This window comes from Promicromonospora sp. NPDC110617 (assembly GCF_055598465.1).
In genome coordinates, this window is sequence record NZ_JBVKBM010000002.1 from 684,502 (window position 1) to 798,989 (window position 114,488).

Consider the following 114,488-nt stretch of genomic DNA (forward strand, 5'->3'; position numbering starts at 1 on the left):
ACGCACCTGACGTCGACCCAGCAGCGGGTGGTGGCCGGTCCCGGGTTCGGGACCGGCCACAGCCGTCTGTCCGCCGTCGGTGCCCTGTCTGTGCGGCGCCGTCGGGCAGGCTAGATTCGCGGCATGGACGTAGTCGTGGCCGGGTCGCACGGCCTCATCGGCTCCGCGCTGGTCGCGGACCTCGTCGCCCGAGGGCACGGCGTGCGCCGGCTGGTGCGGCGCGGGAGCGAGTCGTCCGGCGCTGCCGAGTCAGCCCCGCCGTCCGGCGTCCGGGACGTGCCGTGGGACCCGCGCACCGGTGAGCTCGACCCGGTCGCCCTGGACGGCGCCGACGCCGTCGTGAACCTGGCCGGGGCCGGGATCGGCGACCACCGCTGGACCCCGGCGTACAAGCAGAAGCTCGTGGGCTCGCGTACCACGACCACGAGCCTGCTCGCCCGCACGATCGCGCGCCTGGACGGTCCGCCCGTGCTGGTCAACGCGTCGGCGGTCGGGGCGTACGGGGACCGCGGGGACGAGGTCCTGACCGAGGCGTCGGAACGCGGCGACGACTTCCTCGCGGGCCTGGTCAAGGCCTGGGAGAACGCCACGGCGCCCGCCGCCGACGCCGGGGCACGCGTCGTCTGGATGCGCAGTGGCATCGTGCTCGCGCCGTCGGGCGGGGCGCTCGGCAGGCTGCTGCCACTCCTGCGTCTCGGTGTCGGCGGCCCGCTCGGCAGCGGCCGGCAGTGGTGGAGCTGGATCACGCTCACCGACGAGGTCGCAGCGATCCGCCACGTCATCGGCGCGGACGTGCGCGGACCCGTCAACGCCGTGGCGCCCGAGCCCACCACGAACCGGGACCTGACCCGGGCGCTCGCCCAGGCCCTCAACCGGCCGGCGGCCCTGACGGTGCCCCGGTTCGCCCTGCGGATCGCGCTCGGGCAGTTCTCCGGCGATCTCGTGGCCTCCCAGCGGGTGGTCCCCGCTGTGCTGAGCCGCACCGGCTTCACCTGGACGCACGCCGCCCCCGAAGAGGCGGCGCGCTGGGTCGCCGGGCGCTGACCCGGTCCGGGGCGGTCCGGGGCGGCCGCGCCGGGTCAGCCGCGTCGGGGTCAGCGGACCTCGCTGACCCGCCAGCCGCCCGGCGTCCAGACCAGGGTCAGGTCGGCAGACTCCTTCGACGCGGGCACCGCGGTCTCGCCGTCGGCGGACACCTGGCGGTGTGCGGTGATCGTGTACTGGATCCGCACGATCGCCTCGATCGCCACCTTCTTGCCGGACGTCTTCCCCTCGGCGTCGTCCGACGTCTGGACCGTCTTGCGCGACGCCGTGGTCGCGCTCTGCACGGCGGACGCGGCACCCGGGCCCTGCGTCACGACCTCGGTGGACTCCACCTCCGCGGACGCACCGACCACCTGGGACCGGTTCTGCTTGAGCTCGTCGAGGATCTGCTGGTCGGCCAGGTAGGCCGGCGAGCCCTCCAGGTTGACCGTGCTGATGTCCGAGACCGCACCCGCCAGCAGCGCGAGCCGACGCTCCGTGAGCTCGACCGCGGCACCTGCCGGGTCCTTGGCGTTGCTCACCGGGTTGATGCCGCCCCAGACGGGGGCGGAGGCCTCGGGCGAGGGCGCCGCGACGGCGGGCTCCTCGCCGCCGAAGGCCTCGGGCAGGGCGACGACCCCTGCCGTGATCCCCGTGACCACGCCGGCGGCGATCATGACCGTCGCGAGCACGGAGCCCGCGGTGACGCGCGGCTCGGCAGCCTTCACGCCCGGTCGCGCGCCGACGGCCCGGCCCGTGACGGGCATCGTCGCCCGGCGTCGCCCGCCGGTCGCCCAGGAGCGCGCGTCGACCGCGGCGATGGACCCCGTCAGGGTCTTCGCGGCGGAGCGCCAGGCGGAGGGCGTGTGCGCGCCGAGGGGCACGTGACCCGCGATGGGCACGGGACCGCTGATGGCGGCCGAGACGAGGGCGGAGGCGTCCGGGAGCCGCACCGGCTCCGGCTGCACGGCGTCGTTCGCGAGGGCCGCGAGCGTGCCCGGCTCGGGCCGGTCGCGCGGGTCCTCAGCCCGGGCGCGGGCCAGGACGGCCCGCAGCGCCTGGTCGGCCTTGGAGTCCAGGCTCGGCCCGGGGAAGCCCAGCACCGACTCGACGAGCGTGGCCAGCGAGGTGACGTCGACCGGGTCGTCGCTGTGGTCCGGCAGCGTGACGCGCGGGCGCAGCACGGCGCTGCCGTCGCTGCGCAGCAGCACGTCCGTGGGCCGCACGCCGCCGTGGACCAGACCCACGGCGTGCAGCGCGGCGAGCGCCTGCGCGATGGCGACGGTGATCCCGGCGCCCTCGGCGGCGGTCAGGGGGCCGCGCGAGCCGACGGCGGTCGGCAGGTCGACCGCGCCCGTCCGCGACAGCCGGACGTCGAGGTTGTCCGGGCCGTTGGGCGAGATGGCGATGAGCGGCACGAGATGGGGGTGGTCCAGTGTCGCGAGGGTGTCCAGGCGGCGCACCAGAAGTTCCCGTGCCGCGGCCTCGGTGGGGACGGCTACGCGGACCAGTTCCGCGGATTCGATGTAGTGCACCCGATCATGAGAACTCCGTGCATCGGAGCCCGCTCTTTATCCACAGGATTTGCCGAATTCGACGCCCTGTGGGTGAACTCCTGGGCACACGCAGGGAATCACACGTCGACGAGCCGCCCTTCCTTGGCCGAGACCCGTGCCGCGTCCAGGACCTCCGCGGTCCGGACGGCGTCGGCGGGATCGACGGGCACGTCGGCCTCACCGGCTAGCCATTCGGCCACCGCGGAGTAGAAGTCGCCGTGCCCGCCCCGGGGCTGCGGCACGGCGGTCCGCTCGCGGCCGCGGGTGAGCCAGCCGTGGGTGCCGTCGGGCTGGTCGTCGTCGAGCACGTCGAAGGGCGAGGCGTCGCCCTCGAACGAGTTGACCAGGTACGCGCCGCCGTCCCCCAGCACGCGCGTACGCGGGCCGGGCGCCCCGACCAGGGAGCCCGCCCAGAGCCGCGAGACCACGCCCTTGGCGGGCGGCTCCACGCCGAAGAGGACGTCGGCCGCCGCGGCGCGCCCCGGGACCACACCGGGCCTGGTGCCCGGCGCTGCATGGTGCAGCACGAGGAACACGTCGTCCTCTGTGGGCGTCGAGAGCGAGCGGGTCTCGGCGTACACCGAGACCACCGGCCCGAAGAGCTGGGTGGCCGAGTCCACGAGGTGCGGGCCGAGGTCGAGCAGCAGCCCGCCGCCCACGACGTCGTTCTCCTTCCAGCGCTGCTGGGGCTTGGGCCGCCAGCGCTCCCAGTGCCGCTCGAAGGTGTGCACCTTGCCGAGGTCACCTCGGTCCAGCAGGGCCTTGAGCGTGAGCTGCTCGGGGTCCCAGCGCCGGTTGTGGAACACGGTGAACGGCGTGCCGGACGACGACGCGGCGGCCACCACCCGGCGGGCCTCGGCCGCCGTCGTCGCGATCGGCTTGTCCAGCACGAAGGGCTTGCCGGCCACGGAGACGGCGTTCGCGTGCTCGGCGTGCAGGGAGGAGGGGCTGGCGATGACCACCAGGTCGTAGAGACCTGGCTCCGCCAGCATCGAGGGGAGGTCGTTGAAGAGCCGCGCGCCGGGCCAGTCACCGGCCGCCTGGACGCGCCGCCCGGAGTCGCGCGCGACGACCGCCGTTACCGACATACCCGCAGCTCGCGCCAGCCGAGCGTGAATTTGCCTGCCCGCGCCGCCGTAGCCGACAATCCCGATCCGAAGTGACATGGCCCCATCGTGCCCCGCGGGACGCAGCGACGCGAGATTACTGGTCAGCCGCTTAATCCCCGTAACACAACTCTGGCAGACTGGGGCAAGAGGTACGTTTCGCACGTTCTTAGACTTTGTCCGGCCATCTGTGGTCCGGACCAACGGCCGACAGATTGAGGGGCTCGTGTCCGCCACAGCCAAGAAGTCCAGCCAGACCCGTAAGACCCTGCAGCTCGTGCTCATCGCCGTCGCGGCGCTCGTGCTCGCCGGCAACTTCGTCGTCAAGTCCCTGGGTGACGACGTCGCCCCCGCCGAGGGCGCGCAGGGCTCGGCCCTCGCGGCGCTGGACACGCTGACGGTGCAGGACGCCGCCACCGAGGACGGCTACGACCGCGAGTCCGACTTCGGCAGCGCCTGGCAGGACGCCGACGACAACGGCTGCGACACCCGCAACGACATGCTCCAGCGCGACCTCGACGACTTCGTGCTGACCGAGGGCGACTCGTGCGAGGTCGCCTCCGGCACGCTCGACGACCCGTACACGGGCAAGACCATCGATTTCGAGCGCGGCGAGAACTCCGGTGACGTACAGATCGACCACGTCGTCGCGCTGATGAACGCGTGGACCACCGGCGCGGCCGACTGGGACAAGGACAAGCGCGTCTCGATCGCGAACGACCCGCTCAACCTCGTGGCCTCGGACGGCCCCGCGAACATGGGCAAGGGCGCCAAGGACGCCTCCGAGTGGCTGCCGGAGAACCAGGCCTACCGCTGCGAGTACGTCGCCCGGCAGATCGCCGTGAAGGCCAAGTACGAGCTGTGGGTCACGCCCGCCGAGCACGACGCCATGGAGGACGTCCTGACGAGCTGCCCGGCGGAGACCCTCCCGGCGTCCTGACCGGGACGGCGGCCCGCAGGGGCCCGGCAGCGGGCCTGCGGGGCGGGTCTAGGCTTGCGGCCATGGACATCCGACACCTCACCGGGCACGTCGAGTACCACGAGGGCTGGGACCTGCAGCGACGCACCCACGAGGGCGTCCGCGCGGAGGACCTCGCCGACACCGTCTTCTTCCTGGAGCACGAGTCCGTCTACACGGCGGGCGCGCGCACGCACCGCGACGAGTACCCGACCGACGGCACCGAGGTCGTCAAGGTCGACCGCGGCGGCAAGATCACGTGGCACGGCCCGGGCCAGATCGTGGCCTACCCGATCATCAAGCTGGCCAAGCCGTTCGACGTCGTCGAGTACGTCCGCACGCTGGAGCAGGCGGTGATGGACGTGTGCGGCGCATTCGGCGTGGAGACGATGCGGGTCGAGGGCCGCTCCGGCGTCTGGGTCGCCGCCGACGACCCGGGGGTGCCGGACCCCCGGCTCGAACGCAAGGTGTGCGCCATCGGGGCGCGCGTCGCCAAGGGCGTGACCATGCACGGCCTGGCCCTGAACTGCGACGCCGACCTGGCCGCGTTCGACCACATCGTGCCGTGCGGCATCCCGGCGGAGGACGCCGACGTCACCTCGCTGACCGCCGAGGCCGGCCGGCGGGTCACCGTCGACGAGGTCCGGCCCCTGCTGGAGGCGGCCCTGATCGAGCGCCTCTCGCCGCTGCTCGCGCGGGACGCCGCGCCGTCCGAGGCCGTCGCCGCGACAGCGTGACGAACGCCACGTGCCGCCCCCGCGACGGCCGCGCGACGGCGGTCGCCCGAGGCTTAGGCTGGGCCAACCCGCTGACCTGGGAGGGATCTGCGTGACCATCGCACCTGAAGGCCGACGCATGTTGCGCATCGAAGCGCGCAACTCGGCCACGCCCATCGAGAAGAAGCCCGAGTGGATCAAGACCCGGGCGGTGATGGGACCCGAGTACCGCGACATGAAATCGCTCGTGAAGGGCGAGGGCCTGCACACGGTCTGCGAGGAGGCCGGCTGTCCCAACATCTTCGAGTGCTGGGAGGACCGCGAGGCCACCTTCCTCATCGGCGGTGACCAGTGCACGCGCCGCTGCGACTTCTGCCAGATCGACACGGGCAAGCCCGCCGACTTCGACAAGGACGAGCCGCGCCGCGTCGCGGAGTCCGTGCGGACCATGGGCCTGAAGTACTCGACCGTCACGGGCGTCGCCCGCGACGACCTGGCCGACGGTGGCGCCTGGCTCTACGCGGAGACCGTCCGCCAGATCCACGCGCTCAACCCCGGCACCGGCGTGGAGCTCCTCATCCCGGACTTCAACGCCATCCCCGAGCTGCTCGACGCCGTCAACGAGTCGCGCCCCGAGGTGCTCGCGCACAACGTCGAGACCGTGCCCCGCATCTTCAAGCAGATCCGTCCGGCGTTCACCTACGAGCGGTCGCTCTCGGTCATCACCCGCGCCCGCGACGCCGGCCTCGTCACCAAGTCCAACCTGATCCTGGGCATGGGCGAGACCGTCGACGAGGTCAAGCAGGCGCTGCAGGACCTGCACGACGCCGGCTGCGACATCATCACGATCACCCAGTACCTGCGCCCGTCGCTGCGCCACCACCCGGTGGACCGCTGGGTGCGGCCGGAGGAGTTCGTGGAGCTGTCCGAGACGGCGGAGCAGATCGGCTTCCTCGGTGTCATGGCCGGGCCGCTGGTGCGCTCGTCGTACCGCGCGGGCCGCCTGTGGGGCCAGGCGATGACCAAGCACGGCCGCGCGATCCCCGAGGCGCTCTCGCACCTCGCACAGCCCACCACCTCCCGTCAGGAGGCGGCGAGCCTGCTGGCGCGCTGACCCGGCACGCCGACCCCTCGCAGCGCACTAGAATCGATGACCATGGCCCGAACCTCGTCCGGAGGCGAAGCGCGCGACGACGCGTCCGTCTCCAAGCAGAAGAAGCCCAAGAAGCGCCGCTGGTATCACCAGCTGTGGGACGTCTACCAGATGACCCGCAAGCAGAACCCGCTCGTCACCTGGTGGATGCTCGCCGCGTTCGTCGGTGTGGTGGCGGTGGCGCTGCTCATCGGTGTGCTCGCGGGCCCGTGGGTCTACGCGCTCGTCATCGGCGTGCCGTTCGGCGTGCTGGCGGCGATGTTCGTGCTGTCCCGCAGCGCGGAGAAGGCCGCCTACACGCAGATCGCCGGTCAGCCGGGCGCGGCCCGCGCCGCGCTCGGCACCGTGCGCGGCGGCTGGACGTTCGAGGACGAGCCTGTGGCCGTCGACGCCCGCAACCAGGACTTCGTGTTCCGGGGTGTGGGCCGGGCCGGCGTCGTGCTGGTCTCGGAGGGGCCGTCGCACCGCGTGACGCGCCTGCTCGACCAGGAGCGCAAGAAGGTCAGCCGCATCCTGTCCAACGTGCCGGTCACCGTGATCCAGTGCGGCGACGGCGAGGGCCAGGTGCCGCTGACCAAGGTCGCGCGCGCCGTCACGCGCCTCAAGTCGACGCTGACCCGGGCCGAGGTGGCCGAGATCAGCAAGCGGCTCAAGGCCATCGGCGGCATGAAGCTGCCGATCCCCAAGGGCATCGACCCGACCCGCGCCCGCCCCGACCGCAAGGGCATGCGCGGTCGCTGACCGGTCTGGCCTCGAAGGGGGCGCCTCCCGTACGGGAGGCGCCCCCTTTGCGCACCCGACTGCCGTCCGATGGACGGACGCCGCCGGGCCGCGGCATGTGAGTTCTGGCACGCTGTGATAACGCTGCCGGAGCTACCACCAGCACATCTCCCCACGGTTACACGGTCGAGAGGCGCGAGAAACACTCCGGCAACAATCAGTAACCCGAGAGAAACCACCTGCCCTTAGGTTCGTGGCGATCCGCGTGCAAGCCTGCCCAGCCGTTCGGCGTCGTGCGACGGACTCCCCCTGGACTTATCGAGCGAGCAAGGAGCGCAGATGTTCAACAACGCCGAGGAGGCGATTGCCTTCACCCGCAACGAGGGGGTGGAGTTCGTCGACGTCCGGTTCATCGACCTGCCGGGTGTCACTCAGCACTTCAACATCCCGGTCGAGCAGTTCGACGAGGACGCCTTCAGCGAGGGCCTCATGTTCGACGGCTCGTCCATCCGCGGTTTCCAGGCGATCCACGAGTCCGACATGAAGCTCGTGCCGGACATCGCGACGGCGTACATCGACCCGTTCCGCAAGGCCAAGACCCTGATCGTGAACTTCTCGATCGTGGACCCGTTCACGGGTGACGCCTACGCCCGCGACCCGCGCAACATCGCGGCCAAGGCCGAGGCCTACCTCAAGTCGACCGGCATCGCCGACACCGTCTTCTTCGGTGCCGAGGCCGAGTTCTACGTCTTCGACGACGTGCGCTTCAAGACCGCGTCGAACGAGAGCTACTACTCCATCGACTCCGTCGAGGCCGCGTGGAACACCGGCCGCGAGGAGGAGGGTGGCAACCTCGGGTACAAGACCCGCTACAAGGGCGGCTACTTCCCCACCTCGCCGAGCGACCGCTTCGCGGACCTGCGCGACGACATGGTCAAGACCCTCGGCCAGGTCGGCCTCTCCGTCGAGCGCGCGCACCACGAGGTGGGCACCGCCGGCCAGCAGGAGATCAACTACAAGTTCAACTCCCTGCTGCACGCCGCCGACGACCTGATGAAGTTCAAGTACGTCATCAAGAACGTCGCCTTCGAGGCCGGCAAGTCGGCCACGTTCATGCCGAAGCCGATCTTCGGTGACAACGGCTCGGGCATGCACTCGCACCAGTCGCTCTGGAAGAACGGCGAGCCGCTGTTCTACGACGAGAAGGGCTACGGCGGCCTGTCCGACCTGGCTCGCTGGTACATCGGCGGCATCCTGAAGCACGCGCCGTCGCTGCTCGCCTTCACCAACCCGTCGGTGAACTCGTACCACCGCCTGGTGCCGGGCTTCGAGGCTCCCGTGAACCTCGTCTACTCGGCCCGCAACCGCTCCGCCTCGATCCGTATCCCGATCACGGGTACCTCCCCGAAGGCCAAGCGCATCGAGTTCCGCGCGCCGGACCCGTCGTCCAACCCGTACCTGGCGTTCTCCGCGATGCTGATGGCCGGCCTGGACGGCATCAAGAACCGCATCGAGCCGCCGGCCCCGGTCGACAAGGACCTCTACGAGCTGCCGCCCGAGGAGCACGCGCAGATCGCTCAGGTCCCGACGTCGCTCGGCGGCGTGCTCGACGCGCTCGAGGCCGACCACGAGTACCTCACCGCCGGTGACGTGTTCACGGAAGACCTGATCGAGACCTGGATCGCGTACAAGCGCGAGAACGAGATCGACCCGATCCGCCTGCGGCCGCACCCGCACGAGTTCGAGCTCTACTACGACATCTGACAGTCGGTCCCTCGTGACCTGCTGAGTTGCCCCGAAACGGCGGCTGACCTGTATCTTCGTCTCGCGACGAGGTGCGGCGTCGGCCGCCGTTCCTCGTGCTCCCGTGTGACTCTCGTGTCATTGCCCAGGTCGAGGGCCTGGCGACCCGGGGGCCGCCGTAGTTCACCCCACCCTCGGAGTGCCGAATCATGGCAGCGTGGCATCGTCGGATCATGAGCACCGACGAGGCAATGAGCAGTTTCCGATCAGCGGAGGACTGGGCCGGCCAGGCCTACAGCCGCCTCTCCGGGCTGACGGGGCCCGACGAGGCGACGACGCAAGCGCTCGCAGATCTTGCCCGAAGCATCGGCGCGCTGGCCAAGGGACTGGGGCAGATGACCACCGAACCGCCCCCGTGATCCATGGCCAGTCCACAAGACATCCGACTGCGGCCCTGATCGGCTCGGGCTGACGACGGTTGACCACAGCGGTTGCTGCCGGACGGAGGCCGCTCGTGGCAGCAACTGCTGTGGTCAACACCGGCGCGATCAGGCAGGCGCCTCGTCGGTGGGTACGCTTCGGCGGTGGGCACCGACATCTTCGGCGGCATCGAAGCCCGGCACCCGGGTGCGTACAGCGACTGGTACGACGGCGAGCCGTGGCTCAAGGTCATGGACCTCTACCCGCTCCTCGAGTACGGCGGCCCGGCAGGCAGTTATCCGGCCTTCGCCTACCTGTTCGGCATCCGGAACAGTTACGGCTTCGAGCCGCTCGCACCGGCGCGCGGGCTGCCCGACGACGTCTCGGGTGCCCTCCGCGAGGACCTCGAGGCATACATCACGTCCGGAGACCTGATCGCGTCCTGGATCGGGTGGGACGAGCTGACAGCAATCGACCCGGACGAACCGTTCGGGCACGTCGTCGGCTACCTGGAGTCGAACGACGGCTCGTCGATGTCCCGAACGCTGCTGCTGCCGCGCGGTTGGACACCTGACGCGATCGACTTCGCCGGACCGGCCGCAGCGTCGGCCGCGCTGACCCCAGCCGAAGCAGCGACGTGGGAGCACGACGGCATGACCTATCGGTACCAGCCGATGGACCTCGGCACCTACTTCGGTGACGGCACCCCGTGGGGCCACGTGCTGGCTGTCATGCGCGCCCTCGCCGGCAGGTTCGGGTCCGACGGCGTGCGGCTGGTGGCGGCGTTCGACTGAACGTCCCTGGTGGCCGGCACGAGACCTGCGGCACCCGCCCCGTCAGCGCTCGAAGAACTGCATCCTCCAGTCGATCGTCCAGTTGCCTGGTTCGTACTCCAGCACGATCGGGCCTGCCGTCCCGCCGACGATCTGGTACGGCGTGGTCTGGAGCGCGGTGTCGACACCGCGCGACGTGTTCAGGATGCCGTCGAACCGATCGAGCGTGACGAGCGCGGCGAACGGGCCCCCGCAGACCTCGGTGGTCTCGCCGACGTCGGTCCGGACGGCCACCGCGACGTACGACCGCCCGCTCGGCACCATGCCGACGCCGAACCAGGGACTCTCGGGGCAATCCCAGGGACCCGTTGACGACCACATCAGAGTCCGAGGCCCCCAGTCCGTCCCGGCCGAGCGCGTGTAGAACCGGTGCTCGTCGCCGACCATCCCGGCCCACACCAGCCGCGTGAGGGAGTCGCCGGCGGCGAGCTCCGCGCGGTTGCTCGTGCGGAACCGGTAGGTCGGCATCGTGGTGCTGGTCGACTGGCGCCAGAGCTTGTCGCGCGCGAGCAGCGTCTCCCGCCCGCCGCCCTCGGTGACGAGCCGGACTCGCGGGCGGGGATGGTCCACGGTGCCGAGCGCCACCGACGGCGACCAGGTGGCGGCCCCGGGCTGGATCACGGTCCGCCGGATCTCCGCCGTCGTCCCCTTCGGCGCTGCCCAGACCACGGTGACCTTGCCGGCGTTGTTGATGGCGACGTCCCGGGGCGCGTCCACCAGCACCGACGGGATGCGGCGGGTGTCCCAGGAGCCGCCCCGCTCCAGGCGGCTCAGGTACGCCCGCCCGCCCGGAGCGCTCCACAGCAGCGCGGCGTCGCCGTCCGTGTTGCCCACGAGCTTCGACCGCGCGACGTCCTGCGCGGTGATCGTCACGGGGCCGTCCCAGCCCGCGCCGTTGAACAGCCAGGACACGCTTCCCGTGACCGCCATCGCGTAGTCGCCGGGCCCCGCGATCACGCCGCCCTGTGAGCTGGCGGGTACGTCGAGACGCGACCACTCGAGCCGGCGGCCGTGCTCGAGCCACGACTGCTCCTGGGTGCCGGGCTCGGGCAGGCTCACGCTGAACACGCGGCCCGACCCCGAGACCGCAACGTCCCGATGGACCTCCCCCTCCGGGGAGAGCTCCAGCCGAAGGCCGGGTCGCCCGGGGCGGCGGACGCCGGCGCTCCGGCAAGCAACGTCGTGGTGAGCAACACCGTGGCAAGGACACCGGCCGCGATGCCTGCTACCGCAGTCCGACGCATGATGCCTCCTGGGGTCGGCGCCACCGCCGTCCCGGATCCCTTGGCGTCGTTGCCGGGGCCGGGGTACGCGCAGCCTGGTCCGATGGTGGCACGCGCCCAGGGCACCGGACCGCCCTTTCACCCCGCCGTCACCCCTGGTCAGGCCGCCGTGGTGCGCCGATACCCCCGGTCCGGACCACGGTCGCCCGTTTCGGGGGAGGTCCCGCGGGCCGCCGTCCGCCATCGTGGCCTTGCGGACGAGGCGCCGCCCTGCCCCGGGGTGCGCCCGCAGGAGCGCGCTGGAGGCGACCATGTCGCGGACCGTGGGCCGTATCTCGGTGGACCCGGCGTCCACCCACGCGATCGAGGTCGCCAACCGGCTCCATGTCGACGTGGTGCAAGGGCTCCCCCCGGCCGAGGCGGGCCGGCGGCTCCAGATGTACGGGCCGAACCGGCTGACCGCGGCCAAGAAGGAGTCGCCGCTGCAGGCCTTCGGGCGCCAGTACCGCGACTTCATGCAGATCGTCCTGTTGGTCGCGGCGGTGGTGAACCTCCTGGTCACCGGCGACGTCGGCACCTCGCTGGTGCTGGCCGGGCTGACGCTGTTCAACGCCGTCATCGGCCTGCGGCAGGAGGCCAAGGCCGAGCAGAGCGTCGCCGCGCTGGCCAAGATGATGAAGACGGTCGCGCGGGTGCGGCGCGACGGGCAGGCCGTCGAGGTCGACGCCGGGGAGCTGGTGCCGGGCGACGTCGTCCTGGTGGAGGCGGGCAACCGCGTGCCCGCCGACGGCCGGATCACGCTGGCCGCCACCCTGGAGATCGAGGAGGCCGCACTCACCGGGGAGAGCCTTCCGGTCGGCAAGTCGACCGACCCGGTGGCGGGCGACGACGTCCCGCTGGGCGACCGCACCTGCATGGCCTACATGAACACCGCGGTCACCCGCGGCCGCGGCGAGATGGTGGTCACCGCGACGGGTATGAACACCGAGATCGGGCACATCGCGAACCTGCTGGCCGGCACCGAGACGGACAAGACGCCGCTGCAGAAGCAGCTCGACGGCCTGTCCAAGATCATCGCGACCATCGCGGCCGTCGCCCTGGTCTTCGTGGTGGTGCTGGGGCTCGTGCGGGGCGAGTCGTTCGACACGCTGTTCATCACCGGCGTGGCGCTGGCGGTGGCCGCGATCCCGACCGGACTGCCCGCCGTCGTGACCGCCCTGCTGTCCATGGGCACGCGCGAGATCGCCCGCCGTCACGCGATCGTCAAGCGGCTGCCCGCGGTGGAGACGCTCGGCTCGACGTCGGCCATCTGCTCGGACAAGACGGGCACACTCACGCTGAACAAGATGACCGCACGCGAGCTCGCGATCCCCGGGCAGAACGCATTCACCGTCACGGGCGAGGGCTACGGCACCGCCGGCGAGATCAGGCACGTGGGCGGCTCGCGCATCGATCTCGACCCGTACCTGCTGCCCATGGTCCTGTGCGCGGACGCCGTGCTCGACGGCGAGAACCTGATCGGCGACCCCACCGAGGGCGCACTGATCGTGCTCGGCGCCAAGGGCGGCCTGGACATCGACGAGACCCGCCGCGACTTCCCGCGCGTCGCCGAGGTGCCGTTCGACTCGGAGTACAAGTTCATGGCCACCTTCCACGAGATGGCCGACGACGCCGGACGTCCCGTGGTGCGCTGCTACGTCAAGGGTGCGCCGGACGTGCTGATCGGCCGCGGCGCCGCCTACCGGTCGCCCGACGGCGCCGTGGTGCCGATCACCGACCAGAACCGCGGCCTGGCGCTCGACGCGAACGACCGGATGGCGAACTCCGGGGAGCGGGTGATGGTCGTCGCCCAGCGGGACGTCGACCCCGCGACGTTCGAGGCGGCGCGCGTCAGCGGCCGGAACCTGATCGCCCTGGTCACCGACCTGACGCTGCTCGCGATGGTGGGCATCGTGGACCCACCGCGTCCGGAGGCGAAGGCGGCGATCGCCGAGTGCCGTTCCGCGGGGATCCGGGTGCGGATGATCACCGGCGACCACGCCACCACCGCCGCGGCGATCGCCACGGAGCTCGGCATCGAGGGCCGCGCCCTGACGGGCAACGAGTTCGCGGACCTGACCGACGACGAGCTGCTGGCCCAGCTCCACGACATCGGGGTGATCGCGCGCGTGGCGCCGGAGGACAAGATCCGGCTCGTGCAGCTCCTCAAGCGCTCGGGCAACGTAGTCTCGATGACGGGCGACGGCGTCAACGACGCGCCCGCGCTTAAGGCCGCCGACATCGGCGTCGCCATGGGCATCACCGGTACCGAGGTCTCGAAGGAGGCCGCGGTGATGATCCTGACGGACGACAACTTCGCGACCATCGTGGGCGCCGTCTCCTACGGCCGCAGCCTCTACGACAACCTCGTGAAGTACCTGCGCTTCCAGATGTCCACGCTGGTCGCCTACATCGCGATCTTCCTGCTCGCCGGCATCCTGAACATCGCGGCCGGCACGCCGCTCAACCCCCTGCAGATCCTGTGGCTCAACATGGTCGTCGACATCCCGATCGCGATCGCGCTCGGCTTCGACCGGCCGACCAAGGGCCTGATGGACCGGCCCCCGCGCCCGGTCGGGGCGCCGGTGCTCTCTCGGACGGCGTGGGTCCGGCTCTGCGTGCAGGGTGCCGTGATGACGGCCGGGTCGCTCTGGGCGTACCAGATCGGCTTGAGCCTGAGCGGCCCGATCGTCGCGGCCACCATGCTGCTCACCACGCTGTCGCTCTTCCACGTGGTCGCAGGCTTGCTGTCCCGCGACCAGCTCGGCACGATCTTCGACCGCGACGCCATACCGGGCGCCGCCCAGCTGCGGCGGTACGGCCTGGCACTGCTGGCGATCATCGCGGTCACCGCGATCGACCTGCTCGAACGGATCTTCGGCACCACGGGGCTGGACGGGCAGCAGTGGGGTATCTGCATCGCGCTGGCACTGAGCCTGCTGGTGATCGAGGAGGTCATCAAGGTGTTCCTGCGGGCGCGGGCGGACGGCGGCGGGGCGCCCCGGGTGCCACCGGCCGCGGGGGTGGCGCGGGTGGCGTGAGCGGGGCGGATCCAGGTCGCCCAGGGTCGGGTACGGCGCCGCCGCATCTCGAAGTCTCCTGGTTCCGAGCTCGCACTGCGGCGTTCTCACGCCTGCTCGATCAGGTGCTCAGCTCTGAGATGATCCCGACCGAGCAGCTCCCGCTGCGCCCTGCGACGAAGGAGCCTGGCGCCGATGGAACACCCCGCGGAAACGCCGTTGCCGATCCTGCGTTTCGGACCCGTTGGTGCACCCGACCTATCCCGTCGTATCGACCATCTGACAGCGTCGGCCGGACTGGCTGCTCTGACCCGCGCGGAGGTGCTCGTCGATGTGGAGGCCGATCTCACCATCCAGGACGGCGAGCACGTGGTCTTCGCCGAGCCGTCCTTCCCCGTGGCCGAGCTGGCCTGGGCCCTTGGCCTTTGGGCCGTGACCCGGGGCGAACCGGCAGACGATTTCAGGTTCGAATCCATGACCTACGACGTTCCGGGCGCTGTGCAGATCATCAACACCGGAGACGGATTGTGGACGATCGGATCCTGCTTCGCCGCGACGACAACGGCGCTGCGCTCCTGGGCGACCGTTCGCCAGGAGGTGCACATGTTTGTCAACGCGGTCAAAGCGGCCACCGCCGTCGCGGTCCGCGATGCCACGGGTTCGATGACGCCCGACATTTCGGACCATGCAGTTGCTGCCAGGATCGGGCCGAGCCTGGCAGCAACTGCATGGTCAATATGTCCGGGCTGCCAGGGCCGGACGGGCCAGGCATCGGATCAGCCGATGCGCACGACCCGGGCCCACGACGGCGGCGACGGGGGCTGGTAGTCATGGTCCTCGCTCCAGTCGCTGGGGCGGGGGAACAGCCCCACCACGGTCCGGCACGACGGCCTGGCGGAGGGCCACGCCGTCTGGCCGTCGGTCAGCACCACGAGCGCGTCAGGCTTCGGGTGACGGCCAAGGGCTGCCGTCATTCCCGTCGTCAGGTCCGTGCCCCCGCCGCCGACGAGCGACATGCCCTCCGTCTCGCAGAGGCGACCGACCGTGTGCACGGCCGCGTCGCACGACAACACCGTCACCAGGTCGCGCCGTCCGCCCACCGCCTTCAGGATCGCGGAGACCTCCAGGAGTGCGGTGCCGAGCTCGTCGTCGCTCACCGATCCGGACGTGTCGATGACCACGCTGACCCGCGGCGGCCTGCGGCGCAGGCTGGGCAGGATCACCCCGGGCAGCGACGCGCTCCTCCGACCGGGACGCCCGTAGGTGTAGTTGTCGCCGACGCCGCTGCTGGTCACCGCCGAGCGAAGGGCGGCGCCCAGCAGGTCGCGCCAGGCCTGCGGCGGATGGACGACCTCGTTGGCCCAGCGCTGCCACCCCGCGGGCGCGTCACCGGGTGCCCCGATGATCCCACGCGCGACGCGGAACCGGACAGCCTGACGCTCCGACTCGGACAGGCCCTGGAAGCTTCCCTCCCCCAGGTCCCAGGCCCGGTCCTGCCCGTCCGCGCCGCTACCGCAGTCGTGCCAGGCGTGCGGGTCGGTCAAGGGACCAGGGCTGATGTCGTCGACGTACTCCTCCAGGAGCAGGCCCGGCTTCAGATGCAGCCGGCCAGGAGTGACAGCACCCGACGGCAGGGGCAGGTCATCGTCGACGATGTCGTCATTGATCTCGCAGTCCGCGGCCAGGTTGATCTGGAACCGCCGGACACGCGCCTCGGAGCCCGTCCGGGCCGCCACAAGGTGGTTGCCGCGACCGTGGTGGTCACGCAACAGGTGGGAGACCTCGTGCACCCACACCCCGGCGAGCTCGTCCAGCGGCGTCCGGGCGACGAAAGCCGGCGAGACGTAGCAGCGCCAGTACCTGTCGACGGCCATGGTCGGCACCGTCGAGGTCGGCACCACCTCCAGGGCGAACAGTGCGGTCGCCAGATAAGGGCGCAGGTGACAGGCCCTGAGCCGGGCCGCATACAGCTTCTCGGTATCCATGTTCGTGGTCACGCGCTCACGGGCAGCAGGCCGGCGTGCTTGCCGAGGGGTACCGCCACCGCGAGCCGTTCGATCGCGGCGGGGACGTTCCAGTCCGGTCGGCGGAGCGTCGAGAGCGTCATGACCGGCGTGACGAGCAGGTCGGGCGCGCCGGTCTCCAGCGCCCGGACGAGCACCTCCCACGCCGCGGTCCACCGGCCCTCGTCCGGCCGCTTCTTCACCGCCAGCACGACGGCGTCCAGGACCGCCAGCCGCAGGTCCCCCCGCTCGGGCAGGACAGCCGAGGCAGGGTCGGCGAGGAGTGTCTCCGGATCGGGCAGGTCGAGCCGGTCGATCGCCGCCAGCAGCTCGAAGCCCGGCCCGTCCCCCACGGCGCCCTTGACCAGCAGCGAGAGAACGTCGCGGTCCACGTCCGCTGCCGTGGCGAACGCGATGAGACGCAGCGCCGTCTCCCAGCTGCGCGGCGACGGCCAGGCGCCGCCGCGACGAGTCTCGGTGGTCGGCAGCTGGTGCATGAGCGCGGGCCGCGCCTCCAGGAAGGTGCCCACTGCTCGACGGGCGAAGGCCACGGCATCGGGCAGGTTCTCCGCGTCCAGCCGGGGCAGCACAGCGCTCGGCCAGGTCCCCCTCAGCCCGCGGACGACGACGTCGGGGTCGTGCCGCCAGGGCAGGTGGACGAACCGGTTGGCCAGGGGAGCACTCAACTCCCAGCCGTCGGCGGCCGAGCCTCGCGGGTTCGCCGCGGCCACGATGCGGACGCCGTCGGGTAGCCGAAGCGCCCCGACCTGGCGTTCCAGGACGACCCGCAGGAGGGCCGCCTGTACGGCAGGCGGGGCCGTCGACAGCTCGTCGAGGAAGAGCAGCCCCCGACCGGCGTCGGCCAGGCGGACCGCCCAGCCCGGCGGAGCCATCGGCACGCCGAGACGCGCCGGGTCGTCACCGATGACCGGGAGGCCGTTGAAGTCGGACGGCTCGTGCACGCTCGCGATGACGGTAGTCAGGGGCAGAGCCAGGGAGTCGGCGAGCTGCGTGATCGCCGAGGTCTTGCCGATGCCCGGTTCGCCCCACAGGAGCACGGGGACGTCGGCGGCCACCGCCAGCGCGAGTGCGGTGAGCTGTGGTTCGGGCCGTGGTTCGGTGGTCGAGCCGGTGAGCAGGGACAGGAGGTCGGAAGCAACGGAGAGCTGTGAAGTCATGAGTCACCTGTGAGTGGTAGAGGTCCGGCCTGGGGCAGGGTCGGTCAGTGGGACGCCGCGAGAAGGCGGCGGGTGTGCCGGTTGCGCCGACGGCGGGGTGTGGAGGAAGCCACGACGGACGCACGGAAGTCTCGGTCGGAGCGGGCATACGGATCGGGCGGAACCTCGGGGTCGATGTCGAGCAACAGCGGCAGAAGGCCCGCCCGGTATGCGCCGTACGCGACTCGTCCGGCCGCAACCGCGGCCAGCTCGTCCTGGAGGTCGCCGGCCCGGAGCACTGCCTCGGCACCCAGGAGGTTCTCGACGACGGCCAGGGCGGATTCGACGTCGCCGTGGTCGAGTCGTGCGCGCACGTCCGCGAGCGCCGTCGGCGCACGGTGCAGCTGGTCGATGACGTGAAGGCAGGGCAGCGGCGTGCCGCCGAGCCGCGCCAACAGCTCCTCGCGCCGGACCTCGTCGGGAGGGTGGTCGAGGGCGGTGAGGACGCCGTCGACGACCGCCAGTCGGTGCAGCGCGCCGCGGCACTCGACCTGTCGTGTGCCCGGCGCCGGCTGGGGGCGCCGGCTGCGGATGCTTCCGGGAGCCAGCGCATGGGCGACGAGCGGGTGCAGGTCGCCGGGCGCGATCAACCCAGACCGCAGGAGCAGGATGTCGGGTGGCACCCAGGTCGCGGCGTTCGGGAGCACCGCGACGCCGGGGACCCGACGTCGTCTGGCCCGGGGCGTTCCGGAGAGCCGGCCCTCGTCGAGAAGGTCCGCCAGGTCTTCGGGCGTCGGCGGCCGCGGGGTTCCGTCGTGGTCCCGGCGGAGGACCAAGCGCCTCGCGCCCAGATGTACCACGACGCCGCTATCAGGCACGCCGTCCGACTCGACGAGGAGTGTGGCTTCAGTCGCCCACCGGGTCACCGCCCAGTCCGACGGCGTAGCCACGGCCGGGTCGGGCCTGACCGGGGTTGTGGCGTCCGGCGCTCGCCCGGCTCGTTCGGCGAGCTCGTCGCTGCGCCGCGCATCCCAGAGGTGCCGGTGCAGGTCGAGCCGGAATCGCCGGTCGGGATGCGGCGCCGCCGCGTCGGCGGCGTCCCACCATGCCAGGCTCATCCGTTGCGGCCCGGCCGCCCACGCGGGCGGCGTCCGGACCACCAGGTGCCCGGTGCCGCCGTCGGGCAGGTGGTACCGGGCGAGCGTGCAGCTGGTAGCGGGCCGGAGCAGGCCGTCGGGCAGCACTCGCGGCATGTGCCAACGCAGCAGGTCGGGTGCGAGGTGACGAAGGTCCGCCCGGACGGCGGCAGTGAATTCAGCGCCGTGACGACGTCGAAGGGCACGGAGATCCAGATCGACGTCGACGTGTGCCGCGGCACAAGCGCCCGACCAGTCGCCCACCTGACGGCGGGCCGTGGAGATCTCGATCATCGGCGGCGGTACGGCGTACTCACGTACCCGCTGCCAGGAGAGGAGCCGGAGGTTCTCGGTCGACCTCGATGAGTGCATCAGCACTCACCTTCGGTGTACCGGACCCCCAATCTGGTGATCGTGAAGGTCATCATCGGAGGGAGGCTACCAGGCCGGACGCGCGGCAGACAGCCTTCGCTGTGCGCGTGACCGGAAGTCAGCCTCGACCGGGCACTCGCCCAGCGTGCGTCGAGGGATTGACTTCCCTCGGTCAGTCCGCCGCGCCCCTAGGCTCTGGCGCATGGATCGCGCCGAACAACATGGCGGAGCTCCCAGCTCCATACAACGAGACGACGCATCGCCGTGGGACAGGTACTTCGGGATCGAGGACTACGAGCCGGTGTATCAGCGTGGGATCGGCACGTTCGCCGCGACGCACGGCGCACGCCTGAGTTCGCTCTTCGGCCGTACCCTCGCGCATGCCTGGGTGCTCTGGGACGTCGAGGACGACTCCTGGTTCGCCGACGCGCCGGTGGTGCTCGACTTCGGAGCCGAACAGTTGGAGATCCAGCACAACAAGTTCGACGAGCTCTCGATCACCTGGAACACGATCGATGCTCTGCGCCCTGTGACCTGGCCTGAGAGCGAACTCGTCTGGCGAGATGACGCGATCCCCGGCCTGCAGCGGCTGCACGGGCGACGAGTTGTCGCAGGTGAGCTTCTGGAGTGGCGGGTATCAGGATCTGACCTGGCGAACGGCATGGTCGCCGTCGGCGTCGCACTCGAGAACGGTCGAGTGCTCGTCTACAACGCCCTCGACGAGAACGGACTCGCGTTCGGACGCCCACGCCCGGAGTACCGGGCGTGGTCCCCTCGCCGCTGACCATGCAGCTGCTGCCAGGACCAGGTCGGTCCTGGCAGCAACCGCATGGTCACTGGGCCCGCGCCGCCTCGCGCGCCCCCTCCCGCACCGGCTCGAACCGGTCGTGCTCCGTGCGGCACATGCCCTCCCCGTGGGTCAGGCCCGGCAGGTCCCGCTGGAGCGCCGCCACACCGGAAGCAGGGAGCTCGCCGCGCATGACGACGATGCCCCCGTTCCCGACGCGCGACTCGAACGGCACCCCGCCCAGCCGGCCCACCAGCGAGGCCACGGGTCCGACGGTGTCCTCCGGCAGCTCGATCACGAACCGGTGCACCGGCTCGCACACCACCGTCCGCGCCCGGCGCAGGGCGGTGGCGAGCACACGCGGAGCCAGCCCGCGGAAGTCGGCCCCCGTGCTGGACATCGCCTTGTTGAACTTCTGGTGCATGTGGCTCTGCCGGGGCGAGTAGCCCGAGTGAGTCATCACCACCCGCGCGTCGGGCACCGGGAATCGCAGCGGTCCGCGCGTGAGCGAACGGCGCACCGTGTCCTCGGTCGCCTCGAAGAACGCGGGCGGCATCGACCCGCGCTCGCACTCCAGCTCGAACGTCACGCCGCTCCCCGGGGCCACGGGCTCGAGCCTCAGCCCGATCGTGGCGTGGAACTCGTTGCCGTCCTGCTTCTTGACCTCCAGCGCGTGCCCCGTGCCGACCAGCCGCTCCGTGCGCGCCGTCCGCACCTCGCCGAACCGCGCGTCGACCCGGTACTCCCGCTGCAGGATCGCGGCCAGCACCTCCCGCTGGACCTCGCCGTACAGCGACACCGTGATCTCCTCGTCGCGGCGCCGCACCCTGATCAGCGGGTCCTGCTCCGCCAGCTCGGACAGCGCCGCGTACAGCCGCCCGCGTTCGCCGGGCGAGGCGTCCACCACGGTCTCGTACGAGGGCGGCGGGAACTGGCTCGCCCGCTCGTCCCCGGGCCGCTGCGGCCCGACGACGTCGCCGACGCGCGCCGTCGCCAGCCCGTGCACGACGGCGATCTGGCCGGGCCGCGCCGTCGAGCGCGGTTCGAGCGTGCCGCGGTGCGCGACGCGCAGCCCGGTGACCCGCTCGGACTTCCCGTGCCCCAGGTCGATCCGGTCGCGGACCCGCAGAGCGCCCGACCGCATCCGGACGAACGCCCGCTTACGGCCGCTCTCCCGGTCGATCGCGAAGACGACTCCGGACGGCGCGTCCTCGATCTCCGCCGGTCCCCCGCCGTCCGCGACCACGGGCAGGTACGTACCCAGCGCGGCGGCCAGCTCCGGTACGCCGACGCCGGTCACCGCCGACCCGAACAGCACGGGGTGCGCGGCACCCCGCCGGGACTCCCCCGCGAGCCAGGCACGCAGGCCGTCGTCGGGCAAGGGCTCCACCCGGGCGGCGGGCGTGCCGGCATCCAGCACCCGCTGCACCGGCAGGACGTCGGGGCTGAGGCGGCGCACGACGGCGTCGACCACGGCCTCCGGACGCGCGCCGCGCCGGTCGACCTTGTTCACGAACACGATCACGGGCAGCCGCATCCGCTGCAGGGCGCGCATCAGCACGAGCGTCTGCGCCTGCACGCCCTCGACCGCGGACAGCACGAGGACCACGCCGTCGAGCACGGCGAGGCTGCGATCCACCTCCGCGATGAAGTCGGGGTGGCCCGGCGTGTCCAGCACGTTGACGGCGACGTCCCCCGCGGGGAAGGACGCCACGGACGCGCGGATGGTGATCCCCCGCTCGCGCTCCAGCGCGAGCGAGTCGGTCAGGGTGTCGCCGCCGTCGACGGAGCCGAGGCGGTCGATCACGCCCGCGTGGTACAGCAGGCGTTCGGTCAGGCTGGTCTTACCGGCGTCGACATGAGCGACGATCCCGAGGTTGAGGTACGACAAATGCAGTCACGTCCGTGGTCAGGTGGGTCAGGGCACGGGGCGTGACAGCTGTCATCGGTGTTCCAATCTCTCGGGTTGCCCCGACCCTGCCCTCCTGGCCGGGGTCGGGGCAACGGTTTATTCGAGGCCGGCTGTGAAGCCCGGCCAGTCGGCACCGCGCCGCGGCCGCGCCACGTCCGCCTCGGTCACCACAGCCCGTCGCGCGGCCTCGGCGACGATCAGGTCGGCGGTCTGCTCCGGCGTCTGGTCGCCGGAGTCGAGCCACCAGCCCAGGTCGCCCAGCTCCCGGTCCTGGTTCCGGGCCAGCGGCGCGACGTCGTAGTCCACGCGCGTCTCGGGTGCCCGCGTCGCGTTCCGGTGCCGCGCCACCTCCAGCGGCGGGCACAGCACCACCAGCATCAGGGGCCGCGCCCGCAGCCGGCCGTGGAGGTAGCCCAGCTCCGCCCGCGTCTCGACGACGGTGTCGAGCACCGGCGTGAACCCGGCCTCCGCGAAGTCGTCCGCCGTGGAGCAGGCGGCCGTGGCGCGCAGCCGCAGCTGCGTCAGGCCGTCGGGCCCGGGGTTCCAGCGACCCTGGTCGTCGATCATGTTCGCGCGGCCGCTGACCAGCATCAGGCCGAACACGTCGCCGTCCACCCGGGCGGCCCGCGGCAGCCGCTCGGCGACGAGCTGGGAGACGGTCGTCTTGCCGGCGCCGGGCGTGCCCGTGAGGACGAGGCAGCCGGGCAGGGGCTCCGGTCGGGTCATGGGCGCGCTCCTCCGGTGGTCGAGTCGGTGGTCTGGGCGATGTTCGGGTCGGACGACGAGGCGGTCGTTCGGGCGGGCAGCGAGACGGCAGCCCGGGCGGACGGCGGCGCGTCCCGCCAGGCCCAGCGCAGCGCGTCGGGCAGCAGCACCCCGGCGTGGTTCGGGTTGTGGCCGCCGTCGCCGAGCACGAGCCGGACGTCGTAGCCGGCTTCCGCGAGCGCCGCGGCGACCCGCAGGTTCTCGGCGAGCCAGTTCCGCTCGGGCCGGTTCCAGCCGAGGTCGCGGTGCCCGGCCTGGAGGAAGATCCGCAGCGGTTTGCGCGGCTCCTCGGCGAGCGCGGCGGGGTAGGGGTTGCCGCCGGGCATCTGGGCGAAGCTCGACAGGAAGGCAACGACGCGGCGGAACCGGTCCGGGCGGTGCCAGGCGACGGTGAACGCGCAGTTCCCGCCGCTGCTGCCGCCCACGACGGCCCAGTGGTCCGGGTCGTCGGTCACCGCATACCGGCGGCGGACCTCGGGGATCACCTCGGTCAGCAGGAACGTGACGTAGCGGTCGTCGGCGGCGTCGTACTCGGTGTTGCGGTTCTTGCGCTCGGCGGGATCCGCGCGGTCGGGGAAGACGCCCGGGTCGACGAAGACGCCGATGGTCGGCGGGATCGCGCCGTCGTGCACCAGGTTGTCCAGCACGATGCCGCCGCGGACGTCGCCGTCGGGGTCGAGGTACCACCAGCCGTCCTGGAGCACGACGAGCCCGACGGGCGCGGCGGGTCCGGCAACTTCAGCAGGCTCGACGGCTGCGGGGTCGACGGCTGCGGGGTCGACGGCCGCGGGGTCGACGGCGGCCGAGCCGACGCCGGCGGGCGCGTGGATCCACACGCGGCGGGTCGTGCCGGGGTAGACGGCGCTGTCGTCGAGGAGCAGCTCGACGGTGACGCCCGGCGGGACGTCAGCCCGCCGTAGCGAGTCAGGCCCGAGCTCGTACCGGACGTCGTCGAGCTCCAGCGGGATCGGTCGGAACGGAAGAGGAGCGGCCACGCCGCCACGCTAACGACCACCCGCTCCCGGGTCCCGCCCTTTATCCCGGTCACCAGGGCGTTGAGCACAGCAGCTGCTGCCAGGAGGGGCCCTGTCGTGGCAGCAGCTGCTGTGGTCAACACCGGGGCGGCGGCCGCCACGGCCGGCGGAGCCGCGCTAGCCTGCCCGGATGATCGTGTGGCTGAACGGACCCTTTGGCGGAGGCAAGACCACGACGGCGGCGGAGCTCGACGCCCTCCTGCCGGAGGCGGTGGTGTTCGACCCGGAGTCGATGGGCCCGCCGATCGTCCCCACGCTGTCGGGCATCGAACCGGTGAGCGACTTCCAGGACTGGCGGCCGTGGCGCGAGCTGGTCGTGGCGGCGCTGACGTCGCTGGACCGCTACACCGGACGCACCGTCATCGCCCCGCAGACCGTGGTCGTGGAGCAGTACTGGGACGAGATCACCTCGGGTCTCGCGGCCGCCGGGGTCGAGCTCACGGCGTTCACCCTGGACTGCACCCCCGACGAGCACGAGCGCCGCATCGCCGGCGACACGGTCACGAGCTCCTTCATCGAGGAGATCAAGATCGACGACGACGGCGCGGGCTGGCGCCGCCACCGGGCCGCCGACTACCGCGCGGCCCTGCCCTGGCTCACCGCGCGCACCCAGGTGGTCGACACGACGAGCCTGCAACCGGCCGAGGTCGCCAAGGAGGTCGCGACCCGCGCGGGCCTGACGGCCTGACCGACGCCGCCCGCCCCGTGACCAACCGCCGGTCCGGGAGCTACTCCGCGCCGTAGAAGATGCGCTCCATCACGGCGCGCGCCCGCCGGGCCAGCCGCAGGTACAGCTCCTCCAGCTCCGGGCCCGTGCCGACGTCGCCGAGCAGCCGGGCGATGCCGGTCAGGGCGTGGCTGTCGTGCGGCAGCATGTCGACGCCGGCGCCCGTCGTCCGTCCGGACCACAGCACGATCGCCGACCGCAGCCGCGACGCGAGCACCCAGGCCTCCAGCAGCACCTCGGCATCGTCGTCGGTCAGCAGACCGGCCTCGTTCGCGGCCTGGAGCGCCGAGACGGTCCCCGTGGTCCGCAGGCCCGGCACCTCGTACGCGTGCTGGAGCTGCAGGAGCTGGACGGTCCACTCGACGTCGGAGACCCCGCCCCGGCCCAGCTTCAGGTGTCGCGCCGGGTCGGCCCCGCGCGGCAGGCGCTCCGACTCGACGCGCGCCTTGATGCGCCGCACCTCGCGCAGCACCGCGGCGTCCAGCCCGCCCTCCGGGTAGCGCAGGGGGTCGACGAGCTCCGTGAACCGCGCACCCAGCGACCGGCCACCCTCGGCGCCAGGTCCCAGGTCGAGCTCGCTCCCGCCGTCCGGCAGCTCGCCCCCGCCGTCGGACAGTGAGGCCGCCACGGCGCCCTCGTCCGGGCCACCCGCCGCGACCACGCTGAGCGTGCCCGACAGGGCGCGCGCCCGCAGCAGCGCCTGCGCCTCCCAGGGCGAGGACCAGCGGCCGTAGTACTCCACGTAGGAGTCGAAGGAGCGCACCAGGGGCCCGCTGCGGCCCTCGGGCCGCAGGTCGGCGTCCACGGGCAGGCCCGGCTCCGGCCCGACGGCGGTGAGGATCCGCCGCATGCCCTTCGCGACCGTCAGGGCGTAGTCGTTGGCCTCCTTGTCGCCGGCGCCGCCCACCGCCTCGTAGACGAACATGATGTCGGCGTCGGAGCCGTACCCCATCTCCTGGCCGCCGAGCCGGCCCATCGCGACGATGAGCAGCCGGGCAGGCTCGTCCCCGCGCGCGATGTTCCGCTCGCCGCGCGCCTCGTGCTCCGCGATGCGCAGCCCACCCGCCAGGACGACGTCGGCGGCGTCCGAGATGGCCCGCGCGGCGTCGACCGGCCCGAGCTCGCCCAGCACCTCGGCGACGCCCGTGCGAGCCAGCTCGCGGCGGCGCAGCGCGCGCAGCGCGACCGTGGCCGCGTCCACCTCCTGCGCCCGACCGAGCAGCGCATCCGCCTCCGCGGCCAGCCGCCGCGCGCCCCGGGGTGCCAGCGAGTCGGACTGCGCCAGCCAGCGCACCGACTCGGGCGACCTGCCGATCGCTTCCGCGAGATAGCGCGACGAGGACAGCACCTGGGCCAGGTGGGACGCCGCCTCCGCGGAATCGCGCAGCAGCCGCAGGTACCAGTGGGTGGAGCCCAGGGTGTCCGACAGCTTGCGGAACGCGAGCAGCCCCTCGTCCGGGTCGGCGCCCTCGGCGAACCAGCCGAGCAGCACCGGCAGGAGCTGGCGCTGGATCGCCGCGCGCCGCGAGACGCCGTCGGTCAGGGCCTGGACGTGGCGCATCGCGCCGGCCGGGTCGCGGTATCCGATCGCCGCGAACCGGGCCATCGCCGCCCGCGGCGCGAGCGACGCCTCGCTCGTGGACAGCAGCGCCGTGGCCGGCAGCAGCGGCCGGTAGTAGACGGCCTCGTGCAGGTCGCGCACCTCGCGCCGCACGGACCGCCAGGTCTTGACCAGGTCGTCCGCGCCGCCCTGCCCCAGCCCGCGGGCCAGCCGTCGCAGCTCCGCCTCCGCGGTCGGCATGAGGTGGGTGCGGCGCAGGCGGAAGAGCTGGATCCGGTGCTCCAGCGCCCGCAGGAACCGGTAGCACTCGCCCATCCGGCGGGCGTGCTCGCGCCCCACATAACCGCCCCGGGACAGGGCCGCCAGCGCGTCGAGCGTGGTCCTCGAGCGGATGTCCTCGTCCGCGCGCCCGTGCACGAGCTGCAGGAGCTGCACGGTGAACTCGACGTCGCGCAGGCCACCCTTGCCGAGCTTGATCTGCCGGTCGGCCTCCGCCACCGGCACGTTGCCCTCGACGCGCTTGCGCATCGCGCGGGCGTCCTCGACGAAGTTGGGCCGCTCCACGGCCTGCCACACCAGCGGCCCGACGGCGGCCGTGTACTCCTCCCCCAGCGCCAGGTCGCCCGCCACCGGACGCGCCTTGAGCAGCGCCTGGAACTCCCACGTCACGGCCCACCGCTCGTAGTACGCGACGTGGCTGGCCAGGGTGCGCACGAGCGGCCCCTGCTTGCCCTCCGGCCGCAGTGCCGCGTCGACCTGCCACAGCGCGGGCTCCGCCGACGCGCCCGAGCACACCTGCGCCAGGCGGCCCGCCAGCCGCGTGGCGACCCGCAGGGCGTGGTCCTCGTCGCACGCGGGCGCGCCGTCGGGCAGCACGCCCGGCTCGGCCACGTAGATGACGTCCACGTCCGAGATGTAGTTCAGCTCCCGGCCGCCGGTCTTGCCCATGCCGAGCACAGCCAGGCGGACGCCGGCCGCGTGGTCCTCCTCCTCGGAGCGCGCCACGGCCAGCGCGCCCTCCAGCGCGGCGGCCGCCAGGTCCGCGAGCGCCGCCGCGACCGCGGGCAGCACCGCCGTCGGCTCGGGCGCGGTGACGTCCGTGGCCGCGATCCGCAGCAGGCGGGCGCGGTAGGCGCGGCGCAGCCGGTCGGTGTACGACGGCGAGGCGCCCTCGTCCGGCGCCGTCTGCCCCGGCTGGGCGTGGGTGCCCGCGACGGGCTCGGTGGAGTCCTGGTCGGCGTCGACGGCGCGCAGCAGCTCGGCGCGGACGGCCTCGGCGGGGACGCCGGTGCCCGGGGCGAGGTCGCGGATCAGGTCGAGCAGCGCGGGGTGGCGGACGAGCTCGTCGCCGAGCGCCGAGGACGAGCCCAGCACGCGCAGCAGCCGGTCGACGGCGGTCGGGCGGGGTGCGTCGTCGTCGGACCCGTTGTCCGTGCCGCCGTTGCCGCCGTTGGAGCCGCCGCCGTTGGTGGAGCCGCCGTTGGAGCCGCCGCCGTTGTCCGGGGCGGCGGTCGGGCCGAAGGCCGCGAGGACCGGGCGCAGCCGGTCCGGGGCGGCTGCCGCGAGCCGGACGAGCTGCAGCAGCGCCAGGTCGGGATCGGCGACGCCCGCGAGCGAGCGCAGGAGCGCCACGCCGGCGGGCTCCAGGACGACCGCACCGCGGTCGGGGCCGGCCGCGTGGCCCGCCCCGTTGCCCTGGGGGCCGCTGTCCAGGACGGCGACCAGGTCGGGGTCGCGCCACAGCGCGGCGGACCGGGTGAGGTCGGCGAACCCGGCCCGGATCAGGTGGGTCGTCAGGGTCTCGGGTCGGCGGCTCTGCACCCCCCGACCCTACGACGCGGGCGGGGGGTGCAGCACCCCTGTCAGAGCTGCTGGAGAGTCAGAGCTGCAGGAACCGCTTGAGCTCGAACGGCGTCACCTGGGCGCTGTACGCCTCCCACTCCTCGCGCTTGTTGCGCAGGAAGTAGTCGAAGACGTGCTCGCCGAGGGTCTCGGCCACGAGCTCGGACTTCTCCATGAACTGGATGGCCTCGTCGAGGTCGCGCGGCAGCGGCGCGATGCCCAGCGCGCGGCGCTCGGCCGCCGTCAGCTCCCAGACGTCGTCCTCGGTGTGGTCCAGGAGGTCGTAACCCTCCTCGATGCCCTTGAGGCCGGCCGCGAGGATCACGGCGAATGCGAGGTACGGGTTGGCGGCGGAGTCCAGCGCGCGGTACTCGATGCGCGCGGAGTTGCCCTTGCCCGGCTTGTACATCGGCACGCGGACCAGCGCGGAGCGGTTGTTGTGGCCCCAGCTCACGTAGCTCGGGGCCTCCTGCCCGCCCCAGAGCCGCTTGTAGCTGTTGACGTACTGGTTGGTGACCGCGGTGATCTCACCCGCGTGCACCATGAGGCCCGCGATGAACTGGCGCGCCGTCTTGGACAGCTCGAACTGGGCGCCGGGCTCGTAGAACGCGTTGCGGTCGTCCTCGAACAGCGAGACGTGCGTGTGCATGCCGGAGCCGGGCTGGTCGGCCAGCGGCTTGGGCATGAAGGACGCGAACACGCCCTGCTCGAGCGCCACCTCCTTCACCACGGTGCGGAACGTCATGAGGTTGTCCGCGGTGGTCAGCGCGTCGGCGTACCGCAGGTCGATCTCGTTCTGGCCGGGGCCGGCCTCGTGGTGCGAGAACTCGACCGAGATGCCCATGGACTCGAGCATCGTGATCGCGGCACGGCGGAAGTCGTGCGTCGATCCCCGGGCCAGGTGGTCGAAGTACCCGCCCTGGTCGACCGGCTCGAGCTTCGGGTCAGCCTTGGTGAGCTGGTTGAACAGGTAGAACTCGACCTCGGGGTGCGTGTAGAAGGTGAACCCGCGGTCGCTCGCCTTGGCGAGGGTGCGCTTGAGCACGTTGCGCGAGTCCGCCAGCGACGGCTGCCCGTCCGGCGTCAGGATGTCGCAGAACATGCGGCCCGTACCGTGCCGCTCGCCGCGCCACGGGAGCACCTGGAAGGTGGTCGGGTCCGGCTTGGCGACCATGTCGGCCTCGAAGACCCGGGTGAGCCCCTCGATGGCGCTGCCGTCGAAGCCGATGCCCTCGCTGAACGCCGACTCGAGCTCGGCGGGTGCCACAGCTACCGACTTCAGCACGCCGAGCACATCGGTGAACCAAAGCCGGATGAAGCGGATGTCGCGCTCCTCGACCGTGCGGAGCACGAACTCCTGCTGCCTGTCCATGGGCCCATCTTGCACTAAACCTGTTACAGGTGCGTGTACCGAGCATGGACGACCGGTCGTAGGCTTTCCAGCGGCACCGAGGCCGTTCGAACCACAGGAGGACCATGTCCGCCCACACCTCACCCACTCAGGGTCCCAAGAGGGTCCGCGTGCACCATCTGGCTGAGGCCAAGGCCAAGGGTGAGAAGCTCGCGATGCTCACCGCGTACGACGCGGTGACCGCCGCGATCTTCGACGCGGCCGGCATGGACATCCTGCTGGTGGGCGACTCCATCGGGAACGTCATGCACGGGCACACCAGCACGATCCCCGTGACCGTGGACGACATGATCCCGGCCGCGCGCGCCGTCGCGCGGGCCACGAAGCGCGCGTTCGTGGTGATCGACCTGCCGTTCGGCTCGTACGAGGCCGGGCCGCAGCAGGCGCTGGAGACGTCGGTGCGGATCTTCAAGGAGACCGGCGCCGACGCCGTCAAGCTGGAGGGCGGCGTCCGGTCCGCCCCGCAGATCCGGGCGCTCACCGACGCCGGGATACCCGTCGTCGCGCACCTCGGCTACACGCCGCAGTCGGAGAACCTGCTGGGCGGGCCGCGCGTGCAGGGCCGGGGGGACGACGCCGTCGAGCGCCTGGCCGACGACGCGAAGGCGGTCGAGGAGGCCGGCGCCGTCGCCGTCGTGCTGGAGATGGTGCCCACCGACGTCGCCGCGCGGATCACGGAGATCGTGCGCATCCCGACCATCGGCATCGGTGCCGGGCCGCACTGCGACGGCCAGGTGCTCGTGTGGACGGACATGGCCGGGATGACGGACTGGTCGCCGAGGTTCGCCCGGCGCTACGCCGAGCTCGGCGCGGCGCTCCAGCAGGCCGCGGAGGACTACGTCTCCGAGGTCAAGGACGCCTCGTTCCCGGACGAGGCGCACTCGTTCGAGAAGTAGCCGCACGGGTCAGACGTACAGATCACCCGGGTGACCTGTACGTCTGACACGGCGGCGGCGGGCGCTAGTTCTTGCGCCAGTCCTCGTCCTCCTTGTCCCAGGACTCGTTGCGCGACCTGGCACTCTCCAGCGCCCGCTCGGCCTCCGCGCGGGTGCTGTACGGGCCCATGAGGTGCGACCAGGCCGAACGGCGACCCACTTCGACCGCCTTGGTCTCGGTGTTGTACCAGTACTGCTCGTCGGTGCTCATGAGACGATCCTGACATGAGCGACCTGGCGTTCGGCATCGACATCGGAGGTTCGGGGATCAAGGGTGCGCCCGTCGATCTCACGGCAGGCGAGTACGCGGAGAAGCGGACCCGCATCCCCACGCCCCAACCGTCCACCCCGCAGGCCGTGGCGGACGTGCTCGCGGAGCTCGTCGACACGTACCACCTGCCCGACGACGTCCCCATCGGCGTCGCCTTCCCCGCCCCGATGCAGCACGGTGTGGTGCGCTCCATGGCGAACCTCGACCAGTCCTGGACCGGCGTCGACCTGCCGGCGCTCGTGCAGCGCGTCACCGGGCGCCACGTCGTCGCGGTGAACGACGCCGACGCGGCGGGCGTGGGCGAGGTGCGCTACGGCGCCGCGCGCGACGCGGACGGCGTGGTGCTGGTGGCGACGCTCGGCACGGGGATCGGGTCGGCGCTCGTGGTCGACGGCGTCCTCGTGCCCAACACCGAGCTGGGCCACCTGGAGATCGACGGGCACGACGCCGAGTCGCGCGCGGCCGACTCCGCGCGGGAGCGCGAGGACCTGTCCTGGGAGGACTGGGCCGAGCGACTGCAGCGGTACTTCGGGGTGGTCGAGGACCTGATCTCCCCCGACCTCATCGTCGTGGGGGGCGGCGTGAGCAAGCACCACGAGAAGTACCTGCCGCACCTGCACCTGCGGGCGCCGATCGTCCCGGCGCAGCTGCGCAACGCGGCCGGCATCGTCGGGGCCGCTGCCCTGGCCGCCGGACGCTGAGGCGGGCGTCCGGCCCCCGGGCCGGGCGCGGTCAGGCCTCGCGCGCCGCGCCGCGGTGCGCGGGGTGCGCGAAGAGCGCGTCGACCCCGAGCATCTCGATGACGTTCCGGACCACCGGCGGCGGCTCCGGAAGGCTGACGGTCAGGCCCTCCTGCGTCCCGTAGGTGTACATCTGCATGAGGAACGCGACGCCGGTCGAGTCCATGAACGTCACCTTGGACGTGTCGATGACCACCGCCTTGGCCCGCTCGAGGGCATTGGCTATGGCAGCACTCGACTCACCGCGCAAAGAGACATCGATCTCTCCCCACATGCTCACGACGCTCGTGCGAGCCTGTTCCTCGAACAGGATCCCGCCCGTGCGCCCCCTGTTGTCGAATTCGGTGTTGCTCACTTGCATCGCCCCTGTTCATTGCTCCCCGACATGGCCGCCGGAACGGGTCACCCGACCCCCCGGGCAACTCTGGGAGATTGCAACGCCTTCGTCGCGATCACGGGCAGCCTACATCCGTGAAGATCGCAAGTGGAACAGCCTGGAAGGGTTACATTTCCAAGACCGCACTGGTATAACCCAGTATTTCTCCGGGCAAACTAGCACAAGACTCCCGGTCAGATCGGACATAAAGATACCGAGTTGGACATACGTCCAAGAAAAAAATTCACCGGAATCAATTCTCCGACGACCGATTGGGGCCGTCAGGGCCTTCGGAGGCACCGGGATTGCGAACGTTCGGTGCGCTTTCCTTCTCCCATGCATCGAGCTGCATGGTGAGTGCCTTGGCGAGCTCGAACACCTGCTGCGGAGGAATGCGCACGCGCGAAACCACCCGGCCCGGCACGGTGATCGACGTGACCTCGCCCGACTCCGGGTCCGAGACCGGGCTCGGCGGCTGCTTCACGGCGATGAAGTCCAGGATGAACGACGTCGGCGTGTGCCACACCGAGGCGAAGTCGGCGGGGACGCCGGTCTCCATCTCGTCGGGCACGTCGATCTGGAACTCCTGGGGCAGCTCGTCGGACGACACTGAGGCTCCTCGTTAGGCCGGGCGGTGCACCGACCGTACCGTGGGGCAGGTTGGCGCGACAGTGGAAACGGACTCGAAGGACATATGGTTCCTGACCGGCCGAGCTACCGACCTGGTCAAGAAAATATGCCGCCACGTTCAGGTCCCGGGCACTAGACTCACGCGGCCGTTCGCACGAGCGCCGCGCGCGACGAACAGCCGCACAGGCCCTGCTCACGCGCCCCGCTCACGCACCCCGCTCACACCCCTGGAGGACCTGCCATGCCCGCCGATGCGTCCGAGCTCGCCACGGAGCGGGAGTTCCTTGCCGAGGCCCGCTCACAGCTCGGCCGGATGCGCGACAAGGTCGCCGCGCTCGACGGCAGCTACGCGGGCGACTGGGTGAGCGCCGAGGTCCTGGAGGCCACGCTCGCGCGCCGGATGGAGCAGCTCACCGACGACCCGGAGATCCCGCTGTTCTTCGGCCGCATCGACCTCGCGGCCGGCGAGACCTTCCACATCGGACGCCGCCACGTGTCGGACCCGGACGGCGAGCCGATGGTCGTGGACTGGCGCGCCCCGGTGAGCACGCCGTTCTACCGCGCCACGGCCAAGGAGCCGATGGGCATCACGGCGCGGCGCCGGTACGGGTTCGCGCGCGGCCACCTGACGGCGTTCGAGGACGAGTCCCTGACCCGCGCCGATCTGGGGGCGCAGGGCGACGGCGTCGCGACGCACTCCGAGATCCTCGAGGCCGAGATCGAGCGCCCGCGCTCCGGCCCCATGCGCGACATCGTCGCGACGATCCAGCCCGAGCAGGACGTCATCGTCCGCATGCCGCTCGAACGCACGCTCGTGGTCCAGGGCGCGCCGGGTACGGGAAAGACGGCGGTGGGCCTGCACCGCGCGGCGTACCTCCTGTACGCGCACCGCGACCAGCTCACCCGCCGCGGCGTGCTCGTCGTCGGGCCGAACAAGAGCTTCCTGCGGTACATCCGCGACGTGCTGCCCGCCCTGGGCGAGATCCACGCGACGCAGGCGACCATCGAGGAGATCGTGAGCGGCCACGCCCCGGTCCGCGCCACGGACGCCGCCGACGTCGCGACCCTCAAGGGGGACGGGCGGCTCGCCGAGGTGCTGCGCCGCGCCGTCTGGTCGCACGTCGCGGCCCCGGAGGAGACCCTCGTGCTGCCGCGCGGCTCGTTCCGGTGGCGGGTCCCGGCCTACGAGGCGCGCGAGGCCGTGGAGCAGGTCATGGGCCGGAACGTGCCGTACGCGCTGGGCGCGGCCCAGCTCCGGCACGCGCTGGCGCACCGGGTGCTCGTCCAGATCGAGGAGACCGGCGACGCGCTCGACGACAAGGCCTGGGACGTGCTGGCCCGGACCAAGCCCGTCCGCGACTACGCGGCGGCCGTCTGGCCCGCGGTGGACCCGCGCAAGCTGCTGTTCCGCCTGTACTCCGACCCGGAGTTCCTGGCCGAGTGCGCCGAGGACGTCCTGACCGACGCCGAGCAGGCCCTCCTGACCTGGGCCCGGCCGCCCCGGGCCGCCGGCTCCGCCCGCTGGACGACGGCGGACCTCGTGCTGCTCGACGAGATCGCCGACCTGCTGGACCGGACCACGTCGGTGGCGCACATCGTGGTCGACGAGGCGCAGGACCTGTCCGCGATGATGCTGCGCTCCCTCGGCAGGCGCGCCGCCACCGGCTCGCTCACCGTGCTCGGCGACCTGGCCCAGGCCACGACGCCCTGGGCGGCACGTGACTGGGCGGACGTGCTGCGCCACCTGGCCAAGCCCGACGGGTACGTGGAACAGCTCACGGCCGGCTTCCGGGTGCCCGCCGACGTGATCGAGCTCGCGGCCCGGCTCCTGCCGAGCATCGCGCCCGGCCTGGAGCCGCCGACGGCGGTCCGGCGCACCCGCGGCCGGCTCAGGTTCACCACGGAGCCCCTCGACGACGTGCTGGTCGGCGTCGGCATCTCCGACCTGGAGGGCTCGGTCGGCCTCATCGTGCCCGACGCCGCCGTAACGGACGTCCGCGAGACGCTGGCCGCCGTCGGGCTCACGTTCGCCGTCGTGGGCGAGCAGGAGGACGCCGCCCCGGCCGCCGGAGACGACGAGCCGGACGACTCCTCGGAGTTCGACGTCCACCTGGACCTGGTGCCGGCGTCCCTGGCGAAGGGCCTCGAGTTCGACCACGTGGTGCTGCACGACCCGGCCGCGATCGTCGCGGCCGAGCCGAACCACGCCACGGGCCTGCGCCGGCTCTACGTCTGCCTCACCCGCGCGGTCACGTCGCTGGTGGTGCGGCACGACGGCGACCTGCCGCCGGAGCTCGGCGTCGGGGCGCCGGACCTCGGCACGGACGAGACCCCGGACGCGGCCGTGGCCGGCGTCGGGCGCTAGTCCCCGCAGCGGCAGCCGTCGTCGCCACACCCCTGCTCAGCCTGGGGCCCGGTCGTGGGCTCGCCCTCGCCCACGAGCTGGGCCACGGGGGTGCAGCAGGCGTCGCCGTGCCAGGCCTCCCAGCCCTCGCGGACGGCGAAGCCCGCGATGACGACCGCCGCGACCGGGTCGGCCCACCACCAGCCGAGCAGGCTGTTGAGCAGGAGTCCGACGAGCAGGGCCGCCGACAGATAGGAGCAGATCAGGGTCTGCTTGGAGTCGGCGACGGCGGACGCGGAGCCGAGCTCGCGCCCCGTGCGGCGCTCGAACCAGGACAGCCCCGGCATGACGACGAGGCTGACGGCGGCCAGGACGATGCCGACCGTGGAGTGCTCGGGCGAGGTGGCGCCCAGCAGGGCGCGGGCCGCGTCGACGGTGACGAACGCGGCCAGGCCGAAGAAGGAGAAGGCGATCAGCCGCATGGCGACCTTCTCGCGGGCGTGGGGGTCGCGGCCCGCGAACTGCCACGCGACCGCGGCGGCGGAGAGCACTTCGACGACCGAGTCGAGGCCGAAGCCGATCAGCGCGCTGGACGAGGCGATGCGCCCCGCGGTCAGGGCGATGCCCGCCTCGATGACGTTGTAGGTGATCGTGGCGGCCACGACCCAGCGGATGCGGCGGGTCAGGACGTCGCGGCGCGCGGCACTCAGGGGCCGGGGCACGGGGAGCGCGGTCATGCGCACGTGCAGTCGGGGCCGCAGCAGGCGGGGTCGACCGCCAGCACCAGGCCGAGCAGGTCGCCCAGCGCGGGCGCGAGCCGGGTGTCCGCGAGGCGGTACCAGGAACGCCGTCCGTCCTTGACGGACTCGACCAGCCCGCAGCCGCGCAGACAGGCGAGCTGGTTGGACATCACCTGCCGGGACACGCCCAGCGCGTCGGCGAGGTCGGACGGGTAGGCCGGCGCCTCGCGCAGCGCGAGCAGGATGCGGGTGCGGGTCTCGTCGGACAGCGCGTGCCCCAGCCGCGCGAGGGCGGCCGTATGGGTCAGGGTCACCGACGCGGCGATCGTCTCGGTCATGAGCGTGACAGTACACGGAATCATGTATTCACGGAACGCTGTACTCAGTCGCCCTGATCTCGCCGGCCTGTGTCGGGCGTCACACCCACCGGATGTCACGGACCGACGACCTGCCTCCATCTACCGGGCAACACCATCGAACGAGTCCGACCGAAGGAGCAGGAACCATGAGTGCACAGCGAACCGACGCCATCACCACAGCCACCGTCACCTCAGCCGCCGCCACGGCCACCGACGCCCCCACCGAGGCCGCCAGGCACCGGGTGGTGATCCTGGGAGCCGGGTACGCGGGCATGGCGGCGGCCGTGCAGCTCGCGGCCAGGACCCGGCGGCGGGGGGCGGTGCAGGTGACCGTCGTCAACGCGCAGGAGCGGTTCACCGAGCGGCTCCGGCTGCACATGACGGCGACCGGGCAGCCGCTCGCCGAGCTGAGCATCCCCGAGATGCTCGACGGCACGGGCGCGCGGTTCGTCCGCGGCTGGGTGACGGCGGTCGACGCCGACGCGCGGACGGTGCGGATCGACGACGACCGGGTGCTGCCCTACGACACCCTGGTGTACGGGCTGGGCAGCGGGGCCGACACCGCGCACGTCCCGGGCGCCGACGACCACGCCTACACCCTGAGCGGCGCGCAGGACGCCGAGCTGCTGGCCGACCGGCTGGGACAGCTCGGCGGCGGCACCGTCGTGGTCGTGGGCACCGGGCTCACGGGGGTCGAGTCGGCCGCGGAGATCGCCGAGCAGCGGCCGGACCTCGACGTCGTCCTGGTGGGCCGCACCGCACCCGGCGCCACGATGAACGCGAGGGCGCGGGCGTACCTGCGGGGCGCCCTCGACCGGCTGGGCGTCCGCGTCCGCACCGGCGCCGACGTGGTGCAGGTGCGGCCGGACGCGGTCGAGCTCGCCGGCGGCGAGCGCGTCGCCGCCGACGTCGTGCTCTGGACGGGCGGGGCGCGGGTGTCCCCGCTGGCCGCCGTCGCGGGGCTGGAGGTCGACGACCGCGGGCGGATCGTCACCGACGCGGCGCTGCGCTCCGTGTCGCACCCGGACGTCTGGGCGATCGGGGACGCGGCCGCGATCCGCCAGGGCTACGGCGTCATGCACGGCACCTGCCAGGGCGGCATGCCGACCGGCGTGCACGCCGCGCTCTCGATCGACCGGGTGCTGCGCGGCAAGGAGCCCAAGCCGTTCCGCTTCGGCTACTACCACACGCCGGTGAGCCTGGGCCGGGCGGACGCCGTGGTCCAGTTCACGCACCCGGACGACAGCCCGCGCCGGATCAGCCTGACCGGCCGGACGGCGATGCGGTACAAGGAGACCGTGACCGCATCACCCTGGCCCACCTACGGCCGCATGAAGAAGGTTCCCGCCTCCGGCGCGTTCTGGCCCACCGGCGGGCGCTTCACCCGGGAGGTGTCGCGGTGAACGACGTCGCACCCGGGCAGCAGGTCTTCCACGACCACCGCCGGCTGCTGTTCTCCGTGGCCTACCGCCTGCTGGGCAGCGCCGCCGACGCCGAGGACGCCGTCCAGGACGCGTGGATCAGGTGGTCCGCCGCGGACCGGTCCCAGGTGGCCGACCCCAAGGCCTACCTGACCCGGATCGTCTCCAACCTGGCGCTGGAGCGGCTGCGCTCCACCCGGCACCAGCGCGAGACCTACGTGGGCCCCTGGCTGCCCGAGCCGATCCTGACCGGCGGGGACGCGTCGGACGCCGCCGTGAGCGCCGAGTCGGTGTCGATGGCGATGCTGGTCGTGCTGGAGACGCTGAGCCCGCTCGAACGGGCGGTGTTCGTGCTCAAGGAGGTCTTCGGCTTCAGCCACGCCGAGATCGCCGAGGCCACGGAACGCACCGAGCCGGCGGTGCGGCAGGCGGCGCACCGGGCCCGCGAGCACGTGCAGGCCCGGCGTCCGCGGTACGGCGCCGACCGGGCCCGGCAGCGCGAGGTGACCGAGCGGTTCTTCGCGGCCACGACCGGCGGCGACCTCAACGCGCTGCTGGAGCTCCTGTCCCCCGACGTCACCCTGTGGACCGACGGCGGCGGCAAGGTTCGCCAGGCGCTGCGGCCCGTGGTGGGCGCGGACACGGTGGCCAGGTGGTTCGCCGCCCTGGGCACGGTCACCTACCAGGGCATCGACCCTGCCGACATGCGGGCGGAGCTCGTCGAGATCAACGGCGGGCCGGGCCTGCTGTTCAGCGGTGCGGGTCGGGTCATCTCCACGGTCACGTTCGACGTCGACGCAGAGGGCCGCATCGTGGCCATCCACAACGTGGCCAACCCGGACAAGCTCGGAGCCGTCGCCACGGGCGCCCGGTACGACGTCGGTACGACGTGAGCCGGGGCGCCGGTGGGCGGGGTCAGGGCTCGACGGGCTCCCCCGTCGGGTCCTCCCCCACCAGCGGCGCCAGCTCGGCCCCGCCCACGGGCTCGGCGTTCCAGGACGTCACGCGCCAGCCGCCGACGGGGTCGCCCTCGACCTCGACCAGGCCGGTGTTCGCCAGCGGCGTCCGTTCGGCGTGGTCGACGTCGATGTCCGTCGCGCGCGCCGCCGCCCACGCGCGGATCGCGGCGCCGTGCGAGACCACGAGGACGTTCTCGAGCCCCTGGGCGGCGAGCTGCCCGACGGCGTCGTCGTACCGGGCGAGGAACGTGCGGCCGTCCGGGCCGCCGGGCATCGCGCGGCCGACGTCGCCGCGCGCCCAGCCGAAGACGGTGTCGAGGTAGCGCAGGTGGGCCTCGTGCGCACCGGCCATCTCCAGGTCGCCGGCGTCGATCTCGCGCAGCCCGTCCAGCACCTGCGGCTCGATGCCGCGCTCCTGGGCGATGGGCGCCGCGGTGAACGCCGTCCGCACCAGCGAGGAGACGGCGATCGCGTCGATCTGCCGGTCGCGCAACGCCGCGGGGACGGCGGCGGCCTGCCGCTCGCCGAGCCGGGTCAGGCCCGGTCCGGGGTGTGCCGTGTCGAGCAGGCCTTCCACGTTCGAGGGGGTCTGTCCGTGGCGCAGCAGCAGAAGTCGCATGGGCGCATTCTCCCCGACGGCGCGGGTCCGGTCGGCACGCGGCGGGGCCGGCTCAGGCCTCGCCGCGGATCATCGACATCAGCAGCTGGTGGGTCCCGGCGCCGGCGGCCGCGACCAGCCCGCGGCTCGCGGGCCCGACCGGGTCGCCGTCGATCCCGGTGACCACGCAGCCGGCGGCCCGGCAGAGCGCGATGCCGGCGGCGAAGTGCACGGACCCGGCGAGGTCGGCGCCGTCGGTGACGTAGGCGGCCCGCTTGCCCGCCGCGACCCAGGTCAGCGCCAGGGTCGTGGACACGACGCGCGGCCGGAACCGTGCCACGAAGCCGGGACGAGCCAGCAGGTCCACGGCGCGGAAGCCCGGCGCGCTCGGGAAGGGCGGGTCGAGGTTGACGTCCACGAGCCGGGTGGCCGACGTCGGCGCCAGCGGCTCGGCGACGTCGTCCCGCAGCACCCAGGCGGTCTCGCCGTCGGTGACGAACACCTCGCCGCTGAAGGGGTCGGCCACGGCGGCCGCCCTGTCGCGCAGCGCCCCGTCACCCAGCGCGACGTTGACGGCCACCAGCATGCTGCCGGCGGCGTAGTTCAGCGTGCCGCACAGCGGATCGACCAGCCACCGGCGCGCGGACCCGGCCGCGCCGTGCTGCCCGCTCTCCTCGCCGAGCACCGCGTCGTCGGGGCGGACGGAGCGGAGGACGCCGAGGATCGCCTGCTCGGCCTCGACGTCGGCGGCCGTGGCGAAGTCCCCGCCGCCCTTGTCGACCCGCGCGAGCCGCCGGCCGTACAGGGAGCGCACCACACGCGCGCCGGCCCGGGCCGCGGCGGCCGCCACACCGGCGTCGTCGAGAGTCGGGTGGTCGGGGCTCGCGTACGGGGTGGCCATGTCGCGGAGCGTAACGGCCGGTACGGCGCGCGAGGCCCGCGCGGCGTCCCGGTGCTAATTTCGGAGGGTGGCTGACGACGCGCCGCACGGCCCGCGGATCGCCCGTCCGGCGCGGTGGGCGCTGGGCCGGGTCGAGCGTTCGGGCGGGTTCGTCACCCGGATGACCTGGCACCTCGTCGACGGCTCGTCCGTCCGATGGGCGTCACGGGCGGCCCGGCGCCGCGGCCGGGTCGAGATCCGGGACGCCGACGGGCACGTGACCCGCGTCGTCGGCGCCGAACCCGCGACCGCGACCCGGCTGGCCCGGGCGAACCTCGCCGCGGGGATCGCCTTCATGATCGGCGGGTCCCTGTTCGCCCTCGGCCCCCTCCTGGCCCAGCTCGGCGTCGGCAGCGTCCGCGGCGTCGACATGGTCTACCTCGTCGGCGGGGTGTTCTTCAGCACCGGCGGCTACGTCTCGGTGGTGCAGGCGTCGAACATGCCGACCGACATCGACGAGCGCGGCATGCTGCGCGCCACGACGTGGCGATGGTGGGCGTGGCGACCCCGCCAGATCGGCTGGCTCAGCGCGGCGGTGCTGTTCGCCGGGACCCTGTTCTTCGCCGTCAGCCTCGTCGCGGCGTTCGCGTCCGACCTCACCGCGCGGCAGTCCAACGGGTGGATCTGGTTCCCGGACATCGTGGGGTGCATCTGCTTCCTCGTCTCGGGGCACCTCGCCCTGGTCGAGGTCTGCCACGGGCGCATCGGGCCGCGGCCCCACGAGCTCGGCTGGTGGGTGGTGGCGGTCAACCAGGTCGGCTCGGTCTTCTTCTTCCTCGCCGGGCTCGCGGCGTTCACCCGACCGGCCACGTCGACCGTCGTCGACCTGGGCATGGTCAACTGGGGCACGTTCGCGGGGGCGGTCTGCTTCGTCGTCGGCGGGGCGCTGCAGCTCGCGGAACGCCCGGACCGCTGACCCTGCGAGCGCCGCGCGCACCGACGCCGCGAGCCCCGTGCGCCCGGGCCAAGTTCGCCCGGCCCCGGGTCGCCGGGGTCAGGGCGCCGTGCTTGACTCGAAAACATGGCCACGCGCGACGAGCGCACGACGGCGCTCTACGGCAACCGATTCCTCACCGAGGAGGCACCCTCCACGGTGTTCCCGGCCACGGGGATGAGTCCCACCGACACCATGCGGATGCTCGGTGAGGACCTGGCGCTCGAGGGCGACCCGATGCGCAACCTGGCGACCTTCGTCACGACCTGGATGGAGCCCGAGGCGCAGCGGATCATCGCCGAGAACCTGCACCGCAACTTCATCGACCACGCGGAGTACCCGATCTCCGCGGAGATCGAGCAGCGGTGCGTGCGGATGCTCGCGGACCTCTTCCACGCCCCCGGGGAGACCACCGGGTGCCGCACCCAGGGCTCGTCCGAGGCGATCATGCTCGGCGCGCTCTCGCTGAAGTGGAAGTGGAAGGAGCGCCGGGAGGCGGCCGGGCAGCCCGTCGACCGCCCCAACCTGGTCTTCGGCGGCGACGTGCACGTGGTCTGGGAGAAGTTCTGCCGCTACTTCGACGTCGAGCCCCGGATCATCCCGCTGGCGAAGGACAAGTACACGATCGGGCCCGACGACGTCGCCCCGTACCTCGACGAGAACACGATCGGGGTCGCCGCGGTGCTCGGCACCACCTTCACGGGGCACATGGATGACATCGTGGGCATCAACCGGCTGCTCCTGGACGTCCGGGCGGAGCGTGGGCTCGATATCCCGATGCACGTCGACGGCGCGAGCGGCGGCTTCGTCTGGCCGTTCCTCTACCCCGACTCGGCGTGGGACTTCCGGCTGGAGCAGGTCCGGTCCATCAACGTGTCGGGCCACAAGTACGGTCTGGTCTACCCCGGTATCGGCTGGCTGGTCTTCCGCGAGACGTCGGACCTCGCGAAGGACCTCGTGTTCTACGAGAACTACCTGGGCAAGACGGATGCGACCTTCACGCTCAACTTCTCGACCGGCGCGGCCATGGTGCTGGCCCAGTACTACAACTTCGTGCGCCTCGGCCGTGAGGGCTACACCTACGTGATGAAGCAGATGCAGCAGAACGCCCGGGTGCTGGCGACCAACCTGCGCGCCACGGGGCGGTTCGAGGTGATCGGCGACGACGCCGAGCAGCTGCCGCTGGTCGCCTTCCGGCTGGCGGGCGACCACGTGGGGTACGACGAGTCGGACATCGCCTGGCAGCTCTCGGCGGAGCGCGGCTGGATGGTGCCCGCGTACACGCTGCCGCCGGACGCGCAGGACGTGAAGATCCTCCGCGCCCTGGTCAAGGAGACGATGAGCCGGGCCCAGGTGGACCGGCTGACCCAGGACATCGAGGACGCCTGCACGACCCTCGACCTCAAGGGCGGCGCGCACCCGATCGAGCGGCTGCAGGCCAAGACCGGTACGGGCTACTGACGCGCGGGGGCGGGGTCGACGGCGGGGTCGACGGCGGGGTCGTCTGCCGGGTCGTCGTCGTAGGCCCGGAGGCCGTCGATGCTCGTCAGGTTCTTGCGGCGCCGGTACTCCTGCTGTCCGGCCTCACCCTTGCGCTCGAAGTAGGGGCCCATGAGGTCCCGCTCGCCCTCGTACGCCATGAGCGGCACGCCCCAGCCGCAGCTGTCGGAGACGCGGTCGACGTCGACGACGATGACCGCGCGAGCGCCGGGCACGTTGATGAAGCCGCCCGCGAGCGCCGCGTACCCGTCGTCGTACCGGGTCACGACGCGGCCGGTGCCGTGCAGCCGGACGATGTTCGGCGGGCCGTCGAACGCGCAGAACATGAGGGTGACGCGGCCGTTCTCCCGCAGGTGCGCGATGGTCTCGCTGCCGCTTCCGGTGGCGTCGAGCCAGGCGAACGTGTGGTCGTCGAGCACGCCGAAGGTGCCGGGGACGCCGCGGGGCGAGAGGTTGACGTGGCCGTCGGCGGCCAGGGGCGCCGTCGCCACGAAGAACATGGGCTGCCGGTCGACGAACTCGCGCAGCCGGCCCTCGATGCGTTCGTGCAGCTTCATGACGCGCATGCTGCCACGCGGGGCCGCGCTCGTGCTGGCGTGTCCGGGCTAGGGTCGGTCGCATGTTCGTGCTGGAGACCGATCGCCTGCTGCTGCGGCCGTGGCGCGTGTCCGAGGCCGCCGTCCAGCACGAGATGTGGACCGAGCGCGACCCGCGGGTGCCGCCGCACCGGCGGATCGGCGCCGACGGCCACCCCACCGTCGAGGACGTCGAGCGCTGGATCCGCGACAGCGCCCCGCCGGGGTCCCTCGGGCTGCCGGCGCTGGAGGTGAAGGCGACCGGCGACGTCGTCGGGTATTGCGGGCTGATCGCGAACACGCACGGGCGGGAGGACGAGCCGGAGCTGGCGTACGAGCTGCTGCGCCGCGCCTGGGGCCAGGGGTACGCGACCGAGGCCGCGGGGGCGGTGCTCGCCTGGGCGCGGGAGTCGGGCTACCGGCGGCTGTGGGCCACGGTGCGGGACTGGAACGTCGCATCCCTGCGGGTATTGGCGAAAGTCGGGTTCGTGGAGTCCGGCCGCGTGGAGAAGGACGCCGTGCACGGGGACTCGCTGTTCCTGACGACGGAGCTGTGACCCCCCGGAGGCGTGTCAGTGGTCGGCCCTACGATCGCGGGTCATGGGCATCTACTTCTCCATGTACCCCGTCGACCCCGCCGTGGTTGAACGGACAGAAGAGTGGCTCGACGAGTACACCGAGGAACGGGACGATGCGTTCTGGGCCTGGAACCAGGACGAGTCAGCGGCGACGGACGATCCGCGCAGCTACTACGTGCTTCAGTATCAGCACCATTACGTGAACGTGATCAATCCATACCTTGAGGCGGCATACCGAATCGATCCGTACTCCTGGTTCGCCGGCGAACAGGTCAAGTACGGCGAGGACGAGTACAGCGAGTGCTACTTCATCACATCGCCCGAGGAGGTTGCTGCGCTCGCCGCCACGCTCTCGAAACCGGCCAAGGACGTACGCGAAGAGCTGGACGCCTTCGCCCGTGACAACCTCGACATGGTGGGCAGCTCGACGCCGTTGGAGGGCTACCAGGCCATCGGCACGACCCAACCAGGGACGGTCGACCAGTTCTGGGAGCTGATCGATGCCCTCCACGTCGAGCTGCGGACCTTCTACCAGCGAACAGCCGACAGCGAGCAGGCGATGATCGGCCAGTTCAGCGGATGACCCGCCGCCCTTGGTAGTAGTCGTCCTCGAGCGGGACGAACGGCGGTGTCGGCCGGTCAGACGGCGTCGAAGAATGTCTCCGGGCGGCCTAGGAACCTCTTCCAGAGCGCGACCGACTCCAGTTCGGACCACGTGCGCTCGGCGATGCCGTGGTCGGTCATCTCCAGGATCTGCGCCCCGGGGAGCGCCGCGACCAGCGGTGAGTGCGTCGCGTAGATCACCTGGGCGGCGTGGTCGGCCACCAGGTCCTGCAAGCGGTACAGGAGCTGCAGCGTGGACTCGAACGACAGCGGCCCCTCGGCCTCGTCGAGCAGGTAGAGGCCGGGGCCGCTGAACCGCCCCGAGATGGCCTGGAGGTAGGACTCGCCGTGGCTGACCTCCGTCGACAACCGGTCGCCGTAGCCGCTCACCCCGGCGCCGGTCATGAACTCCAGCATTCCTGCGGCCGTCTCGGCGCGCAGGTAGAAGCCCTTCGCCTTCTGCCGGAGCATCCGGGACCCGGCGATCGTCCGGTCCAGGACGAGCGCTTCGCCGAGCGGGCTCGTGTCCAGCTCGCTCGCGTACCTGCGACCGCCGTGGCCGCCCCGCACGTCGATCCCGTACTGCTCCGCGATCGCTTCGAGCACGGTGGACTTGCCGGACCCGTTCGCCCCCATCAGGACCACGATGCTGCTGGTCAGCCGCACGCCACGCGCGGCGATCTCGGCGACGGCGGGTACGGTCCACGGCCAGGCGCCGTCGTCGACCAGGGCGGGCCGGACGCTCACTCGCTCGATCAGCACCCCGCCAGGGTAGCGACGCCGGGACCGTGCGCCGGCGTCGGCCGCCTGTATCTCGACAAGACCTCGCTTTCGCGGCATATGCCCGTATCCTCGCGATGGTGGACACCCAGAACAGTCCGCCGGGCCGCCGGGCGGGCTGGTTCGGCCAGCACTCGGTCGCCGTGGTGGCGGCCGTCGTCGCCGCGGTACTCGGCGGCGTGGCGACGGCCTGGGGCGAGAACCTGTTCACCCCCGGCGCGTCGGACTCCGGGGCGCAGGTCCAGGTGCTCGAGGCGAGGATCAGGGACCTGGAGGCGGCCAACCGTGAGCTCGCGGACGACCTGACGGCCCAGCGCGACCTGAACGAGGGCCAGCGCGCCGAGCTGGCCGACCTCGACGCGCAGAACCAGCAGCTGGCCGAGGAGAACGATCGCCTGCGCGAACAGGCGAGAACAAGCGACGGCGCCGGGACCGATGGTGACGACGGCGCGGCGCCGGACGAGTCCGGCGGGGGCGCTTCCCCCGTCGTCTCGGGCATCAGGCGCGAGACGGACGCGCCCGTCCAGGTGATGCTCCACACCTGCCTCGACCTGGACACCACGTCAGCCGGCTGGGGCGCGGCGTCGGTCCCCCAGGACCTCTGCTACGGCGACGCCGGCGTCGAGGGCGCGCGTCTCACGATCATGAACGGCGCGCCCAGCCGGGCGGACTGCGCGGCGCAGACGACCTGGCAGCAGACCATCGCCACGGACGCGGTGGCCGAGGGGATGCACCTCTGTGTGCAGACCAACGAGCGCCGGACGGCGTACGCGCACATCGCGGCGGTCAACCCCGACGCCGAGACCGTCGCGTTCGACCTCGTGGTCTGGGAGTCGAGCTAGCGCCGCTGCCCGTTGAGCACGGCCTTCGCCGTCCGGTCGATGTTGTCGGCGAGCTGGTAGACGCCGACGACGAGCTGGACGACACCGACGACGACCGCCGCACCCCCGATGAACAGGAAGAGCGAGAACCCCGCTCCGCTGCCCGTGCCGGCGAGCAGACCTGCCAGGAAGACGATGACCCCACCCCCGAGGACCATGCAGAGCCCGATCGTGAGCGAGGTGGCCGAGCTGTGCACGACCTGCTTCGGGGATGCGGTCCTCGGGGCGGCGCCCGACGCGTCGCTCATCTCGTCGCTCATGGGGTGAAGCGTGCCACCGAAACACCCGGGAATCGACGGAAGTACGGCCAAGAGAGCAGCCCGGGCTCGCCCTCTCGCTCGACGGTGGCCCGTGCGACGGCGTTGCGGTCAGCGCGATGCCGTCGTCACGCCCCCAGCCGCCGGCTCAGCACCGGCACACCGCCGCCCTCCAGGTCCGCCAGTACCTCGCGCCACCCCGCCATCGCCATGACCAGAGACAGCAGCGGTCCGGTGGCCGCAGGCCCGTCGCCCGTCCGGAACTCCGCGTCCGTGGCCGTCAGCCGGAGCCCCTTGACCAGCGACCTGCTGTTCACCGCGAAGTCCTTGGCCGCGAAGAACCGCGCCACCAGGAGCAGGCCCTCGGCGTCCGGCTCGTGCCTCAGCCCCAGGGGGCGGCGGATGTCCTCGGCGTGCACGACCAGCTCGCCCAGCCCGGCCACGCTCTCCCTCCGGGGCAGGGCAATCGGCCCGACGGCGGCGTAGCGCTCCAGCGTCTGCGCGGACGAGACCCCGCGGAACTCCGCGAGCCGCCGTTGGTTGTGCACGTCCGCGTCGAAGCGGGCGCTGGCGATGCTGCGCAGCCAGCCCCAGAACGTCAGCCCTGATGCGGCACCCAGGTGCGCGACGACGTCCTCGACGTCCCAGTCGCCGCACAGCGTCGGCGAGCGCCACTGCTCCGGCGTCAGCGAGCGCAGGTCGGCGACGAGTGCGGCGTGCTCCCGCTCCTGGATCTGGGACGGTCGGGTCATGGCGGACAGTCTAGGAACAGGGCACGCGTCGTGGTCCGGGCTCCTCGCCGGTCAGCCCGTCGGGAAGTAGTGGCCGTTGTCCAGATCAGCGAGCAGGCCGGGCCGCATGGGCGCCCAGCCAAGGGTCCGGCGGGTGATGAGGTTGGACGCCGGGTAGCTCTGCGTAATCACGTTCGTGAGGAACCCGAAGTGTCCGGGCAGCATCAGCTCGTCCAGGGGCACACTCACGGCGGGCAGGGCCAGTCGACTGCCGATGGCCTCGGCGATCTCCCGGACCGGGATGCCCGCGTCCCCGACGGCGTGCCAGTACCTGCCGGCCGGGCCTTTCTCCAGCGCCAGGCGGAACAAGGAGGCGACATCACGGACGTGCACGGCGTTCCACAGGTTCGCGCCGTCTCCGGGATAACCGGCAAAGCCCTTCTCCTTCGCGAGCGCGATCAGCATCGGAAGGAATCCGGCACGATCGGTCGTGCTGTGCGCGATGTTGGCGATCCGCACGACCGAGGACCGCACTCCCCGCTCGGCGAGTCCGAGCACGGCAGCCTCCACGACGTTGCGAGCCCGCAGCGTGCCCCTGTGCTCGTCGCCGACGGGAAGGGCGGGGTCGGCCTCGGTGGCCGGTCGGCTCAGGCTCCGTCCGTTCCCGGGCGATCCGATGCTCCCCGCCGCGACCAGGGGCTTTCCGGTTCCCGCGAGCGCCTCGCCGTACGCGAGCACGAGGGGGAGCTCCGCGGCGGCCACGGCGTCGATCCCACCGGACGGCAGCAGGTCCTGCCGGTGCGCGACATGGATGACGCCGTCTGAGTCCGCGGCCGCCGCCTTGAGCCCGTCGGGGTCCTGGAGGTCGCCGCGGCGCACCTTGGCGCCGAGCGCGGACAGCGCCGCCGCGGCCGTGTCCGACCGGGCGAGGCCGGTGACCTCGTGCCCGGCAGAGACGAGCTCGGGGATGATGTACGAACCGGAGTGGCCGGTCCCGCCGGCGACGAAGACGCGCATGCTGCTGCTCCCTGTGAGTGTGCGGGTGAGTTATCGGGTGTTGTGCGTGGGGGCTCAGCCGGTGAACTCGTCGACGCCGAGGGCGAAGTCCCAGTGGCCGACGCCGTTGCCGGCGAGGCTCACCGTGACCAGGCCCATCCCTTCCAGCCAGTGCGCCATCTTCAGCCCGCCGACGTCCAGCGGGCGAAGCCCGATACTCTCGACGAACGCGGCCACGCTGGCCTTGGCCTGTGCGTCGTCGCCGGCGATGAAGACGCCGGGCCGGCCCTGCTCCAGGACATTGCGGAAGATCGTGTTGAACGCCTTCACGACGCTCGCGCCGGCCGGCGCCACCTTGGCGACCTCCTGTGCGATCGAGGTCTCCTCGCCGTGGGCCAGCCCGTCGAACGTGGCGTTGAAGGGGTTGCTGATGTCGACGATGACCTTGTCCGCCAGGGCTTCCCCGTACTCGGCGACGACAGGGACGACGCCGTTGTGCAACAGGGCCGTGATGACGATGTCCCCGGCCGGGACGGCGCCCCACGTGCCCGCCGTCGTGCCGCTCCCTAGTGCCCTGGCCAGGTCATCGGCCTTGGACTGATCGCGTCCCATGACCTCGACGGTGTTGCCGCCCGCGACCGCGAGCGTGCCGATGGCGCGGGCCATGTTCCCCGTGCCGATGAGGGTGATGCTGCTCATGAGGCGTGCTCTCTTCCTGGTGCGTGGTTCTGGCGCGTCGTTCCGGCGCGTCGTTCAGATGGCGGTGGTGCCGCCGTCGGCGACCAGCTCCAGGCCGTTGACGTAGCTGGAGTCGTCGGAGGCGAGGAACAGGGCGACGGCCGCGATCTCGTCGGGGCGGCCCATCGTTCCGCGAGGAATGAGGGACTCGAAGGCGGCCTTGGTCGCCTCGTCGAACAGCTCTTCCTGCTTGGCGGTGGCGACCTGGCCGGGGGTCAGGACGTTGACCCGGATCTTGCGGTCGCGCAGCTCGTTGAGCCAGACACGGGCCCATGCCTGCTGGACGGCCTTGCTCCCCGCGTAGAGGCTCCAGCCGGGGAAGGCACCGAGGGAGGCGTTGGACCCGGTCATGAGGATCGAGCCGTTGTCGTTGATCAGCGGCAGCGCCTTCTGCACCGTGAACAGGGTGCCGCGCGCGTTGAGCGAGAAGGCTCGGTGGAACTGTTCCTCGGTGATCTCACCCAGGGCAGCGGGCTCGCCCATCCCGGCACTTGCCCACAGCACGTCGATCGAGCCCTTCTCGCGCTTGACGGTGTCGTACAGGCGGTCCAGGTCGTCCAGCTCGGCCGCGTCACCCTGGACAGCAGTCACGTTGCGCCCGATCAGCGTGACGGCGTCGTCCAGCGCCTCCTGCCGTCGGGCCTGGATGAAGACGTGCGCTCCCTCCTCCACGAACAGCTTGGCGCCTGCCAATGCCATTCCGGTGGATCCGCCGGTGATCACCGCTACCTTGCCGTCGAGCTTTCCCACGATCACTCCGTTGCATTGATGAGCATTGCAATAGAAGCCCACTTCGAATTCTCGTCCCGAATTCTTGAACCGAATTCTTGAACCGCTCGGCTCGGGCTCCAATGAACGATGCCACTGGCGCGAGCTTTGTGTCCAAGACCCTTTTCAGCCGTGGTGATACCTTGGGGGCATTGCCGGACGGGAGGCTTGATGGATCTGGACCTGCGCAAGCTGCGCTACTTCGTCGCTGTCGCCGACAGGCTGCACTTCGGCCGCGCCGCCGAGGATCTGCACATCGCGCAGCCCGTGCTCAGCCGACAGATCCGCACCCTCGAACAGGAGCTCGGCGCCACGCTGTTCACGAGGAACAGCCACGGCGCAGCACTGACCGACGCGGGTCGACAGCTGCTGGACGACGCCGGCCCGTTGCTCGCCTCGGCACACGCCGTACGGCATCGGGTGTCCGCGGCCGCCCGTGGTAGCAAACGGCTCGTGGTCGGCTTTCGGGCCGGCATCCCGGTCATCCCCGCGGCGCGGGAGTTCGAGGCGCGGCATCCGGACGTGGTCGTGGACGTACAGCGCCTGGAATGGGACGACCAGGCCCCGATGCTGCTCGACGGCCGAGTCGACGTCGGCTATGTGCGGCTGCCCATCGACGAGACCGGCCTGCGCCTGACCCCGCTCTACACCGAGCCACTGATGGTGGCCCTGCCCGCCGGTCACCGGCTCGCCGGCGAGGAGGAGGTCACCGAGGCCGACCTGGCCGGCGAGCCGCTGGTCTGGCACGCCGACGCGAGCACGCAGCCCACGAGACGCCCGCTCCCCGATTCCGGACTCCGGGTGCGCGGGGTGGAGGAGAAGCTCGAGCACGTCGCGGCCGGCCGGGGCATCTCGTTCGTGGGGCGTTCGGAGACCGTGTTCTATACCCGTCCCGACATCAGTTATGTGCCTATCCCGGATCTGGCGCCCGAACAGATATATCTCGCCATGGCGGCAGCGCGCACCTCGCCGATGGCCGACGACTTCTTCGCCGCAGCTCAGGCGACTGCCGAGATCACCGCAGAATGCGGAAACTATGAAATGTGGCAGCGTGCCAACGATGCCGTTTCCAGGCGCGGCTGATCGGCTCGGCCGGCAACAACGTCACCGATGAGTTTCCCGCGTCGTCCCGGTCTCTGTCTGGAGACCGAGCGACGGAAGGCATCGAGCCATGCGGAAACTGCGTCACGGCATGAACGTGATCCTGGTGGACACGCGGGCGTTCTCCGGCGGAATCGCCCTGAACCGGCACGAGACGAGGCGCTGAGCCGCACCTACAGGCGTTCACCGCCCGTGGCGTCGAGGATCTGGCCCGTGACCCAGCGGGCATCGTGGGACGCGAGCAGGGCGACGACGTCCCCGACGTCGGCGGGACCGCCCATGCGGCGGAGGGCGCGCTGCGCGACGAGGTTGGCCATGGCCTCCGAGTTCCCGCGCAACCAGTCGGCGTTCATGTCGGTGTCGGTCGTGCCGGGACGAACGGCGTTGACGGTGATGCCGCGCGGACCGAGGTGCTGGGCGAGCGGGAGCGTGAGAGCTTCGAGAGCCCCCTTGGTCATGGTGTACCCGATGATGCCGGGGATCGGGACCCGGGTAGCACCCGACGAGACGTTGACCACGCGTCCGCCGTCCGCCAGGCGCGGCAGGGCCGCCTGGATGATCAGGAACGGCGCGGTGGTGTTGATCTGCTGCTGGCGGACGAAGTCCTCGGCGGCGGTCTCCTCGATGACGGCGTTCACGACGATCCCGGCGTTGTTCACCAGCACCCGCACGGGCACGTCGCGCAGCGCACCGGCGGCGTCGTCGTAGGCAGCCCAGAAGGCGGTGCCGGTGTCCGGTGCGGCCAGGTCTGCGGCGAACGAGAACGCCGCGCCGCCGGCCGCGGTGATCTTCCCGACGACGTCGGCTGCGGCGGCCGAGTCCTGGCGGTAGTGGACGGCGACGGTGTACCCGTCTGCGCCGAGCCGGCTGGCGATGGCCGCCCCGATACCGCGGCTGGCGCCGGTGACGACGGCGATGCCGTCGGACGTGCGAGGGGTCTCAGGGTTGTGCAGGTCGATGTCAGACATGATGCCTTTCTCTTGCCCTGGATCGGGCGGTACGGGGTGCTGTTGATGTGCGACGCCGGCGCGATCGTGGGCGCGGCGGCTGTCGCGGAGGGGGGTACAGACTCAGTGGGGGATGGCAGGTTGCCGGCGCAGGGCCGAGAGCAGCGCTGCGCCCGCGATCGCCGCGAGACCACCGATGACCAGCGGTGTGCTGTCCGTGGCGACGTCGACGAGGACGCCGCCCACGATCGCGCCGAGGGTGATGCCGACGTTGGAGGCGGTCACGAGTACCCCGCCGATCTGCTCCAGCCGTGCCGGCTGGGCCCGGGCTCCCCAGGTCATCAGCGTGGTCGGCACACCCCCGAAGCCGAGACCCCACGCCGCTGCCGCGACGAACAGGCCGGCGGTCGAGGAGCCGGTGACGACCATGAGGAGCATCCCGGCGCCGACCACTCCGGGGAACAGGAGCATGCCCACCCGGGGCGCACGGTCGGCCAGGGGGCCGCTGAGAGCCGTGCCGAGGAACAGGGCGACGCCGAACACGAGCAGCAGCACGGCGAAGCCGCCACCGTCGATCCCGGACAGGCTCTCCGCGGCTGGTCGGATGTACGTGAACCCGCTGAAGTGGCCGCTGAAGATCAGCAGGACCGCTGCCAGGCCGGCGAGGACGACGCCGGAGCGCAGTACCGACCCGAGAGCCCGCAGCCCGCTCGACGCGACAGGCGTGATGCCGGGGAGCACCGCCACCTGCACCAGCAGCGCGAAAACTGCGGCCGCCGCGCCCAGCAGGAACACCTCCCGCCAGCCCCAGATCTCGCCGAGCCACGTGCCCAGCGGCACGGCGACGACGGTGGCGACCGAGACCCCGGAGTTGATGACGGTCAGGGCGCGGCCGACGTGGTCGGCGTGCACCAGGTGTGCGGCCATGGCGGTCGCCATCGCCCAGAACCCGCCGAGCGCGATGCCCAGCAGCAGCCGCGCGGACAGCAGCACGACGAGGTTGGGCGCGCAGGCGACGATCACGTTCGAGACGGCAGCCAGAAGAGTCAGCCCGATCATCACCCGTCGCCGGTCGGCACGTGGCAGGACCACGGAGATCAGCAGCGCAGACATGGCGGCGGAGAACGCGGTGACGCTGACGGCCTGTCCCGCTTCGCCCGGCCGGACGCCGAGGTCGGCGGCCATGTGGGGAAGGAGGCTCGCAGGCAGGAACTCCGACATGATGATCGCGAAGATCCCCAACCCCAACGAGGCGACGGCTGCCCACGACGAAGACGTACGGGTGGGTGCCGACACGGTGGCACGGGTCGAGACGCTCATCGCGGCCTTGCTTCCACGGAGGTTGCGGTGAGCGGTGCGGCGGCGGCCAGCTGGCGCAGCATGTCGGCCGAGTCGTGCAGCGACGTCATCTGTACGAACCGACCGTCGCGGACCCGGTAGATGGCGTACTCGACGATCTCGAAGGAGGCGCCGGAGGGACGAACGCCGAGCCACTCCTTCACCGGGGTTCCGGTGTTGGTCGCTCGTACGGCGATCCGGTCCCGGTCGAACAGCAGCTCCGTAACCTCCCAGTGGAGGTCCGGAACGGCGTCGATCTCGTGCGTCAGGACCGCGATGACGTCGTCGCGGGTGCCCGGGTCGCCGTTCAGCACGACGTCGTCGGCGATGAACTCGTCCATGCCGCCGAGCTCGTGGGCGTTGAGCGCCGCCACGTAGCGCAGGTACCAGTCTTCGAGGGCCACGTCGGTCCAGTTCTCCTTGGGGTTCGTCGGTCCGTGAGGGCCGAACAAGAGCAGCGGGACCGGTGCCCCGCTCGACTCGCTACCGACGTTAGGAAGGGCGATCGCGGCGACCCAGAGTCCTCTCGAGCCCGGGGGGTGACAGGGCCCCCTCTGATGCCGCTGCGGCGACCTAAACTCGATTTCATGGACGAATCCAGGAACGCTCTAGGGGCCTTCCTCCGGGCTCGACGCGATGTGGTGAAGCCACAGCAAGCCGGCATCCCCGAGATCGGTGTACGGCGTGTACCAGGACTGCGGCGAGAAGAGGTGGCCATGCTCGCCGGCATCAGCGCGGACTATTACCTCCGGCTCGAACGAGGCCTGGACCGCAATCCGTCACCCCAGGTGCTCGAGTCGATCGCTCGCGTCCTGCAGCTCGACGACGAGCACCTCGCACACCTGCTCACGCTCGTCACGGACGTTCCCCGGCGGCGCAGACGACGACCCCGCCGGCAGACTCCGCCGCCGGGCGCGCTGAAGCTGTTGGCTGCCCTCGGCCAGCCCGCGTACATCGAGAACCGCTACTTCGACGTCCTGGCCTCCAACGCGGTGATGCGAGCCATCGACCCCCGGCTGGCCGTCGGCGGTAACCAGCTCCGGGACCTGTTCCTCGACCCTGCGGCACAGGCTCTGTACCCGGAGTGGATGACCGCCACGGAATGCCTCATGGCCAGCCTCCGGCAGGCCGTCGGCACGGACATCGACGATCCCCGCTTCATCGAGCTCACCGGAGAGCTCACGCTGGCCAGTCCGCGGTTCCGACAGCTGTGGGCCCGCCACGAGATACGGGGTCAGTACGGGGACGTCGTCCGTTTCAACCATCCTCAGGTCGGTGACCTCGCGCTCAACCGGGAGCGCATGAGCATCGACGGCGCCGACGGCATCGTGCTCGTCGTCTTCCACCCGGAACCCGGCTCCGACGACGCGGACAAGCTCACGCTCCTGGCCTCGGCAGCCACGGCCTCCCCGGTCGCTCCCCCAGCCGTACCCTCCCCGAGCGTCCCGGACGAGACGAACCGGCTCGCGTGAGGACGATCGGAATCATCGGGGCGGGCACGGTCGGATCCCAGGTCGCCCGAGCGGCGATCGCCGGCGGCTACTCGGTCGTCATCGCGAACTCGCGCGGCCCGGAGACCCTCGCGCATCTCGTCGCCGACCTGGGACCGTCCGCACGAGCCGCGACCGCTGCCCAGGCCGCCACGGCCGGTGACTTCGTCGTCATCGCCGCGCCGCTCCGGCTTGACGACAACCTGCCGGCCGAGGAGCTCGCCGACAAGATCGTGCTCGACACGAACAACTACACCATCTATCGGGACGGCCACTTCCCCGCGATCGATTCGGGGGAGAAGACCATCCATGAGCTGCGGCAGGAGCAGCTGCCGAAGTCGAAGGTGGTCGCGGCGTTCACCTGCATCCGGGCCTCGATCCTGTTGCACCGGGGCCGGCCCGCCGGGGCCCAGGACCGCCTGGCACTGCCGGTCTCGAGCGACTTCCCTGAGGCGGCCGAGCTGGTGACCCGGCTGAACGACCAGTTCGGGTACGACACCGTCGACGGCGGCCCGTTGAGCGAGTCCTGGCGCTTCGGCCCTGGTACCCCCGCGTGGCGCCGTGCCGACGGCACGAGGGAAGGAGGACAAGGCCGCGAGGAACTTGTCCGTGCCCTTGCCGCCGCAACCCGACCCCGGCTGGGGAGCTGACCCGTCGCGAGCTCGACCTCACCCGATTCGGATGACGTGCGGGGACCGATCCCTGACGCATCCTGGGGTCGAGAGTGAGGTCGAGATGTGTCGTTGGCTCGCGTACTCAGGATCGCCGGTGCTCCTGGAAGATCTGCTCTACAAGCCGGAGAACTCGCTGGTGGTGCAGAGCAGGCACTCGCGGCTGGGCGCGGAGACCGTCAACGGTGACGGTTTCGGCGTCGGCTGGTACGGCGCCCGGGACGAACCCGGTGTCTACCACAGCACCGAGCCCGCCTGGAACGACCGCAACCTGCAGGAGATCTCGGCCCACGCCGCCGCCGGCCGGGTCTTCGCCCACATCCGCGCGTCGACCGGCGCGGACGTGCAGCAGACCAACTGCCATCCGTTCCGTCACGGCCGCTGGCTGTGGATGCACAACGGCGCCATCGCGGACTTCGCGGAGCTGAAGCGTGACCTGGCCTTGGCCGTCGACCCCGCCCTCTACCCGAGGATCGAGGGATCGACGGACTCGGAGGTCTTCTTCTTCCTGGCCCTCACGTTCGGACTCGAGGAGAACCCTCCCGAGGCAGTGTCCCGAGCGGTCGGCCTCATCGAGGAAACGGGGCGGCGCCACGGCGTCCAGTACCCGATCCAGATGACGGTGGCCACCACCGACGGGAGCACCACATGGGCGTTCCGCTACTCCAGCGCCGGCAAGTCCCGGTCGCTGTTCCACAGCACCGACGTCTCCACGCTCCGCCATCAGTACCCGGACAACCCCGTGCTGCACGGCCTTTCGGACGACGCACGGCTCGTGGTGTCGGAACCGCTCGGGGACCTGCACGGGGCCTGGCGCGAGGTGCCGGAGTCCACCTGCGTCGTCGTCCATGGTGGCCGCGAGGAGCTGCGGGAGTTCTCGCCCGCGTGAGTCCTGACCGGACCGAGGTATCCGTGCGGCGTCACCGGGCGCGGACGATACCCAGCGTTCTCGACAGCCAGGAGAACGTCACGACGGTTCCAGGCGAGAGGTCACGACGCGGACCGCGAGCGGGGCGTAGGCATGCATCCACGAGAGAGTAGGTGGGCACGCCCAGCGAGCGGTGTTCCGGGCAACCGCCCGTCGACACACCTCAGTCGGCTGTTCGTCGGTCGAGACAGATCTCGACGAGCTCGACCAACAACCGCATGCGCAGCGGTGCAGTGGCGGGCGACCACGCTTGGAGGCATGGCCGCCCGCCATCTACAAACTCAGGCCCGCCACCTCTGATACTCGGTGTTGTTGCACGTCTTGAGACGCACGCCTTCGCTGATACTGCCGTCGAGACACATTCTCGTAGCTACGTTGAGCACACGGAGCCCGGCATCCCCGGACGCCAGCTCCCACTGCTGATAGTCGCTGCCGTTACAGGTGTTGAGACGCACCCCGTTCGAGATACTCCCGTCCAGGCACATCTCAGTCTCGATGTGATAAAAACTGAACGGATTCGCTCCAATAATGGTCCAGTCCTGATACACGTCAGAGTTGCACACATTGAGACGCACACCCTGAGAGATGCTTCCGTCCAGGCACCGCGCCGTCGCCACGTTGACGTAATTTGTGCCCGCAGCACTTGCGGGGGCAGCGACGAACAGCGAAATGGACAACCCAATCACTGCCGTGATTGCAACTGCCGCTACCGCTCGAACGCGGCTGATCGATGATGCGAACATTGGTTTCCTCCTCGATTCGATCTTCCGACGGGCTCTCGTCCGTCTCGACGGCCCGGCTTCCGGGCCGCACAACTGTGGGGCGCGCGCGAATCAACCGTTCGAGCGCGAATTGTAGTAGCGGGGGGCGACCACGCCGGACGCATGGCCGCCCGCCATCTACAACTCAGTACCACCTCTGATACTCGGTGTTGTTGCACGTCAGGAGACGCACACCTTCACTGATACTGCCGTCGAGACACTTTCTCGTCGCCCTATTGAGAAATGCCAACGCGGTGGCCCCTTCCCGCACCTCCCACTGCTGATACTCGCTGCGGTTACAGGTGTTGAGACGCACTCCGTTCGAGATACTCCCGTCCAGGCACTTCCCAGTCTCGTCGTGATAAAACTCGTAAAAACCGCCGACACTGTCGCGTAGTGTCCAATCCTGATACCCGTCCGCGTTGCACACATTGAGACGCACGCCTTGGGAGATGCTTCCATCCAGACACCTCTGTGCTGCGACGTTCATGAGGCCGCCTGGAATAGCAGCACGAGCGGGGGCCCCGACGAACAGCGCCATGGACAGTGCGATCACTGCAGTGATTGCGACTGCCGCGACCATTCGAACGCGGCTGATCGATGATGCGAACATGTAGTTTCCTCCTTGATTCGATCTTCCGACGGACTCCCGTCCGTCTCGACGGCCCGGCTCTCGGGCCGCACAACTGTGGGGCTCGCGCGAATCAACCGGTCGAGCGCGAGCAGGACCGGGCCACGGACAGGTCGTCAAAGACGCTCGGGGCGGAGACGTAGAGCCCGACGGTGTCCACCGAGACCGGAGCCGATCAGTGCGCCTCGCGGATGGCGCTCACGTACCGAGTGCCACGACTCGTCAGGCGGACCGCGCGCTGATCGTGAGCGATCCGGTGGACGGATTCCCGGGAGAGACTCGCGCGGCCACGCCGTGGTCGCCACTCTGTTCGCCAAATCCTGACTTGTGTTCATTCAAGAGCAGGCCTGTGATCGGTTTCAGACTGGCGATGATGACCTCCGTCGTTGGTGGTGGCGCACCTGCATCCTGCCGTGACCCACCAGAGAATCCAAGCGATTGCGAGGGTGAATTCAACCCCGTGCCGAGCCGCTGACCTGCATGTATGTAGAGGTGCCGCCGTCCCCGCGCACCGACCGTGCCTCAACTTCATCGTCAGACACCACTGCATGACCGTGGGACGGCTAGCAAACATTCAGCAGCTTTATGCCAATGCATAGTTCAACCGCTGAGGTCGTCGATGCTGGCGGCGAACCCGCCCGTCGTCGACGGAGTCCGCGTGTGGGGTGAGGCTCGCCTGTGGCGCTCAGGGGTGCGAGGCCGCACCGGGCACGGCGTCGGGTTGTACCAGCGCGATCGCGCACGTCGTGCGCACGGGCGAAGTGCCTACGGGGTGGCCGGCCGACTGGGAAGCAGCGGACCTGCCACCCGATACGCGGGGTTACCCCGGCACTCGCCCTCCGAACGATCTACCGTGACAGCACCGAGCTAGGTTGGCGGTGTGCGCCTCGACATTCCTGAACAGGTCCGCAAGACAGTCATGGCCGACGGGAACGAACTCTGGCTGGACGAGCTGCCAGGTGTGGTCGACTCGCTGGCCCAGGAGTGGTCCCTGAGGATCGGCTCCAGCCTTGCGGGCGGTCACGTCGGCCTGGTCGTCGAGGCGACGCAGGTCGACGGAACTCCGGCGGTCCTCAAGATCGGTGTGCCAGGTCGGGACATCCGGCCGGAGGCCACGGTGTTGCGTCTGGCGGACGGAGAAGGATGCGCCAAGCTGCTGGACGAGGACGTGGATCGACAAGCCCTTCTGCTGGAGCGTCTCGGGGCTCCGATGCACGACGTCGTGGCCGACCCTGTCAGCCGCCACAGCTTGCTGTGCGACGTGGCGGTTCGCCTGTGGCGCCCGATCGGTCCCGACGTCGACCTTCCCACCGGTGCGAACTTGGCTGAGCGGTACGCCGACCGGCTGCCAGGACTATGGGAACAGGCAGGGCGGCCGTGTTCGCCAGCCACTGTGATGGACGCACTGGAATGCATGAATCGTCGTCGCCTTGCCCACGACGATCGGACCGCGGTTCTGGTCCATGGTGACATCCACGAGCTGAACGCCCTGCAGGCGAGTGACGGCGGCTACAAGCTCATCGATCCAGCCGGGTTGCGGGCCGAGCCGGCGTGCGATCTCGGCACCATCGTGCGGTGCACCCCGGACCTCGGCGATGACCTCTGGGTGCGGGCCGAGCGGCTGGCTTCGCGCACGGGCGTCGACGCCACCGCCATCTGGGAGTGGGGAACCATCCACCGAGTCTTCAGCGGCGTCTACGCCTGCAGCATCGGCTTTCAGCCCTTCGGCGAACTGCTGCTGGCCGAAGCGGATCGCCTCAACGCATAGCCACCGGCTCGTGCAGCAACCGCAGTGCGAATGCCCGGGCCGGCGAGACTCCCGATAGGAGACCTCGTCGCCCTCGCTCGGCACGAGGGGCGCGAACTGCCGGACAGCATCAAGGTCAGCATGGTTCAAGGCTCCTGCCCACACCTCGCACTCGGGTGCCTTCCACCCGCCCCATTGGCTGTCCTCCGCGCTGGTGAGCAACCTCAGGTACCCCACTCCGCCACTACCGGAGCGGACAGCAGGTCACCACAGGATGGGGTCGAGCTGGCCCTGAGCGGTCATGAACAGGGCGTGGGTCTCGCGAGAGGCGTTCCGGGTGCTGGCGTTCGCGGCGGCGACGAGCCCGGACCTGGCCGCCGTGGGGGAAGAACGCCGCGTGTTTCGTGTTCTCTGCTGCCCGTGATAGAAACGCCTGATCGGGCGTCTACGCAGGTCGCCCCCGATTTCGATGGATAATTCAGATGAATGTCGAGGGGTGGAGGGGCATGCCTGACCTCGAACCGCAGCGGAGCGGGGGCCGGGTCGCGCTGGTGGACCTGACCGGTGCAGAGGACATGACTGCGGCACTGCGCAAGCTGCAGGACCAGTGGGGCCCGGTGGCCCCCGTGGACCTGGAGCCAGGCGTACCGGGCTGGCTCGTGCTGGGGCACGCCGAGGTCATGGAGGTGATGCGCACCGAGAGCGTCTTCGCCCGGAACCCACGGCACTGGAGAGAGCAGCTACCACCGCAGTCGACCCTGCACGCCATCCTGTCCCCGACCGGACGGCGGAACCTGTACTTCTCGGACGGCGCGGAGCACCGGCGGCTGCGGCTCCCGGTGGACGAGGCGTTCGCCGACATGGACGAGGTCCGGACTGCAGCGCTCGTGCGCGTCGTCTGCGCCCGGCTCATCGACTCGTTCGCCGCCAAGGGCAGTGCGGACCTGATGGGCGAGTACGCGGCGGCGGTGTCGTTCCTGGCGGTGTCGGGCATGTTCGGCTTCGACGAGCGGCAGGGGGTCGACCTGTTGCACTGCGCGAGCGAGATCTTCGGGCACGGCGGCGATCCCGTGTCAGCCCTGGTCCGGATGGACCAGATCGTGATGGACCACGTCATCGCGACCCGGGCGGAGCCAGGCCCGAACCTGACCACCAGCTTCATCGAGCACCCGAATTTCGAGGACGACACCGAGATCGTGCACTCCATGGTGATCGCGATCTGCGCGGCCAACGAGATGCTCGTGACCTGGATCGCGGCCACACTTCGCCGCATGCTCACCGACCCCCGGTACACCGGCCGTGTCTCCGGCGTGCGCCGCGGCCTGGACGACGCGATGGACGAGACGCTGTGGAGCGAGCCGCCTGTGGCGAACCTGCCCGCTCGGTACGCCGTGACCGACTGCACCCTCGGCACCGCCCAGATCCGCGCCGGTGACGCGATAGTGATGGGCGTGGCCGCCGCGAACAACGACCCGCGGGTACGCACCAGCGACGACCTCTTCGAGGCGGGCAACCGGTCGCACCTGTCCTTCGGCGTCGGGCCGCACGCGTGCCCCGCCAAGCGCCCCGGGCGGCTCGTGGTCAAGATCGCGGTGGAGAGCCTCATGGAGCGGCTCGACCTGAGGCTCACCGACCCGGTGGTGAAGTGGGCGCCATCGCCGTGGTCGCGCTACCCGTCCACGCTGCCGGTGACGTTCACTCCCGAGCGCCAGGCCGCCCGCACGCCTGCCCGCGTCTGACCTGTCCCTGGAGCGTCAGACGGCATCGACGTGCGCCTGCCGTTCACGCAAGTCTTCGTGCGCCATGCCCGCGCCGGGTTCGCCGTCGGGGACCTGCAGCTTGAGCATGAACTCGAGGTTCCAGCGTGCCTCGTCGAGGATGTTGGCGACTCGATCTACCGATGCTCGGGACGAGCACCAGCGGCCGGGGGACTCAGGCCGTGATGGCGAGGGTCTCCGGGTGCACCGGCGTACGAAACGTCCCGGTGCGCACCCAGGACTCGACCTCGTCCACCGCAGCCTCCCCGAGGCGTCGCACCTCTCCGCCGACCGACCCGGCAATGACGGTGTCGTTCGTGACGAACCGACCGGGGGTCTTCGACACCGGGGTCGGCGTGGCAGGCGGTTGCCGAGGCTGCCAGGTTACGCCAACGGCGCACAAGACTGCCCACGCCGTCACATGGCTGCCTCATAGTCACTTCTTTACGCAATAGTCACACGGCGACCCGCAAGGGCCGAATGTTCTGCCCGGTATGTACGTTATGTTTAACGCGTCCGTCGGCAGACGAGATGGTGTCTTGGCTGAAGAAGGAGCCCCCAGTGCCTGACCACAGCGGTAGATCCCGGAAGTCGACAGACGCCGTCGCGGCCAGTTCGGACCGCAATGCCCGCCGCCGCGTGACCAAGCTGATCCGGCACCTGAGCACGCCCGAAGGGCGCGCCGACCCCCACGCCGTCTACGACGAGCTGCGGGCCATGGGCCCGGCGGTACGCATGCCGTGGGGAGCCTGGATGGTCACCTCGCACGGCGCGAGCCACGAGGTGCTCAGCGGATCCGGCTGGCGCACCGTGGACGCCGCCTGGCGCACCGCGCGCCAGCCGACGTGGGTGCGGCACCCGGGCCTGAAGTTCCTGCACGACTCCGCGCTCGGTACCAACCCGCCCGGGCACGCCGGGCTGCGCCGCAGCCTTGGCTCGTTCGTCTCACCGCAGTCGGTCGCTGACCTCACACCGCAGATCGTCCAGACCGTCCACGAGTACCTCGACCGGTTCGATGCGGTGCTGCGCGCCGACGGCGAGGCGGACTTCGGGGCCCTGGTCGGCGACCGGCTGCCCATGGCGGTGCTCTGCATCGTTCTCGGGCTGCCGCGCGAGGACATCCCGCTGCTGTGCGAGATGAGCCGCATGCTCTCGAACGTGCACGACCTCGCGCCGAGCAAGGCGCGGATGGCGCAGGCCGACCGCGCGGGCAAGCTGTGGAACGCGTACTGGGAACAGCTCGTAGCCCAGCCCAGACCCCGGCTCACGGAGGACTCCCCGCTGGGAGAGTGGCTCGACACAGAGACCGACCCCGCGGTGCGCGCGGTGGCCGGCTCCCAGCTCAACGTCATGATCGAGGCGGGCCTCGAGACGACGACGTCCCTGCTGTCCGACGGCGTGGTGCAGCTCCTGCGCCGGCCCGACCAGGCCACGTGGATGCTCGAGCACCCGGAAGCCGTGCACGGCGCCGTCGAGGAACTGGTCCGCTTCGTATCGCCCGTACAGCTCATGACCCGGTACGCGGCGCAAGACACGGAGCTGCCGGGCGGCATCCCGGTGGCAGCCGGGCAGATCGTGCACGCCGTGGTCGCCGCGGCCAACCACGACGCCGACGCCTACGACTCGCCGCACGACCTGAACCTCTCGCGCCCGCCCCGCCGCAACCTCGCCTTCGGCGTGGGCATGCACTACTGCCTGGGCGCGCCGCTGGCCCGTCTGGAAGCGACGACACTGTTCCCCGAGGTGCTGCAGCGGTTCGATCTCGAGTTCGCCGGGCCAGTGGGCTACGACGAGACCCTCGCCTTCCGCGGAACACGTTCGGTGCCGGTACGGCGGCGACCCCGTCCAGCCGCGACCGCGGGTGCTGGTGCGGCGGTGGCCGCTGGTGAGAGCGCGTCCGCCGCCGGACCCGTCGTGGTCAACCGCGAGGACGCCGTGCTGGTGGTGACCCTCACGCGGCCCGACGGCGACAACCGGCTCGACCGAGCGACGCTGACCGCCCTGGGCGACGTGCTCACGACGCTGCCCGACGACGTCGCCGCCGTCGTGCTGCGCGCCGAAGGGCGCCACTTCTGCATAGGCGGCGACCTGGACGAGCTCGGCCAGCTCGCCACCAACGACCCCGACGGCTACCGGAACCTCGTCGAGCTCAGCGACGAGGTGCTGCGCGCCTGGCGCACCTGCCCGGCGGTGACAGTCGCGGCGCTGCACGGCAACGTCGCCGGAACAGGGCTCGGGCTGGCGGTCGCGAGCGACCTGCGCGTGGCCGCCGAGGACGCACGGTTCCGCGCGCCCGAGACGGTCGTCAGCATCCCGGTGGGTCCGAGCGAGGTGCTGGACCGCCTGGTCGCCGAGATCGGTTCCGGCTGGACCCGCGCGATGCTGCTGCTCGGCGATGCCATCAATGCCCAGGAGGCGCTGGAGGGCGGGCTCGTGCAATCCGTCGTCCCGACCGAGAAAGTGTGGGTCGAGGCCAAGCGCCTGGCCCGGCGCATCGCCCGGCGCGACCGGGAGGCTATCCGCGTCACCAAGCAGACGATGGCCCGGCTTCCGCACGACGGTCCCGATCCGACGGAGGGCACCGACGTGTGGGAAGCACCACTAGCCCAGGCCCTGCGGCGCCGGATCACCCTTGGCGACGCGAGGTAGCGACTCCTCGTCGACGAAAGGCCGGCGGGGCCAGCGACAATGCTGGCCCCGGGAAGCGCGCCCTGGACCGGAACTCGCGGCGACCGTCGTCCTGGCGGACGCTCCAGGTCCATCGCGGCAACACAGAGGACCAGGTCGACGTGGTTCTTGAGATCCGAACCTACCCACGGCTGGGACACCTGCCGCTAGCCCCGATCGACCCCGAGGACATCCAGTCGACTTCCACGATCTGCGTCACTACTACGCGAGCCCGCGCATCCGCCACGGCACGTCCGTCAAGGCGGTTCAGGGCCTTAAAGGCGGACGAGCCGGTCTGTACGCCGGGTTCTGTTCCCGCGCGCGGTTACCCCCGCGCGGGCGACGGTCATCCATCTAGGCCCTGCGTTGCCGCAGGGCTCGAGCGGTCTACCCGACTGTGCTTCTCCGAGGAGAATCGGGCGAGCAGCCCTCGAACACCGTCTGTCTGACCTTGCTCCAGGTGGGGTTTACCTAGCCGCCGCCGTCACCGGCGGCGCTGGTGGTCTCTTACACCACCGTTTCACCCTTACCCCCGGTCCGAAGACCGAGGGCGGTCTGTTTTCTGTGGCACTGTCCCGCGGGTCACCCCGGGTGGCTGTTAACCACCACCTTGCCCTGTGGAGCCCGGACGTTCCTCGGCGGGCACCCGAGGGTGCCCGACGCGACCGCCCGACCGACTCGTCCGCAGGAGAAAGAGTACCGGTCCGCATGCAGTTCGCATGCAGACCGCTCAGAGACGTCCCGGAGCGCCGTCAGACCTCCACGCGATACCCCAGCGCCAGTTCGTCCCCCGACACCCCGCGGATCCCCCAGTTCTCGCGCGAGCTCTCCAGGATCACGACCTCCAGGTCGTCCGCTTCCAGCCCGAGGCGCGGCGCGACGTCGTCGTACAGGGCGGCGATCAGCGCGCGCTTGGCCTCGCGGCTGCGGCCGGTGAAGCAGACGATCTCCACGACCAGGTAGGCGTCCGAGCGCGGGGCGACCAGGTCGCCGTCGTCCAGGAGGAGGAAGCGGTGGAACCGCTTCTCCGGCGGGAGCTGCCAGGTGCGCACGAGGGCCTCGTGCAGCGCGTCGGAGACCTCCGCGCGCCGCTCGCACCACACCGACCGGTTCCCGTACACCTTGATCTGCGCCATGCGCGTCACCCTAAAGCGCCCCGGAACGCTGACGTGCCGGAGCAGTGTTGCTGTGTGTCGACAAGGTCTACCGCGAGCAACACAGTTCGGGGACCGACACTCTCCCCGAGGCCGCCGCCCGCCTCGTCACCGCCCGACCGTCGAGGTGAACGTAGGGTTCGTCGCCGTCTGAGCGTTCAGAAAGCGACCGACTCTACGTTCGCCAGCTGCGCGTTCCCGGGTCCCCGGCGGCGGTCAGCGTAACCCGTCTCATGGGTACACACCCTGGTCCGCGACCTACGCTAGGCGGGTGCTCCTGCTCCTGCCGCCCTCCGAGGGCAAGACGCCCGCGCCCGACGGCGCCGCTCCCCTCGACCTGACCGCCCTGGCCCACCCGGAGCTCACCGCTCGGCGCGAGCAGGTGCTCGCCGAGCTGGCGCAGGTCAGCGCGCGGCCCGACGCGACGACGGCGCTCGGGGTGAGCGACGGGCTCGCCGAGGAAGTGGCGCGCAACACCGCGCTCCACGCGGCGCCGGCGGCCCCCGCCGCCGAGGTCTACACGGGCGTCCTGTACGCGGCGGCCGGCCTCGCCGCGCTGCCCGACGCCGCCGCACGGCGCGCCCAGGCGAGCGTCCTCACCTTCTCGGGGCTGTGGGGCGTGGTCGCGCCGGGCGACCGCATCCCCGCCTACCGACTCGGCATGGGCGTCGGCCTGCCCGACGCCGGTCGGCTCGCCACCTTCTGGAAGCCCGCCCTGGCCGAGGTGCTCGACGCGCGGGCCGCGGGCGACGTCGTCGTGGACTGCCGGTCGGCGACGTACGTCGCGGCCTGGAGGCCGCGGACGACGCCCGCCGCCGACGGGACGCCGTCCGCGGAGTGGGTCGAGGTGCGTGTGCTGCGCGAGACGGACGGGAAGCGGACCGTGGTGTCGCACAACGCCAAGCACACGCGCGGCGTGCTGGCCGGGCACCTGCTGCGCCGCGAGCACGAGGCCCGGACCAGCGAGGACGTGCTCAAGGCCGCCCAAGAGCTGGTCGGTTCGGTCGTGCTCACCGAGATCGGCTCGGGCAAGGACCAGACACTCATCGAGGCCAATCTGCTGGACGGCAAGACGCGGGGCCCGCGGACGCTGGAGCTCGTCCTGGCGTAGGCCGGCGGCAGGGGGCTCCCCTACGAACTTCCCTTTGAGGCCCGGGTTTCTCGGCTTTCAAGCGGGTGAAAGCGGAGAAACCCGGGCCTCGAAGGGGAGGGGGCAGGTCGGACGGCGGGCGGATAACGGCTGGGACACAGCCCTGGCGCCAACGCCTACCGACCGGTTGGATGTGCGGTCATGAGGATCACCAGCCTGACCGGCGCCAGGATCGCAGTGGCCGCGGCGTTCTTCGCGCAGGGCTTCGTCTTCATCAGCCTCACCACGCGCCTCCCGCGGTTCCTGGAGCGGTGGGGGCTGGACGAGGTGGCGCTCTCGCTGCTGCTGCTCTTGATGGTGCTGCTCGCGGGGGTCGGTTCGCTGGTCGCCGAACGGGCCGCGCACCGGGTCGGCAGCGCGCCGATGCTCCGGCTCGGGCTCGGGCTGATGGTCGTCGCGGTCCCGGCGATCACCCTGGCGCCCGCGGTCGGTTTCTTCGTCGGCGGGGTCGCCGTCTACGGGATCGCGCTCGGCCTGGTCGACGCCACGTCCAACATGCAGGCCGTCGACCTGGAGCACCGGTACGGCCGACCGATCCTGCCGTCCTCCCACGGCTACTGGACCACGGGCGGCATCATCGCCGCCGCGATCGCCCTGGCCACGGGGCACCTCTCCCCCGCGGTCGGCGCGTTCGTCGCACTGGTCCCCGCGGCGATCGCGTTCGCGCGGTTCGTCCCGCGCGTCGCGGCGGGGGCGGACGGCGCCCACGGGGTCGGCGTCGCGCCCGGTCTCCCGACGGTCGCGGCCCACGGCACGCCCGCCCCGAGCGGAGCCCCGGCGTCCGACGCCGCCCCGATCCCATGGAAGCCCATCTGGCTCGTGGGCGCCGGGCTGGTCGTTTTCTACATGGTCGACACCACGGCCTCGACCTGGGGACCCGTCTACCTGGCGCGCTCCTTCGACGCGCCCGGCAACCTCGTGGCCCTGGCGACCTTCCCCTACCTCGTGACGTCGATCATCGTCCGGCTGGCCGGCGGGCAGCTCGTGACCCGCTTCGGCGTCGTGCCGCTGCTCCGGATCGGGTCGGTCGTCGGTTGCGGGGCGCTGACGCTGGTCGCGCTCGCGCCGACCTGGCAGGTCGCCGTGGCCGGGTTCACCGTGCTCGGCGCGGCCGTTGCCCTGGTGGCACCGCTCAGCTTCTCGGCTGCGGGCCGCATCGCCGCGGGGACTGCGGCGGACGGCGGCGCGGCGGACGACGGCGCGGACGGCCCGGCGCCCGAGCCCGACCGCGCCCGCACCGACGCCGTCATCGCGCGGTTCAACCAGTTCAACTACGTCGGCGCGCTGCTCGGAGCGGTGCTCACCGGCTTCGTGGGGGCCGACAACCTGCGGCTCGGGTTCGCCCTGCCCGCCGTCCTCGTGCTGGCGCTGGTGCCGCTCGCCCCAGCGTTCGCGCGGGGCGCGCTCAACCGGCGGTAACGCTCAACCGACGATAGCGCTCGACCAGCGGGCTCAGCCGTCGGTCGGCACCCCGACGGCGGTCACCTCGGTCGTGCCGTCCTCCCACAGGCGCAGCACCGACAGCGACGCGGGCGGGATCCGCAGCCGCGCCCAGTACGAGGCGGGCGCCCCCAGCGCCTGCCCGACGGCGGTACGGATCTGCCCCGCGTGCCCCACGACCACGACCGTGCGGTCCACCCCGCCGGCCAGCAGCTCGGTCAGGCCGTCCCAGACGCGGGCGCCGAGCTGCGCGTAGGACTCGCCGCCCGGCGGCACGAAGGTGCCGGTCGAGTGCCACTGCGCCAGCTCGCCCGGCCAGCCCTGCTCGATCTCCGCGGCGGTCTGCCCCTCCCACTGCCCGAACCGGCTCTCCGCGAACCGGTCGTCGGTGCTCACATGCAGCCCGAGGCGTCGTCCGACGGCGGACGCCGTCTCCTGGGTCCGTACCGTCGGGGACGCGACGAGCGCCGTCGGACGGGGCAGGTCCGGCCAGAGGCCGCCGCCGCGCATGCCGCCCGACGACGACGCGCCGGCCCGCGACGCCCGCCCGATGCGGAACACGGCGTCCGCCGCCTGGGCGGCCTGGAGCCTGCCGCGGGCGCTCAGCGACGGGCCGGGCGTGTCCGAGCCGGAGTAGACGCCGACCTCCGTCAGCGGGGTCACGCCGTGCCGCACGAGCACCACGGTGAGCGGGACGGCGTCGTCGAACCGCGTGGGGATGCCCGAGGGACGTACGTGCGTGTCGAGGCCGGGCGCCTCGCTCATGCTTGAATCATCCAGCAGCTCGTCCAGCAGCTCATCCGGCGGCAGCGCCGGTCGTCGAGGCGACGCGCACCAGGATGCGACCGCACTCCTCGCAGCGCACCACGGCGTCGGGCGCCGCGCTGCGGATCTTGTCCAGGTCGACCGGCGGCAGGTCCATGCGGCAGCCGTCGCAGCGGTTGCCGTTCAGCACCGCCGCGCCCGTGCCGCCGAGCTGCGCGCGGAGCTTCTCGTAGAGCGCCACCAGACCGGCGTCGAGGCCCTCGACCGCAGTCGCGCGGCTGGCCGCGAGCGCCGCGACCTGGGCGTCGACGTCGGCCCAGCCCGCGTCGCGCTCACCCTCGACCTTGGTCTTCTCGGTGACGAGCTCGTCGTTCGCAGCCTCGACCTTGGCCAGCGCGTCCTCGTGGGCGTCGAGGCGCTCCATGACGTCGAGCTCGACCTCCTCCAGCGCGGCCTGGCGGGCGGCGAGCGAGCGGAGCTCGTCGGTGAGCGCGACGGCGTCCTTGGCGCTCACGCTGCCGGTGTCCAGCCGCTGCTGGTCGCGCGCGGCGCGGTTGCGCACCTGCTCGACGTCGGTCTCCGCCTTGGTGAGCTCACGCTTGAGGTCGGCCACCCGGGTCCGCGACTCGACGAGTGAGGCGCGCAGGTCGGCGATGCGGCCGTCGAGCTCGGTCAGCTGCGTGAGCGCGGGAAGGCTCTTGCGCGTGTGGGCGAGCTGCTGAGCGCGGGTGTCGAGCGCCTGGACCTCCAGCAGCTTGCGCTGGTCTTCGGGTGGTGCAGTAGCCACGGGAGGCGTCCTCTCGGTCGTGATCTGGGGGTGGTCCAACGCTACCCCGCGCCTGAGGTCCCGGGCGCACCCGGACGGGGCGCTCAGCGGGACGGGATCTGGCCCGTCCAGGGGTCGGTGACCAGCTCGCTGACGCGGGCCTCGATTGCGAGGCCATCGGCCGCGAGCGCCGCAGCGAGGTCCTCGACGGCGTAGCGCAGCCAGGGCCACTCGCTCGCGTAGTGGGCGGTGTCCACGAGGAACGGGGTGCCTGCCGGTCCGGGGGCGCCGGCCGCGCGGGCCTCGAACTCGGCGCGTTCGCGCAGCTCGGAGGCCGGGTGGTGGCGCAGGTCGGAGGTGACGTAGACGTCGGCGGCGGCCGCGCGGACGGCGTCGAAGTAGCCGTCGCCGGACCCGCCGAGGACGGCGGCCGTGGTGACCGGGGCGTCCGGGTCGCCGGAGAAGCGGATGCCCTGCGCGGTGGCGGGCAGCGCGGCCGCGACGCGGCGCGCGAAGCCGGCGAGGGTGGTGGGTTCGGCGAGGCGGCCGACGCGGCCGATGCCGCGGCCCTCCCCCTCGGGGCCCGCGGCGCTCACTTCGAGCGGTCGCCGGTCGGTGATGCCGACCAGGTCGGCGAGGGCGTCGGCGACCCCGCGCGGCGCGGCGTCGGCGTTGGTGTGCGCCACGTGCAGCGCGCAGCCGCCGGTGAGCAGCCGGTGCACGACGGTCCCCTTGAAGGTGGTGGCGGCCACGGAGCTCACGCCGCGCAGGAACAGCGGGTGGTGGGTGACGAGCAGGTCGGCGCCCCAGTCCAGGGCCTGGTCGACGACGGCGGACACCGGGTCCACCGCGAACAGCACCTTGCGCACCGGGGCGGCGGGGTCGCCGGCCACGAGGCCGACGGCGTCCCAGCCCTCGGCCGTCGACGGCGGGTAGAGGCCGTCGAGCGCGGCGACCACCTGGGCCAGCGTGGGACGTGCGTCGGGGGCGGGGGCGTCGCTGCTGCTCACGCGATGCAGCGTAGTAGCCGCGGGATGACCGGTGCGCCCGTTACGCCGGAAACGCGCTCTGACCTGGGCGTTTATCGAGCCGCTCACCGAGCGGACGGGCCGTGATCTTGCTACGGTCCTTCACTTATGGGGGATACCGTCGAGCACCGCCTTGGCGGGCCACCGACCATGCGCGCCAGGCTGACCGCTGCCGTCCGCGAGCGCGTCGACATCCGCGATCTCATGCCGTCGCGCGCCGACTACGACCTGCGGCCGCGCACGCTGCGGTCCGACCTGCTGGCCGGCATCACGGTGGGCGTCGTCGCCCTGCCGCTCGCGCTCGCGTTCGGCGTCAGCTCCGGCGTCGGGCCGGCCGCCGGGCTCGTGACGGCGGTCGTGGCCGGCGTCGTCGCCGCCGTCTTCGGCGGGTCGAACCTCCAGGTCAGCGGACCCACCGGGGCCATGGCCGTGGTCCTGGCGCCGATCGTCGCGCAGCACGGCGTCGGCTCGGTCGCGCTGGTGACCCTCCTCGGCGGCGCGCTCGTGCTCGGGTGCGGGTTGCTCCGGCTGGGCCGCGTCGTCACCTACATCCCGTGGCCCGTCGTCGAGGGCTTCACGCTCGGCATCGCCGCGATCATCTTTCTGCAGCAGGTGCCGGCCGCCGTCGGCATCACCGCCGAGACCGGGCACAACACGCTGGTCACGGCGGTGCGGTCGGTCGGTTCGGCGCTCACGTCCGGGAGCGGGTCCGGCGGCACGGCCGACGGCGGGCCACCCACCTGGGTCTGGACGCTCGGGGTCGTGGGCGTGGTCGCCGCCGTCATGCTCCTGCTGCCACGCGTGGCCGGCTCCCTGCCGCCGTCGCTGGTCGCCGTGGCCCTGGTGACGCTGCTGGCGGGGATCTTCGACGCCCCCGTGCCGCGCATCGGCGAGCTGCCCAGCTCCCTGCCCGTCCCCGTGCTGCCCGACGCGACCCCGGACGCCGTCCGCGACCTCGTGGGTGCGGCCGTCGCCGTGGCGGCGCTGGCCGCGATCGAGTCGCTGCTGTCCGCCCGCGTGGCGGCCACGATGAGCGGCGCCCAGGGCCGGACGGCGACCTACCACCCCGACCGGGAACTCGTCGGGCAGGGGTTCGCGTCGCTGGCCAGCGGAGTGTTCGGCGGCATCCCCGCCACCGGCGCCATCGCGCGGACGGCGGTCAACGTACGTTCCGGGGCGCGCACCCGGCTGGCCGCCGTCGTGCACGCGCTGGTGATCCTCGCCGTCATCTACCTGGCCACCGGGCCCGTGGGGCACATCCCGCTGGCCGCGCTCGCCGGGGTGCTCATGGTCACCTCGTTCCGGATGATCGGCGCCTCGACCATCCGGTCGGTGCTCACCTCCACCTGGCCCGACGCGCTCACGTTCGTGGTCACCGCCGTGATCACCGTGGCCTTCGACCTCATCGACGCCGTCCAGATCGGCCTGCTCGTCGCCGCGTTCTTCGCGCTGAAGGCCGTGGCGGGCGCCGCGGCGGTGCACCGCGAGCCGCTGCCCGGCGTCGCGCACGAGGGCGACGAGCGCATCGCGCTGTTCCGGCTGGAGGGCGCCATGTTCTTCGGCGCGTCCGACCGGATACTGAGCGAGGTCACGGCGATCACGCACGGCGAGCCCCGCCTGCGCGAACCCGTCGACGTGGTGATCCTGTGGCTCTCCCACCTGCAGCTCGTGGACGCCACCGGGGCGCGAGCACTGACCGATCTGGTGCTGGAGCTGGAACAGCGGGACGTGACGGTACTGGTCAAGGGGATCCAGCCGCAGCACCGCAAGCTCCTGGAGGCGGTGGGCCTGACCCGGATGCTGGCGCACGAGAGCCACCTGTTCACGGATCTGCCCTCCGCGGTGGAGCACGCGAGGACACATGTACCGGCGCCGCTGACGGCATAGGCTCGGACCGTGACCGAGTCAGCATCCTCCCCAGCGCCCCGTATGAACGTCGAGTCCTTCAACCTCGACCACCGCGCCGTCGCCGCGCCCTACGTGCGCCTCGCGGACCGCAAGCAGCTCCCGCACGGCGACGTCATCGTCAAGTACGACGTGCGCTTCACCCAGCCCAACGTCGCGCACCTCGAGATGCCGACGGTGCACTCCCTGGAGCACCTGTTCGCGGAACACTCGCGCAACCACTCCGACGCCGTCCTGGACTTCTCGCCCATGGGCTGCCAGACCGGCTTCTACCTGATGCTGCAGGGCGAGCCCGAGTACGACGACGTGCTCGCCCTGATCGACGCGACCCTGCGCGACATCGTGGCGGCCACCGAGGTGCCGGCCGCGAACGAGGTGCAGTGCGGCTGGGGCGCGAACCACACGCTGACCGGCGCGCAGGAGGCGGCGTCCGCCTTCCTGTCGGCGCGCGGCGTGTGGTCGGAGGTCTACGCGCAGGGCGCGCCCGGCGAGGCCTCGGCCGCCGACGCCGCCGCCCGGGACGCCGCGGCCCGCGAGGCGGCGGCGCGCGACGCCGCGAACGGCGTGCTGCGCCCCGGGGCGCCGCTGCCCGGCACCCCGCTGCCGGGCTCGCCGGTGTCTCCGGAGCAGACCGGCGGGGCCAACAAGTGAGCGACGCGCCTGTCGCCACCCCCGCCGCTGCCGCCCCGGTCACCGTCGCCCCCGTCGCCATCGTGCTCGTCGCGATGGACGACGAGGCGGCGCCGTTCCTGTCCCTCGCGTCCGACGTCGGGGAGCCCGAGCGGGTCGGCCTCGCCGAGCAGCGCACGATCACGCTGGCCGGCCGGCCCGTCGTGCTGGTGCGCACCGGCATCGGCTTCGTCAACGCCACGGCCGCCGGCACGGGCGCGATCCTCCGGTACGGCGCGGGCGTGCCGCTGATCAGCGCGGGCAGCGCCGGCGGTCTCGCCAAGGACGTCGCCGTCGGCGACGTCGTGCTGGGCGCACGCCTCGTGAACGCGGACGCCGACGCGCGCGCCTTCGGTTACGTGCTCGGCCAGGTGCCGGGCATGCCGGAGGCGTACGACGCCGCCCCCGCGCTCGCCGACGCCGTGCGCCGGGCGGCGACCACGGTCGACGACCAGGTGCTGCGCGAGGGCAGCATCGGGTCCGGGGAGAAGTTCGTGACGACCGACCTGGCGCAGCAGCTCCGCGCCGACTTCCCCGACGTGCTCGCCGTCGACATGGAGTCGGCCGCGCTGGCCCAGCTCTGCCACAACTTCGGCGCGGACTTCGTGTCGGTGCGGGCGGTCTCCGACCTGTGCGCCCCGGACGGCACCGAGTTCCGTACCCACGTGGACGACGCCGCGCACCGCTCCGCCGAGGTGGTCACGGCCGCGATCGGGCTCCTGGGCGGCTGACGGCGTCGGTCTCGCGGGCACCTGTCCCGCGGGCGGCGGCGTCCGTCTCGCGGGCGGCGGCGTCGGTCTCGCGGGCGGCGGCGTCGGTCTCGCGGGCGGCGGCGTCGGTCTCGCAGGCGGCGGCCTGGAGCTGCGCCACCGCGTGCGCGATGAGTGCGGCCCGGCGACGGTCGTGGCGGGCGTGCACGACGATGCGCCGCGCGACCGCCGGCCGGACCACGGGCCGGGCGACGAGACCTGCGGGCAGGTCCGTGACCGCGAGGAGCGGCAGGACCGTCACTCCGACCCCGGCGAGCACCAGCCGGAGCGCCGCCCGGTGGTCGTCGAGCCGAGCGGCGAAGCGCGGCGTGAACCCGGCGGCGCTGCACGCGGTCAGGACGATCTGCCCGATCGGGCTGTCGTAGATGTCGTAGTCGATCCAGGGCTCGCCGGCGAGGTCCCGGAGGCTGACCGCGGGGCCGGACTCAGAGCCGGACTCAGGGCCGGAATCGGGGCCGCCGGCGAGCGGGTGGTCGGCCCGGAGCACGGCCACGAAGCCCTCCACGGTGAGCTCGTGCCGCCGGTATCCGTCGAGGTGCACCTCGGCACCGCCGGCAGGCTCGGTCCGGACGTCGAGGTCCGGCCGCCGTCGTCCGCGCCCGTCGACGGGCTCGTTCAGGCTGATCTCCACGGTGAGGTTCGGCTGGAGCTCACGGACGCCCCGCACGACGGCGGGCATCCACTGCTCGGCGGCCGACGCGAAGCAGGCGACGGCGAGGTGCTGCCCCTGGCCGCTGCGGAGGTCCGCCACGACACGTTCGAGCAGACCGAAGTCGGCCAGGAGCACCTGAGCCTGGTCCGCAAGGTGCCGCGCGTCGTCGGTGGCGACTATGCCACGCCCCCGCTTCTCGAACAGGACCAGCCCTGTCTCGCGCGCCAGGGCGGTCATGTGCTGGCTGATCGTCGCGGGTGAGTAGCTGAGGTTCCGGGCCGCCTGGTTGATGGAGCCGGCCGCGAGGACCGCCCGCAGGATCTCGAGCCGTCGGGGATTGAGCATGACGCGACTGTACGGGGGTGGCGAACGGTCGCGCGGCTTTGTTTGCTTGTCCTGATCCTTTCGCGCGATCGAAGATGGCTCCGGCTCGTGAGCAGGCCGGCTCACGAGATGGCCGGCTCACCGGACGGCCCCGGCTCACCGCGAAAGGACGGCGATCGAGATGACGTTCCAGGACGAGGCGGACCGCCTCCTGATCCGCTACGGCCCCAGCTTCAGCCCGCGACTGATCGAGCGCGCCGCCGGCTCGTACGTCTACGACACCGACGGCACGCCGATCCTCGACTTCACGTCGGGGCAGATGAGCTCGATCCTGGGGCACGCGCACCCGGACATCGTCGCGACGGTGTCGTCGTCGGTCGCCTCGCTGGACCACCTGTTCAGCGGCATGCTCAGCGCCCCGGTGCTGGGTCTGGCCGACCGGCTGACGGCGACGCTGCCCGCCGGCCTCGACAAGGCGATGCTGCTGAGCACGGGCGCGGAGTCCAACGAGGCCGCGATCAAGCTGGCCAAGCTGTACACCGGCCGCTACGAGATCGTCTCGTTCGACCGCTCGTGGCACGGCATGACGCAGGGCGCGGCGTCCGCGACCTTCTCGGCAGGGCGGCGCGGCTACGGCCCTCCGACGCCGGGAAACCTCGCCCTGCCCACCCCGAACGCCTACCGCTCGCCGTTCCGGTCGGCCGACGGGTCGTACGACTGGGAGGCCGAGCTCGCGTACGGCTTCGCCCTGGTGGACCAGCAGTCCGCCGGCAGCCTCGCCGCGTGCGTCGTCGAACCCATCCTGTCGTCCGGCGGGATCATCGACCTGCCGCCCGGGTACCTGCGCCGGCTCAAGGAGCTGTGCGAGGAGCGCGGGATGCTGCTCGTCCTGGACGAGGCGCAGACCGGCCTGGGCCGCACCGGGATGATGTACGCGTTCGAGCGCGACGGCGTCACGCCCGACATCCTGACCCTGTCGAAGACGCTCGGCGCGGGGCTGCCGGTGGCCGCCGTCATCACGAGCGCCGAGATCGAGCAGGTCTGCTACGACCGCGGGTTCCTCTTCTACACGACGCACGTCTCGGACCCGCTGGCGGCGGCCGTGGGGCTCACCGTGCTCGACGTCATCGAGCGCGAAGGCCTGGTCGAGCGGGCCGCTCGCCTGGGCGAAGAGCTCACCGGGCGGCTGCTCGCGCTGCGCGACGCCTACGACGTGGTCGGCGACGTCCGCGGCCGCGGACTGCTGCAGGGTGTCGAGCTGGTCCACGACAAGGTGACCAAGGCCGCCGCCGACGCGCTGGGCAGCGCCGTCACCTCGGCCTGCCTGGACCGCGGCCTGCACATGAACATCGTGCAGCTGCCGGGGATGGGCGGCATCTTCCGGATCGCGCCGCCGCTGACGATCAGCGAGGACGACCTCCACGGTGGCGTGGACATCCTGGAGGCGTCGCTGAAGGCGGTGCTGGACCGGTAGAGCTGGACCGGGAGCGGCGATCCGGCGGTCAGCCCTTGGCGTCCGCGTAGCTCTCGGTCACGGCGACGCTGAGCGGGAAGTCGACGGGAAAGTCGCCGAACAACAGCCGGCCGGCCTCGTCGGCGGCGTCCCGCACCTCCTGCGCGACGACGTCGGCGAGCGCCGCCGGGGCGTGCACCACGATCTCGTCGTGCAGGAAGAACACGAGGTGCGGCCGGCGGTCGAACGGCGTCGGGGCGAGGCCAGGGACGCCGCCGGACGTGTCCTCCCCGAGCGCCCAGAGCCGACGGCGGATGGACGCGATCCAGCACAGCGCCCACTCCGCCGCGGTGCCCTGCACCACGAAGTTCCGGGTGAACCGGCCCCAGGACCGGGTCTGGCTGCGGGCGCGGGACTGGGCGTCGGCGCCGGCGTCCTCGTCGAACGCGGAGCCCTGCACGGCGGCCCAGGACTCCCCCGGCAGCGGCGAGCTGCGGCCGAGCCGGGTGGTGACCACCTCGCCCCGCTCCCCCGCCCGGGCCGCACGCTCGACCAGGTCGATGGCCTGCGGGAACGCGCGAGCGAGCCGCGGCAGCACCTGGGCGCTGACACCCGTGGTGCCGCCGTACATGGCGCCGAGCATCCCGACCTTGGCGTGCTCACGGGAGTCGACGGCGCCGGTGGCGACGATCCCGGCGTACATGTCGGTGCTGGCCCCGTCCTTGGAGCGGCCGGCGGCGGCCATGCGTTCGTCGCGCGCGAGTGCGGCCAGCACGCGTGGTTCGAGCTGCGCGGCGTCGGCCACGACGAAGGTCCAGCCAGGGTCGGAGACCACCGCGCGGCGCACGTTGTGCGGGAGCTGGAGCGCGCCGCCGCCCGTGCTGGCCCAGCGGCCGGTGACGACGCCGCCCACGACGTACTCCATGCGGAACCGGCCGTCGGGCGCCCAGGTGTCGAGCCAGTTCCAGCCGTTCGCGGTGTAGAGGCGGTAGAGGCTCTTGTACTCCAGGAGCGGGGCGATCACGGGGTGGTCGAGCTTCTCCAGCTCCCACTTGCGCAGGCTGCGCGAGCCCACACCGGCGTACTCCATGGCGCGCAACAGGTCCTGATGGGAGTCGGGGTTGAGCGTGGGCGGGGCATCCAGCGCGGCTCTGATCTGCTGGGCCAGTGCTTCGAGCTTCGCGGGCCGCACTCCCGGCCGGGGCCGCGGGCCGAGCGCCTCGGTGAGGATCTCGTCGTGGATGTCGCCGCGCCACGGGAGGCCGGCGTGATGCATCTCGGCGGCGGCCAGGGCGCCCGCGGACTCCGCCGCGAGCAGGAGCCGGAGCCGTCCTGGGTCAGTGCTGTCCTTGATCGCGAGGAGCTGTGCGGCCAGCTCCGTCACAGGGTTGAGCCGGTCGGCAGGGTCGTCCTCTGCCGCGCCGGCCGGGGTGGCGGCGGGTCCGCTCTCGCCGAGGTCGAAGAGCGCCTCGGCGCCGGGGTGCCGGTCGGGCCGGAGCAGCGCGGCCGCCGTCGGACCGCCCGGAGGCGGGATGGGGGTGAGCCGGTCCCAGGCCGTGGGCCCGGCCTCGGCGAGCGCCGTGTGCGCCGACAGGGCCGAGGCACGGAGCACCGTATGCGCGAGCCGGAGGTCGTGCGCGCGGTCGACCCGGACCCCCTCGGCGAGGAGGGCGGGGTACCAGCCGTTGGTGTCGTCCCAGGTCCAGCGGACGTGAGCCGCCTCGTCGGCAGCCACCTCCCGGGCCAGGGCGGACGTCTCGACGACCCGCGGCTCTCCCTCGGGCACGCCCGTGTCGGACACCGGCCGCAGGCCGATGCCGGAGCCGTCCCGCGAGACCACCGTGTGCATGGGCCCAGTCTGCCGTGCGCCACTGACACTCGGCCGACGCGGAGATCAAGCCTGCGGGCGGCCCGCCCCGAGCCATCGGAGAACGGAGATGAAGCGGCCCGATCCGCAGCCACAGAGCACGAGCCCCGCGCAGGCGCGTGCTGGCGCGCTGCCCCGGCCGGACCGCCGGCCGGGACAGGCAGCCGATTCAGCCCGCGACGTCCGCCACGGCTCGGGCCCGGCCCACGACGAAGGCGGCGTGCAGCACCGCGGGGGGCGTCAGCTCGCCGACCAGCAGGCCCTGGGCCGTCCGCTCCAGGGTCGCGAGCCCGAGGTCCCGGGCCAGGACGCGCGCCTGCTCGACGTCGGACCGCTGCCGCACCGTCAGCGCCGGCCGGCCCGTGGCCGCCGCCGCGAGCAGGACATCGCCCAGCAGCAGCGTCACGCGGCGCACCGGGGGCGGCGGCGCTGTCGGCGGCCGGACAGCCCTCGCCGAGGACGCCTGGGCCCTGAGCTTGCGGATCCGCTTGCGCCAGAAGTCCCAGTAGCTGTTCTCGAGCGACCAGGCCGGCGTGATCGTGGGACTGACCAGGCGGATCGCGCCCTTGTCGCGCACGAACAGACCGACCGGCTCGTCCCGCTCCTCGCGGCGCTCGATCGTCACCGCAACCAGCCTGGACCGCACCGACAGCAGCGTCTGGACCGCCTGCTCCCCCGCGGCCGGCAGGCGCAGCTGCCGCGTGTCGCCGTCCGAGGTGACGACGGCGAGCGTCAGCTCCTGCCGCACCTCGTCGATGCCCACCTCGCCGACGTCGCGGACCAGCACGAGCCGCACGTTCGCCGGACGGCGTCCGAACCCGACGACGTCGCGCGGCCGGACGCCCGCCCCCGTGCGCTCGGCGATCACCCGGAGCTCCTCGAGGTCGAACCCGTCGCCCTCCAGCCGCTGGAGCACCGGGGTGCCGCCCGCGCCGAGGCCGCCGTCGGGCCTGGTCCGCACCTGGGTGAGGGCGAACGCCCCCTCGCAGAGGGTGCTCAGCGACCGGTTCCACAGGAGCGGGCTGGTCCAGCTCCGCTGGAACCGCGGGTCGCTGCCCGACGGGCGGCCGGTCACGACCTGCCGCACGTGGCCGGCGTCCGTCGTGGCAGGCGCGCCCGCCTCGGTCTCGGTGTCCCAGCCCAGGTAGGCCAGGCCGCGCGAGCCACTCTGCGACGTCCACCAGCGGGCCCCGAGCGGCACCCAGCGCGGGAGGTCGATCTCGTCGTCTGTGCCCTTGCTGGACGCCCGCCCGCGGCCTGTCACTGCGCGGTCTGTCGCTGCGCCGCCGGTCGCACCCGAGACCTCTGCGGCAGCCCCCGCCGCGCCGGCGGTAGCGCCCGACGCCGGTGCGGGCTTCGCACCAGCAGCACCAGCACCGGCCGTTCCGGCTGGGTCCCCCGCACGCTCCAGCACCTCGCACATCGCCCAGATCTCGGCGAAGGCGTCGAGCAGATCGGACTCCGTGACGGCGTCGTCGCGACCGGCGAGGCCCGCGACGAGGCCGCCGGCGACCCGGACGAGGCCGTCGAACCGCACGTTGCCGACCTGTTCGGGTGCGACCTGGTCGAACCCGGCGACCCGCACCCGGCCGGCCAGCGCGGTCAGCGACTCGGCGTCGTCCGCGCCGAGGTGGGACAGCCCGCCCGACATGAGCCGCCCGACGACGTCACGCACCTCCGCGAGCGCCTCCCGCCGGCGCTTGAGCACCGCCGGGGACGGGGCACGGCCCGTTGTCTCACCACCAGCCGCAGCCGCCCCACCAGGTACTGCCCCGGATTCGACCGCCCGGGGCACGGACTGTGCGACGACAGCGCCAGCATCGGCGCCCGCCGGCGCCACGTCGGGCGCGACCCCGGTCGCCCACAGGCAGGCGGCCACGACGTGCTGGCACACACCCGCCGTCGGGCAGTCGCACGCGACCGCGGCCGGGCCGCGGCCGTCCACCCGCACCGAGACGCCGGACACGTCGAGCACCGCGCCCTTGGCGTCGTACGACACCTCCGTCACGGTGTCCTTGCGGGCCCGGCGCAGCAGGCCCGCGTTGCCGAGCGCCTTGAGCGCGTCGTCGTCCAGGCCCGCGTAGGGCACCGCCCACGCGTAGGTCTTCCGGTCGCTCATGAGAGCACCTCCCCCAGCCACTCGGCGAACCGTTCGGGCGTGAGCGCGGCGACCTCCATGCCGCACTCCGCGAGATGCCGGGCCGTGCCCTGGTCGTAGACGGGTTCTGCCGCCTCGTCCAGGGCGGCGAGACCGAGCATCGTGACGCCGGAGGACGCCATGCGCCGCACCGTGGTCAGCAGGTTCGACACCGATCCGCCCTCGTAGAAGTCGCTGACCAGCGCCACCACGGTCCGCGACGGGTTGCGGACCTGCTGCTCGGCGTGCCGCACGGCCCGTGCGATGTCGGTGCCGCCCCCGAGCTGCGCGGTCATCAGCACCTCGACGGGGTCGGCGGCCAGGTGCGACATGTCCACGACCGAGGTGTCGAACAGGTAGAGCTGCACGTTGATGCCGGGCAGGCCGGACAGGATCCCGGCGCACACCGCGGAGTACAGCAGCGACGGCGCCATCGAGCCCGACTGGTCGACGAGCAGGATGACGTCCCAGGTCAGGGTGCGCTTGGCCCGGGCGGAGAAGCGGACGTCCTGGACCGTCATCCGGCCTTCGGCGTCGACCCGGCCGAGGTTGGCGCGCAGCGTGCGCTTCCAGTCGAAGTTCCGCGCGACCCGGTGCATCGACCGGCGCGACCGGTCGATGCGGCCGTTGACCGCGGTGGCGAAGCGGGGCCGCAGCCGCCGCACGACGTCGTCGACGACCCGGCGGATGATCCGCCGCAGACCCGCCGCGGCCTGGTCGCCCAGGGCGCCCCGGACCTGGAGCATCGCGACAGCGAGCTCACGGGACGGTTCGAGGGTCTCGAGCGCGGTCTCGTCCTGCAGCAGCTCCGTGAGGCCGTACCGGCTCACGGCATCGACCTGCATGCGCTCGAAGGTCTCGCGCGGGAACAGGCTGCCGGCCTCGCTCAGCCAGCCGAGCGCGGTGACGTCCACGCCGTGCGGCTGGGACCCGCCCAGTCCCGCGCCCCCGCCGCCGCTGCGCCCGCCGCCGCCCTCACCCGGGCCGGTGCCACGACCGACGCGGTGCCCGCGGGCCGTGTACTCACGGTCGTAGAGGTATCGCAGGGACCGCTCCAGCCCCTGGTCCTGCTGGCTCACCTGCAGCTCGTCGGCCGCGTACCGGCCCAGCACCAGGCGCCAGCGCCGGGCGGCCTCGTCGTCGGAGACCGACGGCGCCGTGTCACGTGCGGCAAGCTCGTCGGACACCGTCCGGCCGGTCGCGCTCATGCTTCTCCTCCTGCCGTGCCGACGCCGGCGGCGTCCACGGCTCTCGTCGTTGCGGTCGTCGGGCCCCAGTGAGCCAGCCCGTCCCGTTCCAGCACCGCGACCAGCTCCCGGTCCAGGCCCAGGCCGGTCGCCAGGTCCTCCTCCGACAGCGCGACCCGCACGTCCACCTGGTCAACGCGCGCCCCGGTCCGCTCCGCCACACGCTTCGCCAGCCGGTGCGTCTCGGTGGGGCGCAGCCACGTGAAGGCCCGCCGCAGGTCGGGCAGCACCGCCAGGAACGCGTCGCCGTCGAGCGTGCGCAGCGCGTCGTCGACGGCGTCGAACATCTCCGGCGTGTGCAGGATCAGGTCGGGCGCAGCACGCATCACGCCGCCCAGGAACCGCACGGCCGCTCCTGGGTCCGCACCCGCCGACAGTGCTCCGCGCACCCGGGTGACCAGGACGTCGTCGGCCACCTCGCCGTCGGTGAACCCCAGGGCGAGCAGCGCGCCCGCGACGGCGGGCGCGGTCGCCTCGTCGTCGCGCAGGCGCGCGAGCTCGCGCGCGACGGCGATGCGGTTGACAGCACCGTCGGCCCGGTCCGCGTCGCCGCCTGCCTCGCCGGCGTCCGCTGCCGCCGCGTCCCGGAGCAGGGAGCGCAGGCCGATCAGGGTGCCGATCGCGGCGTCCTCGTCCTCGGGCCGGACCTTGCCCAGGTCGCTGACCAGGTAGGCCGCGGTGGCGAGCGCCTGGCTCACCAGGTCGAGCAGCTCGCCCGCGTACTCCTCGGCGCCCAGCTCGACCCGTGCCTGCCAGAGGCCGAGCAGCCGGCGCGCGCCCGAGACGACGGAGTCCACGTCGCGATCGGTGTCGAGGGTGACGCGCAGCAGGGAGACGATCCGGGGCAGGTGCGATCCCATCCCGATCACCAGGGCCTGCGCCACGAGCCGCGCGAGGGCGTCGACCGACGCGGCCGCCGCCCCGGGCATCGAGCCCGTCCCGGTGCCGGCCAGCCGCGCCTCCGCCTCGTGCAGCCGGGCGACCGCGACGGCCTCCAGGGTCGCGCCAAGGTGCACCATCTCCACGAGCCGCGCCTCGACCAGCGGCGTCCAGCAGTACTGCCACTCCTCCGTGATCAGGCCGAGCCCTCGGCCCGCCACGTGGTCCGGACCCGAGACGAGCTGTCCGAAGCCGGCGCCGACGAAGTCGAGCAGCGCCAGAACCTGGCGCTTCGCCCGGTGCGACGGCGTCCGCCGCGCGTCCAGGCGTGCCGTGCGTGGCAGCGAGTCGTCGACGACGAGCCGCACCGCGCGCACCCGCTCGCGCACGTCGCGCACGAGCGGCGGGGACGCGCTGCCGGGCGGCAGGTCGCCCAGGGCCCGGCCGCCGAACACCTCCGCGATCGCCAGTCCCAGGGGCCGCTCGGGCTCGCCCGGCCCGCCGACACCGCCGTCGTCCTGCACGTAGCACGAACGCATCGCGTCCAGCAGGTCGGTGCGGCCCGCGAAAGCCCGCTCGCGCAGGTCCGCGAGCCGGGTCGCCGACGCCGCCGCCGCACCCACCTGCGGCAGGCTCACGGCGTGCCCCCGGTCGACGGCGCCACGGGCGACGTCGACCAGGATCTCCGCGGCGAGGGCGCGGGCGCCGACGGGGCCGGACGCCGCGCCCACGCCGCCCGCGCCGTCTGTGCCGTCTGCGCCGTCCCCACCGTCGGCCGCCAGCTCACGCAGGTGCGCCGCGTGCAGGCGCTCGTAGTAGCCGGGCGACGGCATGCCCGCGCCGTACCCGCGCAGCCCGTCGAGCCGCTCGTGGTCGTAGCGCACCAGCCAGGCCTCGCCCTGCGCGATCGGGCCGAAGCCGCCCTCGGGCTGTCGGTCGCGCACCGGAGCGCCCTCCGGCGCGCCGGACAGCGCCTCCACCAGCGCGAGCGTGTGGAAGGCCCCGGTCACGACGAGCACCGGTCCGCCGGCGACGGCCGCGGTTCCTGCTTCTGGCTCTGCTCCTTCCGCCGGCTCTGCTCCTTCCGCCGGCCCTGCCCCTGCTGCCGACCCCGTCACCGCCTCAGCGATCCGGGCCGACATCCGTGCCTCGCGGTCCAGAGATCCGTCGGCGCCGAGCACGCTCTCCTCGTAGTCGAGGCGCGCGAGCGCCGCCCACGCGAAGACGTCGTCGAACAGGGCTCGCCAGTCCGCCAGCTCGGCGCTGCGGCGGGACTCGAACAGGTGGTCCCAGACCTCGTCGTGGTCGCGGCACCCGAGCCGGCGGGCGAGCATCGCGACCGCCTCGGAGTGCGCCAGGTAGCGCTCGGACATGAGGGTCCGCGCGAAGGGGTCCGGCTCGCCGGCGGAGTTCGGCCCGGTACCGTCCGGCCCGGGTCCCGTGACCGCGCGCTCCGCGGCCGACCGCTCGCCGAACGAGCGGTCGATGAACCTGAGCTCCGCGCCGACGTCCCGCCCCGCGTGCAGGGCGACCCACTCCGGGGAGAAGGCTGCGAGCGGGTAGAAGCCGGTGCCCTCCCCGGGTTCGCCGTCGCCCGTCTCCTTCTTGTTGGACCCCGCGCCCGACCCGGAACCCGGCCCGCGCCCCGATCCGCCGAGGCTCAGCACCGCGACGGGTGGCCGGGTCGCCTCGTGCAGCAGGTCCGGGATGAGCCGCGTGAACTCCTCAGGTCCCTCGATGAGCACAGCCGAGGGCTGCAGCTCCTCGATCGCCGCCCGCACCGCCACGGCGCACGCCGGGCTGTGGTGCCGCACGGGCGCGAAGTAGATGCCGCGTTCGGCCCGGAGCCGTGCGACGGCGTCCGCGGCCGTGCGCAGCCGCTGCGGAGCGAGGTCCCAGACGGCGTCCGCACGCCGGCTCGTGGCGCCGCCCGGCACCGCGACTGCCACGTCGCCCGCGCCGGCGACCGCCATGTCGCCCGCGACCGCCTCGCCCCTCACCGCCACAGCGGCTCTGCCGCGGTGAAGAACGCCTTCCAGCGCGCGTCGGTGCGGGCGCGCTCGCGCACCACGTTGTCGACGTAGTGCCGCAGCCGGCGCGCGTCCTCCTCCTCGCCCTTGAGCGCGACGCCCGCGACCTGCCGCGCGATTTCGGCCGCGGTCACCGTGCCGTCGCCGAGGTACCGGGCCTCCAGCGACGCCGCGACGGCGACGTTGACGGCCTCGGCCGTGGACATGACCGTCTCCGGCCGCTTCACGGGCGCGCCCTCGCGCGTGCTGCCCGTCCGCAGGTCCTGGAACACGGTGACCAGCACCTCCAGGACGTCGCGCGGCACCTCGGGGCGGTCACCCTCCGGTCCCAGCTCGGCCGCGAGCTGGCGCTGCACCAGCTCGATCTCGAAGGCGCGGTCGCGCACCGGGGCCACGGTCTCGAAGCTGAACCGGCGCTTGAGGGCCGCGGACATCTCGTGCACGCCGCGGTCCTTCAGGTTCGCGGTCGCGATCACGGTGAAGCCCGGCCGGGCGGCGACCCGCGCGTCGGGCCCGAGCTCCGGGACCATGAGCTGCTTCTCCGAGAGGATCGACACGAGCGTGTCCTGGATCTCCGGCGCGCAGCGCGTGATCTCCTCGAAGCGCACGACGCGCCCCTCGCGCATGCCCGTGCAGATCGGCGACGGCACCAGCGACCGCTCGCTCGGCCCCTCGGACACCAGGAGCGCGTAGTTCCACGAGTACCGCACGTGGTCCTCGGTGGTGCCCGCGGTGCCCTGCACCGTCAGGGTCGAGCTGCCGGAGACCGCCGCCGAGAGCAGCTCCGACAGCATCGACTTGGCCGTACCGGGCTCGCCCACCAGCATCAGGCCCTGCCGCCCCATCAGGGAGACGACGGCGCGGTCCACCAGCGGGTCGTCACCGTAGAACTTGCGGGTCACGCCGAGCTCCTCGGAGCCCACGACGAACGCCCGGACGGCCCGCGGGCTGAGCCGCCAGCCCGGAGGCCGCTCGTGCCCGCGCTCGGCGTCCCAGGAGTCGAGCGTTGCCAGCTCGGCGGCGTAGCGGATCTCGGCGGGCGGGCGGATCTCGGTGGCCTGGCTGATCTCGGTTCCAGCAGTCGTGCCTGCCGAGACGGTGGTGTCCGTGGTCATGACGTCCTTCGGTGCGTGCGTTGCGAGTGATGACGTGCGAATGATGGCGTGCGAGTAAAGTCGCGACGGCCCTGGTCAGGGCCGCTGCGGTCAGCGTGCGATCAAGGTAGCGGGAGTCACTGACACCGCCGCCAGCAGGCTCAGAACCTGCTCTTCCTTGCCCAGTCGGGGTCGAACGACCCCGACTGGGCCACCGTCACGTACTCCTGGTACGAGACGGCGACGAGCGCGGCCGGCAGGTCCTCGATCCTCCGGCCGCCGTCCCAGCGCTCGGCGCCGTGGAACGTAAGGCTCGTGACCGCGGCCGGGATGTTCTCCTCAGGCAGGTGGGCGCCGGTGAACGAGATTTCCACGGTGACGCCGAGGCGCGGGTACTCCTTGGTGTAGGCGTCGAACCAGCCGCCGTCCTCGGACGCCGCCCGCCGGTACCCGAGCTTGGTCGCCCGGCCGCGGATGGAGAACGAGTCGGTCAGCCAGCCCCGGTGGTCCGCGATCTCCCTGGCCCCGGGTTCCAGCTCCGGCAGGACGACGGCGCGGGCGCCGAGGCCCTGGTCGAACAGCGGCGTCACCTCATAGTCGGCGAGGTGCTTCCGCCACGCTTCGACCTCGCCCGCGCCAGCCGTCCCCACATCCGCCATGGGTCGGGCAGCCGGCAGCGTGGCAGCGTGCGCGATCGACACCCGCGCTCCCCCGGGGAGCACGACGTCGCCGTCGTCGACCCCGATCAGCACGCCGCCGTCGCCGGGGCGGAAGACGACGGCGTCCGGAGTCCCCTCGCCCGGCGTCTCGTCGCCCCCGCCCCCGCCGGGCAGCCTCGCCATCCAGACGAGCCGGGCGGCCAGCCGCGACATGAGCGGGTGTCCCAGCACGAACTCGTGCCACTCGTCGGCGCTCCACGTGCGTTCCGAGCACATGGCCTCGGCGAACCGCTGCGTCTGCACGGCGATCACCGCTTTGAGCTCCTTGCGGCTCGCGCCAAGCTGCTTCTTCGCCTCCGCGTAAGAGTCGTCGTCGTCCGACGCCCGTTTGGGTGGCAGGGCCTTGACGACCTTGCCCGTGGGATCGCGCAGCTCCAACGTGAACTTCTCCGTGATGCGCCCGGTGAACACGCGGTTGTCGAGCACGCGGTTGTCGAGCACACCACCATCGGGCCCGCCGCCGTCGGGCGAGCCGAGATCGAGGCGCAGGACGCCGTCGTCGTCGAACCCGGCGGTCTGCACCGTGCGGTCCGCGAGCTGGTCGGCGTCCCAGCCACGTCGGTCGGCGAGATCCTTGGCCAGCGTCGTGGCGACCTCCTGGACCGTGGACATGCCGAACCGGCGCGAGACCGCTAGCAACGCCTGTACCGCCGCGTGGTCGCCGTTCGCGGCCAGGGCCCGCACGAGCGCCTCGGCCTGGGCGCGCCGCGTCTTGTTGGTCTTGAAGTAGTGCTGCGCCGCGGCCGCCAGGTCGCCGCCCGGCATCCCGACGGTCAGCGCGAGCAGGCCCTTCTCCTTCACCGCGGAGCCGCGATACTCCGCCTGGTGCTGTCGGTACAGGTAGCGGTAGTGGTCCTCGACAGACAGCGCGGCGAGGGCCTCGTAGTGCCCCGGGTAGTACTGCAGCATCCGCTGGTACTCGTCGTACCGGTACTGCGCCCCGGCCTCCGCGTGCGCCTTCGACTCCTCGACCGCCGGGTGGATCGTGTCCTGCGCCACCCAAGCGCTCAGGACGAAGGATCCGAGCTCGGCCCGGGACGCCGCGTCGACGCGGGACACGTACAGGGCGAACAACCCCGCACCGCCGGGGTCCTTGAGCCTGCAGGCCAGGACGACCCACCAGCGCAGCACCTCAGGCGGCACGACGTCCTGCTCGCCGGTCCCGTGAGCCCCGTGAGCCCCGTCAGCGCCGTCAGCCCACCGCAGCCGGGGCAGCCCGTCGAACGGGAACCAGTCCAGGTTCGCCGGAACCGCCTTCTTGAGGCCTTTGAGTGCCTCGGCCAGCAGGATCTCGGGCGCCAGGTCGGCCGAGATGTCATCCCCCAGCGCCTGCAGCGCCGACAGCAGCGCGGCCCGACCGGCCTCCACACGTTCCTTCCGCAGCGCGGCCCGCAGCGCCGGCACCGCCGCCGGGTCGCCGATCCGCGTCAGCCACGCCGCGGCTGAGACCCGCACGCCCGCCTTGCCGTCGACAAGGCCCTGCTCGGCCAGGCCGCGCACGCCGGGGTTGGTCGACAGTGCGTCCTGCGCCGTCCGCCGACGCACCGTGTCCTCGCCGAGGGCGAACTCCGCCAGCTGCGGAAGCGCGGCGGCGGGCACCACCGGGAACGCCGCCACGATCGCGAGCGCGCGGGAGACGGCGTCGGAGCCGTCTCCGTCGCGTGGTGTCAGGTGCGGCACGAGGAGGTCGACGCGCTCGGCGTAGTAGGGCCACAACAGCCCGACCAGGGCCTGCTGCGAGGAGTACCAGTGCTCCCGGAACACGAACTGGTCCACGGCGGCGGCCGGGTCCGCGACACCGAGCCGGACGAAGAGCTCCTCGACGGCCCGCAGGTCACCGAGTCCGGGCAGGAGCTCCTCGACCAGCGGCGACACATCTTTCCGCCCCAGCGCGAGCCAGAGCCGCAGCTTGTGCCCGGGCGCCGTCGTCGGCAGGTCGAGGCGTCGCCAGGAGCACCACTCCGCGGTGGCCTCCGACGGCCGGCCCTCCTTGCCGTCGGCACGCACGCCCGCGCGGTACGTGTCGCCGTTCATCAGCCGGACGACGGCGCGCAGGTCGTCCTCGGTGATCGCGGACAGTCTCGTCAGGTGGTCCTGCGCCCGGTCGACGACCCAGTGCGGTCCGTCGGCCGCCGTCGCCTGACTGACCTCCTCGGCAGCCATCGCCCGATGCCGGCCCAGGAGCTCGAGGGCGGCAATCACATAGTCGTCCCCGAGCGTGGGCTCGTTCGGAGCCCCGAAGGAGGGCACCTCGGTCAAGGCCTCGGTCCCTGACACGCTGACCAGGGCGTCCGCACGATCGAGCGTCTTCTGCAGCACACCGACGCGCGCGACCTGGCCCCGGGCCTCGCCCGCGGCGGCGAGCGCCGCCCGGATGGTGTCCAACCCACCCGTCGTTCCGGCGAGAGACCTCAGGGCCTCGCCCAGCCGCTGGGGCGCGGCAGTGCTCAGGAGCGGCGCGAGCAGGCCACGCTGCTTCTCCGCCTCCAGTGACGCCAGCAGGTTCACGGCTCCCACCCGCACGTCCTTGGCCGGGTCGACGGCGAGCGCAGCGACCAGGTCGGCATGCGGGGTCAGGTTTCGACCGACGACGTCGAGGAACGCGACCTTGCCTGGGGCGGTGAGCGGCTGCACGACGTCGGGCAAGGCGGCCGCGTGCTCCGCGAGGAACGTGTCCATCGGCACTGCTGCGATCCACTTGGTGAGCTGCGCCAGTCCCCCAGGCTGCGCGTCGGCGGCGCGGTGCAGCAGGGCGGTGAGCACCGCGGGGACGACCTCCGCCTCGGGCACCCCGCCCTCGCGGGCGACCGTCGCGAGGAACTGCGGGGTCCAGCGCGCGAACACCGCACGCCGCGTCGCGCGCGAGCTTTGGGGTCGCACGCTCACGACGTCGTTCACGAGGGCGGTCAGCCAGCCGGGCGCGGGCGGCGACACCCGGTCCACGTCGCCGATCGTGGCGAGCAGGCGCCCCAGCCGCGCGACCGCAACGGCCGGAGCCGTGGCGTGCACCGTCATGCGGGCCCGCACGCCCTCGTGCACGGCCCAGGCCGGGTACACGCGCCTGACGCGGTGGACCGTCCCCTGGTCCGCGGCGCTGTACGAGTAGCCGACGGCGCCGGGCTCGGCCATCAGCAGGAAGACGGCGTGCGTCGGGGCCGCGTCGAGCGTTGCCAGTACCTCCGGCGTCGTCCCGTCGCGCACATACCCGAGGGCCTGCTCGTAGGTGTCCGGCTGGATCGCTCTCAGCGGCGCCAGCGCCTCCTGGTAGGCCGTGAGCAGTTCATCCCCCTGAGCCGGTCCTGCTGCTGGGTCCTGCGCGTGCTGCACGGTACGGCCTCTTCGCCTCGTCCCAGGTCAGAGGCACACCTGGCGCCTCCGCCACGCCGCTCGGTGGGGCGCACCATCAACGTAGCGGGGGTCACCGACACGGCGGCATGCTCTCGGGACACAGCGTCCTCGGGACACCAGTCCCCGTCAGACGATGTCCGAGACTCCCGCATACGTCGCGACGGCCGGCTCGCCGGCCCAGGCGTAGACCTGGATCACCAGTCCGCCGGGCGTCGACTCGCTGCTGACGAGCCGGAGCCCCGCGGGCGTGCCGCCGTCCGGGAAAAGACGCCTGCCGCTGCCGACGACGACCGGCGCGACCACAAGGCGGAGCTCGTCGATCAGGCCCGCGGCCAGGAGCGACTGGGCGAGCCGGGCGCTCCCGTGGATCTGGAGCTCGCGACCCGGTTGCCGCTTGAGCGCGGCGACCCGGGACGCCACGTCGCCCGACAGAACCGTGGTCGGGTGCCAGGTGCCCTCGGACAACGTCTGCGACGCGACGTACTTGGGCAGGCTGTTCATGAGCGCGGTGAACGGGTCGGCCGGATCGGTGATCTGCGGCCAGTCCCGCGCGAAGGCGTCGTAGGTGCGGCGGCCGAGCAGGAGCCCGTCGGCCTCGCCGAGCCAGTCGACCGTTCGCCGGACGAACACCTCGTCCAGGTGCGGCACGAGCCACCCACCCCGGGTGAACCCGTCGCTGGTGTCCTCCTCGGGAGAGCCGGGCCCTGCGACACGCCGTCGAGGCTCACGAACTGCATCAGGACCAGCCTCATGATCTCGCCTCCACCAGCTCGGCGAGCTGCCGCGTGACGGTGCCCCAGCCGTCGTGGAAGCCGAGCTGCTCGTGCCGGTCACGGTCGGCGACGTCGCGGTGCATCGCGGTCGCCCGGTACTCGGTGCCGTCCGGGTGGTCTCGCAGGGTGATCACCGCGGTCACGAACGGTTGCGTCGCGGGACGCCAGCCGGCCACGAGCGCGTCGGTGAAGACGATCCGCTCGAGGTCGTCGACGGCGAGGAAGCAGCCCGTGATGTGCGGGCCGAACTCGACGCCGTCCTCGCTCAGCTCCGTGCGGAAGGAACCGCCCGGGCGCAGGTCCATCTCCCGCACCCGGCAGATCTGCGGCGCCGGGACCCACCACTGCTCGAAGCTGGCCGGGTCGGCCCAGGCGTTCCAGACCGACGACCGCGGGGCGGCGATGACGCGGGCGACCGTCAGGTCGAGGTCAGGTCGGCCGGACCAGCCGGACCGGCCGTCCAGGGAGGCTTCGTGCGACGTGGTCATGAGAGAACTTCCTTGCTGTCGGTGTCGTGATCGCCGGCGTCGTACCCGTCGCCGGTGCTGGGCCGAGCCGCGGTGACGAACCGTTCGAGCCGGTCCGTGCGCCCCTCCCAGATGCTCCGCTGTTCGCCGAGCCAGCTCTCGACGGCGTCGAACGCCTCGCGCTCGAGCGTGCACGTGCGCACCCGGCCGACCTTCTGCGACCTGATCCACCCCGTGCTCTCGAGATAGCGGATGTGCTTCATGAACGACGGGAGCGCCATGTCGAACGGCGCCGCCAGCTCGCTGACGCTCGCCGGACCCGCGCCGAGCCGACCCAGCACGGCGCGCCGGGTCGGGTCGGCGAGCGCCTGGAACGTACCGTCGAGCCCCGAATGCTGAGCCATACGGCAAAGTTAACTCGCGCGAAAACTAAGCGCAAGGGCTAAGTTTCCGGTGCGCGCGGACAGGTCGCCCACCCGGACCAGCCGCCTGCACGGACAAGTCGCCCCCATGACGGAAAGCAAGGTGGGGACGACGAACCGGCGCCGGCTCACGAGGAGCCGACGCCGGCAGGAGGTCCGGGCCTCAGCCCGGTACGCGGTCGGTCATGCGCTCAGTACTGGCTCTTCTTCTCCCAGTCCGGGTCGAAGGCCCCGCCCTCGGCCACGGTGACGTAGTCGCGGTAGGACACCGCGAGCAGCACCTTGGGCACGTCTTCGAGCTTGAGCCGGCCCCGGTCGTCCCAGGTCCCCGTGCGGCGGAACACCAGCTCCTGGACGGCCGCGGTGATGTTCTCCTCCGGCAGGAACGCGCCGGTGAACTCGATCTCGACCGTGAGGTCGAGCGTCGGGTACTCCTTGCGGTACGCGGAGAACCACCCGGCGTCCTCGGCCTGCGACCGCGAGTACCCGAGCTTGGTGGCCCGGCCGCGGATCGTGAACGAGTCGCTGAGCCAGCCCTTGCGGGTGTCGATCATGGTGGCGGTGCCCGGCAGGTCGGGCAGCCCGCCGGCGGCGTCCGCCTCGGCACCCAGGCCCTGGTCGAACAGCGGCGTGATCTCGTAGTCGCCGAGGTGACCGCGCCAGGCCGGCGCGCCGGTCTCGTCGTCGTCCCCGAGGGTGGCCGCGTGCACCAGCGACACGCGGGCGTCGTCCGGGAGGACGACGTCCTCGTCGTCGACGCCGATCAGCGCGCCGCCGTCGCCCGGCCGGAACGTGACGGTCCGAGCCCCGGCGCCGTCCGCGCCCGGACCCGCGGCCCCGTCCGCGCCCGGCAGCTCCGCCGCCCACACCAGGCGCGCGGCGAGGCGGGACATCAGCGGGTGCCCCAGCACGAACTCGCGCCAGTCGGCGGCGCTCCAGGTGCGGCCGGTGACCATGGCCTCGGCGAAGCGCTGGGTCTGCAGCGCGACGACGGCCTTGAGCTCGGCCCGCGACTCCTTGAGCTGCCGCTTCGCCTCGGCGTACACCTCGTCGTCGTCGGACGCGCGCTTGGCCGGCAGGGCCTTGACGACCTTGCCCGCGGGGTTGCGCAGCTCGAGCGTGAACGCCTCGGTGATGCGCCCGGTGACCACGCGCGCCTCGCCGCCGTCCCCGCCACCGGAGGGCCCGCCGAGGTCGAGGCGCAGGATGCCGTCGTCGTCGAACCCGGCGGTCTGGACGGTGCGGTCGGCGAGCTGGTCGCCGTCCCAGCCGTTGCGGTCGGCGATGTCCTGGGCGAGCACCCCGGCCGTCTCCTGGACCGTGCGCTGCTTGAACCGGCGCGACACGGCGAGCAGCTGCTGCACCGCGGCCCGGTCGCCGTTCGCGGCGAGCGCCCGCACCAGGTACTCGGCCTGGGCGCGGCGGCCCTTGTGCGCGGCGAAGTAGTGCTGGGCGGTCGTCGCGAGCCCGGCCCCGGGCATCCCAACGGTCAGCGCGAGCAGGCCCTTCTCCTGCGTGGCCGACCCGAGGTAGGTGGCCTGGTCCTCCCGGTAGAGCCGCTTCCAGAAGTCCTCGACGGTCTGCCCGGCCTGGTCCGCGTAGTACTCGGGGTAGCGCTTGATCGCGGACTGCAGGTTGTCCCACCGGGACTGCGCGTGCCGGTCGGCGTACTCGCGGGAGTGCTCCACGGACGGGTTACGGGTGTCCTGGGCGACCCAGGCGCGCAGCACGAACGAGCCGAGCGCGGCCCGCGAGGCCGGGTCCAGCAGGCCGACGTACCGGGCGATCAGGCCCTCGCCGCTGGGTGCCTTGAGCTTGGTGGCCAGGACGACCCACCAGCGCACGACGTCCCGCGGCACGACGCCGCCGGTCTCAGCGGCACCAGCCCCGACACCAGCACCAGCCCACCGCACCTCCGGGAGCTGCTCGAACGGGAACCAGTCGAGGCTCGCCGGCATCTTCGCCTTGAGGCCCTTGGCGGCCTCCGCCTGCAGGATCTCCGGCGCGAGGTCGGCCGAGATGTCGTCGCCGAGCGACTCCAGGGCGGAGAGCAGCGCGGCGCGCGCCGCCTCGCGGCGCTCCTTCTTCAGGGCGGCGCGCAGCGCGGGCACCGCGGCGGGGTCACCGATACGGGCGAGCCACACCGCGGCCGACGCCCGCACCTCGCCCTTGCTGTCCCCGAGCGCCTGCTCCGCCAGGGACCGCGCCCCGGCGTGGGCCTCCAGTACCTGCTGTGCCGTGACCCGGTGAGTCTTGCCCGCACCGAGCGCGAGCGCCGTCAGCTTGGGCAGCAGCATCGGCGGCAGGGCGGGGAACTCGCGCAGCATCGCGAGGGCCTTGCCGGTGCGCTCGCCGCCGTCCCCGGTCCGCAGGGTGCGTTCCAGGACCTCGGGGCGCTCGGCGAACCACGGCCAGGCGACCGACGCCGGGATCTCCTCGTGCCCCCACCAGCGGTTCAGGACGAGATCGATGACGAGCCGCTCGACGTCCGGGATCCCGGCGCGCTCGAGGCCGTCGTGGAGCTGGCGCAGGTCGGTGATCTCGTTGAGGTGCCCGCGCAGGCTCCACAGCAGGCTGTTGCCGTCGCTGCGGCCGCCGTGCACCAGCGCCCGCAGGCGCACGTGGAACATCAGGCCCTGGTCGGCGAACGGGTCGCGGCGACGGTCCGTGAGCCAGGTGACCAGGGGCGAGCTGCCGAGCTTTCGAGCCGGAGCGTTCGCCGTGAGCATCCGCGGGAGGGCCTCGACGTCCTTGGCGGTGATCTTCTCAAGCTGCTTGAGGTTGTTCTGGGCGGACTTGAGCACCCACTCGTTGTGGCCGGCCTTCGCACTCTTCCGGGCCTCGTCGAGGTTGGTCCGGGCCCGGGCGGTCGCCTGCTCGACGTCGGTGCGGAGCTGCTTGACCCACGCGTCGTCGAGCACCGGGTCGGGCAGCGGCGCCCAGTCCGGGAGGTCGATGACGACGTCCTGCGCGGGCGTCTCCAGCGCACGGGCGCGCTCCACGGTCTGCTCCAGGAGCTTGACGCGTGCGCCCTGCCCGGCCGCGATCTTCCCGTTCTCGTCGCGGAGCGTGGCGAGTGCCGCCTCGCACGCGGCGAGGCCGCCGTCCAGCGCGGCCAGCCGGGTCACGGCCTCGCCGAGGGCGCCCGACGGCGCCGTGGTCAGGAAGGGCGCGAGCAGCGCCACCTGCCGGTCGTCGGGGAGGGTCGCGAGGTGCTGGAGCGCGGCGGTGCGCACCCCCTTCGCGGAGTCGGCGGCGAGGCCCGCGACAATCTGGGCGAACTCGTCGCTCGGGGCTTCCTGCGTCGAGATGCGCTTGCCGATCCGACCGAGCAGCTCCTCCTTGCTCGCGGCGGTCAGCGCGGGGACGACGTCGGCCAGGAGCGCGACGTGCCGGCCCGTGTACTCGTCGAACGCGGTGGACCTCATGAGCCCCTCGCGGGCGTCCGAGTACCAGGAGCGGCCCTTCGAGGAGCGGTGCACGATCGCCACGAGCACGGTGCGCGCGGCGTCGTCGGCCGGCACACCGCCCTCGACCGCGGCCTCCTCGAACATCACCGGCGTCCAGCGCGTGCGCGTGGGCTGGTCGCCGTTGCCGGGGCGGTTGCGCTTCGGCGTGCCGATGTGGCCGACGTCGTGCACCAGGAGCGAGAGCCACTCGGGCACCCCCGGGATCTCGACCGTCTCGCAGGCCTGCGCCAGCAGCCGGGCGAGCCGGACCACCTGCGCCATGGCGCCGACCGCGTAGACGCGGCGGCGGCCGCCCACGCCCTTGTCCGTCGTCCAGTTCTTGTGCTGGGCGGCGACCTTCTTGACCAGGTCGGGCGAGACCCAGCTCGACCAGTAGGAGGTGCGGCCCGGCTGGTCGAGCAGCCGGTCGACGTCGTCCGTGGCGGCGGACGCCACCTGGGTCAGGACCTCCGGCGTCGTGCCCTCCAGCACGTAGCCCACCGCGTCCTCGTACAGACCGGTGCTGACCAGCGACAGCGGCGCGAGCGCATCCGCCACACCTCGCGCCGTCTCGTCGCCGCCCCGCACCCGGTCCATCAGCTCCTGCAGCATCTCGCCCCATCACGTCGTCGTCGGCCTTCGGGGCAGAGCTCGCCCCTGGATCGTGCCGCCTTCAGCAGCACGCGCACAAAGTAGCGGTGGCCACTGACACCCAGGTGGGGCGTCCCGCCCGGGCGCCCAGCCGACCGGCGGACCGGCCGGGCACCCGGGGCGGGCCGACACGCGACGCCAGGTGCGACGGCTACGGCGTCAGCCGGTGCAGGTCCCGCGGGAACGGCGTCACCTCGCGGACGTTGGCCGCTCCCACGAGGCGCGCCACCCACCGCTCCAGCCCGATCGCGAACCCGCCGTGGGGCGGCATCCCGTGCCGGAACGCCTCCAGGTACGTCGCGTACGACGCCGGGTCCTCGCCCCGGGCCTCGATCGCCGCCACGTAGTCGGCGTACCGGTGCAGGCGCTGCCCGCCCGTGACCAGCTCCAGCCCGCGGAACAGCAGGTCGAAGCTGTTGCTCCAGCGCTTCTCCCCGGGCTCAGGGTGCGTGTAGAACGGCCGCTTGGCCATCGGATAGCCCTCGACCGCGACGAAGTCCGACCCGTGCTCGGCCCGCGCCCACTCCCCCAGGGCGCGCTCGTGCTCGGGCGCCAGGTCGGGTTCGTCCGACGGCGCCCCGACGAGCTCCAGGGCGTCGGCGAAGTGCAGCACAGGGAACTCGGCCGGGATCCGGGGCACCTCGACACCCAGCCGCTCGGCGGCCCCCGACGCGCGGACGGCGTCCGCCATCCCGGCGAGCACGTCGCGGAGCACGGCGAGCACGTCGCGGTGGTCGCGCACGAACCCGAGCTCGACGTCGAGCGAGCGGTACTCCGCGAGGTGCCGCACCGTGTCGTGCGGCTCGGCCCGGAACACCGGCCCCACCTCGTAAACCCGCTCGAAGACACCGACCATCTGCTGCTTGTAGAACTGCGGCGACTGCGCGAGGTAGGCGGGCCGCCCGAAGTAGTCGACAGGGAACACGTTCGCCCCCGACTCCGTGGCCGTGCCGACCAGCTTGGGCGTGCAGATCTCGGTGAAGCCCGCCGCGTCGAGCGTCGAGCGGAACCCGCGCAGGCTCGCCGCCGCGACCTCCCAGCGCGCCTTCTGCGCGGGGTGCCGCCAGGCGACGGCGGCGTGGTCGAGCACCGTGGGCAGGGCGGCGCTCAGGGCCGGCCGCCACAGCTCGACCGGCGGGGTCTCCGCCGGGTCGGTGAGCGGGGTGATCAGCGGGTTCGCCCCGTCGAGCCCGGTCACCTCGACGCCGCCGGGCGCCTGCGGGTTGGCGGTGACCGTGCCGGTCACCTCGACGGTGGTCTCCTCCGGCGGCACGGCCGGCAGCGCTGGCACGGCTGGCACAGCCGGCAGTATGTCCGACGTCGCGGGCCCGGCGCCGGTGCGCACCACCACCTGGGCGAGACCGGTGCGGTCGCGCAGCACCAGGAACGTCACCGTGGCAAGCTCGCGACGCCGGTGCACCCAGCCCTGCAGCCGCACGACGGTCCCCGGCGGGACGTTCGGCAGGTCGCGGGCGAGCGTGCGGGCCGGTTCGAGAGCGTCGGTCTCGAGGCCCCGGGCCTCGGGCGCAGACGTGCTCGGGGACGGCAAAGGTGGTCTCATCATTCCTCCAGAAGGCGCAGGCCCTGGAGGAGCGGGCGGGGGCTAGGTCGCGGTGCCACCACTCCTTTGCCGGGAAGCCCCGGCCTCTCGTCGGTACGCCGCACGCGCGGATGGGCGGCTGCCCGGCGGACCGGGCGGAGGTTTGTCAGGCCTCCCGCTCACCACCGCACACGCTATGCCCGACGGCGCCCGCCGCGCCACCACGATTCTCGCGTGATCGGCAGAATGTCAGGTGATCGGTAACTCGGATTGCCGATCACCTGACCTTCTGCCGATCACCCGACCCGGGGAGTGGGCGCGGGCCACGGGCACGCGCCGCGGCGAGCCACTCGCGGATGACCTGGGCGACGGCGGCGGCGTCCTCCAGGGGCACGAGGTGACCGCGACCGGGGAATGCCACCACGTCCGGGTCGCCGGGCAGCGCCTCGCGGAGGCGGGCGGCCTGCTCGAACGGGATCCACGGGTCGGCGTCGGCCCAGCCGACGCGGACCGGGCAGCGCACCTCGCCGAGCCGGCGCACGATCGGCGCGGTGTGCTCGGGCCAGAGCTGCGCGATCTGGCGGTAGAACGCCGCCTGGCCCACCTGGTCGAGCCATGGTTCGGCGAGCATGCCGACGACGTCGTCCGGCAGCCCGTGGTTCGCGGCCCCGGCGATGTACTCGCGCACCAGGGCGCCGTGCAGCGGGCCGGGCACGGCGGAGAAGACGGCCTCGTTCTCGGCCACGAGGCGGAAGAACGGCGACCCCCAGGGGTCCAGCGTGACGATGTCGAGCAGGAACAGGCTCGCGACGTCGGCGTCCTCCAGGAGGTGGGCGCCGAGGGCTGCCGCTCCCCCGATGTCGTGCGCCACGACGTGCGGCCGGTCCAGCGACCAGTGCCGCAGCAGGGCGGCCAGCCGCCGGCGCTGGGCCACGAGGTCGACGGCGACCTCGGGCCCCTTCGGCGAGGCGCCGTAACCGGGCATGTCCCACAGGAAGACGCGGTACTCCTGGCTGAGCGCTCGGGCCACGGGCGCCCACACCCGCGCGGACCACGGCGTGCCGTGGCAGAGCACGACGTCGCCCGCCGGCGGTCGGCCCACCTCCGGCCCGCTCGCCTCCAGCACGCTCGCCTCCGGCCCGGACCGGCCCGGTTCCTCGGGCTCCAGCACGTAGGTGGCGATGCGCTCGCGGACACCGTCGATGTCGACCTCGACGAACACGGGCTCGGGCAGGGCGGACGGGCGTGGGGCGGAGGCGCGACCAGGCATCCCCCGACGCTATCCCGAGCCTCCGACAAGCCCCCTGGCGACCGGCGCCGAGCCTTCCCAAAACCACGGGTGAATAAGGTGAGGCTAGCCTTACTTCTGGTGCTATGATCGGCTCGTGATGACACATTGTCAGCACGTCAGCACCGCACCGGAGGAGACCCCGTGAGCCTGCCCGTCGAGGAAATCGCCCCCGTCCCCCTGTCCGCAGTGCTCCGTCAGGGCACCCGCGACGCCCACGCCGGTGCCAACTCGGAGCAGTTCATCGAGGAGCTCCTGTCCGGGGCACTGACCCGGGACGCGCACGCCGACCTCACCGCGCAGCTCCTGGTGGTCTACGAGGCCCTGGAGGAGGCGAGCGCCGCCCTCGGGAGCGACGACCGGGGCGCCGGCCTCGTCTTCGCGGAGCTCACCCGCGTCCCCGCGATCGAGCGGGACCTGGCCTTCCTGTACGGACCGGACTGGCGCGACGAGATCCGGATCCTGCCCGCGACCCGGGCGTACGCCGAGCACGTCCGCGCGGTGGGCGGCAGCCTGCCGCACTACGCCGCGCACTCCTACACGCGGTACCTGGGCGACCTGTCCGGCGGGCAGATCGTCAAGCGCATGATGAAGGAGCACTACGGCCTCGACGAGGAGGGGCTGGCCTTCTACACCTTCCCCGACATCCCCAAGGTCAAGGTGTTCAAGGACGCCTACCGCGAGGCGCTGGACGAGCTCGACCTGGACGACGACGAGGTGGCCGCCACCCTCGCCGAGACGCACCACGCGTTCACGCTCAACCGCGCGGTGTTCACGGAGCTCGCCGAGATCCACTGCTGACCCCGCGGCGACGTCGTCGCTGCCACGTAGCAACGTCGTCGCTGGTCACGGCGCCGGTTCTGACGCCTCGGCGTCTGACATGTCACATCGTCTGACTTGTCACAGCCCGAGGCGTCACGTTCCGCGTCCGCGCGTTGTCAGATGGAGTATGAACACCACCGAACGTCGCATCTCCACGACAGCGCTCGTCATCGGTACGGGCGGTTCCGGCCTGCGCGCCGCCATCGAGCTCGCCGAACAGGGGGTGGACGTCCTCGCCCTGGGCAAGCGGCCCCGCATGGACGCCCACACCTCGCTCGCCGCCGGCGGGATCAACGCCGCCCTCGGCACCATGGACGCGGAGGACAGCTGGCAGCAGCACGCCGCCGACACCATCAAGGAAAGCTACTTCCTGGCCAACCCGCACACGGCCGAGATCGTCGCGCAGGGTGCCGCGCAGGGCATCGCCGACCTCGAGCGGTACGGCATGGCCTTCGCCCGGGAGGACGACGGGCGCATCTCCCAGCGGTTCTTCGGCGCGCACACCTACCGCCGCACCGCATTCGCCGGCGACTACACCGGCCTGGAGATCCAGCGGTCCCTCGTGAACCGGGCGACGCAGCTCGACATCCCGATCCTCGACTCGGTCTACGTCACCCGGATCCTGACCCACGACGGCGCGGTGTTCGGCGCCTACGGGTTCGACCTCAACGACGGCACGCCGTACCTGATCCACGCCGACGCCGTGATCCTCGCCGCGGGCGGGCACAACCGCATCTGGCGGCGCACGTCGTCCCGCCGCGACGAGAACACGGGCGACTCGTTCCGCCTCGCCGTCGAGGCCGGCGCGCGCCTGCGCGACCCGGAGCTGGTGCAGTTCCACCCGTCGGGCATCCTGGAGCCCGAGAACGCCGCGGGCACCCTGATCTCGGAGGCGGCGCGCGGCGAGGGCGGCATCCTGCGCAACGCCCTCGGCGAGCGGTTCATGCAGAACTACGACCCCGAGCGCATGGAGCTCTCGACGCGCGACCGGGTGGCGCTCGCGGCGTACACCGAGATCAAGGAGGGTCGCGGCACCGAGAAGGGCGGCGTCTGGCTCGACGTCTCGCACCTGCCGCGCGAGACGATCATGACGCGCCTGCCGCGCGTCTACCAGACGATGCTCGAGCTGCAGATGCTCGACATCACGGCCGAGCCCATCGAGATCGCGCCGACCGCGCACTACTCCATGGGCGGCGTGTGGGTGCGGCCCGAGGACCACTCCACCGAGGTCGACGGCCTGTACGCGATCGGTGAGGCGTCCAGCGGCCTGCACGGCGCCAACCGCCTGGGCGGCAACTCGCTGATCGAGCTGCTGGTCTTCGGACGCATCGTCGGCCGCGCCGCCGCGGCCTACTCCGCCGGCCTGGAGGCGCAGCGCCGCTCGCACGACGCCGAGGCGTACGCCCGCGCCGAGGTCGCCGATCTGCTCACCGCCGACGGGCACGAGAACGTGCGCGCCCTGCAGCGGGCGATCCGCAACACGATGACCGAGCACGCGGGCGTCGTCCGGGACGAGGAGGGCCTGACCACGGGCCTGCGCGAGCTGGACGAGATCGAGGCGCGCACCGCGGAGATCGGCGTGCACCCTGACATCGCCGGGTTCCAGGACCTCGCGCACGCCTTCGACCTCAAGGCGTCGCTGATCGCGGCCCGCGCCACGCTGGAGGCCGCCCGCGAGCGCCGCGAGACGCGCGGCTGCCACAACCGGAGCGACTACCCGGACCTCGACCCGGCGCTGCAGGTCAACCTGGTGTGGTCCCCGAGGACCGGCATCGTCCGCGAGGAGATCCCGGAGGTCCCGGCGGAGATCGCTTCCCTGATCGCGGCCCAGGAGGTCTCGACGGAGGGCAAGCTGGTCGAATAACCCGACCCCCGCCCCCTGCCTCGTTGAGTGCTGGGTATTTGCGCTCTTTCGTGTGCCAGGAGCGCAAATACCCAGCACTCAACGAGTTGGGTTGGGTTGGGCTGGGCTAGCGGCGGTGGCGGGGGTTGTGGGCCTCACCCGTCGTACGTTCGGTCCAGCCCGGCCAGACCCGCTGCGCGTCGCGCTCGCGGAGCTTGCCGCCCAGGTGCATCGCCCGCCACACGCCGCGGTAGCCGGGCAGGATGCCGGAGGCGATGATCACGTGCCCGACGACGACGGGGGTCACGACGTACGTCGACCACCGGTGCACCGCGGCGAACCAGACGAACGCCGGTCCCCCGCTGACGAGCGCGAGCCCCACGCCGGACACGACCAGGGCGAGCAGCGTCGCGACGAGCACCAGGTTCGCGATGCGCTGCCCCGGGTCGAACCTGCCCTCGTGCCGCCCGAACCGCCCGGTGAGGATCGCGGCGGGCCAGGTCCGGAACCATGCGGCGTCGCCGTGCTCGACCCGGAAGGTCTCGCGCCAGAAGGTACGCCAGCCCCGCACACCGACGACGACGGCCAGCGCGGTGAGCCCGGCGAGAACCCAGCCGGTGATCGTGTGCAGGTCGGCGTCGGACACACCCGTGACCCGCGCGACGACGCTCGGGCTGCCCTCGTTGCCGAGGAGCAGCCACCAGCCCGTGATCAGCAGCACGATGACGGTCACGTACACGCCGGCATGGAACCAGCGTGCCGGACGCCGGTTGCGCTCGACCGTGCCGACGACAGGTCCGGCGGCTGCTCCCGCGGCATCGCCGGCAGCATCACCGGCAGAGCCAGGACGCTCAGTAGCTGTCACCGTCGTCCTCCATGTCACCGCCCGTGTCGCCGCCCGAACCACCGCTGCCCACGGTCACGTTGATCTGGGTCTCCACCCCGGCCGCCGAGTGGTCGGCGTTGCGCAGCGACGCGTCGATCTCGTGCTCGCCCTCGGGCAGGTCGGTGACCTCCACGCTGTCGCCCTCGACCACCATGTATTCCTGGTCGTCGCCGTCGAAGTACACGTGCACGTGGTGCTTGCCCGACTCGGTGGGCCCGAGATCCTCGCTGGAGGAGAGGTCGACGGTGAACGGCGTCTCGACCGTGCTGCCGTCGTCGGGCGAGGTGATCTCCAGCGTCATGCCGCCGGCCGCTCCGCCCGAGTCGTTGCCCTGGTCGCCGCCACCCCCGCCGTAGCCGCCCCCGCTGCCACTGCCGCTGCCGCAACCCGCCAGGAGCAGGACGCTGAACGCCGCCCCGGCGGCGAGCCTCACCCCGCGCGACCCCGACATCCCTCGTGGTCCGGACAGCCCTCGTGGCCCGGACGCTGCTCGTAGTCTGGACATGGTTACCTCCTTGTTCCGGGCGTCGCCGCCGACGCCCGTCACCTGTCCCTACGTGGCGGAGTGCCCGACGGATCTCTCGGGCTCCGAAGCGCAGCGGGGTTCGAGCCGAAGATCGGGCCGGCGAGATCCACCGACGGGTCCCGGCACGTAGGAAGGGACATGACGGCATCGGACGAGGCGCTCCTCGCCGGGATGGCCGCGGACGACCCGGACGCGGCAGCCGTCTTCGTGCGCCGGCACCAGGCGCGGGTGTACGGGCTGGCGCTCTTCGTGGTCGGCATCCCCGCGGTCGCCGAGGAGGTGGCGCAGGAGACCTTCGTCCGCGCGTGGCGGCACGCCGACGGGTTCGACCCGCGGCGGGGTCGCGCGTCGACGTGGCTGCTCGCGATCGCCCGGCACGCCGCGATCGACGTGCTCCGGGTACGGCGCGACGTGCCCGTCGACCCGGTGGTCATGGCAGAGCGGATCACGGCCGAGACCGTGGCCGACCCCGACCTGCTCGCGGACCGGGTGGCGACCGGCACCACGGTGGACGCCGCACTCGCGCAGGTGCCCCGGGAGCAGGCCACCGCGGTGGTGCTCGCGGCGGTCTTCGGGCTCAGCGGCGCGGAGATCGCGCGGCGGACCGGTGTGCCGCTGGGGACGGCCAAGACGCGGATCCGGCTGGGACTGCGGCACCTGCGCGACGAGCTGGCGAGCAGCCGGGAGGAGGAACGGCCATGAACGGGGCGAACGGAAACGGGCCAGGCAGGAACGGGCCGGACCGGAACGGCGCACGCTGCGCCGAGCTGCGCGATGCCCTCACCGAGGTGGCACTGGGGGTCGCCGACGGCGCCACGCGGGCCGCCGTCATGACACACCTGGCGACGTGCGACCGCTGCCGCGACGAGCTGTCGTCGCTGGCCGACGCCGCCGACGAGCTGCTGCTCCTGGTGCCGGAGCGCGAGCCCCCGGCCGACTTCGAGGGGCGCGTGCTGGCCCGGCTCGCGGGCGACCCGGCGGCGGGCCCCGGTCCGGGCCGGACGGCGCCCGGGCCGGCGCCGCACGGACCCGCGACCGTGCGGCGGCATGGTGCCCGGCGCGCCGTCCTCGCCGCCGCGCTCGGCGCGGGTCTGCTCGTGGCGGGCGGCACGAGCGTATGGGTCGTGACGGCGCCGGACCGGGAGCTGGCGGCGTCGTACCGCACGACGCTCGACACGGCGCACGGCCGCTACCTCACCGCCGCCGACCTGGTCGCGGACGACTCGGCCGACAGCACGGCAGACGGTCCGGCAGACGCTTCGGTCGGCACCGTCTTCCTCTACGAGGGCGATCCCTCCTGGGCCTACGTGGTGGTGCGCGACGCCGGACCGGCGGCCGGCTACGACGTCACCGCCGTCGTCGCGAACGGCACGGAGGGCACGGACAACACCGACGACCTGGACGCCGTCGTCCCGTCCCCGTACGGCAGGGGCATCCACGCCACGGAGCCAGGTCACACGACCTTCGACCGCAGGGCCTCGGAGGCCGGGACGCCACCCGGCACCGGCCGCACGAACAGCACCGGCGTCCCCGGCAGCTCGGACAGCGCCGACACCCGCGAGATCTCCCTCGGCGCGTGCGTGGTGACGACCGGCACGTGCTCGGCGGGCGGGGTGCTCGGCGTCCCCGTGCGCGACGTCGTCGCGGTACGCCTGACGACCCCGGACGGCGGGACGTGGGCCACGGCAACCCCCTGACCCCCGACCAACCACCCACCCGTCGTTGAGTGCTGGCTATTTGCGCCTTCCGCAGCCGAAAGAGCGCAAATAGCCAGCACTCAACGACGGTCAGGGGGGCGGGGTTCCGCGGACCACCAGGCGTGGTTCGACCAGCACGAACGCGGCCTCCGCGGTCGAGTCGCGCTGGTCGCGCCGGAGGACGACGCCGCCCGTGGGGCCCATCAGCAGGTCCAGCACCCCGGCCGCGACCTGCTCCGGAAGCTGCTCCACGCTGCTGATCCCCAGTGCCTCGGCGGCCGGCGTGTTGTCGAACCCGACCACGGGCAGGTCCGGCCTACCGAGCGCCGTGGCCGCCAGGTGCGCGCCGATCGCCAGCGAGTCGCTGACGCAGACGACGGCGTCCACGGCGGGGTCGGCGGTGAGCGCCGCCCCGGTCAGCTCACGGGCCAGGCCGACGCTCTCCTCGGTGTGCCAGCGGGGACCGGCGGATCCGGCGTCGGTCATCGCCTCGCTCCAGCCGCGGGCGCGGTCGTCGCCGGTGCCCGAGCCCTCGGGCCAGCCGAGGAACGCGATCCTGGGGCCGGCCTGGTCGAGCAGGTGACGGGTGGCGGCGCGCGTGCCGGCGGCCCCGTCGACGTCGGCCCAGGAGTGTCCGCCGGCGGCAGCGCCGTCGCCGGCCCCGTCGCCGTCCGACCGCCAGGGGCGGCCGAACGAGACGAACGGGACGCCGCGGTCCTGGAGCCAGGTGGTGCGCGTGTCCTCGTGGGACGTGCCGGTCAGGACGACGGCGTCGATCTCGCCGCCGTCGACGAGGTCGCCGATGCGGTCGATCTCCTCGGCGGGCGTGCGCGCGGCGTAGAGCAGGATACGCATGCCGCGCTCGCTGGCGCGCTCGGTCAGGGCGTGGACGAACCGGTCGAGCACCACGCCGGAGATCCCGCCCGCGTACGGGTCGAGCCGCACGCCGATGGTCGAGCTGCGCCGGGTGCGCAGGCGGCGGGCGGCGGCGTGCGGGCGGTAGCCGAGCTCGGCGATCGCCAGCTCCACGCGCTCCCGGGTGGGCGCGCGCACGATGTCGGGCGTGTTCAGGACGTTGGACACCGTCTGGCGGGACACGCCCGCGGCGCGGGCGACGTCCTCCACGGTCGGGGCCTTCGTCATCGTGGTGCCCTTCCGTTCGCCCTGTGCCCTGGTTCGCTCGTGAGAGGTCTGTTCGTGAGACCACCTGTCGTCGTGAGGCGGCGTGCCTCCGTGAATATCCGGAACGTGATGTCCGGAACGTCATCCTAGGTGCGCCGTCCGCGGGGTCGTCCACCTTGACACCGCACCCGAGCGCTCCATAACCTCCTGCACAGCATAATTTGATCGTTCAAACTCCGCACCACATCACCACCACGTGCCTCATCAAGGGAGAAGAGACATGACACGGCCCATCTCGCGGAAGCTCGTCGGAGCGGGCGCCCTGCTCGTCGCCGGCGCGCTGACGCTCACCGCCTGCGGCGGCTCCGGCTTCGAGGACACCGCCGCGGAGCCGACGGCGGGCGCCGCGGAGCTGACCAGCTCCGACGACGCGCTCTCGATCCTCATCGGCTCGTCCGGCGACGCCGAGACCGACGCGGTGACCGACGCCGTCGCGGCATGGTCGGAGGAGTCCGGCGTCGAGGCCGAGGTCCAGGTCGCCAGCGACCTGCCCCAGCAGCTCTCGCAGGGCTTCGCGGCCGGCTCGCCGCCGGACCTGTTCTACCTGGCGCCCGAGGCGATCGCCGGCTACGCCGACAACGGCTCGCTGCAGGCGTACGGCGACCTGCTGTCGAACAAGGACGACTTCTACCCGTCGCTCGTGGAGAACTTCACGGTCGACGACACGTTCTACTGCGCGCCCAAGGACTTCTCGACGCTCGGCCTGGTCATCAACACCCAGCTCTGGGCGGACGCCGGCCTGACCGACGCCGACCTCCCCACCACCTGGGACGAGCTGGCCACCGTGGCCGAGAAGCTGACCACCGACGACCAGGTGGGCCTCTCCTTCGGCGCCGAGTACCAGCGCGTGGGCACCTTCATGGCCCAGGCGGGCGGCGGCCTCGTGGTCGACGGCGAGCCGGTCGCCAACAGCGAGGGCAGCGTCGAGGGCCTGACCTACGTGCAGTCCCACCTGAAGGACGGCACGTTCGCGTACGCGGCCGACCTCGGCGCCGGCTGGGGCGGCGAGGCCCTCGGCAAGGGGCTGGCCGCCATGGTCATCGAGGGCAACTGGGTCACCGGTGCGCTGACGAACGACTTCCCCGACGTCGAGTACACCGTCGCCGAGCTGCCCGCCGGGCCCGCCGGCCAGGGCACGCTGCAGTTCACCAACTGCTGGGGCATGGCCGCCGACAGCCCCAACCAGGAGGCCGCGCTGAGCCTGGTGGAGCACCTGACGAGCACCGAGCAGCAGCTCGCGTTCTCGGAGGCGTTCGGCCCGATGCCGTCCATCGAGTCGGCCGCGGCCGACTGGACCAGCGCCAACCCGGACCTCACCGCGTTCCTCGACGGTGCCGCGTACGCACAGTTCCCGCCGAACTGGGCCGGCGCGACCGACGTCATCACCGACCTCAACGCGCAGCTCGAGTCGCTGGAGTCCGGTGACCCGCAGGCGATCCTCGACACGGCGCAGTCGAACCTCGAAGCGATCGCCGAGTAGGCACGGATGTCCGTTCTCGCGTCGCCGCGTGACGCCGCGCCCCGCCGTGCCGGGTCCCCTCGCGGGATCCGGCACGGCGAGGCCGTGGCCGGCTGGCTCTTCACCCTGCCCGTGCTCGTGATCCTGGGCGTGTTCCTGCTCGTCCCGGTCCTGATGGCGCTCTGGGTCAGCTTCTCGGACTGGTCCGGGCGCGGCAGCCCGCTGTCGTCCGGCGTCGGCTTCGTGGGGCTGGACAACTACGCGGCCGTCACCACGGGTGGCGGCCTCGCCGAGCGCGACTTCGGCGTCGCGCTGCGCAACAACGCCTGGTACGTGCTGCTGGTCGTACCGCTGCAGACCGCCCTGGCCCTGTTCCTGGCAGTCCTGGTCAACCGTGCGGTGCTGCGGGGCCGCGGCATCTTCCGCACCGCGTTCTACTTCCCGTCCGTGACCAGCTCGGTGGCGATCACGGTGCTGTGGCTGTTCCTCTTCTCGACGTCGGGCGTGGTCAACACGATCCTCGCCCGGGTCGGCATCGCCGGGCCCAACTGGTTCAACGAGCCGAGCGGCGTGCTGCACAACCTGCTGGGCGCGCTCGGCGTGCAGAGCGGGCCCGACGCGCTCACCCAGCACGGCTTTCTCGGCGTCACCTGGTGGGACTGGCTGGCCGGGCCCTCGGTGGCCATGTCGGCGTTCGTGCTCATGGCCATCTTCACGACGAGCGGCACGTTCATGCTGCTGTTCATCGCCGGCCTGCAGAACATCACCCCCGAGGTCGAGGAGGCCGCGATGGTCGACGGCGCGAACGCCTGGCAGCGGTTCTGGCGCATCACGCTCCCGCAGCTCAAGCCGACCCTCTTCACCGTGCTGACCCTGGGCCTGATCGGCTGCTGGCAGGTGTTCGACCAGATCTACACCGGCACGCAGGGCGGCCCCGGCAAGACGACGCTGACGCCCGCGTACCTCAGCTACCAGTCGGCGTTCCTGTCCCAGGAGTGGGGCCAGGGCGCGGCGATCGCGTTCATCCTGTTCGTCATCATCGTGCTGCTGACCATCCTGCAGCGCTGGGTCCTGCGCGAGAGCCCCGACGTGCCGCGGCGGTCCCGACGACGTCCCCGTCCGGCCGTGGCACCCTCCACCACCTCCTCGACGACGGAGGGCGCCCGATGAGCCGCACCCCGCCCCGTCCGCCGCTCCGCGCCCGGCACCGCATGCCGCGCAAGGCGCTCGCCTGGCAGCTCAGCCTCTACGCGCTGCTGGTCCTGCTGGCGCTGGTCTACGTCTACCCGTTCCTGGTCCAGCTCGCGACGTCGGTCAAGACCGAGGCGGACGCCGCGGCCGACCCGGTCTCGCTGGTCCCCGACCCGCTGACCTGGGCCGCCTACGGGCGCCTGTTCCTGCGCTCCGACTTCCCGGTGTGGTTCGCCAACTCCGCCGTCGTCACGATCCTCGTGACCGCGGGACGCGTGTTCTTCGACTCCCTGGCCGGCTACGCGCTGGCCCGCCTGAACTTCCGCGGTCGCGGCGTGGTCTACGCGGCGCTGGTCGCCGTCATGGCCGTGCCGACCGTCGTGCTGCTCATCCCCAAGTTCCTCGTGATCAACCAGCTCGGCATCTACGACTCGTACGCGGGCATGGTGCTGCCGCTGCTGGTGGACGCCGCGGGTGTCTTCATCATGAAGAACTTCTTCGAGTCCGTGCCGCGGTCGGTCGAGGAGCAGGCCCGCATCGACGGGGCCGGCACGTTCCGGATCTTCTGGTCCGTGGTGCTGCCCATGGCCCGGCCCGCCCTGGTGACCATCGTGATCCTGTCGTTCCAGGGCTCCTGGAACGAGCTGAGCCACTTCATCGTCGCCGCCCAGTCCCCCGAGCTGACGACCCTCACCAAGGGCGTCGCGTCGCTGGCGAGCGGACAGCTCAGCCAGGGCAGCCAGTACCCCATCAAGCTCGCCGCCGCGGCGATCATGACCATCCCCGTGGCGGTCGTGTTCTTCGTGTTCCAGCGACGCATCATGAACACCAGCGAAGGAGCCGTCAAGGAATGACGTCGAGCATGACGCCCCGTGCGACGCCCACCACCCCACCCCTGCAGCCGCTGCTCAGCGACGCCGTCATCGCCCTGCGCGCCCCGACCCAGGTCTGGTCCGGCCGGGACGGCGACCTGGGCGGCGCGCCGATCGACGGCGTCTACCACGGCGACGTCCGGCACGTACGCGAGCTGGTGCTGGAGTGCGCCGAGTCGGACGTCGAGTACATCTCGGTCGCCCCCGACAGCGCCTCGCACGTCGTGTTCGGCGGCCTCCTGCGCGGGTCGGACGACGCGACGCCCGACCCCAAGGTGCGCCTCGTGCGTGACCGGGTGGTGGCCGACGGCGCGCTCGCCGAGACGTGGACGGTCGCCTCGCACCTGACCGAGCCGACGCGTGTGACGCTGCGGCTGCGGCTGCGGGCCGACTTCGCGACCCTGCACGAGGTCAAGGCGGGGATCGCGGGGGCGGCGGGCTCGGACGGCGCAGCGGACGTCGGCGCGGCCGGCGACATGGCCGACGGCACGGCCGGCGACGCGCTCGCGGTCGCCGTCGCGCCTGGCTCGGCAACAGCACGATCCGGCAGCGCCTCGTTCACGCTCACCGCCCACGGCGCCACCGTGACCTCCGGCCGGGACGGCGCGATCGAGGCCGTCTGGCCGCTCGACGTCCCGGCCCGCGGCCAGGCGGAGGCGGCCTGGACGCTCGCCCTGCACGACGACGCCATGGTGGTCCGGGGCGCCGACGGCGCCTGGCCCGACGTCGCGGCGGGACCGACCCGGATCGCCGTCCCCGAGGGCGCCGACCCCCGCCTCGGCCGTTGGCTCGACACCGCCCTGGACGACCTCGACGCCCTGCGGCTGGCCCTGCCCGGACACCCGGACGACGAGTTCTTCGCCGCCGGAGCGCCCTGGTTCTTCACGCTGTTCGGCCGGGACGCGATCTGGGCCGCCCGGCTCGCGCTCCCGCTCGACGTGCGGATCGCGGCCTCCACGCTGCGCGTCCTGGCGCGGCTGCAGGGCACCGCCCACGACGTCGACACCGCGCAGGAGCCGGGCAAGATCCTGCACGAGCTGCGCGCGACGCCGCTCGAGATCCCCGGCGAGGGCGTCGTCCTGCCGCCGCTCTACTACGGCAGCGTCGACTCGACGCCGCTCTGGGTGTGCCTGCTCGCCGACGCCTGGCGCGCCGGCATGCCCGACGACGAGGTCGCCGCCCTGCTGCCCACGCTGCGCGGCGCGCTGACCTGGCTGCTGGAGCACGGCGACAGCGACGACGACGGGTTCATCGACTACATCGACCGGTCCGGGCGCGGCCTGGCCAACCAGGGCTGGAAGGACTCCGGCGACTCCATCCAGTGGCGCGACGGCAGCCTCGCCGACGGCCCGATCGCGCTCTGCGAGGTCCAGGGCTACGCGTACGAGGCGGCGCTCGCGGGAGCCGAGCTGCTGGAGGCGTTCGGGTCGGCGGGTGCCGCAGGGGCGTCCGACCCCGCACCGTCGGCTGACCTGAGCCCGGCCCGACTGCGTGCCTGGGCTGCTGACCTGCGGACCCGGTTCGCGGCGTCGTACTGGGTCGAGACGCCGGAGGGCCGGTACCCCGCGGTGGCGCTGGACCGGGACAAGCGTCCGGTCGACACGCTGACCAGCAACATCGGGCACCTGCTCGGCACCGGTATCCTCGACCCCGCCGAGGAGGAGCACGTCGCGGGCCTGCTGCTCGGGCCGACGATGTCGACGGGGTTCGGCATCCGCACGATGTCCAGCGGCGCGGCGGGGTACTGGCCGCTGTCGTACCACGGGGGCAGCGTCTGGACGCACGACACCGCCATCGCGGTGCACGGCATGCACCGCGCGGGCCTCGCCGACCAGGCGACGCAGGCCGTGGACGGGCTGCTCGCCGCGGCCGAGGGCTTCGCCTACCGCGTCCCGGAGCTGCACGGGGGCGACCCCGCGTCCCGCGCCGGCGTGCCGACGCCGTACCCGGCCGCCTGCCGCCCGCAGGCGTGGTCGGCGGCGGCGGCGATCACGTGCCTGGCGGTGTCGGGCGCGCGGGCGGACGCCGTCGCCGTCTGACCCGACGCCCCGGACCACGGGACCTTTCCCGTGGTCCGGGACGCCAAAGGTAATCTTTCGTCATGAACCGGGTGACCCTGCAGGACGTGGCGGATCACGCCGGGGTCTCGATGAAGACCGTGTCCAACGTGGTGCGCGGCTACCAGCACGTGAGCCCGCGGATGCGCGAGCGCGTGCAGGCCGCGATCGACGAGCTCGGCTACCGGCCCAACCGCACCGGCCGCAGCCTCGCGACGGGCCGGTCGAGCATGCTCGGGCTCGCCTTCCCGGACCTGCGGCGGCCGTACTTCGCGGAGCTCGCGCACGTCTTCGCCCGGGTCGCCGAGGCGCGCGGGTACCGGCTCCTGCTCGCGGAGACGGGCGCGACGGCGGACGGCGAACGGTCCGTGCTGCGCGACCCCGAGGCCGGGATCATGGACGGGATGGTGCTCCAGCCGCAGGTCCTGGCCGCCCGGGACCTGGACGACCAGCGGCACGGCCTGCCCATCGTGTTCCTCGGCGAGGACCCGCAGCCCGACGGCGCGGACCAGGTCGCGATCGACAACGTCGCCGCCGCCCGCGCCGCCGTCGAGCACCTGGTGCGCTCCGGACGACGCCGCATCGGGTTCCTCGGCCACGAGACCGACCGGATCTCGTGGACGTCCACGCTGCGGATCGAGGGCTACCGAGCCGCGCTCGCCGAGGCGGGCCTGCCCGACGACCCGACCCTGCTCGTGACCCGGCGGCAGGACGGCGACGCCCGCGACGCCGAGGACGCCCTCAGCGCCGCGCTGGACGCCGGCCTGGAGCTGGACGGCCTGCTGTGCCGCGACGACCTCGCGGCGATCGGCGCCCTGCGCGCCCTGCGCCGGCACGGCCTGGACGTCCCGGGCGACGTCGCCGTGATCGGCTGGGACGCGATCGAGCTGGGCGCGAGCACGGCGCCCAGCCTGACGTCGGTCGCGCCGGACACCCGGGCGCTCGCGGAGCGGGCCCTCGACCTGCTGCTGGAACGCCTGGAGGGCTACGCCGGCCCCGGCCGCCACGTCACGGTGGGCCACACGATCCGGTTCCGCGAGAGCGCCCCGGACTTCCCGGCCCCGAGCGAAACCCCCTAGCCCGGCGACCGCCCGATTGGTCGGCAGTTCTCGCCCAGGTTGGCGGTCTCTGCCCAGGTCGAGGTCGGCACTCTCCTGCGAGGTCGGCAGGTTGCATCGAGGTCGGCACAGGCCTGTGCCGACCTCGATGCAAAGTGCCGACGCCAGGGCAAACTGCCGACGTCGCGCGCGGCACTGCGCGGTGCGCTTGGCCGCACCACCGGGACGACGTGTCAGCGGGCCGCCGGGTCGACCGCCGCGAGCTGCTCCACCAGCGCCGCGCGCACCGAGTCCGGCAGGTCGACGGCGGACAGCTCCGCGAGCTTCTCGGCCACCGTCCGCGTGCTGCTCACGACGTCCCAGGCCTCGAGCTTCTCCGGGTTGCCCGACTGCGCGCTCTCCAGGATGACGCGCGCCGCCTCGGTCCGGTCCGAGCCGATGCGCAGCGGGCCGCCCTCGATCCGGACGACGATCTCCGCCGTCGGCGGCGCGGAGGCCGTGACGCTCCACCGGCCGTCGACGCCGTCCACCGGGACCGCGACGCCGTTCACCGTCACCGTGCCCGCGGGGATGCCGGCCAGGAACGTCACCGTCCACTCCCGGTGCGCAGGCACCGCCGTCGTGACACCGCGCACCGGCTCGATGCGGAACTCGCCGCGCTCGCGGTCCCAGCGCAGCGTGGTCGTCGCGGCGGGTCCGGCGGCGCCGGCCGACACCGACCCGTTCGCCGATCCCACGCCGTCCACGGACACGGCACCGTCCACGAGACCTGCGCCGGCCGGCGAACCGACCCCCGCGCCGGCCGGCGAACCAACAGCGCCGTCCATCGAACCGACAGCGCCGTCCATCGAACCGACAACACCGTCTTCCGCGTCCTCGACCAGGACGAACTCCCCCGACGCCCCCGGTGCCACGAGCACCTCCAGCGCCTCGGGGTTGCGGGTCGCGTCGAGGTCGGACCCGGCGTCGAGCGGCAGGATGCCGCCGGCCCGCAGCAGCGCAGGCACCGACCCCAGGGTCCGGTGCATCTCGACGGTGCGTCCGCCCTGGTAGACGGCGTCGGTGAAGATGTCGGTCCACAGCCCCTCGGGCAGCCAGACCCGCACGCTCCCTCGCAGTGACTCGGCATCGCGGGGCGACGTGATCGGCGCGACCACGAGCTCGCTGCCGAAGGCGTACTGGTTGGGCACGCGGTAGGCGTCGCCGCGCCGCGGCTCCAGGTGATACATCGGCCGCACGAGGGGCACCCCGGCGGCGGCGCGGTGGTTCATGGTGTGCAGGTAGGGCACCATGCGGTGCCGGAACCGCAGCGCGTCGTCCATCGCCGCGCGGTGCTCGGGCGGGAAGACCCACGGCTCCTTGCGGATGAACGGGTTGTTCGCGGAGTGCAGCCGCATGATCGGCGAGAACACGCCGAACTGCACCCACCGGGTGGCGAGCTCGTCGTCGCGCACGCCCCGGGTGTGCCCGCCGATGTCGTGGCTCCACCAGCCGTAGCCGATGTTGGCCGCCGTGGCGGTGAACTCCGGCTGGAACGCCAGGGACTCCCACGAGACCACGGCGTCGCCGGAGAAGCCGACCGCGTACCGGTGGCTGCCGGGTCCGGCGTAGCGGGAGAACGTCATGCCCGGCTTGCCGTCGCGGGCGGCGTCGAGGTGGTGGAAGTGGTTCAGGACCCACAGCGGGTCCACGCCCGCCATCCCCGAGGTGCGGCCCTGCTGCCAGTCGATCCACCAGAAGTCGACACCCTGCTGCTCCAGCGGGTGGTGCAGCTCCCGGAAGTACGCCTGGAGGAACGCCGGATCGGTCGGGTCGAACGGGATGGGCTGCTCGGTGTCCGGGTCCACGCCCAGGGCGCGGGCCATCGCGGGGTAGGCGTCCTCGAAGGCGCGGACGCCGTCGGCGGGGTGCAGGTTGAGCGTGGTGCGCAGGCCCCGCTCGTGCAGGGCGCCGAGGAAGGCCGCGGGGTCCGGGAAGAGCGTGGGCTCCCACGAGTAGCCGGTCCAGCTGCTGCCGAACCGCTCCGGCACGGAGCCCACGCGGTGCCAGTCCATGTCGATCACGGCGACGGAGAACGGGATCTTCTCGGCCGCGAACCGGTCCATGAGCGCCAGGTACGACGCGTCGCTGTAGGGGTGGTAGCGGCTCCACCAGTTGCCGAGCGCCCAGCGCGGCAGCCGCATCGGGTGCCCGGAGACCCGGTAGAGGTCGCGGACGGCGTCGCCGTAATCGCGGCCGAACGCGAACACGTACAGGTCCTGCCGGCCGGGCACACGCGAGCCCACCCAGCCGTCGTCCTCGAACAGGAACGACGTCGAGTCGTCGACCACGCCGATGCCGTCGCGCGACACGACGCCGGGCTCCAGGTCGGCGCGGCCGTCGACGTCGTCCAGCGTGCGCGCCGTGCCGCCCAGGTCCCACGTGGGCTCGCCGTACCGCCAGCGCCCCGAGTCGCGCCCGAGGATCTCGACCACGAGACCGCTCGCCGAGAACTCCCCGCCGTCGTACCGCAGCCGGGCGCGCGCCGTGGTGAGCACCACGCCCTCGCCGACGCGCTCGACGGCGAAGTCGGCGGGCGGCAGGTCACGCCGGATCGCGAACGTGGAGGCGCGGTCCTCGAACCCGCCGTCCGCCGAGCGCTCGACCCGGAAGACGCCGTCGCTCAGCACGGTGATGCGCCAGCCGGCGCCCTGCACCTGCTGCTCGCTGCGCGCGCGGGGCGCCGCCTCCGGCAGGGGCCGGACGACGGACAGGCTGTCGACGATCTCTGACATGGAACTCCTCGGTGCTTGCGATGCTCGCTCGGACGGTACGGCTCAGTGCTTGACGGCACCCTGCGTCACGCCGCTGATCACCCAGCGCTGCGCGAACAGGTACACGACGATCGTCGGCGCCATCGCCATGAGGTATGACGCGAAGGCGACGTTGTAGTTGGTGCCGAACTGGCTCTGGAAGATGTTCTGCACCACGGGCAGGGTCTGCAACGTGGGGTCGGACATGATGAGCGACGGCATCATGAAGTCGTTCCAGGACGCCAGGAACGCGAAGATACCGACCGTCGCGTTCATTGGCCCGAGGAGCGGCAGGATGATCCGCCAGAAGATCTGCCACGTGTTCGCACCGTCGATCCGCGCGCTCTCCTCCAGCTCGATCGGGAGGGAGCGCAGGTAGGCGGTGTAGAGCAGCACGCTGAACGAGAGCTGGAACATCGCGTGCAAGATGCCTACGCCCAGCGGGTTGTCCAGGCCGGTCAGCGCCGTGAGCTGGATCTGCGGCAGCGCGACGACGGGGAACGGCAGGAACAGCGCCGCGAGGAGGTAGATCATCGACCACCGGAAGAACCGGTGCGACCAGTTCCGGGCGATGGCGTAGGCCGCGAGCGAGCTGAGGAACAGCGTCAGCAGCACGGCGATCGCCGCCACGGCCAGCGAGATGCCGAACGAGACCGGGAACCGCGTGAGCGACCAGGCCTCGGCGAAGCTCGCCGGGTTGAACGGGGCCGGCAGCGAGAACGCGTTGCCGTCGGCGGACTGCTCGCTCGTCTTGAACGCCATCGACAGCGTCACGTACAGCGGCACGAACACCGTGAGCGTGGCGAGGCCGAGCAGGATCGTGAGCGGCCAGTTGGTGCGGTGCACGCGGCCGACGTGGGCCGGGCGCGCGGGTCGGGCGGACGGGCGCTGGCCGGACGGGCCCGGGCCGGCTGTGCGAGAAGCTTCGACGGTGGTCACAGCTGGACCGCCCTTCCTCGGGTGGCGACGATCTGGGCGACGGAGATGAGCGCGGTGACGATCAGGAACACCGTGGCGTTGGCCATCTGGTAGGCGTAGTCGCCGCCGGTGAAGCCGCCGAAGATCGTCATGGCGACACTGCTGGTGGCCGTTCCTGGCCCGCCCCCGGTCAGGCCGACGATGACGTCGTACACGCCGAGGTAGCCCTTCACGCCGAGGATCGTGTTGATCAGGATGAAGCCCGCGATGAGCGGCACGGTGATGGACC

At 72.3% G+C, this 114,488-nt stretch carries 97 protein-coding genes, 1 other RNA gene and 1 pseudogene (1 of these 99 running past the window's edge); 44 read left to right on the forward strand and 55 right to left on the reverse strand.

Translation table 11 applies throughout. The features are described 5' to 3' along the window. The first annotated feature begins 123 nt into the window (after nt 1–123). Entirely contained in the window at nt 124–1,044 is a 921-nt protein-coding gene (locus tag ACZ7LE_RS13790) for a TIGR01777 family oxidoreductase (RefSeq protein ID WP_470403824.1), read from the forward strand. A 50-nt stretch (nt 1,045–1,094) separates the two neighbouring features. Here ACZ7LE_RS13790 and ACZ7LE_RS13795 read toward each other — a convergent pair whose 3' ends face one another. Then, complete coding sequence (locus ACZ7LE_RS13795; protein ID WP_470403825.1) at nt 1,095–2,558, reverse strand: serine/threonine-protein kinase; 1,464 nt, start codon at nt 2,556–2,558, stop codon at nt 1,095–1,097. A 98-nt stretch (nt 2,559–2,656) separates the two neighbouring features. After that, complete coding sequence (locus tag ACZ7LE_RS13800) at nt 2,657–3,745, reverse strand: Gfo/Idh/MocA family oxidoreductase (protein ID WP_470403826.1); 1,089 nt, start codon at nt 3,743–3,745, stop codon at nt 2,657–2,659. A 166-nt stretch (nt 3,746–3,911) separates the two neighbouring features. On the opposite strand from ACZ7LE_RS13800, the gene ACZ7LE_RS13805 reads away from it, so the two are divergent. The 7 genes from ACZ7LE_RS13805 to ACZ7LE_RS13835 all read left to right on the forward strand — a co-directional run bounded on the left by ACZ7LE_RS13805 (nt 3,912) and on the right by ACZ7LE_RS13835 (nt 10,189). Then, a complete protein-coding gene (locus tag ACZ7LE_RS13805; protein WP_470403827.1) occupies nt 3,912–4,625 on the forward strand; it encodes an HNH endonuclease family protein in 714 nt (237 codons plus the stop codon). A gap of 62 nt (nt 4,626–4,687) precedes the next feature. Continuing rightward, a complete protein-coding gene (lipB, locus tag ACZ7LE_RS13810) occupies nt 4,688–5,380 on the forward strand; it encodes a lipoyl(octanoyl) transferase LipB (RefSeq protein ID WP_470403828.1) in 693 nt (230 codons plus the stop codon). Between the two features lie 91 nt (nt 5,381–5,471). Continuing rightward, nucleotides 5,472–6,473, forward strand: a complete 1,002-nt coding sequence (lipA, locus tag ACZ7LE_RS13815) for a lipoyl synthase (protein WP_400542640.1) — start codon at nt 5,472–5,474, stop codon at nt 6,471–6,473. A gap of 42 nt (nt 6,474–6,515) precedes the next feature. After that, a complete protein-coding gene (locus ACZ7LE_RS13820) occupies nt 6,516–7,253 on the forward strand; it encodes a DUF4191 domain-containing protein (RefSeq protein ID WP_470403829.1) in 738 nt (245 codons plus the stop codon). Nucleotides 7,254–7,571: 318 nt separating this feature from the next. Beyond that, nucleotides 7,572–8,996, forward strand: coding sequence for a type I glutamate--ammonia ligase (gene glnA / locus ACZ7LE_RS13825; protein ID WP_470403830.1), 1,425 nt, complete (start codon nt 7,572–7,574; stop codon nt 8,994–8,996). A gap of 212 nt (nt 8,997–9,208) precedes the next feature. Continuing rightward, nucleotides 9,209–9,394, forward strand: a complete 186-nt coding sequence (locus ACZ7LE_RS13830; protein ID WP_470403831.1) for a hypothetical protein — start codon at nt 9,209–9,211, stop codon at nt 9,392–9,394. Nucleotides 9,395–9,559: 165 nt separating this feature from the next. Then, nucleotides 9,560–10,189: a hypothetical protein gene (locus ACZ7LE_RS13835; protein WP_470403832.1), complete on the forward strand. Its 630-nt coding sequence runs from the start codon at nt 9,560–9,562 to the stop codon at nt 10,187–10,189. 42 nt (nt 10,190–10,231) lie between these two features. Here ACZ7LE_RS13835 and ACZ7LE_RS13840 read toward each other — a convergent pair whose 3' ends face one another. Beyond that, nucleotides 10,232–11,287 carry a hypothetical protein gene (locus ACZ7LE_RS13840; protein WP_470403833.1) on the reverse strand — a complete coding sequence of 352 codons (1,056 nt, stop codon included), beginning with the start codon at nt 11,285–11,287 and terminating at the stop codon, nt 10,232–10,234. A 475-nt stretch (nt 11,288–11,762) separates the two neighbouring features. Between ACZ7LE_RS13840 and ACZ7LE_RS13845 the strand changes: the two genes are divergently transcribed. Together ACZ7LE_RS13845 and ACZ7LE_RS13850 are read left to right on the forward strand one after the other, a co-directional pair. Next, entirely contained in the window at nt 11,763–14,531 is a 2,769-nt protein-coding gene (locus ACZ7LE_RS13845; protein ID WP_470403834.1) for a cation-translocating P-type ATPase, read from the forward strand. A gap of 174 nt (nt 14,532–14,705) precedes the next feature. Continuing rightward, nucleotides 14,706–15,338, forward strand: coding sequence for a DUF7878 domain-containing protein (locus ACZ7LE_RS13850; protein ID WP_470403835.1), 633 nt, complete (start codon nt 14,706–14,708; stop codon nt 15,336–15,338). On the opposite strand, the gene ACZ7LE_RS13855 is transcribed toward ACZ7LE_RS13850, so the two are convergent. From ACZ7LE_RS13855 to ACZ7LE_RS13865, 3 genes are read right to left on the reverse strand one after another with little or no spacing between them, the layout of a single operon-like run. Then, nucleotides 15,287–16,507 (reverse strand): vWA domain-containing protein, encoded by a 1,221-nt coding sequence (locus tag ACZ7LE_RS13855; protein WP_470403836.1) that lies wholly within the window; start codon nt 16,505–16,507, stop codon nt 15,287–15,289. The two genes, ACZ7LE_RS13850 and ACZ7LE_RS13855, sit on opposite strands and share 52 nt — an antisense overlap. Then, nucleotides 16,504–17,691 (reverse strand): AAA family ATPase, encoded by a 1,188-nt coding sequence (locus ACZ7LE_RS13860; protein WP_470403837.1) that lies wholly within the window; start codon nt 17,689–17,691, stop codon nt 16,504–16,506. Before ACZ7LE_RS13860 ends, ACZ7LE_RS13855 begins: the two co-directional genes overlap by 4 nt. 44 nt (nt 17,692–17,735) lie before the next feature. Next, nucleotides 17,736–19,178 (reverse strand): hypothetical protein, encoded by a 1,443-nt coding sequence (locus ACZ7LE_RS13865; RefSeq protein WP_470403838.1) that lies wholly within the window; start codon nt 19,176–19,178, stop codon nt 17,736–17,738. A 202-nt stretch (nt 19,179–19,380) separates the two neighbouring features. Here ACZ7LE_RS13865 and ACZ7LE_RS13870 point away from each other — a divergent pair, with 202 nt between their 5' ends. Beyond that, nucleotides 19,381–19,962, forward strand: a complete 582-nt coding sequence (locus ACZ7LE_RS13870; protein ID WP_470403839.1) for a hypothetical protein — start codon at nt 19,381–19,383, stop codon at nt 19,960–19,962. Between the two features lie 49 nt (nt 19,963–20,011). On the opposite strand, the gene ACZ7LE_RS13875 is transcribed toward ACZ7LE_RS13870, so the two are convergent. From ACZ7LE_RS13875 to ACZ7LE_RS13885, 3 genes are all read right to left on the reverse strand, one after another. After that, nucleotides 20,012–21,856: a GTP-binding protein gene (locus ACZ7LE_RS13875; protein ID WP_470403840.1), complete on the reverse strand. Its 1,845-nt coding sequence runs from the start codon at nt 21,854–21,856 to the stop codon at nt 20,012–20,014. 117 nt (nt 21,857–21,973) lie between these two features. Further along, complete coding sequence (locus tag ACZ7LE_RS13880; protein ID WP_470403841.1) at nt 21,974–22,603, reverse strand: AAA family ATPase; 630 nt, start codon at nt 22,601–22,603, stop codon at nt 21,974–21,976. After that, entirely contained in the window at nt 22,600–23,637 is a 1,038-nt protein-coding gene (locus ACZ7LE_RS13885) for an alpha/beta hydrolase (protein WP_470403842.1), read from the reverse strand. The genes ACZ7LE_RS13880 and ACZ7LE_RS13885 overlap by 4 nt, the downstream gene beginning before the upstream one ends. Nucleotides 23,638–23,806: 169 nt before the next feature. Between ACZ7LE_RS13885 and ACZ7LE_RS13890 the strand changes: the two genes are divergently transcribed. Next, nucleotides 23,807–24,364: a P-loop nucleotide/nucleoside kinase family protein gene (locus ACZ7LE_RS13890; RefSeq protein ID WP_470403843.1), complete on the forward strand. Its 558-nt coding sequence runs from the start codon at nt 23,807–23,809 to the stop codon at nt 24,362–24,364. Nucleotides 24,365–24,404: 40 nt separating this feature from the next. On the opposite strand, the gene ACZ7LE_RS13895 is transcribed toward ACZ7LE_RS13890, so the two are convergent. After that, the gene (locus tag ACZ7LE_RS13895) at nt 24,405–27,785 is read right to left on the reverse strand and encodes a bifunctional [glutamine synthetase] adenylyltransferase/[glutamine synthetase]-adenylyl-L-tyrosine phosphorylase (protein WP_470403844.1); all 3,381 of its coding nucleotides are present in this window, start codon (nt 27,783–27,785) and stop codon (nt 24,405–24,407) included. 58 nt (nt 27,786–27,843) lie between these two features. Further along, nucleotides 27,844–29,178: a glutamine synthetase family protein gene (locus ACZ7LE_RS13900; RefSeq protein WP_470403845.1), complete on the reverse strand. Its 1,335-nt coding sequence runs from the start codon at nt 29,176–29,178 to the stop codon at nt 27,844–27,846. A gap of 104 nt (nt 29,179–29,282) precedes the next feature. On the opposite strand from ACZ7LE_RS13900, the gene panB reads away from it, so the two are divergent. Beyond that, nucleotides 29,283–30,113 (forward strand): 3-methyl-2-oxobutanoate hydroxymethyltransferase, encoded by an 831-nt coding sequence (gene panB / locus ACZ7LE_RS13905; RefSeq protein ID WP_470403846.1) that lies wholly within the window; start codon nt 29,283–29,285, stop codon nt 30,111–30,113. Between the two features lie 64 nt (nt 30,114–30,177). Here panB and ACZ7LE_RS13910 read toward each other — a convergent pair whose 3' ends face one another. Beyond that, nucleotides 30,178–30,363, reverse strand: a complete 186-nt coding sequence (locus ACZ7LE_RS13910; protein ID WP_470403847.1) for an SPOR domain-containing protein — start codon at nt 30,361–30,363, stop codon at nt 30,178–30,180. A gap of 14 nt (nt 30,364–30,377) precedes the next feature. On the opposite strand from ACZ7LE_RS13910, the gene ppgK reads away from it, so the two are divergent. After that, nucleotides 30,378–31,124, forward strand: a complete 747-nt coding sequence (ppgK, locus tag ACZ7LE_RS13915; protein ID WP_285104252.1) for a polyphosphate--glucose phosphotransferase — start codon at nt 30,378–30,380, stop codon at nt 31,122–31,124. 31 nt (nt 31,125–31,155) lie between these two features. Here the strand turns inward: ppgK and ACZ7LE_RS13920 are convergent, their stop codons facing one another. Beyond that, on the reverse strand, nt 31,156–31,524 hold the full coding sequence (locus ACZ7LE_RS13920; protein ID WP_397397297.1) for an STAS domain-containing protein: 369 nt from the start codon (nt 31,522–31,524) through the stop codon (nt 31,156–31,158). A gap of 268 nt (nt 31,525–31,792) precedes the next feature. Then, nucleotides 31,793–32,149 (reverse strand): DUF3467 domain-containing protein, encoded by a 357-nt coding sequence (locus ACZ7LE_RS13925; protein WP_285104248.1) that lies wholly within the window; start codon nt 32,147–32,149, stop codon nt 31,793–31,795. A gap of 261 nt (nt 32,150–32,410) precedes the next feature. On the opposite strand from ACZ7LE_RS13925, the gene ACZ7LE_RS13930 reads away from it, so the two are divergent. Further along, nucleotides 32,411–34,534: a HelD family protein gene (locus ACZ7LE_RS13930; RefSeq protein ID WP_470403848.1), complete on the forward strand. Its 2,124-nt coding sequence runs from the start codon at nt 32,411–32,413 to the stop codon at nt 34,532–34,534. On the opposite strand, the gene ACZ7LE_RS13935 is transcribed toward ACZ7LE_RS13930, so the two are convergent. Together ACZ7LE_RS13935 and ACZ7LE_RS13940 are read right to left on the reverse strand one after the other, a co-directional pair. Beyond that, nucleotides 34,531–35,250, reverse strand: a complete 720-nt coding sequence (locus ACZ7LE_RS13935; protein ID WP_470403849.1) for a cation diffusion facilitator family transporter — start codon at nt 35,248–35,250, stop codon at nt 34,531–34,533. The two genes, ACZ7LE_RS13930 and ACZ7LE_RS13935, sit on opposite strands and share 4 nt — an antisense overlap. Continuing rightward, nucleotides 35,247–35,591: an ArsR/SmtB family transcription factor gene (locus ACZ7LE_RS13940; RefSeq protein ID WP_470403850.1), complete on the reverse strand. Its 345-nt coding sequence runs from the start codon at nt 35,589–35,591 to the stop codon at nt 35,247–35,249. Before ACZ7LE_RS13940 ends, ACZ7LE_RS13935 begins: the two co-directional genes overlap by 4 nt. Nucleotides 35,592–35,758: 167 nt before the next feature. Here ACZ7LE_RS13940 and ACZ7LE_RS13945 point away from each other — a divergent pair, with 167 nt between their 5' ends. Next, nucleotides 35,759–37,015 (forward strand): NAD(P)/FAD-dependent oxidoreductase, encoded by a 1,257-nt coding sequence (locus ACZ7LE_RS13945; RefSeq protein ID WP_470403851.1) that lies wholly within the window; start codon nt 35,759–35,761, stop codon nt 37,013–37,015. Next, entirely contained in the window at nt 37,012–37,926 is a 915-nt protein-coding gene (locus ACZ7LE_RS13950; protein ID WP_470403852.1) for an RNA polymerase sigma-70 factor, read from the forward strand. Before ACZ7LE_RS13945 ends, ACZ7LE_RS13950 begins: the two co-directional genes overlap by 4 nt. Nucleotides 37,927–37,948: 22 nt before the next feature. Here ACZ7LE_RS13950 and ACZ7LE_RS13955 read toward each other — a convergent pair whose 3' ends face one another. Together ACZ7LE_RS13955 and ACZ7LE_RS13960 are read right to left on the reverse strand one after the other, a co-directional pair. Then, on the reverse strand, nt 37,949–38,611 hold the full coding sequence (locus tag ACZ7LE_RS13955; RefSeq protein ID WP_470403853.1) for a histidine phosphatase family protein: 663 nt from the start codon (nt 38,609–38,611) through the stop codon (nt 37,949–37,951). Nucleotides 38,612–38,663: 52 nt separating this feature from the next. Further along, on the reverse strand, nt 38,664–39,491 hold the full coding sequence (locus tag ACZ7LE_RS13960) for an inositol monophosphatase family protein (protein ID WP_470403854.1): 828 nt from the start codon (nt 39,489–39,491) through the stop codon (nt 38,664–38,666). 67 nt (nt 39,492–39,558) lie between these two features. Between ACZ7LE_RS13960 and ACZ7LE_RS13965 the strand changes: the two genes are divergently transcribed. Continuing rightward, the gene (locus ACZ7LE_RS13965; protein WP_470403855.1) at nt 39,559–40,446 is read left to right on the forward strand and encodes a hypothetical protein; all 888 of its coding nucleotides are present in this window, start codon (nt 39,559–39,561) and stop codon (nt 40,444–40,446) included. Between the two features lie 105 nt (nt 40,447–40,551). Further along, nucleotides 40,552–41,925, forward strand: a complete 1,374-nt coding sequence (locus ACZ7LE_RS13970; protein ID WP_470403856.1) for a glutamate decarboxylase — start codon at nt 40,552–40,554, stop codon at nt 41,923–41,925. On the opposite strand, the gene ACZ7LE_RS13975 is transcribed toward ACZ7LE_RS13970, so the two are convergent. Then, entirely contained in the window at nt 41,919–42,521 is a 603-nt protein-coding gene (locus ACZ7LE_RS13975) for a pyridoxamine 5'-phosphate oxidase family protein (RefSeq protein WP_470403857.1), read from the reverse strand. The two genes, ACZ7LE_RS13970 and ACZ7LE_RS13975, sit on opposite strands and share 7 nt — an antisense overlap. A gap of 62 nt (nt 42,522–42,583) precedes the next feature. Here ACZ7LE_RS13975 and ACZ7LE_RS13980 point away from each other — a divergent pair, with 62 nt between their 5' ends. After that, entirely contained in the window at nt 42,584–43,096 is a 513-nt protein-coding gene (locus tag ACZ7LE_RS13980; protein ID WP_470403858.1) for a GNAT family N-acetyltransferase, read from the forward strand. A 43-nt stretch (nt 43,097–43,139) separates the two neighbouring features. Next, the gene (locus tag ACZ7LE_RS13985; protein ID WP_470403859.1) at nt 43,140–43,700 is read left to right on the forward strand and encodes a hypothetical protein; all 561 of its coding nucleotides are present in this window, start codon (nt 43,140–43,142) and stop codon (nt 43,698–43,700) included. Between the two features lie 56 nt (nt 43,701–43,756). Here the strand turns inward: ACZ7LE_RS13985 and ACZ7LE_RS13990 are convergent, their stop codons facing one another. Continuing rightward, nucleotides 43,757–44,482, reverse strand: a complete 726-nt coding sequence (locus ACZ7LE_RS13990; RefSeq protein WP_470403860.1) for an AAA family ATPase — start codon at nt 44,480–44,482, stop codon at nt 43,757–43,759. A 98-nt stretch (nt 44,483–44,580) separates the two neighbouring features. Here ACZ7LE_RS13990 and ACZ7LE_RS13995 point away from each other — a divergent pair, with 98 nt between their 5' ends. Continuing rightward, nucleotides 44,581–45,342 (forward strand): hypothetical protein, encoded by a 762-nt coding sequence (locus tag ACZ7LE_RS13995; RefSeq protein WP_470403861.1) that lies wholly within the window; start codon nt 44,581–44,583, stop codon nt 45,340–45,342. On the opposite strand, the gene ACZ7LE_RS14000 is transcribed toward ACZ7LE_RS13995, so the two are convergent. The 5 genes from ACZ7LE_RS14000 to ACZ7LE_RS14020 form a co-directional block, all read right to left on the reverse strand. Next, complete coding sequence (locus tag ACZ7LE_RS14000) at nt 45,339–45,641, reverse strand: hypothetical protein (protein WP_470403862.1); 303 nt, start codon at nt 45,639–45,641, stop codon at nt 45,339–45,341. The two genes, ACZ7LE_RS13995 and ACZ7LE_RS14000, sit on opposite strands and share 4 nt — an antisense overlap. A gap of 125 nt (nt 45,642–45,766) precedes the next feature. Then, nucleotides 45,767–46,390 (reverse strand): maleylpyruvate isomerase family mycothiol-dependent enzyme, encoded by a 624-nt coding sequence (locus tag ACZ7LE_RS14005; protein WP_470403863.1) that lies wholly within the window; start codon nt 46,388–46,390, stop codon nt 45,767–45,769. Nucleotides 46,391–46,441: 51 nt separating this feature from the next. After that, nucleotides 46,442–47,386: an SDR family oxidoreductase gene (locus ACZ7LE_RS14010; RefSeq protein ID WP_470403864.1), complete on the reverse strand. Its 945-nt coding sequence runs from the start codon at nt 47,384–47,386 to the stop codon at nt 46,442–46,444. Nucleotides 47,387–47,440: 54 nt separating this feature from the next. Further along, complete coding sequence (locus tag ACZ7LE_RS14015) at nt 47,441–48,064, reverse strand: NADPH-dependent F420 reductase (protein ID WP_470403865.1); 624 nt, start codon at nt 48,062–48,064, stop codon at nt 47,441–47,443. 54 nt (nt 48,065–48,118) lie between these two features. Further along, on the reverse strand, nt 48,119–48,895 hold the full coding sequence (locus ACZ7LE_RS14020) for an SDR family NAD(P)-dependent oxidoreductase (RefSeq protein WP_470404552.1): 777 nt from the start codon (nt 48,893–48,895) through the stop codon (nt 48,119–48,121). 147 nt (nt 48,896–49,042) lie between these two features. Here ACZ7LE_RS14020 and ACZ7LE_RS14025 point away from each other — a divergent pair, with 147 nt between their 5' ends. Then, on the forward strand, nt 49,043–49,954 hold the full coding sequence (locus ACZ7LE_RS14025) for a LysR family transcriptional regulator (protein ID WP_470403866.1): 912 nt from the start codon (nt 49,043–49,045) through the stop codon (nt 49,952–49,954). 191 nt (nt 49,955–50,145) lie between these two features. Here the strand turns inward: ACZ7LE_RS14025 and ACZ7LE_RS14030 are convergent, their stop codons facing one another. The 3 genes from ACZ7LE_RS14030 to ACZ7LE_RS14040 form a co-directional block, all read right to left on the reverse strand. Beyond that, entirely contained in the window at nt 50,146–50,940 is a 795-nt protein-coding gene (locus ACZ7LE_RS14030) for an SDR family oxidoreductase (RefSeq protein ID WP_470403867.1), read from the reverse strand. A 102-nt stretch (nt 50,941–51,042) separates the two neighbouring features. Then, nucleotides 51,043–52,239: an MFS transporter gene (locus tag ACZ7LE_RS14035; protein WP_470403868.1), complete on the reverse strand. Its 1,197-nt coding sequence runs from the start codon at nt 52,237–52,239 to the stop codon at nt 51,043–51,045. Beyond that, complete coding sequence (locus tag ACZ7LE_RS14040) at nt 52,236–52,661, reverse strand: ester cyclase (RefSeq protein WP_470403869.1); 426 nt, start codon at nt 52,659–52,661, stop codon at nt 52,236–52,238. Before ACZ7LE_RS14040 ends, ACZ7LE_RS14035 begins: the two co-directional genes overlap by 4 nt. A 183-nt stretch (nt 52,662–52,844) precedes the next feature. Here ACZ7LE_RS14040 and ACZ7LE_RS14045 point away from each other — a divergent pair, with 183 nt between their 5' ends. From ACZ7LE_RS14045 to ACZ7LE_RS14055, 3 genes are all read left to right on the forward strand, one after another. Beyond that, nucleotides 52,845–53,729 (forward strand): helix-turn-helix domain-containing protein, encoded by an 885-nt coding sequence (locus tag ACZ7LE_RS14045; protein WP_470404553.1) that lies wholly within the window; start codon nt 52,845–52,847, stop codon nt 53,727–53,729. Then, entirely contained in the window at nt 53,726–54,397 is a 672-nt protein-coding gene (locus ACZ7LE_RS14050; RefSeq protein WP_470403870.1) for an NADPH-dependent F420 reductase, read from the forward strand. Before ACZ7LE_RS14045 ends, ACZ7LE_RS14050 begins: the two co-directional genes overlap by 4 nt. Before the next feature lie 85 nt (nt 54,398–54,482). Continuing rightward, complete coding sequence (locus ACZ7LE_RS14055; RefSeq protein WP_470403871.1) at nt 54,483–55,307, forward strand: class II glutamine amidotransferase; 825 nt, start codon at nt 54,483–54,485, stop codon at nt 55,305–55,307. Between the two features lie 320 nt (nt 55,308–55,627). Here ACZ7LE_RS14055 and ACZ7LE_RS14060 read toward each other — a convergent pair whose 3' ends face one another. Continuing rightward, entirely contained in the window at nt 55,628–56,089 is a 462-nt protein-coding gene (locus ACZ7LE_RS14060) for an RICIN domain-containing protein (protein ID WP_470403872.1), read from the reverse strand. Nucleotides 56,090–56,252: 163 nt separating this feature from the next. Continuing rightward, complete coding sequence (locus tag ACZ7LE_RS14065; protein WP_470403873.1) at nt 56,253–56,720, reverse strand: RICIN domain-containing protein; 468 nt, start codon at nt 56,718–56,720, stop codon at nt 56,253–56,255. 898 nt (nt 56,721–57,618) lie between these two features. On the opposite strand from ACZ7LE_RS14065, the gene ACZ7LE_RS14070 reads away from it, so the two are divergent. Continuing rightward, entirely contained in the window at nt 57,619–58,506 is an 888-nt protein-coding gene (locus ACZ7LE_RS14070; RefSeq protein WP_470403874.1) for an aminoglycoside phosphotransferase family protein, read from the forward strand. A 485-nt stretch (nt 58,507–58,991) separates the two neighbouring features. Continuing rightward, nucleotides 58,992–60,224 carry a cytochrome P450 family protein gene (locus ACZ7LE_RS14075; RefSeq protein WP_470403875.1) on the forward strand — a complete coding sequence of 411 codons (1,233 nt, stop codon included), beginning with the start codon at nt 58,992–58,994 and terminating at the stop codon, nt 60,222–60,224. 193 nt (nt 60,225–60,417) lie between these two features. Here ACZ7LE_RS14075 and ACZ7LE_RS14080 read toward each other — a convergent pair whose 3' ends face one another. Beyond that, the gene (locus ACZ7LE_RS14080; protein ID WP_470403876.1) at nt 60,418–60,588 is read right to left on the reverse strand and encodes a hypothetical protein; all 171 of its coding nucleotides are present in this window, start codon (nt 60,586–60,588) and stop codon (nt 60,418–60,420) included. Nucleotides 60,589–60,881: 293 nt separating this feature from the next. On the opposite strand from ACZ7LE_RS14080, the gene ACZ7LE_RS14085 reads away from it, so the two are divergent. Beyond that, nucleotides 60,882–62,891, forward strand: a complete 2,010-nt coding sequence (locus ACZ7LE_RS14085; protein ID WP_470403877.1) for a cytochrome P450 — start codon at nt 60,882–60,884, stop codon at nt 62,889–62,891. 300 nt (nt 62,892–63,191) lie between these two features. Here ACZ7LE_RS14085 and rnpB read toward each other — a convergent pair. Then, nucleotides 63,192–63,590, reverse strand: an RNA gene (gene rnpB, locus ACZ7LE_RS14090) — RNase P RNA component class A. A 71-nt stretch (nt 63,591–63,661) separates the two neighbouring features. Beyond that, entirely contained in the window at nt 63,662–64,045 is a 384-nt protein-coding gene (locus tag ACZ7LE_RS14095) for a tautomerase family protein (RefSeq protein ID WP_470403878.1), read from the reverse strand. Nucleotides 64,046–64,334: 289 nt separating this feature from the next. Between ACZ7LE_RS14095 and ACZ7LE_RS14100 the strand changes: the two genes are divergently transcribed. Both ACZ7LE_RS14100 and ACZ7LE_RS14105 read left to right on the forward strand, forming a co-directional pair. Continuing rightward, nucleotides 64,335–65,174 carry a YaaA family protein gene (locus ACZ7LE_RS14100; protein WP_470403879.1) on the forward strand — a complete coding sequence of 280 codons (840 nt, stop codon included), beginning with the start codon at nt 64,335–64,337 and terminating at the stop codon, nt 65,172–65,174. Nucleotides 65,175–65,354: 180 nt separating this feature from the next. Beyond that, nucleotides 65,355–66,632 (forward strand): MFS transporter, encoded by a 1,278-nt coding sequence (locus ACZ7LE_RS14105; protein ID WP_470403880.1) that lies wholly within the window; start codon nt 65,355–65,357, stop codon nt 66,630–66,632. 33 nt (nt 66,633–66,665) lie between these two features. On the opposite strand, the gene ACZ7LE_RS14110 is transcribed toward ACZ7LE_RS14105, so the two are convergent. The 3 genes from ACZ7LE_RS14110 to ACZ7LE_RS14120 form a co-directional block, all read right to left on the reverse strand. Continuing rightward, nucleotides 66,666–67,418, reverse strand: coding sequence for a histidine phosphatase family protein (locus ACZ7LE_RS14110; protein WP_470403881.1), 753 nt, complete (start codon nt 67,416–67,418; stop codon nt 66,666–66,668). Nucleotides 67,419–67,449: 31 nt separating this feature from the next. Further along, nucleotides 67,450–68,205: a zinc ribbon domain-containing protein gene (locus tag ACZ7LE_RS14115; RefSeq protein ID WP_470403882.1), complete on the reverse strand. Its 756-nt coding sequence runs from the start codon at nt 68,203–68,205 to the stop codon at nt 67,450–67,452. Between the two features lie 83 nt (nt 68,206–68,288). Continuing rightward, nucleotides 68,289–69,194, reverse strand: coding sequence for a Nif3-like dinuclear metal center hexameric protein (locus ACZ7LE_RS14120; RefSeq protein WP_470403883.1), 906 nt, complete (start codon nt 69,192–69,194; stop codon nt 68,289–68,291). Nucleotides 69,195–69,362: 168 nt separating this feature from the next. Here ACZ7LE_RS14120 and ACZ7LE_RS14125 point away from each other — a divergent pair, with 168 nt between their 5' ends. The 3 genes and pseudogenes from ACZ7LE_RS14125 to mtnN all read left to right on the forward strand — a co-directional run bounded on the left by ACZ7LE_RS14125 (nt 69,363) and on the right by mtnN (nt 72,517). Beyond that, a complete protein-coding gene (locus tag ACZ7LE_RS14125; RefSeq protein WP_470403884.1) occupies nt 69,363–71,099 on the forward strand; it encodes a SulP family inorganic anion transporter in 1,737 nt (578 codons plus the stop codon). Between the two features lie 42 nt (nt 71,100–71,141). Further along, nucleotides 71,142–71,591: pseudogene (locus ACZ7LE_RS14130) on the forward strand (S-ribosylhomocysteine lyase); the annotation flags it as partial. 173 nt (nt 71,592–71,764) lie between these two features. Further along, nucleotides 71,765–72,517: a 5'-methylthioadenosine/S-adenosylhomocysteine nucleosidase gene (mtnN, locus tag ACZ7LE_RS14135; protein ID WP_470403885.1), complete on the forward strand. Its 753-nt coding sequence runs from the start codon at nt 71,765–71,767 to the stop codon at nt 72,515–72,517. Here the strand turns inward: mtnN and ACZ7LE_RS14140 are convergent. Beyond that, complete coding sequence (locus ACZ7LE_RS14140; RefSeq protein ID WP_470403886.1) at nt 72,486–73,553, reverse strand: LysR family transcriptional regulator; 1,068 nt, start codon at nt 73,551–73,553, stop codon at nt 72,486–72,488. The genes mtnN and ACZ7LE_RS14140 overlap by 32 nt on opposite strands. Nucleotides 73,554–73,713: 160 nt before the next feature. On the opposite strand from ACZ7LE_RS14140, the gene ACZ7LE_RS14145 reads away from it, so the two are divergent. After that, on the forward strand, nt 73,714–75,006 hold the full coding sequence (locus ACZ7LE_RS14145; RefSeq protein WP_470403887.1) for an aspartate aminotransferase family protein: 1,293 nt from the start codon (nt 73,714–73,716) through the stop codon (nt 75,004–75,006). 28 nt (nt 75,007–75,034) lie between these two features. On the opposite strand, the gene ACZ7LE_RS14150 is transcribed toward ACZ7LE_RS14145, so the two are convergent. The 12 genes from ACZ7LE_RS14150 to ACZ7LE_RS14205 all read right to left on the reverse strand — a co-directional run bounded on the left by ACZ7LE_RS14150 (nt 75,035) and on the right by ACZ7LE_RS14205 (nt 96,878). Further along, on the reverse strand, nt 75,035–76,834 hold the full coding sequence (locus tag ACZ7LE_RS14150; RefSeq protein WP_470403888.1) for a bifunctional 3'-5' exonuclease/DNA polymerase: 1,800 nt from the start codon (nt 76,832–76,834) through the stop codon (nt 75,035–75,037). A gap of 187 nt (nt 76,835–77,021) precedes the next feature. Then, complete coding sequence (locus ACZ7LE_RS14155; RefSeq protein WP_470403889.1) at nt 77,022–78,971, reverse strand: hypothetical protein; 1,950 nt, start codon at nt 78,969–78,971, stop codon at nt 77,022–77,024. Continuing rightward, complete coding sequence (locus ACZ7LE_RS14160) at nt 78,968–80,197, reverse strand: VWA domain-containing protein (RefSeq protein WP_470403890.1); 1,230 nt, start codon at nt 80,195–80,197, stop codon at nt 78,968–78,970. The genes ACZ7LE_RS14155 and ACZ7LE_RS14160 overlap by 4 nt, the downstream gene beginning before the upstream one ends. Next, entirely contained in the window at nt 80,194–83,115 is a 2,922-nt protein-coding gene (locus ACZ7LE_RS14165; RefSeq protein ID WP_470403891.1) for a DUF5682 family protein, read from the reverse strand. The genes ACZ7LE_RS14160 and ACZ7LE_RS14165 overlap by 4 nt, the downstream gene beginning before the upstream one ends. Next, nucleotides 83,112–84,260 (reverse strand): ATP-binding protein, encoded by a 1,149-nt coding sequence (locus ACZ7LE_RS14170; RefSeq protein ID WP_470403892.1) that lies wholly within the window; start codon nt 84,258–84,260, stop codon nt 83,112–83,114. The genes ACZ7LE_RS14165 and ACZ7LE_RS14170 overlap by 4 nt, the downstream gene beginning before the upstream one ends. A 140-nt stretch (nt 84,261–84,400) precedes the next feature. Beyond that, a complete protein-coding gene (locus ACZ7LE_RS14175; protein ID WP_470403893.1) occupies nt 84,401–88,285 on the reverse strand; it encodes a DUF4132 domain-containing protein in 3,885 nt (1,294 codons plus the stop codon). Nucleotides 88,286–88,432: 147 nt separating this feature from the next. Continuing rightward, the gene (locus tag ACZ7LE_RS14180) at nt 88,433–88,954 is read right to left on the reverse strand and encodes a dihydrofolate reductase family protein (RefSeq protein WP_470403894.1); all 522 of its coding nucleotides are present in this window, start codon (nt 88,952–88,954) and stop codon (nt 88,433–88,435) included. A gap of 100 nt (nt 88,955–89,054) precedes the next feature. Continuing rightward, on the reverse strand, nt 89,055–89,567 hold the full coding sequence (locus ACZ7LE_RS14185; RefSeq protein WP_470403895.1) for an SRPBCC family protein: 513 nt from the start codon (nt 89,565–89,567) through the stop codon (nt 89,055–89,057). Further along, nucleotides 89,564–89,950: an ArsR/SmtB family transcription factor gene (locus tag ACZ7LE_RS14190; protein WP_470403896.1), complete on the reverse strand. Its 387-nt coding sequence runs from the start codon at nt 89,948–89,950 to the stop codon at nt 89,564–89,566. Before ACZ7LE_RS14190 ends, ACZ7LE_RS14185 begins: the two co-directional genes overlap by 4 nt. A gap of 209 nt (nt 89,951–90,159) precedes the next feature. Beyond that, the gene (locus ACZ7LE_RS14195; protein WP_470403897.1) at nt 90,160–94,029 is read right to left on the reverse strand and encodes a DUF4132 domain-containing protein; all 3,870 of its coding nucleotides are present in this window, start codon (nt 94,027–94,029) and stop codon (nt 90,160–90,162) included. A 190-nt stretch (nt 94,030–94,219) separates the two neighbouring features. Continuing rightward, nucleotides 94,220–95,629, reverse strand: coding sequence for an aspartate--tRNA(Asn) ligase (gene aspS / locus ACZ7LE_RS14200; RefSeq protein ID WP_470403898.1), 1,410 nt, complete (start codon nt 95,627–95,629; stop codon nt 94,220–94,222). 256 nt (nt 95,630–95,885) lie between these two features. Continuing rightward, complete coding sequence (locus ACZ7LE_RS14205; protein ID WP_470403899.1) at nt 95,886–96,878, reverse strand: alpha/beta fold hydrolase; 993 nt, start codon at nt 96,876–96,878, stop codon at nt 95,886–95,888. Between the two features lie 162 nt (nt 96,879–97,040). Here ACZ7LE_RS14205 and ACZ7LE_RS14210 point away from each other — a divergent pair, with 162 nt between their 5' ends. Both ACZ7LE_RS14210 and ACZ7LE_RS14215 read left to right on the forward strand, forming a co-directional pair. Next, a complete protein-coding gene (locus ACZ7LE_RS14210; RefSeq protein ID WP_470403900.1) occupies nt 97,041–97,697 on the forward strand; it encodes a biliverdin-producing heme oxygenase in 657 nt (218 codons plus the stop codon). A gap of 148 nt (nt 97,698–97,845) precedes the next feature. Next, nucleotides 97,846–99,582, forward strand: coding sequence for an L-aspartate oxidase (locus tag ACZ7LE_RS14215; protein ID WP_470403901.1), 1,737 nt, complete (start codon nt 97,846–97,848; stop codon nt 99,580–99,582). 106 nt (nt 99,583–99,688) lie between these two features. On the opposite strand, the gene ACZ7LE_RS14220 is transcribed toward ACZ7LE_RS14215, so the two are convergent. Together ACZ7LE_RS14220 and ACZ7LE_RS14225 are read right to left on the reverse strand one after the other, a co-directional pair. Further along, nucleotides 99,689–100,426 (reverse strand): cytochrome b/b6 domain-containing protein, encoded by a 738-nt coding sequence (locus ACZ7LE_RS14220; RefSeq protein ID WP_470403902.1) that lies wholly within the window; start codon nt 100,424–100,426, stop codon nt 99,689–99,691. Then, the gene (locus ACZ7LE_RS14225) at nt 100,413–100,952 is read right to left on the reverse strand and encodes a hypothetical protein (RefSeq protein WP_470403903.1); all 540 of its coding nucleotides are present in this window, start codon (nt 100,950–100,952) and stop codon (nt 100,413–100,415) included. Before ACZ7LE_RS14225 ends, ACZ7LE_RS14220 begins: the two co-directional genes overlap by 14 nt. A gap of 159 nt (nt 100,953–101,111) precedes the next feature. Here ACZ7LE_RS14225 and ACZ7LE_RS14230 point away from each other — a divergent pair, with 159 nt between their 5' ends. After that, the gene (locus ACZ7LE_RS14230; RefSeq protein ID WP_470403904.1) at nt 101,112–101,675 is read left to right on the forward strand and encodes an RNA polymerase sigma factor; all 564 of its coding nucleotides are present in this window, start codon (nt 101,112–101,114) and stop codon (nt 101,673–101,675) included. After that, complete coding sequence (locus tag ACZ7LE_RS14235; protein ID WP_470403905.1) at nt 101,672–102,670, forward strand: zf-HC2 domain-containing protein; 999 nt, start codon at nt 101,672–101,674, stop codon at nt 102,668–102,670. The genes ACZ7LE_RS14230 and ACZ7LE_RS14235 overlap by 4 nt, the downstream gene beginning before the upstream one ends. Before the next feature lie 90 nt (nt 102,671–102,760). Here ACZ7LE_RS14235 and ACZ7LE_RS14240 read toward each other — a convergent pair whose 3' ends face one another. Beyond that, nucleotides 102,761–103,813, reverse strand: coding sequence for a LacI family DNA-binding transcriptional regulator (locus ACZ7LE_RS14240; protein WP_470403906.1), 1,053 nt, complete (start codon nt 103,811–103,813; stop codon nt 102,761–102,763). 259 nt (nt 103,814–104,072) lie between these two features. Between ACZ7LE_RS14240 and ACZ7LE_RS14245 the strand changes: the two genes are divergently transcribed. The 5 genes from ACZ7LE_RS14245 to ACZ7LE_RS14265 all read left to right on the forward strand — a co-directional run bounded on the left by ACZ7LE_RS14245 (nt 104,073) and on the right by ACZ7LE_RS14265 (nt 110,510). Beyond that, nucleotides 104,073–105,332, forward strand: coding sequence for a sugar ABC transporter substrate-binding protein (locus tag ACZ7LE_RS14245; RefSeq protein ID WP_470403907.1), 1,260 nt, complete (start codon nt 104,073–104,075; stop codon nt 105,330–105,332). Between the two features lie 6 nt (nt 105,333–105,338). Beyond that, complete coding sequence (locus tag ACZ7LE_RS14250) at nt 105,339–106,481, forward strand: carbohydrate ABC transporter permease (protein ID WP_470403908.1); 1,143 nt, start codon at nt 105,339–105,341, stop codon at nt 106,479–106,481. Further along, entirely contained in the window at nt 106,478–107,356 is an 879-nt protein-coding gene (locus ACZ7LE_RS14255; RefSeq protein WP_470403909.1) for a carbohydrate ABC transporter permease, read from the forward strand. The genes ACZ7LE_RS14250 and ACZ7LE_RS14255 overlap by 4 nt, the downstream gene beginning before the upstream one ends. Nucleotides 107,357–107,364: 8 nt before the next feature. After that, nucleotides 107,365–109,413 carry a glycogen debranching N-terminal domain-containing protein gene (locus ACZ7LE_RS14260; protein WP_470403910.1) on the forward strand — a complete coding sequence of 683 codons (2,049 nt, stop codon included), beginning with the start codon at nt 107,365–107,367 and terminating at the stop codon, nt 109,411–109,413. A gap of 62 nt (nt 109,414–109,475) precedes the next feature. Next, on the forward strand, nt 109,476–110,510 hold the full coding sequence (locus ACZ7LE_RS14265) for a LacI family DNA-binding transcriptional regulator (protein ID WP_470403911.1): 1,035 nt from the start codon (nt 109,476–109,478) through the stop codon (nt 110,508–110,510). 212 nt (nt 110,511–110,722) lie between these two features. On the opposite strand, the gene ACZ7LE_RS14270 is transcribed toward ACZ7LE_RS14265, so the two are convergent. The 3 genes from ACZ7LE_RS14270 to ACZ7LE_RS14280 form a co-directional block, all read right to left on the reverse strand. Next, nucleotides 110,723–113,263 (reverse strand): glycoside hydrolase family 31 protein, encoded by a 2,541-nt coding sequence (locus ACZ7LE_RS14270; protein WP_470403912.1) that lies wholly within the window; start codon nt 113,261–113,263, stop codon nt 110,723–110,725. Nucleotides 113,264–113,305: 42 nt separating this feature from the next. After that, entirely contained in the window at nt 113,306–114,127 is an 822-nt protein-coding gene (locus tag ACZ7LE_RS14275) for a carbohydrate ABC transporter permease (RefSeq protein WP_470403913.1), read from the reverse strand. An 89-nt stretch (nt 114,128–114,216) separates the two neighbouring features. Further along, nucleotides 114,217–114,488: the final stretch of a carbohydrate ABC transporter permease gene (locus tag ACZ7LE_RS14280; protein WP_470403914.1), read on the reverse strand. It continues 670 nt past the right edge of the window; only the last 272 of its 942 coding nucleotides appear in the window; the start codon falls outside the window, past its right edge; it ends in the stop codon at nt 114,217–114,219.

Excerpts from the sequence above, each read along its gene's own strand:
- ACZ7LE_RS14270 (WP_470403912.1), bottom strand. The coding sequence starts at position 113,263 with ATGTCAGAGATCGTCGACAGCCTGTCCGTCGTCCGGCCCCTGCCGGAG.
- ACZ7LE_RS13930 (WP_470403848.1), top strand. The coding sequence starts at position 32,411 with ATGCCCGCCGATGCGTCCGAGCTCGCCACGGAGCGGGAGTTCCTTGCC.
- ppgK (WP_285104252.1), top strand. The coding sequence starts at position 30,378 with ATGAGCGACCTGGCGTTCGGCATCGACATCGGAGGTTCGGGGATCAAG.
- ACZ7LE_RS14075 (WP_470403875.1), top strand. The coding sequence starts at position 58,992 with ATGCCTGACCTCGAACCGCAGCGGAGCGGGGGCCGGGTCGCGCTGGTG.
- ACZ7LE_RS14140 (WP_470403886.1), bottom strand. The coding sequence starts at position 73,553 with ATGCTCAATCCCCGACGGCTCGAGATCCTGCGGGCGGTCCTCGCGGCC.
- ACZ7LE_RS14150 (WP_470403888.1), bottom strand. The coding sequence starts at position 76,834 with ATGCACACGGTGGTCTCGCGGGACGGCTCCGGCATCGGCCTGCGGCCG.
- ACZ7LE_RS14000 (WP_470403862.1), bottom strand. The coding sequence starts at position 45,641 with ATGAGCGACGAGATGAGCGACGCGTCGGGCGCCGCCCCGAGGACCGCA.
- ACZ7LE_RS14215 (WP_470403901.1), top strand. The coding sequence starts at position 97,846 with ATGAACACCACCGAACGTCGCATCTCCACGACAGCGCTCGTCATCGGT.
- ACZ7LE_RS14190 (WP_470403896.1), bottom strand. The coding sequence starts at position 89,950 with ATGGCTCAGCATTCGGGGCTCGACGGTACGTTCCAGGCGCTCGCCGAC.
- ACZ7LE_RS14010 (WP_470403864.1), bottom strand. The coding sequence starts at position 47,386 with ATGCGCGTCTTCGTCGCCGGCGGGACCGGCCACTCCGGTTCGTACATC.
- ACZ7LE_RS14110 (WP_470403881.1), bottom strand. The coding sequence starts at position 67,418 with ATGAGCGAGGCGCCCGGCCTCGACACGCACGTACGTCCCTCGGGCATC.
- ACZ7LE_RS14145 (WP_470403887.1), top strand. The coding sequence starts at position 73,714 with ATGACGTTCCAGGACGAGGCGGACCGCCTCCTGATCCGCTACGGCCCC.
- ACZ7LE_RS14240 (WP_470403906.1), bottom strand. The coding sequence starts at position 103,813 with ATGACGAAGGCCCCGACCGTGGAGGACGTCGCCCGCGCCGCGGGCGTG.
- ACZ7LE_RS13820 (WP_470403829.1), top strand. The coding sequence starts at position 6,516 with ATGGCCCGAACCTCGTCCGGAGGCGAAGCGCGCGACGACGCGTCCGTC.
- ACZ7LE_RS14230 (WP_470403904.1), top strand. The coding sequence starts at position 101,112 with ATGACGGCATCGGACGAGGCGCTCCTCGCCGGGATGGCCGCGGACGAC.
- ACZ7LE_RS14025 (WP_470403866.1), top strand. The coding sequence starts at position 49,043 with ATGGATCTGGACCTGCGCAAGCTGCGCTACTTCGTCGCTGTCGCCGAC.
- ACZ7LE_RS14045 (WP_470404553.1), top strand. The coding sequence starts at position 52,845 with ATGGACGAATCCAGGAACGCTCTAGGGGCCTTCCTCCGGGCTCGACGC.
- ACZ7LE_RS14105 (WP_470403880.1), top strand. The coding sequence starts at position 65,355 with ATGAGGATCACCAGCCTGACCGGCGCCAGGATCGCAGTGGCCGCGGCG.
- ACZ7LE_RS14060 (WP_470403872.1), bottom strand. The coding sequence starts at position 56,089 with ATGTTCGCATCATCGATCAGCCGCGTTCGAGCGGTAGCGGCAGTTGCA.
- ACZ7LE_RS14185 (WP_470403895.1), bottom strand. The coding sequence starts at position 89,567 with ATGACCACGTCGCACGAAGCCTCCCTGGACGGCCGGTCCGGCTGGTCC.
- ACZ7LE_RS13920 (WP_397397297.1), bottom strand. The coding sequence starts at position 31,524 with ATGCAAGTGAGCAACACCGAATTCGACAACAGGGGGCGCACGGGCGGG.
- ACZ7LE_RS13935 (WP_470403849.1), bottom strand. The coding sequence starts at position 35,250 with ATGACCGCGCTCCCCGTGCCCCGGCCCCTGAGTGCCGCGCGCCGCGAC.
- ACZ7LE_RS13960 (WP_470403854.1), bottom strand. The coding sequence starts at position 39,491 with ATGGCCACCCCGTACGCGAGCCCCGACCACCCGACTCTCGACGACGCC.
- ACZ7LE_RS13910 (WP_470403847.1), bottom strand. The coding sequence starts at position 30,363 with ATGAGCACCGACGAGCAGTACTGGTACAACACCGAGACCAAGGCGGTC.
- ACZ7LE_RS13880 (WP_470403841.1), bottom strand. The coding sequence starts at position 22,603 with ATGACCCGACCGGAGCCCCTGCCCGGCTGCCTCGTCCTCACGGGCACG.
- ACZ7LE_RS13800 (WP_470403826.1), bottom strand. The coding sequence starts at position 3,745 with ATGTCACTTCGGATCGGGATTGTCGGCTACGGCGGCGCGGGCAGGCAA.
- ACZ7LE_RS14015 (WP_470403865.1), bottom strand. The coding sequence starts at position 48,064 with ATGAGCAGCATCACCCTCATCGGCACGGGGAACATGGCCCGCGCCATC.
- glnA (WP_470403830.1), top strand. The coding sequence starts at position 7,572 with ATGTTCAACAACGCCGAGGAGGCGATTGCCTTCACCCGCAACGAGGGG.
- ACZ7LE_RS14160 (WP_470403890.1), bottom strand. The coding sequence starts at position 80,197 with ATGAGCGCGACCGGCCGGACGGTGTCCGACGAGCTTGCCGCACGTGAC.
- ACZ7LE_RS13955 (WP_470403853.1), bottom strand. The coding sequence starts at position 38,611 with ATGCGACTTCTGCTGCTGCGCCACGGACAGACCCCCTCGAACGTGGAA.
- ACZ7LE_RS14170 (WP_470403892.1), bottom strand. The coding sequence starts at position 84,260 with ATGACCACGGACACCACCGTCTCGGCAGGCACGACTGCTGGAACCGAG.
- ACZ7LE_RS14205 (WP_470403899.1), bottom strand. The coding sequence starts at position 96,878 with ATGCCTGGTCGCGCCTCCGCCCCACGCCCGTCCGCCCTGCCCGAGCCC.
- ACZ7LE_RS13980 (WP_470403858.1), top strand. The coding sequence starts at position 42,584 with ATGTTCGTGCTGGAGACCGATCGCCTGCTGCTGCGGCCGTGGCGCGTG.
- ACZ7LE_RS13940 (WP_470403850.1), bottom strand. The coding sequence starts at position 35,591 with ATGACCGAGACGATCGCCGCGTCGGTGACCCTGACCCATACGGCCGCC.
- ACZ7LE_RS14155 (WP_470403889.1), bottom strand. The coding sequence starts at position 78,971 with ATGAGCGACCGGAAGACCTACGCGTGGGCGGTGCCCTACGCGGGCCTG.
- ACZ7LE_RS13860 (WP_470403837.1), bottom strand. The coding sequence starts at position 17,691 with ATGACTTCACAGCTCTCCGTTGCTTCCGACCTCCTGTCCCTGCTCACC.
- ACZ7LE_RS13985 (WP_470403859.1), top strand. The coding sequence starts at position 43,140 with ATGGGCATCTACTTCTCCATGTACCCCGTCGACCCCGCCGTGGTTGAA.
- ACZ7LE_RS13830 (WP_470403831.1), top strand. The coding sequence starts at position 9,209 with ATGAGCACCGACGAGGCAATGAGCAGTTTCCGATCAGCGGAGGACTGG.
- ACZ7LE_RS13865 (WP_470403838.1), bottom strand. The coding sequence starts at position 19,178 with ATGCACTCATCGAGGTCGACCGAGAACCTCCGGCTCCTCTCCTGGCAG.
- ACZ7LE_RS13945 (WP_470403851.1), top strand. The coding sequence starts at position 35,759 with ATGAGTGCACAGCGAACCGACGCCATCACCACAGCCACCGTCACCTCA.
- ACZ7LE_RS14235 (WP_470403905.1), top strand. The coding sequence starts at position 101,672 with ATGAACGGGGCGAACGGAAACGGGCCAGGCAGGAACGGGCCGGACCGG.
- ACZ7LE_RS13790 (WP_470403824.1), top strand. The coding sequence starts at position 124 with ATGGACGTAGTCGTGGCCGGGTCGCACGGCCTCATCGGCTCCGCGCTG.
- ACZ7LE_RS14005 (WP_470403863.1), bottom strand. The coding sequence starts at position 46,390 with ATGACCCGACCGTCCCAGATCCAGGAGCGGGAGCACGCCGCACTCGTC.
- ACZ7LE_RS13975 (WP_470403857.1), bottom strand. The coding sequence starts at position 42,521 with ATGAAGCTGCACGAACGCATCGAGGGCCGGCTGCGCGAGTTCGTCGAC.
- ACZ7LE_RS14260 (WP_470403910.1), top strand. The coding sequence starts at position 107,365 with ATGACGCCCCGTGCGACGCCCACCACCCCACCCCTGCAGCCGCTGCTC.
- ACZ7LE_RS13890 (WP_470403843.1), top strand. The coding sequence starts at position 23,807 with ATGATCGTGTGGCTGAACGGACCCTTTGGCGGAGGCAAGACCACGACG.
- ACZ7LE_RS14195 (WP_470403897.1), bottom strand. The coding sequence starts at position 94,029 with ATGCTGCAGGAGCTGATGGACCGGGTGCGGGGCGGCGACGAGACGGCG.
- ACZ7LE_RS14035 (WP_470403868.1), bottom strand. The coding sequence starts at position 52,239 with ATGAGCGTCTCGACCCGTGCCACCGTGTCGGCACCCACCCGTACGTCT.
- ACZ7LE_RS13900 (WP_470403845.1), bottom strand. The coding sequence starts at position 29,178 with ATGGACAGGCAGCAGGAGTTCGTGCTCCGCACGGTCGAGGAGCGCGAC.
- ACZ7LE_RS14055 (WP_470403871.1), top strand. The coding sequence starts at position 54,483 with ATGTGTCGTTGGCTCGCGTACTCAGGATCGCCGGTGCTCCTGGAAGAT.
- ACZ7LE_RS14095 (WP_470403878.1), bottom strand. The coding sequence starts at position 64,045 with ATGGCGCAGATCAAGGTGTACGGGAACCGGTCGGTGTGGTGCGAGCGG.
- ACZ7LE_RS14250 (WP_470403908.1), top strand. The coding sequence starts at position 105,339 with ATGTCCGTTCTCGCGTCGCCGCGTGACGCCGCGCCCCGCCGTGCCGGG.
- ACZ7LE_RS13850 (WP_470403835.1), top strand. The coding sequence starts at position 14,706 with ATGGAACACCCCGCGGAAACGCCGTTGCCGATCCTGCGTTTCGGACCC.
- ACZ7LE_RS13845 (WP_470403834.1), top strand. The coding sequence starts at position 11,763 with ATGTCGCGGACCGTGGGCCGTATCTCGGTGGACCCGGCGTCCACCCAC.
- aspS (WP_470403898.1), bottom strand. The coding sequence starts at position 95,629 with ATGAGACCACCTTTGCCGTCCCCGAGCACGTCTGCGCCCGAGGCCCGG.
- ACZ7LE_RS14065 (WP_470403873.1), bottom strand. The coding sequence starts at position 56,720 with ATGTTCGCATCATCGATCAGCCGCGTTCGAATGGTCGCGGCAGTCGCA.
- ACZ7LE_RS14265 (WP_470403911.1), top strand. The coding sequence starts at position 109,476 with ATGAACCGGGTGACCCTGCAGGACGTGGCGGATCACGCCGGGGTCTCG.
- panB (WP_470403846.1), top strand. The coding sequence starts at position 29,283 with ATGTCCGCCCACACCTCACCCACTCAGGGTCCCAAGAGGGTCCGCGTG.
- lipB (WP_470403828.1), top strand. The coding sequence starts at position 4,688 with ATGGACATCCGACACCTCACCGGGCACGTCGAGTACCACGAGGGCTGG.
- ACZ7LE_RS14030 (WP_470403867.1), bottom strand. The coding sequence starts at position 50,940 with ATGTCTGACATCGACCTGCACAACCCTGAGACCCCTCGCACGTCCGAC.
- ACZ7LE_RS14125 (WP_470403884.1), top strand. The coding sequence starts at position 69,363 with ATGCGCGCCAGGCTGACCGCTGCCGTCCGCGAGCGCGTCGACATCCGC.
- ACZ7LE_RS14245 (WP_470403907.1), top strand. The coding sequence starts at position 104,073 with ATGACACGGCCCATCTCGCGGAAGCTCGTCGGAGCGGGCGCCCTGCTC.
- ACZ7LE_RS14225 (WP_470403903.1), bottom strand. The coding sequence starts at position 100,952 with ATGTCCAGACTACGAGCAGCGTCCGGGCCACGAGGGCTGTCCGGACCA.
- ACZ7LE_RS13970 (WP_470403856.1), top strand. The coding sequence starts at position 40,552 with ATGGCCACGCGCGACGAGCGCACGACGGCGCTCTACGGCAACCGATTC.
- ACZ7LE_RS14255 (WP_470403909.1), top strand. The coding sequence starts at position 106,478 with ATGAGCCGCACCCCGCCCCGTCCGCCGCTCCGCGCCCGGCACCGCATG.
- ACZ7LE_RS13870 (WP_470403839.1), top strand. The coding sequence starts at position 19,381 with ATGGATCGCGCCGAACAACATGGCGGAGCTCCCAGCTCCATACAACGA.